The organism is Ruegeria sp. AJ12, assembly GCF_056536245.1.
The window spans coordinates 1541238-1654138 of the sequence record NZ_JBQFJJ010000001.1; the positions used below are offsets into that span (position 1 = coordinate 1541238).

Here is a 112901-nt window from a genome sequence, read left to right on the forward strand (position 1 = left end):
TTTATCGGTTTCTTTGCGAGTCCCCGGAATCCTGGGGCCGCACGGATGGCGCTCCGATACCGCAGTCACATTCTGCAGTACGCGCGCCCGGCGCAAATGACGCGCTGATGACCATGTACCAGTCTTCAAAGGCACTGCGCGAGGCGATGCTGCCACATCAGGGCGGGTGGTCGGTATCAGAGGCCATATTGACGGCCGGGCAGGCCACGGCAGACAACCTGCCGGCAGGTCTGGCCGAAATTCAGTACATGATGCGTGTGCCGACGATTGAAATGGCTGAGCAGATCACGGCCGTTCTGGATCGCAACGCCGCCGCCGCCGCTGCTATGACCGGCTGTCGTTGGGAGCGTCACTGGGTCTGCAAATCGCGTCCCGGGCTCGCCAATCGTGCCATGGCAAATCTGGTCTGGGAGGCGATGAAAGAGGTCGGCCCGCCAACCTGGGGCGAAGAGGCCAACAAGACGGCCCGCGCCATTCAGCGCAACTTGGGGCACGAGCCAATGGACATCCCCTTCATTGATGAGGTGTCCAAGCTGATTGATCCGCGAGAGGCCGAAGCTGTCTTGCGGCAGGATTTGCCACCGTCGCAATTGAACTCAACGTCTGACGACTACACCGATATGACATGGCATGCGCCAACGGCACGGTTTTATGTGGCACGCCCTGCGCTGAAACCCCCGTCCGATGGGGCCTATCCTCCGTGGGTCATGAATGCGCTGGGCGGCATCCCCGCGACGATTGATCCGATGATCCGGACGGCCGCCAAGGTGCTGGCAGCTTCGGCGTTGCGACTGATCGAGGACCAATCTGCGCGCGAGACCGCGATGAACGAGTTTCGTGATCGGACGGGCGGGGGCATTGGTGGCACAAGCTGGATTCCTCCTCTTTGCGACTATGATCCGCCGATCCATTTCCGCTGGCCGGAATACGTCACCACGTCGCGTGGCCGCGACTGGTGGATCCCATCGGCCCAGCCGGGCGCTTGAATTAGAACTGACAACTTACAAGGACTCGATCAAATGCCACTTGATGCAAAACCTGACGCCTTTAGCCTGCAACGTCGCGTGGATGGGGGCGGCACCCCGGTTCTTTCTAACTGGGGCTTTCGGAATGAAACAGACCGGTTGACCGACGTTCTGCTTGGATCGCCCGTGCATCTTTTCCACCGGGCCACGTCGAGCCTGTCGCGTAAGCACTTGCGCGAGGCGCCGTGCAATATTCAGGTGGCGCAGGCCCAGCATGCCGAACTGGTGGATGCGTACAAGCACTTCAACGTGAACGTGCATATGCTCGATCCCGAGCCGGAACTGACGATGCAGGTCTATTCCCGCGACAGTTCCTGCATGACCCCTTACGGGGCCTTCATTACTGCAATGTCGCAATGGTGGCGCCGCGGGGAGAATTATGCCGCGATCCGCGCCTATGAAAAGCTTGGTATTCCAATCTATGACATGGTCACGGCGGGCACGTTCGAAGGCGGGGATTTCAACGTTATCGAAGAAGGGTGCGTGCTGATTGGCTGCGGTGAAGCCCGCACCAACGAGGCAGGTGCCAAGCAGGTCGCCGGGTGGTTCGAGGCGGAGGGCTGGGAAGTCCGACTGGCCTATATCGACGAATACTATGTCCATATCGATCTGATGGTCGTGCCCGTTGCGGAGAAACTCACGGCGGTCTGCGTGGCGTGCACCGAACCCGAGATTGTCGCGTGGTTGAAGGCCATGGGGCATGAGATCATTGATGTACCCTTTCAGGACACGATGGCATTGGGCTGCAACATGATGTCGCTTGGCAATGACAAGATTATCGCGCCTGCCTCATCCAAAGTGCTGATCGATCAGCTCCGCGCGCGTGGTTTCGAAGTCGCGGATGTCGAAACTGCCGAGATATCCAAGACCGGCGGTGGTATCCATTGCATGGCACAAGCCCTCAGACGCGAGGTCTGAGATCGTGAACAGCGTCATGTGGCAGGGCATCAACACGCTGGCCGTCGATCCTGAGCGTCTCTGGAACACGCTCGAAGTGTCTGCCCGGATTGGCCCGGGCAAGGCCGGAGGCCTCAGTCGCCTGACGCTCAGCGATGACGATAAAGTCATGCGGGATCAGTTCGTTGATTGGTGCCTGGCTGCGGGCTGCACGGTAGAGGTCGATCCGGTCGGCAATATTTTTGCGCGACGCGAAGGTACCGACCCCGCGCTCGCCCCGGTTCTGATCGGCAGTCACCTCGACACCCAGATTGCCGGAGGGCGCTATGACGGCGTCTTGGGCGTGCTGTCCGGGCTTGAGGTGATCCGAACCCTCAACGACAGGAGCATTGTTACCCGCCGCGCCATCGAGGTGGTCTGCTGGACTAATGAGGAGGGGGTCCGGTTCCAGCCTCCGATGATGGGCTCCGGAGTGTTCGCAGGCGTACATGACTTGAATTGGGTCCTCTCACAGGCGGACGATGACGGCGCGACGTTTGTCGATGAGTTGGTGCGCATCGGGTATGCCGGCACCACCCGGCGGGCGGCGGACCAGATTGACGCTTATTTTGAGTTGCATATTGAACAGGGCCCCGTGCTTGATCAGCAGAAAGTCCCGGTGGGTGTCGTGACCGGCGGTTACACCTCGTTCGGCGCGGAAATTGCAATTGCAGGCGAAAACGCGCATTCCGGTCCCACCCCGATGGCCGCCCGAAAGGACGCGCTGGTGGCGGCTGCCCTCATCGTGGCACGGATCAATGAGATAGGGTGGGAGTACGCGCCACAAGGACGGGCGACCTGCGCCAGGCTTGATGTGTCCCCGAACAAATACGGTATCATCGCGGATTCCGCCTCGGTTGTTATCGACGTCCGTCATCCGGACCCGACCCTTGCAGAAGAGATGTTCCAAAAGGGATTGAACGCACTGTCCGAAATGGCGGAACGTTCAAACACGACCATCAACAAGGTCAGGGATTGGCATTTTGGCGATGTCTCGTTCGACGCAGATCTGGTAGATCTTGTCCAATCCGTGGCCCGGGACCTGGATATCCCGCATATCCCGATCCAGAGCGCGGCAGGGCATGACGCGTACCACCTGTCCCGGATCGCGCCGACCGCGATGATCTTTACGCCCTGCGTAGATGGGGTGACCCATAACGAGAACGAGCAGATTGAACTGGCCGACACCGTGCCGGGCGTCAATGTCCTGCTCCACGCGGTTCTGCACTGCGCCAATTCATAAACACTTTGGGGGATTGCCAAAATGATCAGCAATCAGACACTACAAGCGCGCAAGACCAAGGCTATCGCGCAAGGCGTCGGTATGATGACTCAGGTCTACGCGGACCGGGCCGAAAACGCAGAGATCTGGGATGTCGAAGGCAACCGTTTCATTGATTTTGCAGCCGGCATTGCGGTGGTGAATACGGGCCACCGTCACCCTCGCATCGTCGATGCCGTAAAGGCACAACTAGACCGCTTTACCCATACCTGTCATCAGGTTGTGCCATATGAACCCTATGTGCGTCTTGCCGAGCGACTGAATGCGCGCGTTCCTGGCGATTTTGACAAGAAAACCGTTTTCGTCACAACAGGCGCCGAGGCGGTTGAAAACGCCGTCAAGATTGCCCGCGCGGCCACGAAAAGGTCTGCCGTTGTGGCGTTCTCCGGCGGGTTTCACGGACGTACATTCATGGGCATGTCGCTGACAGGTAAAGTGTTTCCTTACAAGGCGGGGTTCGGCGCGATGCAGTCTGACGTTTTCCACGTCCCGTTTCCCGTCGAGTTGCATGGCGGTTCCGTCTCAGATTCGCTTGCGGCACTCGAAACCCTCTTCAAGGCCGACGTCGATCCGGCCCGGGTCGCGGCAATCATCATTGAGCCGGTTCAGGGCGAGGGCGGGTTCTACGTGGCACCGCCTCAGTTCATTGCCGAGTTGCGCCGTATTTGTGATGTGCATGGAATCCTGTTGATTGCCGATGAGGTTCAGACCGGGTTTGCCCGCACGGGCAAGATGTTTGCTATGGAGCATTTTGGGGTTGCGGCGGACATTACTACCATGGCGAAGGGACTGGCCGGAGGTTTTCCCTTGGCTGCGGTAACCGGGCGGGCCGAGATCATGGATGCCGCTCAGCCCGGCGGGCTGGGGGGAACATATGGCGGCAGCCCGATCGGAGTTGCCGCAGCCAACGCGGTGATCGACGTGATCGAGGAAGAAGACTTGTGTGCCCGCGCCGATCAACTCGGTGCGCGTCTCAGGCAACGTCTTGACGGGCTCAGAGATGAGGTGCCAGAGATATCCGACATTCGCGGGCCCGGATTCATGAATGCGGTGGAGTTCAAACAGCGCGACTCCGATGCACCTAACCCTGACTTCACGACCGCGGTTCGGCTTAGAGCGCAGGAAAACGGGTTGTTGCTGTTGTCCTGTGGCATCCACGGCAACGTGATCCGTTTCCTTGCGCCGCTCACCATTCCGGATGACATCTTCGGCGAAGCTTTGGATATTCTGGAAACCACCCTGCGTGAGGTCAGCCGCGAGATTTAGAAATCTGCACGAGCCGCTGATCATCCGCCGAGCTCACCTTGTTTGATGCCGGTATTGCAGGAGTGTTCTGACCTGAACTTCGGGTCGACCTTGGGCACACGACATGCTCATGAGTCTACGACGGGGCTTACGAAACCCTGCGGCTTCACGGCCACCACCGGACAGTCGATGCTATTTATGATGTTTTCCGCAGTGTTGCCGATCAAGACGCCAGCCAGACCCGTGCGGGCTACGGTTCCCATCACAACGACGTCGGCGTCAAGTTGTCGGCTTTGCTCTTGTATGACGTCCAGCGGTGTGCCGCGCACCAGACGCGGCGACAGTTTCGGGTCTGTTGAATGGCCGTCCTGCATTGCGGCAAGGAACTGGCCCATGCCCCATTGTCGTGCCTCGAGCACTTCGTTCACGTATCGATCCGCCATGAGCCGTGCGTCTTTCGCGGTCGAGAACGCCCAGACCACCCCTTCACCAACGGCATCCCACGCATGCAGTACAATCACATCGGCACCCGGTCCACTGGCGATCCCGCGCGCGACATCGACGACCCGACAGTTCAGCTCTCTGAGCGTTTCGGGTTCCGCGGCGTCCCAGACGTCCAGATCGATCGCAGCGAGAACGCGCCGAGGCGAATCCGGAGCTTTTGGCGTCTGCAACCAGACAGGGCAGGGACATTTGCGCAGAAGGTGTTGATCCGTGCTCGCAAACAGGAAGCGGTTGACGCCGGACAGCGGTTCTGCCGCCTTTATCACAAAGTCGCATCCTGTCTCTGACGCATATCTGATGATCTCAAGAAACGCTTTGCCAACAGCGACATGCAGGTCCAATTGCCTGTCAGGCAGAACATCCTTCAAACGGTCGCGAACTGCGGCGCGTTTGCGGTTTACCAATACCCGAATAAGCGCCTCGGGATCTTGGTCGGAGATGCGGGCAATAATATCCAGGTCATGTGGTGGTTCCACGCATGCAATGAAGCGCAGCGCCGACCCATGTTGTTCCGCCAGCGCCATCGCACTGCGTACAGCGGTTTGATCACAACTGTCGTCGGTAACCACAAGAATTCGGCTTGGCCTCCAGTTTTCGGATTTCATGTCGGAAGCTCCTGTTGACCATCCGGGTCGTCCATGGGGTGCTCTGGCGCGCTGGTTTCGCCAGCAATCATCCGCGCGGCGGCAAAAGCCGCGTCGCGATAGGGCATGAGGACGAGGTCCGCACGGAGACCAGACAGGGCCTCAGCCGTTATCTCCCGGTGCGCCGCCACAGCAACCTTCCCCTCAAAGCCGAGGTCGCGAGCGGCCTGCAGCAACGCTCGGCGCGGGTCGTCATGCGTGATACCGGTATCGTGTTCCGGCACGGCCATAACCAGCCATTCAGCTTGCCCGAGAGGCAAATGGGCAAGGAACTCGGGATCCGTCGCGTCTCCGAACACAACGTCGTAGTCCAGAGCGCGGGCGTGGCGAACGGCCTCAGGGCTAAAATCGACACCCAGAATACGCTTGCCGCTGTCCTGTAGCGCCGCAGCGATCCCGAGGCCGTACCGGCCAAGGCCGAACAGGATCACGTCATGAGGACGCGCGATTTCCGGGCCGCCTTCAGGTTCTGCATCGGGCTGTCGGCGCTCGAAGATGCCCAAAACCGGCTCGAACACACCGTACAGTTGATGCGAGTAGGTGATCATATAGGTCGACACGGCGATGGTCACGAGCCCGACCAAGGTGACTAGTCCCAGCGCGTCGTCGGCAACGTGGCCCAGAGTCACGCCCATCGCCATGAAAATCAAAGAGAATTCACTGATTTGCGCGACCGTGAGGCCCGCAAGAAACCCGGTGCGCTTGCGATAGCCCATGGCCCCCATGATCACCAATACGATGAGCGGGTTGCCGATCAGAACGAAGAGAGAAAGGACAATGGCCGGCCCGACACTGGCACCTAAAACCGAGAGATCCAGAGACGCCCCTAACGCAATAAAGAAGAACAGCAACAGGAAGTCCCTCAGCGAGGCAAGGCGTGCGGCAATCGCCTCGCGAAAGGGGGTTGAGGCCAGTGAAACACCGGCGAGCAAACCGCCCAGTTCTTTGCCAAATCCGAGGTAGTGCCCGACCGCGGCCAGGAGGGCCGCCCAGCCGATGGCAAAAGACACCAACAGTTCCGGCGCCCGCGACAGTCGTTGGACAAGCGGATTTGCGATATAGCGGATGAAAAAGATGACAAAGACCAGCATCGCCAGCCCGTAACCCAGCACGCGCAACACATCCGCAACTGCGCCATTCGGGCCCGCTGCCCCACCCACGCCAATGGCCGACAGGGCGATCATTGCGATTACCACAACCATATCTTGAACGATCAGAAAACCGAGCGCAATCCTGCCGTGCAGCGCGTCGATCTCACGCTTGTCGGATAGCAGCTTCACAATGATGATTGTGGAGGAAAATGTCAGTGCAATGGCGACATAAATTGCGGTCAGGGGATTCAGCCCGAGAGCGAGCGCGATCAGGAAGCCGAACACTGTGGTGAAAGCGACCTGACCCAGACCGGTGACAAGCGCGACCGGTCCCAATGTGCGAACAAGATTGAAGTCAAGTTTCAGCCCGACAAGAAACAAAAGAACCGATATGCCGAGCTCTGCCAGCAAGTCGATTTGCTGGTCTGAATGCGCAATGTTCAGTACCGACGGTCCTGCCAGAATGCCAACGGCGATGAAGCTCACGATCAATGGCTGTCGCAACATGATGCCGACGAAACCGACGCTCGCCGCAAGGACCAAAAGGGCTGCAATCTCGTAGAAAATATAGCCCTCTATGGCGTCTGTCATGTCATCTCCCTCGGTGGTGAAACTCCAAGACTGGCATCCGCCCCTTAGCGTGGCTGACCTGATCTCGAAGCGGTACTTGTCTTGGCGCGCACTCAAGTCAGAAAGCGGGTCCTGATCCTGGCGTCGAAAGGTCGGATTCAGACCTCTTTGGCAAATGTCGATTGTTTCACTCGGAAATGCAATATCTGAGAGACGTATTTGCCCGGCGCGCCCGATACATTTTGTTGGAAGGACCTACCAGCCGGTCAGGTTGCGGAGTGGTTGGATGGGGTGCCCGGCTGAAGCCCGGCTTACGGGGTTGGGAGGTGTCTCGCGTGATCCACCCAATGCATGGTGCGAGGTGTCATGCACGTACCCAACCCGCCCATGTTGGCGTTTGCGAGATTTCTTAGACTGTTAGATAATTAGTGAAACTCGCGTGATGCGCATTGCTACGAAAGACATCAAGTGGATTTTCATGGAGTTCAATTGTTTGCGAGAAGCAATCACGCGAAATCGCCTTGGGGGCCGAAATAGCTCTCATAAGCCAAGTTCAGCATGTTTTCGTAGTGGAACGAAGCTTCGTACGAAACCGAGTTAATCATTACTTTCGGACTATCTCCAAGAATGACAGAGACATCGCCGCCAGCACTTTGCATGTCAGGTGAAAGATGTAGGTGTGCGATCAAGCCGTCCAAATAAATTCTGGCAAACGGAATCGATCTTTTTGAACTGCCGGAGTAGCCAGGAACTGTTTTGGATTGGATGATTGGAGAATGGTTGTGTTGTTCTCCCCGAGTAGATAGCTGTATCAATGACGCCTGCATTTCCATGCAAGATATTTTTTGCTCCAGAATCGCCCGCTTTGCCTTTTCTTCGACGGCTTTTGGCAATTCGAAGTGCCGCATATCGGGAATGTTGGAAACGCTAGCGCGCCAAGCAATGCTCCAAAAAAACAAGCAAACAAGTTCTTGTTTCAAATCGTCTAAAATACGAAGGCCATGATCTGGCAATAGCGGTCCAAACGTTTCAAACACTGGTGGGAACAAACCCCAGCCGGACCAAACTAGTTTTGCTCTTCGTAGCTCTTTGATTGCGGCGTCATCAATTGCGCTAAGGTAGTCCTCGCCTGATCTGGTCACCAGAGAATCGTCATACCAGCTAGACCAGCGTCTTTGGTGTCCATATCCTCTGGTTGATTGAAGAAGTGGTTCCCCGTTCACGGATGGGCGAGTAAAGGTTTGCGGAAGGATATGGCATTTAACAAGTTTACCGTATTCGCCAGTTAAAAGGCATTGTCCTACCTTTTTAGCCATTAAACATCCAACTCCTCCACAAACCGCGCGTTCTCCTGAATGTATTGGAACCGCAGTTCGGGTTTTTTGCCCATCAGGCGCTCGACCAGGTCGCCAGTCTCGCCGGGTTCGTCCTCGTCGATGGTGACGCGGATCAGTTTGCGCGAGGCCGGGTCCATCGTGGTCTCTTTCAGGTCCTTGGCGTCCATTTCGCCCAGACCCTTGAAGCGCGAGACGTCGATCTTGCCCTTGCCGCCCAGACCTTTTTCCAGCCATTCGTCGCGCTCGGCCTCGTCCAGACAATAGACGCGCTTGGCACCTTGGGTCAGGCGGTAGAGGGGCGGGCAGGCGAGGTAGAGGTGGCCCGCGTCGATCATCGGGCGCATCTGGGTGAAGAAGAACGTCATCAGCAGCGAGGCGATATGCGCCCCGTCCACATCCGCGTCGGTCATGATGATGATCTTGTCATAGCGCAGGTCGTCGACGTTGAACCTGGTGCCGAGTCCCACACCCAGCGCTTGGGTCAGGTCGTTGATCTCGGCATTGGTGCCCAGTTTCGAACTGGCCGCGCCCAGCACGTTCAGGATCTTGCCGCGCAGGGGCAGCAGGGCCTGCGTTTTGCGGTCGCGGCCCATTTTGGCGGAGCCGCCCGCTGAGTCACCCTCGACAATGAATAATTCCGTGCCGTCCCGTGTTGAACTACTACAGTCCACCAACTTGCCGGGGAGACGAAGTTTTTTAGTGGCGGACTTGCGTTGTGTTTCCTTCTCGGCCCGTCGGCGCAGGCGTTCCTCGGCCCTCAGAATGAGGAAGTCGAGGATCGCCCCGGCGGATTTCGTGTCCGCGGCCAGCCAGTTGTCAAAATGGTCGCGGACAGAATTTTCGACCAGCCGTTGTGCCTCGACCGTGGCGAGGCGGTCCTTTGTTTGGCCAACGAATTCCGGTTCCGAGATAAAGCAGGAGACCAGCGCGCAGCCGCCGGTGATCAGGTCGTCGCGGGTGATCTGACCGGCCTTCTTGTTGTTGATCAGTTCACCGTAGGCTTTGATCCCCTTGAGGACCGCCGCCCAGAACCCGGCCACATGGGTACCGCCTTCGGGGGTAGGGACGGTGTTACAGTAGGACTGAATGAACCCGTCGCGCGAGGGCGTCCAGTTGATCGCCCATTCGACCTTGCCGGGGGTTCCGAATTTCTCGGTGAAGTCCACGGTGCCGGCAAAGGGCTGCTCGGCATAGGTGGAGGAGCCGTTCATCGTCTCCTTGAGGTAGTCCGACAGGCCGCCGGGGAAGTGGAACGTTGCCTCGGTGGGCGTTTCCCCGTCATCGATCGCGGATTTCCAGCGGATTTCTACGCCTGAGAACAGGTAGGCCTTGGAGCGGATGGATTTGAACAGCCGCGCCGGTTTGAACTTGTGGTGACCGAAGATGTCGGCATCCGCATGGAAAGTCACCGTGGTGCCGCGCCGATTGGGGGCCGCACCGATTTTTTCCACCGGGCCAAGGGGGGTGCCGCGCGAGAAGCGCTGTTCGAACAGTTGCTTGTCGCGCGCCACCTGCACGACCATCGAATCCGACAATGCGTTCACAACCGAGGCACCGACACCGTGCAGACCACCCGAGGTCTGATAGGCTTTGCCCGAGAATTTACCGCCTGCATGCAAGGTGCACAGGATCACCTCAAGGGCCGATTTGTCGGGGAATTTCGGGTGCGGGTCGATCGGAATACCGCGCCCGTTGTCACGCACGGTCAGGGCGTAGTCTTCGTGCAGTTCGACCTCGATCCGGTTGGCGTGGCCTGCCACAGCCTCGTCCATCGAGTTGTCGAGGATTTCGGCCACCATGTGGTGCAGCGCGCGCTCATCGGTGCCGCCGATATACATGCCGGGGCGTTTGCGAACCGGCTCCAGCCCTTCGAGCACCTCGATGGAGGAGGCGTTGTAGGCCGTGGTCGCTTCGGGCGTCAACAGATCGTCGGGCATGGGGCTGCTCTTGTTTTTGAGTTTTTCCCATTATGGCAGGGGATGTGGTCCGGGGGAAGAGGGCCACGAGGTGTTGTGGACAATTTGAACGTTGCGACCGCCCTGATGGCACCATTCTTACAGCACTAAGCCCGGATTTGGGTGGTTTGGCTGCCCCAACCGCTAAAACGCGATGGGGATTCCGGTCGGAGAGCGAAGTGTGGGCTGCAATAGCTGCGCCTCGTACGGTTTCAAAACCGGTAGGGCGGTTTTGCCGAACGGCCCATCACGCGCCATCAGCTCTGGAAAGAGCTCAAAAAGCTCTCGCTTGGTTTCGCCCGCCATTGCGTCCAGGCTTGTATCACCGGGAAAAAAGGATTCGGACCACAGGCCTTCGACCCGGACCAGTTCGTGCCGATCGAACAGGATATGGACGTACTGCACGTCCTGATCAGGCGGAACCTGTGCAATCGTGCGCCCGTTCACAAGGCCCTTGGCCGGGGCCAACATGACGCCTTCACCGAAATACAGTTGCATCTGCTGCGAGGAGATGACGATCCGATGCTGCGGTGAAACCAGCAGGTCGCGCGCCGGGCATCCCGGTGAAAATCCGTCTGCGCGCACACGGATCGGGCAAAACCTTGGGGATTGTCGCAGCTCGGCCGAGGACAGGTGCCGCCGACCGATCCATCGAACAGGGCGACTGCTGCCATCCGCGATTGTGACAGGGTCACCGGGTTCTAGCGTTTCAATTGGTCGTTGGCCAGACGGCGTCAGGATCAGCGATCCGGCGGTAAAGCAGACGAATGATGGCAGCGTGTCATAGTCTACCGGTGGAGCGGTGACGATGGTGTTGTTGGTATTTGCAATCGTGTCGCCAGCATTTGCCGTGCCGGACGTGACGACGATGTATTGCGGGTTGGTAAACTGAAGAAGCGTGAAGGTGACCGGCGATCCGCCCACGGTCCCGCTATAGGTTTCGAAGGTCTCGAAATTGGTGGAGTTGCCGATAAAACCCTGGACACCCGAAACATCCAGCTGGCTGCTGCCATCCGCGTCCGGGTCTTCGAGAGTATCGTCGTCATCGATGACCGCAACCTGAAACGCGTTCAGAATAGTGACATTGGTCGAATTCAGCGGGTCGCTATCTATCTCGAATATTGTGACAAATTTCATATGACCTACTCGCAACGAACAACTTTAATGGAAGTGTAGGCGATATGATACACGAAATACGTGCAAAGGGTAAGGCTACGTCGTGTCAGGTGGCGGCTTCGCCATCGCCGGGCTGATGCGAGCGAGGTTGGATGTCAACTGGCTGACTTCGGCAGTTTTGCTCGATCCCACCCGGATTTACTTGTAGCCTTCGCGGGAAACCAATCAGGCAGGTTGAGTATGAGTTGGATCAGAACCGTACCCTTTGCAGAGGCCACAGGTCGGCTGCGAAAACTCTATGAGCGGGTCAGAGGGCCGGACAACAATGTGGACAACATCATGATGGTGCATTCTCTGCGTCCGCATTCGATGGAAGGCCATATGGCGATCTACAAAAACGTCCTGCACCACTCGGGCAACCAGGTGCCAAAGTGGTTTCTCGAGGTGCTGGGGGTCTGGGTCAGTTCGCTGAATCGCTGCAGCTATTGCGTCGATCATCATTTCAGTGGTTTGCAGCGGCTTCTTAGCGATCCTGACCGCACCGATGCAATCCGCGCGGCTATCGACAAGCGCCGACCCGCGGACGCGCCACTGGACGCGGCACAGATCGCGGCCATGGGATATGCGCGAAAGCTGACAGAAACCCCGGCTGACCTGACAGAACAGGACATCATTGCGTTGCGGGATGCCGGGTGGGACGACGGTGAAATCCTCGAAATCAATCAGGTTTGCGCATATTTCTCGTATGCCAATCGGACGGTTCTGGGTCTGGGATGTTCGACGGAGGGAGATATCTTGGGCCTGTCTCCGAACAATTCCAACGACCCTGAGGATTGGGGACACAAGTGAGCGTGGTGTCCGTCTGGGGTAGCCGGCAACCGCAGGTTTCATTGAACAGAGCACATGCCTGACCTTTGCGGTCCCGGTCACGTTGACCAGATGCGGACCTTTATCGGTCGGGCTGAATCCAATCCAGGATTGCGCCCGCGATTTCATCCGGCTTTTGGTGATGCAGCCAATGATCTGTGCCGGGGATAGAGACGCGGGTCAGATTGGGTGCAAAGTCTTCCAGCCCCTCAGTGGACTCGGGTAACAATGCCTTGTCCTCGGGTCCCCAGAGCAAAAGGTGAGGGCAAGTAATCCTGAGGCGGTCCAAAGGTAACTCAGGGATATCCACCCGCGGCGCCCCGGGGTTGGCCACGACCAATGGCGACGCGCGATACCAGTTCAGCATCGCGTCCAGCCGCCCGGGACGCGCCCATTCCGTTCGGTATGCCGCCATCCTTTCGTCCGACAACCAGTCCAGGCCCATGCCGTGACGAAAAAACCGTTCCAGTTTGGCGAAATTGTCGGCGGACAGGTGTTCGGCCGCGTCAGAAGCCCGCAACAGGTTGATGTACTGAGATGCCGTTGACTGAGGGCCACCGGATGCCATTGCCCGTTGAAAAGGAACAGGATGAACACCGTTTGCAATGATCAGGCGGTCCACCAGTTCCGGCCGGAACATGGCCAGACCGTACGCCACCGAGGCGCCCCAGTCGTGTCCCAGAACTAGGGCGTGTCCAGATAGTTGTTCGATCAGCAGCGCCATATCCGAGACTAGGTGCGACAGTGTGTAGTTTTTGACGCCCTCTGGTGCCCAGCTTTGGCCATAGCCGCGCTGGTCCGGCGCGATGCAGAAAAAGTGAGCGCCCAGGTGGGCTGCCAGATCGCTCCAACACCCCCCGTACTCCGGAAACCCGTGCAACATAAGCATAGCCGGGTTTTGCCGCTGGCCCCAGGTTCGAACACAAAACGACTGGCCGTTCAGGTCAACGAATTCCATTTCCATGTGGGTCTCCACCTTTGAGGGCAAGCGTTTTCACTAAGATATCGGTTCAGAATCATCTTGCGGTCAATGCAGGATGTATACAGCCAATTCGCCTGCTTCTGACGACGTTTGACAAGGTCTCAAGGCAGGCGACGCCGGGTGTTGTTCAGCCGATGCCCCACGGGTGAGACCGTCGCCCGCCCCCCGGCGGCGCGTACGCCACGGGGTCATGTGTCTCACATTGAAATTTCGGCGATCCCCTCTTGTCCCAAACTCGGGCCGCGAATATGGCTGGTGCAATGATCAAAGTGATGACATATCCGGGCCATTTTCGGGCTATTGCCGTGCTAGGTTTGCCCCTTATTGGCGGTCACCTGGCACAGTTTGCGATTGGTCTGACAGATACGATCATGCTGGGCTGGTACGGTGTCGAGGCGCTGGCGGCAGTGACACTGGCGGGCAGCTATTTCTTTGTCCTGTTTCTGTTCGGCGCCGGATTTGGCTGGGCCGTCATGCCCATGGTGGCGACCGCCGAGGCAGAGGGAGATGAAACCAGTATTCGCCGGTCCACCAGAATGGGGCTGTGGTTGTCATTGCTCTATGCGGCGCTGGTCATGCCGCTGCTCTGGTTGTCGTATCCGGTTCTCATTGCCTTGCGGCAAGAGCCGCAGGTGGCCGAAACCGCGTCCGGGTACCTACGGATCGCGGGGTGGGGGCTGTTTCCAGCGCTGTTGGTCATGGTTCTGAAATCCTATCTGGCGGCCTTGGAGCGAACGCAGATCGTTCTTTGGATCACGGTGGTTGCCGCTGTTGTCAACGGCGTGACGAACTACGCACTGATCTTCGGCAACTGGGGTGCGCCAGAGTTGGGTGTCAGCGGTGCGGCCATCGCGTCCATTGTGACGCAGATCGTATCGCTTGTTGCGGTCGTGGTCTACGCGGTGCGCGTCCTACCCGAACACAGCCTGTTCCGCCGCTTTTGGCGTCCGGACTGGGAGATGCTGTTGCGCGTTCTCAGGCTCGGTATTCCCATCGGGCTGACGACGCTGGCCGAGGTCACCTTGTTTGCGACCTCCGCTGTCATGATGGGTTGGTTGGGGCAGGTGCCCTTGGCCGCGCATGGTATTGCCCTGAACCTCGCGTCTGCCACGTTCATGGTGCATCTGGGCCTGTCCAATGCCGCAACCATACGGGCTGGCAATGCGCTGGGACGGCGGGATCGGGCACATCTGGAAAAAGGCGCCATAGCCGTGACGGGCATGTCCTTGGTGATGTCGGTTCTGACGATCATTCTGTTTCTGACCTGCGCCGAACCGTTGATTTCCTTGTTCATGGAGGCCAATGATCCGCAGCGGTCGCAAATCCTTGCCATTGGCACGGGGTTGTTGGCCATGGCCGCGCTGTTTCAGCTGGTCGACGGGGCTCAGGTGATTGCTCTGGGTCTGTTGCGCGGTTTGCAAGATGCCAAGATACCGATGGTCATGGCAGCGCTCAGCTATTGGGTCGTGGGAATTCCGGCCTCGTACTACTTTGGGTTCATTAAGGGTATGGAGGGTATCGGCGTGTGGCTGGGGCTGGTGCTCGGCCTTGCCTTTGCAGCGGTTCTGTTGATGGCTCGGTTCTGGCTCAGATCGGTCCGCGAAGTCGGGGTGCCGGCAGAATAGCGGGGTATCAGTCTTTGCCCAGCCGATCCGCCTTTTTGCGCACAAGAACCGTCCTCAGATCGTGCATGGCCATCAGCAGGCGATCGGTCACGTCTTCCAGCTGCTGGTCGGACGCCTTGGACTGCGCCCATTGCGTCGTCAGGTTCAGGTAGTCGACCGCGCGGTGAATGTCGTCAATGTCCCGTTTGGCCAACAGAGCTTTGCGGTCGTCCATCCAGCGTGCAATTTCGGCTGCGTCAGCCTCGGTCAATGTGCGCTGGCCATGCGGTTTGACCTCGCCGTTGCGAATATTGATGACCGCAATCTGGTCCATCTCGATACGGCGCTGTCGGTTTTCCGTGTCGACTTTGAAGACAACGGCCCCGTTCTCGCGGACGCGGAAATAGTACTCGGGTAACTCTGCGGACATGGGTGGTCTCCGGTCAGGTCAATGCGGCGCAGAAACGTTGGATGCGGGTGCAGGCCTCTGTCAATGCCTCGTCCGAAGTCGCGTAGCTGACGCGAAAATTGGGCGACAGGCCAAATGCCGCTCCGAACACGACGGCGACATCGGCCTCTTCCAGCAGGGCCGTGGCAAACACCTCGTCGTTTTCGATGACGGTTCCGGCCCGTGTGGTCTTGCCAATCAGTCCTGCAATCGACGGGTAGACATAGAACGCGCCTTCCGGGGTCGGGCAGGTGATCCCGTCAACTGCATTCAACATCTCGACCACAAGATCCCGACGGCGTTTGAAGGTTTCGTTGTTCGGCTCCAAAAACTCCTGCGTTCCGTTTAGTGCCTCCACGGCAGCCCACTGGCTGATCGAGCAGGGATTCGAGGTGGACTGGGACTGGATCTTGCGCATTGCCGCGATGATTTCGATCGGTCCAGCCGCATATCCGATGCGCCAGCCGGTCATGGCATACGCCTTGGACACACCGTTACAGGTCAACGTGCGGTCATAGAGGCCAGGCTCGATCTCGGCAGGGGTACAGAACTCAAACCCGTCATAGTTCAGATGCTCGTACATGTCGTCCGACATGATCCAGACCTGCGGGTGCCGCATCAGGACATCCGTCAGTGCCTTCAACTCATCCCGGCTGTAGCCCGCACCGGTCGGGTTCGACGGCGAGTTGAAGATGAACCACTTGGTTTTGGGTGTGATCGCGGCCTCCAACTGGTCTGCTGTCAGTTTGAAACTGTTTTCCAACGTCGTTTCCACCACTACCGGTGTGCCGCCCGCCAGCAGCACCATATCCGGGTAGCTGACCCAGTAGGGCGCCGGAATGATGACCTCGTCGCCGTCATTCATCGTCGCCATCAGCGCGTTGTACAATGTCTGTTTGCCGCCCGTCCCAACTGAAATCTGCGCGGGGGTATAGTCCAAACCGTGATCACGCTTCATCTTGGCGCAGGCGGCCTGTTTCAGCTCGGGGATGCCATCCGGGGCCGTATATTTGGTCTTGCCCGCCGCGATGGCCGCCACCGCTGCGTCCTTGATGTTCTGTGGCGTGTCAAAGTCCGGCTCACCTGCGCTGAGCCCGATCACATCGCGCCCGGCGGCCTTCAACTCGGCGGCCTTGGCCGTCATCGCGATGGTGGGCGAGGGTTTGACGCGCGACAATGTTGCAGACAGGAAACTCATGAGCGGCCTCGGTTTGTATGTTCAACCTGACTGTCATAGGGTGCGCCCGAATGGCGATCAAGCGATATGAAAAAGAGAGTTGGAGACCCCGATGACTGACGAAAGCGACTGGTACGGACCGGAATCGGCAACATTCGGGGACCGGCTGGCGGGGGCACGAGAAGCAGCAGGCATGAGCCAGTCCGAGATGGCGCGCAGGCTTGGCGTCAAAAAGGCAACGATTGTCGCCTGGGAGAACGACCTGTCAGAGCCCCGCGCAAACCGGTTGTCGATGATGGCCGGCATGGTCAACGTCTCGATCATGTGGCTGCTGACCGGAGAGGGCGAAGGCATGGATGCACCGGCCGAGGCGAGCGAAAGCAATATCGAGCTGGCCGACGCGGTGGCCGAATTGCGGGCGATCCGTGGAGAGATGCGGGCCTGCGCCGAACGTGCTGCGCGTCTGGAAAAAAAGATGCGTCTGATGCTGGAGCGGGAAAAGTGACCGAACCCCGGGACGTGAGGATCAAACGCATGAAAATGCGGTCGATGCGGCGCGGTATAAAGGAGATGGACCTGATCCTATCGGCCTTTGCGGATCGCACCCTTGGCGGGATGGATGCCGACGCTTTGGATACGTACGACGCCCTGCTGCACGAAAACGATCAGGACCTGTATCAATGGGTGACGGGGCAGGTCGAACCGCCCAAGCACTTTGCCGGGCTTATCTCCGACATCGCTCAGACCTTTCAAAAGTAACGGAAAATCCGACTTAACCGATTTTTCGGGAATTCGGTTCATCGTGTCTCAAACTGCGCGACTGAATCGGAGGATCGGATGAGTATGGAAATGCAGGTCTCCGCGCCGGGAACCAAGGGGTTCATGACCAGCTATCTTGAGGCATTGGCGCTGGTGGAACGGCTTCACCGATTGTTGCTGGATGTCATCAAGGACGAATTCGAACGCGTAGGTGTTTTGGAGATCAATGCGGTTCAGGCGCTTTTACTGTTCAATATCGGCGACCACGAAGTCACGGCGGGCGAACTGAAAAGCCGAGGCTACTATCAGGGCAGCAATGTCAGTTACAATCTGAAAAAGCTGGTCGAGATGGGTTACATGCATCACCAGCGATGCGAGATCGACAGGCGCTCGGTCCGGGTGCGTCTGACGCCGCAGGGGCGGGAAATCCGTGACATCGTCTCGGACCTGTTTGCACGCCATGCCGAAGGGTTGCAGGGCAGGGGTGTTCTGGGGCTTGAGGGTATCGAAGACATCACCGGATCGCTGCGCAGGGTGGAGCGGTACTGGACGGATCAGATCCGTTATATCTACTGATCAGGGGCGCAAACCCGACAGCGCGAGGCTGTCCAACTCGCGGATCAGCTTGCGCGCCATTGCGTCTTCGTACTCTTCGAAGCCCAACGCAACTTCGACAAAGGCATTTGGGCCAAGAATGACCCAGGTATTGTAGTAAGCAGACAACTCACCAACCTGCACGTACCGCTTGTCGCCGTTGTTTGGGTCGTCCGCGCCGATCACCAACCCGTTGATGGTTAGTCCAGCGGTCTGCAAAGCGGATTTGACGTCGCGGGGGTGCGGGCCCAGATTGTGCTTTCCGTCTCCGGACAGGTCCAGCGTGCGCTTCCAGCAGTTCTGCTGTGAGGCGAGCAAATCCGCTCCAAACAACATCGCGGACCCGACGGCTGTGCCCTGCGGCGCGGCACTGCGTGTGACGGAAGCAAGCAGCGCAGCGATCCGGGCCAGATCGGAGGTGGATCGGATGTCAGTCCACTCAAGCAGGAGTCTTTGATGTCCCGGCTCGCTCCATTCAAAAACTGCCAGGCGCACGGGAGCCGCGGTGTCCGAAAGGAGCAATTGCCGGACTTCAGGTCGACGCAGCGCCGCGGCGAGGCCATCGAGTTGTAACCGGTATTCCCGGCTGTCGACGGACCCGGATACATCCAGGCCCAAGGCCAGTGCCTGTCGGCACTGCGCTGACACGTTTCCGGCCAACACGCACAGAAGTGCTACGACACCCCCAAACCTCACGGTTCAGGGTTCTGCAGCGCACCGATCTGCAGGCCTTTCAACTCGCGTTCCAGCTTGCGCCGCATGGCACGCTCAAAGTCTTCGAATCCTTGGGCAATTTCCAGAAATGCGCCCGGTCCGTGCAAAACGTTGTTTTCAAAGAAGGGGATCAGAAACAGCTCACCTTCGAAATCGGCGGCGTTGATGACCAGTCCATTGACCACCGTGTTGTCAAAAGGAAAATGCCGATAGGCGATCTGCGGGCCATAACCGTCATTGTTGGACCCGTCTCCGGACAGATCGATGGTTTGGAACAGGCACTTCGGTGCCTCTTGCATGAGTGTGGCGCCAAACGCCAGCGCGTGCCCCATCGCGGTCGCAGACCCGGCGTCGGAGCGGGTGGATTGGCTGATCCGGGTGGCGACCGACAGCAGGTCGGCCACTGTCTCGATCACCTGCCAGTTCAAGATGACGTTCTGGGTCGAACGGCCACTCCACTCGTAGACCGCCAGCGCCACCGGCATGGGAGATTCAAAAAACGCTTTCTGAACTTCCGGTGCGACCAGCGCTGCGGCAAGGCCCTGCCGCTGCAGAGCGTCCTCCGTCTCGTCGACCGAGACGGAGATATCCAGCGCAAGCGCCAACGCCAGCCGGCACGGTTCTGCCTGAACCGGGCTGGCCAGGATGGCCAAGGCCCATGCTATCAGCCAACGGATCACCAGTGACCGGAACTCTCCATGCTGGCCCAGGGTTCGGCAGGGGCCAAGGCCTCACCATTCTGCAGCAATTCGACCGAAATATTGTCAGGCGAGCGCACGAACGCCATGCGTCCGTCGCGTGGCGGGCGATTGATCACAACGCCGTTGTCCTGCAGGTGCTGGCACGCTTCGTAAATGTTGTCGACGCCATAGGCGAGGTGGCCGAAATGCCGGCTGTCACTCGGCAGTTCGTCGTCGCCATCCCAATTGTAGGTCAGTTCGATTGGCCGGTCTTCTTGTCCCGGAGGCGCCATGAAGATCAGAGAAAAACGACCCGCCTCGCTGTCGTAGCGGCGGGTTTCCTTGAGTCCCAACAACTCGTAAAACGCCATGGATTTCTCCAGATCCTTCACGCGGACCATGGTGTGCAGATATGTCAGCGCCATTGCGGCCATCCTTCTTGTATTGATTTCGGTTCAGCTTAGCGCGCTGCAAGGGCGTGTCGAGGGGGCTGGAAATCACAATTGCCATTTTGCTCGGGCTTGGGCACATATCGCGGTTTTAGCATCGCCAAGGACGAGATATAGTGGGCGGCGACTCATCTTAGGAAAGGAACACTTCATGCCGCTGTCTGCCGACCAACTGGCCGAGATCGAAGCGCAACGCGCGCAGTCGCATCCAACACGCCGCGTCGTTGCAGCGGGTATGGAGGACCACCTGTACACCGCGCATCAGGTCCTCGACCACGGTTTTGTTCGCGTAATCGACTATATGGGCGACGATGCCGCCATCTGTCAGGCCGCCCGTGTGTCCTATGGAAAAGGCACCAAGTCCGTACAGAATGACGAAGGTCTGATCCGGTATCTGATGCGGCATTGGCATTCGACCCCGTTCGAAATGTGCGAGATCAAGCTGCACGTCAAACTGCCCGTCTTTGTCGCCCGCCAGTGGATCCGTCATCGTACGGCCAATGTGAACGAGTACTCTGCCCGGTACTCGATCCTGGATCGTGAGTTCTACATCCCGGCACCCGAGCATGTGGCCGCGCAGTCCGAGGTGAACAATCAGGGGCGCGGATCGGCGCTCGAGGGCGAAGAGGCTGCCCGTGTTCTGGACATCCTCAAGGCTGACAGCGCCCGGTGCTACGACAATTACGAGGCGATGATCAGCGACGAGGGCCAGCAAGGTCTGGCGCGGGAACTGGCCCGTATGAACCTGCCTGCAAATATCTACACGCAATGGTACTGGAAGGTGGACCTGCACAACCTGTTCCATTTCCTGCGCCTGCGTGCCGATCCGCACGCCCAGTACGAAATTCGGGTCTACGCCGAGACCATGTGCAGGATCGTTTCAGATTGGGTGCCGTTTGCGTACAAAGCCTTTGAGGATTATCGCCTCGGTGCGGTGAACCTGTCGGCGCAAATGGTTGAAAGTCTGCGCAAGATGCTGGCTGGCGAAACTGTCACGCAGGCAAGTTCCGGCATGACTGCCCGGGAATGGCGCGAGTTCGAGGAGATCATTCGAGAAAGCTGATTCAAAAAGCATATCGTTTGTCTATACGTTTTGTCATAAAGCTGTTACATTGGCTTTATGAGACATGCTTTGTTCCTTTCGGTCTTGTGCGTTGTGCTGGGCAGTGCCGTGCCGGTTCAGGCCAAATCACCGATTGCCGAGGTGATTTGCGAGCCTACAACCCGAATGCATGACAAACTTGAGCGGCAGTTCGGCGCCCGGCGCGTGGCCTCCGGCGTTCGCGGCCCTGAGCAAATCATGGAAGTTTGGAGCAGTGACCGGGGCGACTGGGCCATGGTGGTGACTTATGCCACCGGCACGTCTTGCATCGTTGCAATGGGTCAAGACTGGTACACCCATGACGAGTTAAAACCCGCACGAGGATAAAACAATTTCATAAATTGTAGTGGTCAACGGCCGGCAATTGGCCGATGACCATTGTTGAAATTCGCCGCGCTCGGTGGGGCAATTGTTACAACGGCTTCAAATCAGCAGCCATCTGGCGGCCGTCACGTCCGTCCTGCAACTCATATGAGACCTTCTGATTGTCGGCGAGTCCGGTCAGTCCGGATCGTTCGACGGCTGAGATATGAACAAACACATCTTTGCCACCTTCATCAGGGGCAATAAACCCATAGCCTTTCGTGGTATTGAACCATTTCACGGTGCCGGTTGGCATGTCCCGTGTCTCCTTCTACTTACGCATTTTCCCACAAATTGGTGGGGCGGGGGCAGACAAAACCGCAACACCATCGCCGGATCACACAATCGACCCAGCGCGGATTGCGTATTTCATCTTTTTCAACATTGCACGGTGAAGTAAAAAATCAAGAATTACCGGAAGAACCCGGCACAATTGCCAAAAATAGAATCAAACTCGAGAGTGGTCCCGATATGCGCCTCTATGGCCTAAAAACTTGCGATACTTGCCGTAAGGCGCTGAAATCATTGCCTGATGCAGAGTTTGTGGATGTGCGTGAGGATGGTATCCCCGAAGCTGTGCTATCGAGGGCGTTTGCCGAGTTCGGCAATGCTTTGCTCAATACCCGCTCAACAACCTGGCGCGGGTTGGATGAGAAACAGCGCGGCCGCCCACCTTTGGAATTGGTGAAGGCACATCCGACATTGATGAAACGTCCCCTGATCGAAAACGGCAGCGCGTTGGTATTGGGCTGGACCTCCGAGGTGCGGGCAAAACTTGGCGTAGCGTGAGCCAATGCTTATGTGCACTGACGCAACTGCGAGGATCGTCCATGCGTAATGCTGCTATGATATTGGGTGTGATCGCCGGTTTGACCGGTATGATCGTTGGGTTCTTTGGGTACGGGTATGTCGAGGCGATAAAGCACTTCGGCAACATAGATGGGTTGGCGGAACAGGTGGAAAACCCCGGCCTGATCCAGACGGCCTCGATTCTGGCGCCTTTGCTGGCGATCGCCGGTGGGGCGATGGCACATGCCCGCGCGTTGATCGCGGGCGTGCTGTTGTTGATCTCCGCGGCGGGCATGTACTACGCGTTCGGGTTTGGTGTCTTTACCATGTTCCCAATCGCATTTGCCGGCGTTGCTGGTCTCCTTGGGCTGGCCGCAGGTAAACCGGACGAGCCCAAGGCGCATTTCTAATTCACTTCAGGCGCAGAAGCCGGTCAATGGACAGGGGGCCCGCGCCGTTGATCACAATCACCAGCAACAGAAATGTCCACATGGTGCGCTGATCCAAGATATTTGGCGCGGCTGTGAAGAAGCTGCCCAGCTGCGCGCCATGGCCGGTGACATCCACAATTGTTTGGACCCAGACAAACCCGATCATTCCCAAGGCCGCGAGCCGCGAGAACAACCCGACCAGGATGAGTGCGGGCAACAGAAATTCAGCCCATGTCCCGGCCACTGCAATGATCCAGTAGAAAAAGCCCAGTTGCGAGCTGTCGTAACTGACGGCCTCCATAGCCTTGGGAAAAATCTGTACATAAGCGCCATCAGACGGAGACAAAAATCCCAAGACTCCGCTCCCGAGTTTCGTTGTGGCCGAATTCCAGTAATAAATCAGCAGGGTCGCTGCAAACACCACCCGGGCAAGCGTGGGTGTCAGCCAGCCGGACGTAAGTTCAAGCTTTCCCAAAGTGTTGTTATGAAGTGAGATCAGGGCAGTCATGTCTCCAGCCTTTCGATAGTCACAGTAGTTATTGCACCGCCCTGCAAAAGCAGTGCCAGAGTGGTTCCAAGGTCAAACTCGGTGGTTTGTGAGGCGGTTTTTTCAAATGCATCGCCGATTGTGTCCCCCGCCTGCAGATGCGAGATCCAATCTGCGCCGCCCGTCGGCATGACCTGTGGCGATGGGTCATATTCGGATCGCATTATCAGAACGTCCTGCCCGCCCGCATCCGGTTTGGGCGCGCCGGCTTCGGTGTTGAACCGCCAGATCGCGTGAATGGGCCAACCCGAGCGCACAACCTGCATCGCTGGTGCAAATGTCAGCCGGGATCGCATGACGTCTTCGGGGGGCACGGCCAATGCGTCGGACGGGGCAGGCTGACTATCTGCGGCGTGGTACGACCGGCGCAAGGCCAGTTCAAGACGCGCGACATCAGGTAAGTATCCCAGATGCGACAATTGTGGCAGCCCGGCCAGAAAGTCCGGAAACGCTTCGCCGTAGAACATCATCAGCGGGGAAGATGGCGGATGCTGACGCAGGAACATCCCGGACAATCCGTCCATGTTCTGCGTTCCCAGCAGTTTGGTGATGACGGGAAAAGCCTGGTGCATCGCTTCGGTTAGCGACACTGCCACGTTATTGCGATACACACTGAACCGACGCCCCGCCGGGCGCGCATCGGCATCCATCAATCCGTCAGGTACGGGAACGGTCGCATCCAACAAGGCCGCCCGGAAATCCGATTGCGACACGCTCATGCCGGTACCCGCTCCAGCGCGGCCTGAGCGCGTTCCGCTTCGGCGCGTAGAATGGGCCAGTCGGGCACATCGGTGTCCCACTCGACCAACAGAGGTTTGGGGCCTGACTTATCCAGAACGTAGTCCAGCAAGGCCCAGACCGGATCAACGACCTCACGACCGTGACTATCGATCAGTAGGGGGTGACCATGGTCGTCTTCATCCTCGTCATGACCTCCGAGGTGAATTTCGCCCACTTTTTCAAGCGGATATGCGTCGATGTAGCCTTGTGGCGAATAGTCCAGATTGGTCGCGGACACAAAGACGTTGTTGACATCCAGTAACAACCCACACCCGGTGCGCCGCGCAACTTCCCGAAGGAATTCGGGCTCGGACCAGGTGCTCTCGTCAAAGGCCAGATAGCTCGAAGGGTTTTCAAGCAGCATCTGCCGCCCCACCGTTTCCTGAACCTGATCGATATGGTCGCAAATGCGTGCAAGTGTTTCGTCGGTGTAGGGCAGGGGCAAAAGATCGTTCAGAAACTGGCTGTCATGCGTCGACCAGGCCAGATGCTCGGAAAAGCTGGCAGGGTCCAGCCATCCGACAAGATGCTTGAGGCGCGCAAGATGATCGGTATCCAACGAACCTTCACCCCCGATGGACAGACCGACGCCATGAACCGATATCGGAAACTGTTCGGACAGATGGCGCAGTTGGGCCAGCGGTCGCCCTCCGTCACCCATGTAGTTTTCAGCGTGAATCTCAAGCCACGCCACCGGCTTTGCATGATCCAGAATCTGCGCAAAATGCTGCGGTTTATATCCAACGCCCGGTGCGGCGGGCAGACGGTTCGACCTGAGGGCATCATCCAGCATGTGTCGGTTCCTTGATCACGAAGAAAAAGGGGCGGGCGACGCGGCCCGCCCCTTGTGCTCGTCTATCCGACCTTATGCCGGCAGATCACGCTCCAGCGGCTCCAGCGAGCCTTGGCGTGCCGTGCCGTTGGCCTCTGCCGGAAGTTCGATATCCGCGCATGTGCCTGCATCGACCAGCGTCCATGCATTGCCTTGATAATCGACGGTCGATGTACCTGCACAAGTGGTGCCGGGGCCCGCTGCACAGTCGTTCTGACCAGCCAGCGAAACGCCATAGCATTTCTCTTTGGCCTGGGCGGTTGCCGTGGTGGCGGCGCCGGATACGGCTGCTGCGACGGCGCTTGCGATAACCAGGGTTTTTGCGGTGTTGGACATCTCGGAAATCCTCTTAATGACTGCGTATGTCTGCTTGTGACAATGACAAAGGTAATGGCATGAACGGCACAGTTGAATTCACGAGCCCGTGTCTCACAACGCCGTCAAAGATCGTCATGTACCCTTGCAGGGTAACAAATTGTTTTTGAATTGAAAATTGTTTGTTGTTTCAATCCGGCCCCAAAATCAGGGCCGGATTTCTGGCGATTTGTCGCCGAATGTTACAACAGATCCGGCGGCGTAGCTGCTTGTGCCAGCTCTTTTGTTACAGCCTCAAGCGGTTGAACCTGCGTCTGTTTTTCACCCAGGCGCCGGACGCTGACAGAGCGGTCTTCAACTTCGCGGTGACCGACGGCCAGAATGACCGGCACCTTGCCGACCGAGTGTTCGCGAACCTTGTAGTTGATCTTTTCGTTGCGAATGTCGGCCTCGGCCCGGACGCCAGCCGCCTGCAACTGCGCGACGACCTCGTTCACATAGTCATCCGCATCGGAGGTGATCGAAGCGACAACAACCTGACGCGGGGCCAACCAAAACGGCAGCTTGCCCGCATGCTCCTCGATCATGATGCCAACGAACCGCTCGAACGAGCCAAGGCAGGCGCGGTGTAACATATAGGGGCGCTGTTTGCTGCCATCGGCAGCGATATAGGTCGCGTCCAGACGCTCCGGCAGGTTTGGGTCGACCTGAAAGGTGCCGCATTGCCAGACCCGACCGATTGCATCGGTCAGATAAAAATCCAGCTTGGGCCCATAAAACGCGCCATCTCCGGGTTCGAGAGTGAACTCGCGCCCGGTCGCCTTGATGGCCGCCTCAAGCGCGCCCTCGACATGATCCCAGCTTTCGTCGCTGCCGACACGTTTTTCGGGACGGGTGGCGAATTTGATCTCGAACTCTTCAAATCCGAGATCCGCATAGACTTCCGCAAGGTAGTTAATGAACTTGGCACATTCGCCCTGAATCTGGTCTTCGGTGCAAAAGATATGCCCGTCATCCTGGGTGAATCCACGAACCCGCATGATGCCGTGCAACGCGCCCGAGGGCTCGTAGCGCGAGCATGACCCGAACTCGGCCAGCCGCAAAGGCAGGTCGCGATAGGATTTGAGGCCCTGATTGAACACCTGCACATGGCACGGGCAGTTCATTGGCTTCAGCGCGTTGACGGCCTTTTCCTTGGCATGTTCTTCTTCGACTTCGACGATGAACATGTGCTCCTGGTATTTGTCCCAGTGGCCCGAGGCTTCCCAAAGCTTCCGGTCAACGACCTGAGGCGTGTTGATTTCCTTGTAGCCGCCTGAGCGCTGCTTGCGGCGCATATAGTCCTGCAGTTCGGTATAGATGGTCCAACCGTTTGGGTGCCAGAACACCTGACCGGGGGCCTCTTCCTGCATATGGAACAGGTCCATTTCCTTGCCCAGCTTGCGATGATCGCGCTTGGCGGCCTCTTCCAGCATATGCAGGTGCGCCTTGAGCTTTTCCTTGCCGGTGAAAGCCACGCCATAGATCCGCTGCAGCATGGCGCGGTTGCTGTCGCCGCGCCAATAGGCCCCCGCGATGGACATCAGTTTGAACGCGTCACCCGGCACCTGACCGGTGTGTTGCAGGTGCGGACCGCGGCACAAGTCCTGCCAGTCGCCATGCCAGTACATGCGCAGCGGTTCGTCGCCGGGGATGGCATCGATCAACTCGACTTTGTAGGGCTCGTTGTTCTGGGTATAGAAATCGATCGCGCGCTGACGGTCCCAGACCTCGGTGGTCACAGGATCGCGTTTGTTGATGATTTCTTTCATCTTTTTCTCGATGAGGCCGAGATCTTCGGGCGTGAACGGTTCTGCCCGGTCAAAGTCATAATACCAGCCGTTTTCAATGACCGGGCCTATGGTGACCTGGGTATCGGGCCAGATTTCCTGCACGGCGCGTGCCATGATGTGCGCCAGATCGTGACGTACCAGCTCGTTCGCCTGAGCCTCGTCTTTCATGGTGTGGATCGCGATCTGCGCATCAGCCTCGATAGGCCATTGCAGGTCCCAATGCTGCCCGTTCACAGTGGCCGAGATAGCCTTTTTTGCCAGTGAAGTGGAGATATCGGCAGCCACCTGCGCAGGTGTCACGCCTGCGTCGAAGGATCGGGAATTGCCATCGGGAAAAGTAAGGAAGACTGACTGTGAGACTAGCTGAGAGTCTGGGGCCATATCGGCTCTCCTCGTCGGTTTGGCGCCCACTGAACGCCCGGTTGCGGGTTATGGTGTCGGGCCGGTTTGGCAGGTGCGGCAATGCCTGTCAAGTACAGGCGGCAAACCGATATGACGCTGTGGTCAGAAGGAATTCGACAATTGCAGCCATGGTGCAGCCGTGCATGATGCTCTTCACAGAAAATGAGGGTTTCATGGCAGCGACAGAATATCTGCAGACCGCACAGGGCCGACGGCTGGCGTATCACAAGAGCGGCGGCGCGGGGCCGACCGTCGTTTTCTTGGGTGGGCTCAAATCAGATATGGAGGGCACCAAGGCCGTCCATCTTGAGGCCTGGGCACAGGCCCGGGGGCAGGGATATCTTCGATTTGACTACTCGGGCCATGGTGAAAGCTCGGGTGCGTTTACCGATGGCTGCATTGGGGACTGGCATCAGGATACCGTCGCCGCAGTTTCCGCATTGACCAAAGGGTCGCTCATTGTGGTTGGCTCGTCAATGGGGGGCTGGCAGGCGCTGTTATTGGCAAAGGCCATGCCGGACCGGATTGCAGGGATGGTGACAATCGCCGCTGCGCCCGATTTTACCGAGGATGGCTATTGGGCCTCGTTCAGCGACGAGCAGAAAGCCGCCTTGGATACCGTCGGCCATGTCGAACTGCCCTCGGACTACATGGAGCCTTACGTCATTACCAAGCGCATGATCGAAGACGGGCGCAGTCATCTCGTATTGCGGGACCCGCTTGATCTGCCGTTTCCCGTCCGGTGTCTGCAGGGCACGGCGGATACAGCGGTTTCGACCGAGACCGCCGTGCGGCTCTTGGAACACGCAAGCGGGCCGGACATTCGTCTGCTTCTGGTCAAAGATGCCGACCATCGGTTTTCCGACGGTCCTTGTCTGGGCCTGATCGAGCAAGCGGTCCTTGACGTGATGGGAGACCGCTGATGCGACGGGTCGGATGGGTTCTGGGGCGCGCATTGCTGGCGTTGATCGTTATCGGCGGCCTGATCTACTGGTTTGGGCCGCGTGAGGAGGTCAACCTTGCGCCGACTTTTGATGACAGGCGTTTTGGCGAGGGTGTGCAGGTTTATTTCGAAAGCGCTGAGTCCGCCTTTGAAGACATCGTGCCCGGGGTTGAAAAACGGGTGATCTGGCAGGACGGGTTTACCGAACAACGCACACCCTATTCGGTGCTGTATGTTCACGGGTTCTCGGCCAGTTCCGAGGAAATCCGTCCGGTTCCTGACCGAGTTGCCGACGCGTTGGGGGCCAATCTGGTCTATACCCGTCTTCAAGGTCATGGGCGCGATGGAGAAGCCATGGCCGAGGGCACCGCGTCGGGCTGGATGCAGGATTTGGCCGAAGGATTGGCAGCAGCGCGCGCGGTGGGGGACAAGGTTGTTGTGATCTCAACCTCGACCGGCGGAACGTTGGCTGCTGCTGCCGCGTTGAACCCGGATCTGAGCAAAGACGTGGTCGCGATGGTCCTTGTCTCACCGAATTTTGGTGTGAATACAGCTGCTGCATGGGTTCCGTCTCTGCCGTGGGCGCGCAAATGGCTGCCGATCGTGATGGGCCACGAGCGGGACGTGACCGGCCCTGATCCCGAGAAGAACACATACTGGTCCACTGTTTATCCATGGGAGGCCGTTGTCCCGATGTCCATTCTGGTCGACACGGTGTATGCGCTGGATTTCTCGGATGCTTCGGTTCCGGCCCTGTTCTGGTTTTCCGATGCAGACGAGGTTGTACGGCCCGAGCGAACGCATGTGGTTGCTCGGTCCTGGGGGGCGCCGGCCGAGGTTAATCTGGTGACGATGGGACCGGGGGATGACCCGCAATCCCATGTGGTGGCGGGGCGGTTGGTATCGCCGGGTCAGACCGACGCAACCGTTGCCGGAATTCTCGATTGGCTCAAAGGATTGGGGGTAGAGTGATGGACCAACGGGTTAGCCTGATCACGGTTGGGGTGGACGATCCCGAAGCCGCGGCGCAGTTTTACGAAGCGATGGGTTGGGCCAGGGTCGACAGCCCCGATGGTGTCATCGCGTATGACCTGATCGGCCAGACACTCGGGTTGTATCCCCTGTCGGCTCTGGCTGACGAAATCGGCGTCCCGATTGAGGCCTTGAACCATGGAGCGATCACGCTGAGCTACAATTGCCGCGCGAAAGAAGATGTAGCACAAGTTCTGCGCGACGCCGACGCGGCGGGTGCGGAGATCCTGAAACAGGCATCGGATGTGTTCTGGGGTGGGCATCATGGCTATTTTCGTGCACCGGACGGAACGATCTGGGAGGTTGCCTTCAACCCGTTCTCGGCTCTCGGACCGGACGGGGCCTTTCGCTGGCAGGGGTATTGACATGCGCAAGCCAGCCAGCATGTGGAGCCTTGAATCCCTTGGTCGCGTGCGCTTGTCCCGACATTTCTTCATGCGCGATTTCCTGTATTCCGAGATCGGCAACTTCCATCAAAAACAGAACCTCCCTGACAATCCCGACCTGGCGATCGAAACCGGACGGGCTTTTTGTGAAACCCTTCTGGATCCGCTGGAGGAAACCTTTGGCCGGGTTGCCGTGCGCTCAGGTTACCGTTCGCCGTCGCTGAATCGCTTCGGCAACGAAAATCGGCTGAATTGCGCACGTAACGACAACCCCTTGGAATGCCACATCTGGGATGTCGGGCAGGGTGACGCGCGGGTCGCCGGGGCGTCGATTGTGATCCCGTGGTTTGCAGACCAATACGCCACGGGCCGCGATTGGCGGGATCTGGCGTGGTGGATGCATGATCATCTGAACTATTCAGAGATATGGTTTTTCCCCAAGCTTTGCGCCTTTAATCTGGTGTGGAGACCGGTCCCAAGACGCCGGATTGACAGCTACATCGCGCCGCGCGGATGCCTGTTAAAGCCCGGCGCAGAACCGGAAGAAGACCTGCCGACCCGGCGATCCCGCTATGCTGATTTTCCGGGGTTTCGCGCCATCACTTACCCCTAAAGTTTTTCTTGCCCGGCCCGGGCAAAACTCTCATCCTGAAGAAAAGCAGAATGGACTCGGGGAACCGAGCACATGGAGGCCCCGCGTGATCGAGCCGCTGGTGTTGCTACCTGGATTGATGTGTGACGCGCGCTTGTTTCGTCCTCAACTCGAGGCGCTGTCGCGGGATCGCGCGGTGATGGTTGCACCGATTTCCACAGGGGAGCGGATCGAAGAAATTGCCTCGGGGCTGCTGGATCAGCTTCCACATCGATTTGCGCTGGCCGGGCTCAGCATGGGGGGCGTCGTGGCGCTGGAACTGGTGCGCCGCGCACCCGACCGGATTACACGACTGTGTTTGATGGCGACGGACGCGCAGGCGGACACGCCGCAGATTGCCGCCGGCCGCGAAGAACTGATCGTTGCAGCGCTTGCCGGACGGCTGGAGGACGTTATGCGCAAGATTGTCGGGTCCGATGCTCTGGCCCCGGGACCGCAGCGCATACCCATATTGAACGATCTGCTGGCAATGGCGATGGAACTCGGACCGGACCTGTTTGTGCGGCAGATGCGCGCCTTGCAGCGTCGACCGGATCAGCAGGGCACCTTGCGCCGGATCAATGTGCCGACTTTGATCCTGTGCGGGGCGCATGATACGCTGACCCCGGTTCGCAAACACGCGTTCATGGCCGAACTGATCCCCGATGCGGAAATTCAGGTGATTGAAAACGCCGGGCACCTGCCAACGCTTGAAACACCACGGGTGGTGATCAAGGCGATGCAGGCGTGGCTGAGCGTCTCTCAGCGCCCGGACTATGGGTAAAGCGCGTCGCGTTCGGTTTTGCTGATCAAGGTTGGCGTGGACACTGGCTTTCCTGAGCGGGTGTCGAAGAAAGGCGTTTTCTTCCAGCCGCCTGTAAAGCGCGATCTGGCCGCGCGTTTCAATACGCCGAACAGCGCTGAGGCAAACCGTTCATGCGACGACTTTCCACCCGGCTTGGGCACAAAGCTGCGGGACGTGACCGGGCCGAGGCCGGAAGGGTCTGCAATTCGGTTGACGACAAATCCGGCAAACGGAAATTTGGGTGTCTGGAGCGTGTTGGCCAAGGGTGAGTTGCAACAGCTGGCATACCAGCGGTAGACGCCCTTGGGGCCAAGTTGCATGACGGCAAGATGTTCAGCGCCCTGATCGATTTCGATATGCTCCGGGGCGATCTGAAAGACTGCGATGGGATCAGGCGCAGGGTCCGGCTGCCCAAAGTACAACTCTGCCGCGCGGCAATCCGGGCAAAAACAGACGATATGTGTGCCGGACTGGAGACCTTCCGCCGTAATGCGCCCGTTTAACGCGCCGCATTCGCAAGAAAACCCGACACCGGTTTGTACGTTCCCGGCCACGGGGCTCAGGCCACCTTGTTCTGGTTTGCGGCCCGGCGGCGCGGTTTGCGGCTGTTTTCGTTCATGAAATCAATCACCAGCGGACGGATATTGTCGCGCCAACTGCGGCCCGCGAAGATGCCGTAATGCCCCGCGCCCGGCTCCACATGGCTGGCTTTCTTACTGTCGGCCAAGCCTGTGCACAGATCCAACGCGGCAATGCACTGGCCGGGAGCTGAGATGTCGTCATTTGCACCTTCAACGGTCTTGACGGCGACGTCGGTGATTTTGCCGATATCCACCTTGTGGCCGTCAACAACAAACTCATTCAATGCAATTTCGCGCCGTTTGAAGACGCGTTCGACCGTGGACAGGTAAAACTCGGCCGTCATATCCATCACGGCCAGATATTCATCGTAGAACCGGTTATGCGCGTCATGATCCGACGCCTCGTCGCGCACGACCCTCTGGATCTGATCCGTGAACGCTTTCGAATGGCGCTCGGCATTCATGGACATGAAGGAGGCGAGTTGCAGAAGGCCGGGATAGACCATGCGCCCAACGCCCTTGTATTTGAACCCGACCCGCTGGATCATGGTTTCTTCCAACTGGCCCATGGTGACGCGGCTGCCGAAGTCGGTCACGTCGGTTGGTGTGGCATCGGGGTCGACCGGACCACCGATCAGGGTCAGGGTACTGGGCTGCGCTTTGGGTTCGACCTCGGCCAGGTAGGCGGTCGCGGCCAATGTCAGAGGGGCGGGCTGACAGACCGCAACGACATGCGTGTCTGGACCAAGCTCTTTCATAAAATCGACAAGGTAGAGCGTGTAGTCTTCAACGTCGAACTTACCCGCGGACACAGGAATATCGCGCGCATTATGCCAATCGGTGATATAGACTTCGCAATTGACCAGCAGGCTTTTGACCGTCGAACGCAGCAGCGTGGCATAGTGACCGGACATCGGGGCCACCAACAAAACCTTGCGCGGCTGTTCTTCCCGACCGTTGATCTTGAAATGGATCAAGTCGCCAAAAGGACGCTCGAGAACTGTGGTGACTTCGACCAGGTGATCCTTGCCATCCTCGCATGTGAAGGTACGGATGCCCCAGTCGGGTTTGACGATCATGCGCTGAAACGTGCGCTCGGTCACTTCACCCCACGCAGCCATCCAGCCGAACGCAGGATTTGGAACCATGGAAAACAACGGGTAAGATGCCATTGCGCTGGCGGTGGCACCCAACCATTGGTTGGTGTTGCGCATGGTTTCCATCATGTCGTAGGTCATCATATAGCGCATCGAAGGGACCTCCGGAGTGTGAGCCTAAGAGTTCGGACCATTCGCCGCTTTGCCCCCCGACACCCACGACGTTATTCTGCATAGCAGCGAGGTTAGGGGGGAATTGTTAAAATGACAACAAGTGAAGACCAGATGCCTGATTTGACCGACGAACATACTGAACGCCTTAAAGAAAACATGGAAAAGGTCGAACAGCTCTCCAAGCGTCTGATCGAAGTCATGTCAGCCAAAAAAACGCGAACCCCGGCCCTGGACGCTCCGAATCATGAGCTTTTTGCAAGAGCAGCAACGGCATATTGGGCCGAAGCTTGGCAGAATCCCGCCAAGTTGTTGGAACAACAGATAGAATACTGGGGGAAATCGGTTCTTAATTTCGCCGAGGCGCAGCAGGCACTGGCTACGGGCGAAGTTGAAGACGAAGAGGCGAAAGCCAGCGATAAGAGATTTTCCAACCCGCTGTGGGAAACCAACCCTTACTTCCGCCTTATCCGACAGCAGTATCAAACCAATTCCCAGGCCATAGCTCAGGCCGTGGCATCGGTTGAGGATATGGATGCCAAGGACAAACGACGCCTCAGATATTTTTCGCAGCAGATCGTCGACATGATGGCGCCGACAAACTTTCTAGCCACAAACCCGGATGCGTTGCAGAAGGCGGTTGAGACCGAGGGCCAATCGCTCATTCAGGGGTTGGAAAACATGGTCTCGGACCTCGAAGCCAATGACGGCGAGTTGGTGGTCAAACTGGCGGATGAGGATGCGTTCGAGGTTGGCGGAAATCTTGCGACGACGCCCGGAGACGTGGTGTTTCGCAACCGGATGATGGAACTGATCCAGTACAAACCGGCGACCGAAACCGTCTATGAAACGCCAATCGTTCTGTTCCCGCCCTGGATCAACAAATTTTACATTCTGGACCTGAAGGCTCAGAACAGCCTGATCAAATGGGTGACCGAACAGGGGTACACGCTGTTCGTCGTCAGTTGGGTCAACCCGGACAGGAGCTATGCCGAAACCGGTATGGAAGACTACATTCAGGACGGTTTTCTGACCGCAATCGAAGAGGCCAAAAAGATCTGCAAGGTCAAGCAGGTCAACGCGGTCGGATACTGCATTGCGGGCACAACGCTCAGTCTGACGCTGTCTCTGCTGAAACAGCGCGGAGACAAGTCGATCAAATCCGCCACGTTTTTTACAGCGCTGACCGATTTCTCGGACCAGGGAGAGTTCACACCGTTCCTGCAGAACGACTTCATCGACGGTATCGAAGAAGAGGTCGGGAAGGAAGGCGTGCTGAGGTCCTGGATCATGGGGCGCACGATGTCGTTCTTGCGGTCGCGAGACCTGGTCTACGGTCCGGCCATTCGCAGCTATATGATGGGGGAAACACCACCAGCATTTGACCTGCTGTTCTGGAACGGTGACGGGGCCAACTTGCCGGCGAAAATGTCGGTCGACTATCTGCGGGGTCTGTGCCAGCGCAACGAGTTTGCCACCGACGGGATCGAGATGATGGGGCACAAACTACAGGTCGGTGATGTCGATGTTCCCTTGATGGCAATCACCTGCGAGACGGACCACATTGCCGCCTGGAAGGATTGCTATCGCGGGGTGCAGAAAATGGGCTCGCGCTCCAAGACGTTTGTGGTCTCGGAATCCGGTCACATCGCTGGCATCGTGAACCCGCCCAGCAAGAAGAAATATGGGCACTATACCAACCCGGACATGAAGCTGGACGCTGACACCTGGCTGAAAGAGGCAGACTTTCACGAAGGATCGTGGTGGCCGATGTGGGAAGCATGGCTGAAGAAGCGGTCCGGCAAACAGGTGCCTGCGCGTGACACTGGCGATTCGGATCACCCGCGTTTGGCGCCCGCTCCCGGCACATATGTTGTCGCCGTTCCAAACATCTGATTTCATTTTGAAACCAGAATTTTTCTGCATCGCAGCAAGAAAAAACTTGCAATGCTGCGATGCAGCAATCATATTGTCCTCAAGCTGACGAAACCCGGGGTGGGCCCGGACCGGCTAAAAGGATTAGGACAATGGCAAAGACCCAAGACTTTACCGCGATCATGAAAGACATGATGGGCGCATTCCCCGTTGACACCACCGCAATGGAAGGTGCCTTCAAATCGACCGCAACTCTGAACGAGAAACTGTCGGGCGTTGCTCTGGACGCGGCTGAGAAATCGGCTGAGATCTCGAACAAATGGACCAAGGAAACCCTGGCCAAGCTGACCGAGATGTCGAAAGCAAAGGCTGAGCCTGCAGATTACGCAAAAGCGGCAACCGATTTCGCAAGCGCGTCGGCTGAAGTTGCGGCGGAAAACCTGGCTGCTTTCGCTGAAATCGCGAAAAAAGTTCAGACCGAAACCGTTGAGCTGCTGATGGCGGCTGGCAAAGACGCTGCAGAAGATGCAACCGCGGCTGTCAAAAAAGCCACCAACGAGGTCACTGCTGCTGCCAAGAAAGCAACGGCGGCTGCCAAGTAAGCAAATAGGAACGTCCGCGAGACGCACCCATTCCTCCCATCCGGTGTAGTCGCGCAGGGCAGGTCGATTGACCTGCCCTTTCTTTTTGTTCTGCAGTCGCATAACCTGTGCTGCAACGCATCATCCTTGGGGAGGGTACCAGGTGTCGGACCAGGAAAAACCGCTGCTGATCAAGCGCTATGCCAGCCGTCGGCTGTACAATACTGAGACCAGCGATTACGTGACGCTCGAGGATATCGCGGGTTTCATCCGTGATGGGCGCGAAGTGCAGATCATCGACCTGAAAACCGGCGATGACCTGACGCGCCAGTACCTGCTGCAAATCATTGCGGAACATGAAAGCCGCGGCGAAAACGTCCTCCCTGTGAACGTGCTCAATGATCTGGTCCGCAGCTATATGGTTCCGGGCGGTGGGATGATGCCGCAGTTCCTGCAAAGCTCGTTCGAGATGCTGCGCGAAAGCCAGGCCAAGATGATGGAAAACATGAACGCGATGAACCCGATGTCTCAGATACCGGGTTTTGAGGCGATGCAGGCGCAGCAAAAAGCTTTCCTGAAGGCTATGACCGGAGGGCTCTCGGGCGGATGGTCCGGCCCTGATACGGAAGACGAAGATAAGTCGGAGCCAAAAGAGGATCTGGACGACATCAAGAAGCAACTCGCCGAGTTGCAGCAGAAGCTGTCAAAGCTGAACTGATCCAAAACGATCAAATCGACAAGGCCCGCATCGTGCGGGCCTTTTTTGTTGATCGCATTCAGGTGCCGTAGACAGGCACCGGACCGGTCACCTCGCCAACGGAGGCGAGCAGGATATCCGAGATAATGTCCAACTCTTCCCGCGTCAGGCGCACAGGCAACCGCACGTCACATGCCTTCATCAACATGTCCCGTGTCTTGGGGAGCTCGAACGTCTCGGGCAGGAACTGCCAGTTCCAGAAGGCGCGCGCATTGTCCTCGCTCAATCCAAAGACCTGAACCTTGACGCCACGCGCTTCGGACGCTGCTGCAAACTCCCGGATTTCGCTTTCGTCCATTCCAACCAGATTGAACTGGATCGAATCCGGTGCCCGGCGTTCCGGTGCCAGCGGGGTGGGAACTTCGACATACGGCGAAGCGTTTAGACGGTCAGCCACGTAGTCATGATTTGACAACCCATCCCGCACGCGCCGCGCCAGTTCAGGTATTTGCGGACGGATGACGGCAGCGCTGAGATTGCTCATCCGCAGGTTATACAGCGGCAACTGGTTCTGCCACCGGGCGAAGGCCTGTTCCAGCTCTGGCGTGTTGTCGCCATGGGGACCTTTGTGCTTTTTCCAGTTGTGCTCGTAGGCACCGGACATGATTACGGCGCGGGCCACCAGGTCGGCGTCGTCGGTAATCAGGATGCCGCCTTCGCCAGCATTGATCATCTTGTAGGACTGGAACGAAAAGCACCCGACTTTGCCGATGGTCCCGATGTTGCGCCCGTGCCAGGTTGTTCCGAGCGAGTGGGCCGCGTCCTCGATCACCGGGATATCGCGGGCGTCGCACAGGTCCATGATTGCATCCATGTCCGACGTGTGCCCGCGCATGTGGCTGATGATGACCGCCTGAACATTGTCCAGCTTGTCCGCAAAATCCGCCATGTCGATGCGATAGTTCTCACCGACTTCGCACAGAACCGGAACACAGTCCGCGTGCATGATGGAAGAGGGGACCGCCGCAAAGGTAAAGCCTGGAATCAACACTCGCGCGTCCCGCGGCAGGCCCAATGCCTTCAATGACAGGAACAGGGCGGCCGAGCACGAAGATACGGCCAGAGCGTATTTTGTGCCCAGCAACTCCGTAAACTCGGTTTCCAGCAAGGCTACCGGCGCGTCCTGCGGCGCGGTGTATCGGAACAGGTCCCCCGATTGCATCAAAGCATCAATGGCGTCTCGTGCGTCTGCGGGGATGGGTTCGGCATCATGAACGTTGGGTGGCAGCGTCATATTTGGTTTTCCCGAATTCTAACTTTTATTTATTTAAATTAAAGCACCTGCCAATGCCAAGCCCTCATTCACCGTGTCGGCGAAATTTCACCAAACCGTCGCAAAGGTTGGAAGGCTCAGAGCCCCAAGCGGTCGCGCAACGCGTACCAGGTCATGGCCAGTACCAGCAGTGGGCTGCGTAGGGCTGATCCGCCGGGAAACGGCAGGGCTGGGACGCGCGCCATCGTGTCGAACCCTTCGGCCTGCCCCTGAATGGCCTGCGCCATCAGTTGCCCGGCATGGGTGGCCGTTCCGACACCATGCCCGGAATAGCCGGACGCGGACAAAATGTTTGGCGCAACCCGTGTCAGATACGGCATCCGACGCATTGTGATTGCCAGGGTGCCGCCCCACGCATAGTCGATTTTCACGTCTTTAAGGTGCGGAAAAATCTGCGACATCGGTTTGCGCACTGTCACCGAGATGTCTGTTGGGAACTTGTAGCCATAACTCTCACCACCACCGAACAGCAAACGACCGTCCGCGCTGAGGCGGAAGTAGTTCACGACGAACTTGGTATCGGCAATGGCCACATCTCTGGTCAGTACTTTGGCTGCGTCAGCGCCCAGCGGTTCAGTTGCTGCGATGAAATTGTTGATCGGCATCACCCGCGCAGCGACGTGCCGGTTCAGATCTCCCAGATACCCATTGCAGGCGAGGATGACATGATCCGCTGTGACCCGCCCGTGGGCTGTCCGGACGGAAACCCGCGCGCCTTGTTCGATATCCAGAACCTCTGTGCCTTCGTGAATGCGGGCCCCTGCTGTCTGCGCAGCTGTCGCCAAACCCAAGGCGAAGTTCAGCGGATGCAGATGACCGGCGCTCATATCCAGATAGCCGCCTTTATAGGCGGGTGACGGGCACAGGGCGCGCCCGGCGTCAGCATCCAGCAATTCGAGCTGGTCATAGCCGTATTTGACCGACAGATGTTCCGCATGCTCGTGCAGCTCATGCCGCTCTCTGTCGCTCAGCGCCATTTCGGCGATGCCGGGTTTCAGGTCGCAGTCAATCTTGTGTTTGGCGACCAGCGATTTCGCCAGGCCCTTGGCCTCTTCGGCGAGATGCCAGAGCTTGGCGGCATCTTCATCGCCCACAAGACGCTCCAGGTCTTCCTGCGCCATGCGCTGGGCGCTGCCGAGTTGTCCCCCGTTACGACCCGATGCACCAAAGCCAACGCGATGCGCCTCGAGCAGCACGACGTCGAATCCGGCTTCCGCCAGATGCAGTGCCGCCGACAGACCGGTGTAACCGCCGCCAACAACGCATACATCTGCTTTTGCATCCCCGGCGAGGGCGGGAAACCGGTCGATTGAATGCGCCGTCGTGGCGTACCAACTGGGCGGATACTCCGCCTTTCGGTCGTTGGAATAGAGCAAATTCATTTCGTCGCCTCAGACGTTCAGCAACAGGTGCTCACGTTCCCACGGCGAGATCACTTGCAGGAACTCTTCGTATTCTGCCCGTTTCACGATGCCGTAGACACGCGCGAATTCGGGGCCGAGCACGTCGTGCAAGGCCGTGGCCTCGTCAAACAGGTCCAGTGCATTGCCCATCACTTGGGGAATATCGCCTTCACCTTCATAGGCGTCGCCATAGAACTGGCGGCGGGGGCGTTCCTGCTGGATCAAACCCAGATAACCGCAGGCCAGTGACAGCGCGATGCCAAGGTACGGGTTACAATCCATCCCGGCGATCCGGTTTTCAATCCGCCGCGCTTCCGGGCCCGACAGCGGTACGCGAATACCCGTGGTGCGATTGTCGCGAGCCCATTCCAGGTTGATCGGTGCCGCGTGATCCTTCACGTAGCGCCGATAGGAGTTCACGTAAGGTGCCATCACGGCCAGACCAGCAGGCAAGTGCATCTGCAAACCGGCGATGAAGTGATAGAACGCGTCCGTCTCGCCACCTTGCGGACCGGAAAAGATATTCTGCCCAGTCTCCACATCGATGATCGAATGGTGGATGTGCATGGCCGACCCGGGTTCATCCTCGATCGGCTTCGCCATGAACGTCGCGAAACAGTTATGACGCAAGGCGGCCTCGCGGATCAGGCGTTTGAAATAGAACACCTCATCGGCCAGTTTGACCGGATCGCCATGGCGCAGATTGATCTCCAGTTGACCAGCGCCCCCTTCCTGAGTGATGCCGTCGATCTCGAACCCCTGATGCTCAGCGAAGTCATAAATGTCATCGATGACCGGGCCGAACTCATCCACGGCCGTCATCGAATAGGCCTGTCGTGCCGCCGCCGGCCGCCCCGAGCGACCCATCATTGGCTTGATGCCCTGGGCCGGATCGACATTGGGTGCGACCAGAAAGAACTCCATCTCGGGCGCCACGATCGGCTCCCAACCCTTCTTGCGATAGAGTTGCACCACACGTTTCAACACGTTGCGCGGGCTGAAGGGGATCGGGTCTCCGTCCCGGTCATAGGCATCGTGAATCACCTGCAGGGTCCAGTCCCCCGTCCACGGCGCAGCGGAGGCTGTCGAGAAGTCCGGTTTAAGGATCATGTCCCGCTCGATGAACCCGTCTTCTCCGGCGGCCTCTCCCCAGTCGCCGGTGATTGTCTGGTAAAAGATACTGTCCGGCAGGTGAAAATAGGATTGCCGTGCAAATTTCGACGCCGGTACCGCCTTGCCGCGCGCGATGCCGGGAAGGTCCGAAATGATGCATTCGACCTCATCCAGTCGCTTGCCGTCCAAATAGGTGCGCGCAGCCTGAGGTAGTTTTTTTGTCCAATCGGCCATCAGGCCCTCGCTCTTTTTAGAAAGTCCGCCATTACGGTTGCGATCTCGGGGTTGTCATCCGGTGCGGTCCGCCGGTTTGCCGCGGCCTCCATCAGGGCGTCGGGGACAAGGCCTTTGCCACGTGTTCGCATCAAACCGGCGATGAAGTCATTTGAAAACTCGGGATGCGCCTGAACCGTCCAGATCGTGTCACCATAGCTCAGCATCGCGTTCTGACAGAAGTCGTTCTGACCCAGGACCCGAGCGCCCTCGGGCAGCTCTGTGACCTGATCCTGATGCCAGGCATTCAGCCACACTTTCTTGCCGTCGAACTCATACTTCGTGCGCCCGACGGCCCATCCGCCTGAAAACTTTTCGACTTTCCCGCCAAGCGCTTGAGCGATGATCTGATGTCCGAAACACACACCGATCAGCGGTTTGCCGCTATCGCGTATGTCACGGATCAGGTCCTCCAGACGGGGAATCCAGGGCAGATCTTCGTAGGCGCCGTGACGCGATCCCGTGATCAGCCAACCATCCGCGTCATCGACCCCGTCTGGAAAGTTTCCGTCCACCACGGCAAATGTTTCGAACTCAAACCCACGTCCATTCAGGAGCCTTGGAAACAGTGTGTCATAATCCCCGAAGTCATCCGTCAACGCGTCGGGGGTGTGGCCGGTTTGTAGAATACCGATTTTCATAGGTCACCAAATTTGATCAAATTAAGCCTAACCGACTCCCGGCGGTCGGACAAGGGGGTCAAACGGCCTCTAGATAACTCAGCCAGTGCTCGTCGGTTGGGCGGTTCGCAAATTGAGAGATTTCCTGCCTTTTGGTCATGGCGAGGTTGCGGATCAGGTCAGCCGAAAACAGGCGCGCAACGGTTGAATCTGTTTCGAAGGCATCGATTGCAGAGGACCAGTCGCCGACCAGTTGCGGCAGGTTTTCGAGTTCGTACGCGTTACCTGAAATTGGGGCAGGGGGCTGCAGGCCGTCCTCGATTCCAACCATTGCAGCGCCCAGAACTGCAGTCAGCATCAGGTATGGATTGATATCGCCGCCGGCAACCCGGTGTTCAATTCGGCGTGCCGCTGGCGCGCCGCCGGGTATGCGTATCGCGGCGGTTCTGTTTTCGTAGGCCCAGCTTGCGCCTGTGGGCGCATGCGAGCCCGGAATAAGGCGGGTGTAGGAGTTGCCGTGCGGCGCAAAGACGAGCGTGCTGCCGGGCATGGCCTTGAGGCATCCCGCCACCGCCGAATGCAACAATTCGGTGCCTTCACGACCGCCGTTGTCGAACACGTTGCGCCCCTGCTGATCCAAGACGGAGAAATGCACATGTAGGCCGTTGCCAGCGTCATCGGCATACGGTTTGGCCATGAATGTCGCGACAAACCCGTGTCTCCGGGCCAGACCACGCGCCAACGCTTTGAAAAGCCACGTATCGTCGGCGCACCGCATTGCGTCCTGATGGTTCAGATTGATTTCGAACTGACCGACACCGCTTTCAGAAATGGCGGTCTGGGCGGGAATGCCCATCGCCGTACAGCCGTCATACAAGTCGGTGAAGAACGCATCAAAGGCATCCATTTCGGCCATCGACAGAATAGAGTCATCTGACAATCGACGCCCTGTTACCGGGTTGATCGGTGGTCGGGGATGCGGGCCGGACGCGTCGATCAGCGTGAATTCCAGTTCGGTTGCCGCAACGACAGACCAACCGCGTTGCGCATAGCGTGACAGTACGGCGGAGAGCGCGTGCCGCGGGTCTCCGGCGAATGGTTCCCCGTCATCGTCATGAAGGCTCATGGGCACCAGCGCCGTATCGTTTTTGAGCCATAGCATGGGGACAGGCCCACGTTCGGTTGGCAGTAGCACCCCGTCCGCATCGCCGGTTTCGAACATCAACGGGCTGTTTTCGATATCGGCACCCCAAAGATCGACGTTCAACACTGAAAACGGCATGCGTACCGTGCCCTGGCTCAGTTTGTCAGCATATGAAGGCGGCACGCGCTTGCCTCGCATTTGACCGTTCAGGTCACAGGCTGCAACGCGAAAACTGTGCAGGGCGCTCAGGTCCATAATGGCCTCCGTTCCTCTCGTTTTCCGAGGTGTACCGGAGCCATCCCGACTTGTCACTAAATTTGATCAAATTTCTGAGGAGCAAAAAACCGCGCCGACCCCAAAGGAACCGGCGCGGGGTTTAATGGGTCAGGAGAAAGCCACACCGTTCTCCGACATTGGCAGCTCGGCAACATGCAGATTGGACAAAGCGTTGATCGCATTTGCCAGAGCAGGGGCCGACGGTGGCGTCCCGGGCTCACCCACACCGGTCGGTGCTTCGGCCGACGGCACAATGTGGACCTCAATCGCGGCGATATCGCCGATCCGAAGCGGTTCGTAGTCCGGGAAATTGAACTGATCCACGGCACCGTCCGTTAGGGTAATCTGACCACGCATGACGTGACCGATCCCGTAGCCGATGCCACCTTCCATCTGGGCGCGGACAATGTCCGGGTTCACCGCGATACCGCAATCCACCGCGCAGGTGACTTTCTCGATGCGGATCCCGTCCTCTGGATCACCCGAGACTTCGACCACCTCAGCGACATAGGACCCAAAGGATTTGTGAACTGCGATACCCTGAGTCCGGCCCGCAGGAGCATTGCCCCAACCGGCCTTTTCCGCCGCCAATCTGAGAACACCAGCTTTGCGTTGCTGATCGGCATTGCCGGTATCCGCGAGATAGGCCAGTCGGAACTCCACCGGATCCCGGCCCGCGGCTGCGGCGGCCAGATCCATCATGGTCTCCATTGCATAGGCCGTATGCGTGTGCCCGACCGAGCGCCACCACAGCACCGTCGTCGCCTTGGGCGTGTCGGTCAGACCCACCGCCATGCCCGGGATTTCATATGGGCTGTCCGCAATCCCTTCGATCGAGCTGTGGTCGACGCCATCATGCACGCTGAACGCTTCAAACGGCGTACCCTTCATGATTGACTGTCCGGCAACCTGATGCTGCCACCCGACGATGTTACCATCCGCATCCAGCCCGACACGGACCTTGTGCCCAAAGGCGGGGCGGTAATAACCGCCGCGGATATCGTCTTCGCGGGTCCAGACCAGTTTGACGGGGCGAGACCGGTCGGTGATGACAAAGGCCAGCGCAGCCTCGACCTGATAGTCTGCCTCTGGTGTCGCCCGGCGTCCGAACGATCCGCCCGCCAGGAGCGTGTTGATCTGTATCTTGTCTTCGGGCAGGCCAAAGATCTGCTGATACGCCATGTGAACGCCGGTTGGAATCTGGCTGCCGTCATGCAGAACGATGGTGCCGTCCGCAGTCTGTTCAATCGTGCAGTTCATCGGTTCCATCGGTGCGTGGGCAAGGAGTGGAAAGTAGAAGGTCTTTTCAACCGATTTAGCTGCCCCATCTATAGACGCAGCAACAGCGGCAGCATCAGCCTGGTTCACATTATACGTGGGCTCTGCATCCAGAGCGGCCATGATCTCGGCTTTGATCTGATCCGAATGCCGGGTTTCGGCTGCCGAGATGTCCCATTCCACCTCAAGGACATCGCGGGCCTGGATCGCGGCCCAGGTGTCTTCTGCGTAGACGGCGACGCCGGCCTGATTGGGCAGGGCAGCCGCGCTGATGAACCCTTTGATTTCCTTCGACGCGGTGTCATCGAACCCGGTGACCAAGGCGCCACGCGCTTCCGGGCGCTTGATCATGGCCACCATCTGGTTCGGCAGGTGCAGGTCCATGCCGTAGATGGCCTGACCATTGCCTTTGATGGCCGAATCCTTGCGGCGCACGGTCTCGTTCCCGATCAGGCGGAACTCTGACGGGTCTTTCAGGCGGGGCTCGGCGGGCGCTTCCATCTGTGCCGCAGCAGCGACAAACGCACTGATCGGAGCTGACTGATCGCCTGCTTTGACGATACCTTCCTCGATCGTGATCTCGGAGGCATCCAAGCCCCAGCTTTCGGCCGCCGCTGAAATCAGCATTTCGCGCGCAGCGGCACCGGCCTGACGGTATTGCATCCACGAGTTCGCCATGGCGGTCGAGCCGCCTGTGCCCTGGAACGGACCAAACAACAGGTTGTTGTAAAGCTGCGGATTGGACGGGGCGAACTCATACTCGATCTGATCCATACGCAGGCCGATTTCCTCGGCGATCAGTGTTGGCAGACCGGTTGCCGGTCCCTGACCCTTTTCAAAGTGCTTTACGATTGCGGTGACCGTGCCATCCGCGTCGATCTTCACGAAGGGGTTGAACTGCGCGGATTCAGAGGAGGCGGCGGCCAACGCACCATCTGCGCGTGCACCCACCAGCAAAACGGCGCCAGCGGCAGCGGCGCCTTTTAGAAATCCACGGCGTGAGGTGTTGATTGTCATGGCTCAGGCCTCCAGAATATCCGATGCGCGCTGAATACCGGCGCGGATGCGTTGATAGGTGGCGCAACGGCAGGCGTTGCCCGACATGTATTCGTCGATCTCTTCGACCGAGGGCTTGGGGTTTTCGGACAGCAACCCAACCGCCGACATCACTTGGCCCGACTGGCAGTAGCCGCACTGGACTACATCCAACTCGACCCAGGCCTGCTGAACAGCCGCGCCTATTTTGTTCTCGCCAACGGCTTCGATTGTGGTGATTTCGGCGTCTTCGACGTCTTCAACAAAGGTCTGGCACGAGCGCACCGGTTCGCCGTTCAAATGCACGGTACACGCGCCGCATGAGGCAACGCCGCAGCCGAATTTGGTTCCGGTCATCTTAAGTTCATCCCGGATCACCCATAGCAGGGGCGTGCCGGGTTCGGCGTCAACCGTGTGGGTTTCGCCATTCAGTTTTAGTGTTAAAGCCATAGGGGGACTCTCCTGTTGGGCTGGTTACCTGAGTCGGTAAACTGGCGGGTTTACAATTTCACAGTTCTCTGGTCTTGTAAACTCTCAAGTTTACGCAGAATTTGACCATCGCCCGTCAATGGGTCTATAGCTCTGGCATGAATGAATGCCCTGCACCAAATGCGTCCAAACACGCCCAGATCATCGAAGCTGCCGTAGCCGAGTTTCAGGAAAAGGGTTTTGCCGCGGCCAGTATGGATCGCATCTCGGCGCGGGCAGAGGTGTCAAAGCGCACACTCTATAAGTACTTTGAAAGCAAGGAAAATCTGTTTCGATCGATTGTGATCGAGCTGTCCAACCGCTTTGCCGAAGTGCTGGAAATCCGGTACGAAAAAGGGCGCGATATCCGCGAACAGTTGACCGAGCTGGCCTGGGCCGAAGGGCGGATTCTGATGTCACCCGAGGTCATTGCAATGTCCCGGATGGTGATCAGCGAAACTCTGCGCAATCCGGTGCTGGCGGCAGAGGCGCAGGGCAAACTGGATAAGACAGCAACGTTTATTGCCATGCTCCGCGACGCGGCCGAAGACGGTCAGTTGCAGATCAAGGACCCCGAGCGCGCCGGTCGCGAGTTCATAGGTCTGATTAAGGCAAGGGCGTTCTGGCCAATGCTGTTCACCGGGGCAGTCCTCAGCCAACCTGAGATGGCCGAAACCATCGAAAACAGCGTCGAGATGATGATCAGCCGGTATGGCGCAACAACGGATCTGGCGCGTGCCTGAAGCCAATGAGATGCGCTTCGGAAATGGGCTGGTGCATGTGCCAACCCCGTTCGGGCTTGACGGGACGACAAGAGACAGGTGTTCCGGAAAACGGGTCACCTCAATGCGCACAGCGGAGGCGAAATCTTGACGGACAAGGTACAGAAGGCCGCACGCCTGAGCGTCGCGCCGATGATGGATTGGACTGACCGTCATTGCCGTTACTTGCACCGGTTACTCAGCGCCGAAACCTTGTTGTATACCGAGATGGTGACGGCTCCTGCGCTGGTGCGCGGGCGTGCGCTGCATCTATTGGACTACAACGCTCAGGAGCATCCGGTAGCGCTGCAATTGGGGGGCTCGGACCCTCAGGAGCTGGCGGCGGCAGCCCGGTTGGGAGCCGAGGTTGGGTATGACGAGATCAACCTGAATTGCGGGTGTCCGTCGGATCGGGTGCAGTCCGGTACGTTTGGGGCCGTCCTGATGAAAGATCCGGCGCGTGTCGCCGACTGCGTCGCTGCCATGCGCGCAGCGGTGGATGTCGACGTCACGGTCAAATGCCGGATTGGCGTGGATGAGCAGGAACCCAACGACGTTTTGCCCACGTTTTTGGATCAGATCCGGGCGGCGGGGTGTCGGCGGGTGACGATTCACGCGCGAAAGGCCTGGCTGCAGGGGCTCAGCCCAAAGGAAAACCGGGACATTCCGCCGCTCGATTATGACCTCGTGCATCGAATGAAAGCCGCGTTTCCCGACCTTCATATTTCGATCAATGGGGGTATCACCACGCTGAGCCAGGCGCGGTCGCATCTGGAGGCGGGACTGGATGGCGTCATGGTCGGGCGTGCCGCCTATCACCAGCCGACGGATATTCTGGCTGAGGCCGACGTTCGAATCTTCGGAACCGGGACCGTTCGCGAACCGATTGATGTTGTCCGTCAAATGGTGCCCTATGTCGAACAGCATCTTACCGAGGGCGGGCGATTGCACCAGATCACACGCCATATGCTGGGTCTTTTCGCCGGGCGACCCGGCGCGCGGGCGTGGCGGCGTGCGCTGTCGGAAGGTGCCGTGCACAAAGGAGCCGGGCCCGAGGTGATGTTGCAGGCGCTGGATCATGTGGCGCCTTTGGCTGAGGCGTAGTGGATTGAAATACGGCCCAAGGCCGATTTGGGGGAAGGATGCCCGAGACGATGTTGCTGGCCCAGATGCTGGGCCTTTTGCTTGTGATCGGGGCACTGGCGGGCGTACTGGCCGGGCTCTTGGGTGTCGGTGGTGGGATCGTTTTGGTGCCCGCCTTTTTCTATGCGTTTCAGACCCTTGGTTATGGCGGCCCACAGCTGATGCAGCTGTGTCTGGCGACTTCTCTGGCGACGATCATTGTCACCTCGATCCGCTCGGTTCTGGCCCATAACAAAAAGGGGGCCGTGGATTGGGACATCCTGCGGGGCTGGGGACCCGGGATCGCCATCGGAGCGATCATCGGCATGTCTGTCGCCTCCATCCTGAAGACCGAGGCTTTGCAGGCCTTGTTCGGGGTTCTGGGCATGGTGATTGGGGCCTATCTGGGTCTGGGACGGTCGGAATGGCGGCTGGGAGACGCGATGCCAAAGGGTGTGAAACGCGCGGTATTGTCGCCTTCGGTCGGGTTTCTTTCGGTTCTGATGGGGATCGGTGGCGGTAGTTTCGGTGTGCCGCTCATGAGCCTCTTCAACACTCCGATCCACCGCGCGGTTGCAACGGCGGCCGGGTTTGGCGTGATAATCGCAGTGCCATCGGTCATAGGATTTCTGTTTCTGGATATCCCCACCGAGCATCGTCCGCCTCTGACCATCGGTGCGGTCAATCTCGTTGCCTTCTGTATCGTGGTGGCGATGACGATGATTACGGCACCGTGGGGGGTCAGGCTGGCGCATGCGATGGACCCCAAACCGCTTAAACGGGTCTTCGCGGTGTTTCTGACCCTGGTAGCCTTGAACATGCTGCGAAAAGCGCTGGGATGGTGAGCGATTTCTGGACCCGAGGATGGGTGAAATTCCCTTATGATACAGACCTGGCCGAATGGGTGACCCATGCCCTGCCGGTCGCCCGCGCCTCGGTCACCGATCCGGCCCATGCCGAATGGCTGGATTGTGATGGCACGTGGTTCATCGGCGTCGATGCGTTGAGCAACGACGCGGAGGGCAGCGTAGGCGCCTCAGGGCCGCTGGCCGGTGAGGCCATGGAGTTCGTTGCCCGGCACCTTGGTGCCCTGTCACTGCACAAAGGACAGGTTTCCGTGATCTATCCCGGCTATCCCCGTCCGCGTCGGGGTGAGACCGAAGCCGCAGCACGTTACCGTCGGAACCGGGATGCGGCTCATGTTGACGGTTTGCGACCGTCGGGTCCGGACCGACGACGGCGGGTTGACGAACCGCACGCCTGGATTCTGGGCATTCCTCTGACCGATGTCAGTGCAGATGCCGCGCCGATGGTGGTCTGGGACGGCAGTCACACGATCCTGCGCGCCGCTTTTAGACAAGCCCTTGACGTTCATCCGCGTGATACGCTTCACGAGGTCGACATTACTGACGTCTACCAGTCCGCCCGCCGTGAGGTTTTTGAAACCTGCCCCCGCATCGAAGTGCCGGCACGTCCGGGTGAGGCATACCTGCTGCATCGCCATTGTCTGCACCGGGTCGCACCATGGGGCAGGGATGCCACTGCCGGGCCCGATGGACGGATGATTGCCTATTTTCGCCCGGAATGCGCAGGGGGTGTGGCCGAATGGATCGAATCCCCATAACCTCCTGTCATTCTTTGACTTTGGAGGTTTTGATCCATGATTACGGTCCATACAAATTCAGATGGCGCGCTGATTGAGGTCGAGTTGTCCGGCGAGGTCACCAGCGCCGATTACGCGAACACTCTGGTCCCCGCGATCGAGGCCGCTCTTGCCGAACACGATGCCGTGCGTCTGCTGGCCATCGTGCAGCCGGAATTCAAAGGATACGATCTGGGGGCAGCGTGGTCGGATACCAAACTTGGACTGAGTCACTGGCGCGGATTTGACCGGATCGCCGTGGTGGCGGATCAGGGATGGGTACAAACAAGCATCCGGCTGGCCGCCCCGATCCTGCCGTGCCCGGTGCAGGTGTTCGAGATGACGGAGTTGGAGGCCGCCCGGCGCTGGATGCGCGAGTCGCTAGGCTCAATCCACATCACTGATCTCGGCGGGCCCTGTGTCCAGATCAGCCTGCTGGGCAAACTCGACCCGGAGGAGTACAGGCAAGCGGAAGCAGACCTGGACACCCTCCTGCGGGATCGTGAGGGATTCCGCCTGTTGATCGATCTGCGAGAATTCGATGGCTGGCAGGGGCTGTCGGCGTTGGCGGCCCATTTCCGGCTGGCCAGCCGCCATATCGGGCTTTTGGATCGAGCGGCAATAGTCGGAGACAAATCTTGGCAGCAAATGGCGCAGCGTGTCGCCAGCCACGTGCTGGGAACACGGACACAGTTTTTTGCCTCCGATGAGTATGACAACGCCAAAAGCTGGCTGGCGACCGGCTGAACCACGGGATGCGAGTTTCGGTCTTCTTGCGCCATCCGCGTATCTCATTTTTCTGCGCTGGTCTTGCAATTTGAGATTTCCAGGACACAGAGCATCACTTCTGACGTAAGGGAATGTGTTTATACCTGAAGGTTTTTCTTGATTGATCAGTCAAGCAAGGCAAGAAGAAGGTCCATTTCCAGCAGAGACCTGCAGGACCTACCACTGAATGCACCGCCTCGCTGTGGGTCGCCACTCACTCAAGCCGATGTTCTTGAACTCTTCCCCCTCGGAGTTCAGACCCGATCCGCAGCGACGCTGACTTGAACCTTGCTGAGGTGCGCGGTTTGCCTATGTGGAATGTCTCGCATCTTTGACTCAGAGGACGGAGTTTTCTGAATCCGATCAATGGGCCGCGTCATGCAATACTGACCCAGACGTCAAGCGTTTCTGACCCAAACCGTCCGTTCGCTGCGCCATACTCGAATAGGTAAGCTGCGGGATTAAGCGCCAATTAGCTGCGATTGCGCGAATGGCCGTTAGTTCAAATAAACCAATTTCTTGAGTAATGGGCGGAGGAACTTTGGTTCGGTTATTGAGAGACTATCTCCATCAATCATGAATTGTTTGTTTTGACTTGCGAGCCACTGCGTCTTGCTATTGAGCGGCGGGCTTGAAGGGGCGCGGGCTAGCTCACTCCAACTCGCCACATCCAGCAAACTGGTAGCGTCGGCAAAGCCTACGACGACGACTTCAGGGCCTTCTAGTGTTTCGATCCAGAGGAAGTGGACCGGTGCCGTTGCGTCAACTGCTGGTTTTGCCCTCCTAATTTTGAAGGCACCATTGAAACCGCACTGTTTGAGAAGCGCAAACGCGGTTTCTCCATCGATCCTTGGCCCAAGCTTGCTAGTCTGATGAGCGCTCCATATCTTGGGATGTGTTTGTCCTACTTGCTTCCATTTTCCCCGTAGATAAGCGTCGATGTCTGGAACTTCCATGCGTGGGAAATGTGAATTCAGCCATTCCGAAAATGCTATTTCAAAAGCCTGATGCGTTTGTCCTTGAACCTCGGTTTGTTTCGCAAGCTCTTCTTCAGTCGAAACTAAAAGGGCGTCGTGGATGAAAACATCAATCTCTTGAGTGGTCCATTCGGAGCGCGCTTTGATCGTCGCATGTGCCGATCTCGCCTTGTTTGCCAAAACGACACCCCCCAGCCGTTCGGCAAGGTCGGCCATTGGCAACAAGCAGGTCGCATCGCATCCATGCCCTGACATAAATTGGTTGATGCCTTGCGCAGCTAGCAGGACATCACTTATGTGCGCGTTGCTCGTTCCTCGGACCATTAAGTCGGAGATGTCGTCTAGAGGTCCGTAGTATTCTTCCACTTCACGACCAAGAGCGTCCCAATACTTGGCTTCCTTAGGTCGGTAAGGGATCGTATCAAATATCAAGGTATATCCCACTATGGTAGTTTGTTGGACAGAGACGACAAAAACGCCTCCAGACAATTACGGTTTCTTTGTGCGTCGAATAACCCGTAGCGGACGTTTGAGCAACTTGCAGCATCATGCATTTTGGGCTCTTCCAATACTTTCGCCGCATCCCATGCGGAGGGCGGCTTGGCCATTTAGGGTCAGTTTTTGACGTGAAGGTCAAAGCTGTCTGACGTTCGACAGCCAATCATGAATAGAATTCTGCACGGCGGAATGGTAGCGGTCTCTACCCCGGATAGTCTGTGCCCGGAACCCGTATCGGCGATCTCAAATCCCCTTCAGGCCACCAACCCGAATAGGAGGACCTCTTTCGTTCAGATCTGGCGAAAGGATTGCTTGATTCTCGCCCAATCAAGCGTAGTGGCTGATCTTCGTAGAGATCAATTAAAACAGAACGTTAAGGTGTTATCCTTGCGATCCGTTCAGTCGAGCCGCGCGACCGCCGCGCCGTTTGGCGAGACGGGGTTTCCGGGACGGCAGCTCTTCCATGATGCCGGCACGTTCGGTGCTGTTCATCTTGGACCATCTGGTGATCTCGTCGATGGTGCGATAACAGCCTGTACAGATCCGTTCGGTCGGGTGGACGACACAGATCTGGATGCAAGGGCTTTCGACCTCGTTCCGTTTCCACACCATATTCGTCATCAATGGTCTCCGACCCGTTAGAGAAAGCGCAGTCTGTCCAGCGCACCTTGCAAGATATAGCCCGCGGCAACGTGGTCGATAACCTGTCCGCGACGTTTTCGTGTCGTATCCGCCTCAAGCAGTGCTTTTTCTGCAGCAATTGTGCTCAGGCGTTCATCCCAGAACCCTATGGGCACGTCCGTCAGGCGAGACAAGTTGCGGGCAAAGGCGCGTGTGGATTGGCAGCGAGGGCCTTCGGTCCCGTCCATGTTTTTGGGCAGGCCCAGCAGGATGCCTCCGATCTCCCGATCCTCGGCGATCTCCAGCAGTCGGGCAGAATCCAGTGTGAATTTTTTGCGCCGCACGGTTTCGAGCGGGCTGGCAACGCCGCGAAATGTGTCCGAGACGGCGACCCCAATGGTCTTTTCACCCAAATCCAGCCCCAGCACGGCTGTCATGGGGGGCAATGCGGCGGCAAAGTCTTCGAAGGTGTCGTGGATCACTGCGCAATCCCGGCCTGATACGCCGCCGCATCAATCATGCGCAAAGCCTCGTTGTTTCCGGCAAAGACTTCCATCGCCTCATTTTTGATGTCGATGGCGCGCTGCGCCTGTCCCAGAACACCCAATGCCGCAATCAGTCGGGCCCATTCTTCGGGCGAGCCGCCTTCGGTTGCAAGGCGGGCCGACAACCCTTCGACCATACCCTGGATCATGGCCTGCCGCTCCTCGGCGCTCAATTCTCCGGCGGCATCCATGTCTTCCTGGTTCGGCCCGGACAAGGCGGGCGCGGCGCTCAGATCGGGTGCGTTAAAGACACCTGCGCGAAAGGCAAGCTGATCGAGTTGTCCGGCAATCGCGTCCGCCCACGGCGCACCGGCCGGGGCATCCCGCAAGGTTTCCAGCCAAATACGATAGGCAATGTCGGGTCGTCCGATCTGCGCAAGCATCTGCCCCTGATAGTACCGGGCTGGTCCGTGTTTGGGATCACGCTCCAGCGCTTGGCTCAACGCGTCTTCGGCCTCGGGTGAGACATAGCCTCCGGCAGCAAGGATCATCATTTCACCGAGGTCCGCATAGGCATTGGCCGAGGCGGAGGGGCCGGACAGCTCGATGACCCTTTGCTGTGCGGCGTATCCTGCCTTGAAGTTGCCCGCGTTGGTTTCGTGCTGAGCCAACAGCATATGGCCTTGCCGATCATCCGGTCGTTCAGCGACCGTTGCGCGCAACTGGTCGAGCAGCGCGGCATAGGCTTCCTCCAGTTGCGGAGGTTCAATCGGGCTGACCAGTGCCTCTGCATCCAGTTGCGAGGGCCGGTTTGTGCGCATCTCTTCGGCCAGGTCCAGACGTGCGGTCAGGGGCATGTCCGGCAGGCCGACGGCTCCGATGCGATGATACAACGCCATCGCACCTCCGATCAGCACCGCACTTACGGCCAGAATGGCAATAACGGATGTAAGGGGGGACGGCCCGGAACCCTTGCTGTCTTTTTTCATCTGCGCATCCGCCGCCAGAACGCGGCGCGAGATTTCCGTCCGGATGCGCTCGGCATCGGCTTCTCCGATGACGCCGCGCGCAAGATCACGGTCGACACCGGCAAGCTGTTCGCGATAGACGCGCAGGTCGTAGGCGGCGGCCGGCTCATCCCCACGACGCCCGCGCAACAGGGTAAAGCCAAGGAACGCGGCGATCAGCAGCGCGGCAAGAAATATTACAACCCAGAACGTCATGGTGTCTCCGATATGGCTGCCCTGACTTAGACCCGCGCGTCGTCGGACAAAAGGGACAAATGGCCGCGAAAGGCGCAGATGTCGCAATAATAGGGGCTATGTCGCAATAGTGCGATATTGCGGCGTTGCATGGCAGGGCCAAACCGCCCGCACGCGGCATATCTGCGTCCAATCACCGAACCGGATGGATTCGTCTATGAAACACTATTCAGCCTTTGCTGTGGCGCGCGAAGCCTTGCGCTATCACACGGGATGGGAGCGTGCCTGGCGCGCGCCAGAACCCAAGAAACGCTATGACGTGATCATCGTCGGGGCGGGTGGGCACGGCCTCGCGACGGCGTATTATCTGGGCAAGAATTACGGCATCCAGAACGTCGCGGTGATCGAAAAAGGCTGGTTGGGCGGTGGGAACACCGGTCGGAATACCACGATTATCCGCTCGAATTATCTGCAGGACCCGTCCGCGGCACTGTATGAAAAGGCGCGGAGCCTGTACGAAGATCTGAGCCAGGAGCTGAACTATAACGTCATGTTCAGCCCGCGCGGCGTGATGATGCTGGCCCAGACCCAGCACGAGATTCGCGGCTACCAGCGCACCGCGCATGCCAACGCCCTGCAAGGCGTGAAGACGGAATGGATCACCCCCGAGCGCGTCAAGCAACTGGTGCCGATCATCAACATCGACGGCCCGCGCTACCCGGTTCTGGGTGCGCTGTGGCAGGAACGCGGCGGCACGGCCCGTCACGATGCGGTGGCGTGGGGATATGCCCGTGCGTGCTCGGCCATGGGCATGGACATCATCCAGCAATGCGAGGTGCAAGGCGTCCGGTCCGAGAACGGACGCGTCGTCGGTGTTGACACCACCAAGGGTGCGATCGACTGTGACAAATTGGGCATCGTGGTTGCAGGTCATTCCGGGCAACTGGCCGAGATGGCGGGCTTCCGTCTGCCGCTGGAGGCCATTTCCCTGCAGGCGCTGGTGTCAGAGCCGATCAAGCCTTGCATGGACGTGGTTGTGATGGCCAACACTGTACATGGCTACATGAGCCAGTCCGACAAGGGCGAGATGGTGATTGGCGGCGGCACCGACGGGTTCAACAACTACACCCAGCGCGGCAGCTTCCACCACATCGAGGAAACCGTGCGGGCGCTGGTCGAGACTTTCCCGATGATCTCACGCCTGAAGATGCTGCGGCAATGGGGTGGGATCGTGGACATGACCGGGGATCGCTCCCCCATTCTGTCTAAAACGCCTCTGGGCGGCTGCTTTATCAACTGCGGCTGGGGGACGGGCGGCTTCAAGGCCATCCCGGGTTCGGGCTGGGGCATGGCGCAGCTGATGGCAACGGGTCATTCGCCGCTGACCGAAGCCTTTACGCTGGACCGCTTCAAAGAGGGCCGCTTCATCGACGAAAGCGTTGCGGCGGGGGTGGCGCATTGACTACTTCTCTCGTCAATAAACTGGCCAAAGATCAAGACGCCCTCGCCGTGCTGGCGTGGGACGCTTGGATTTATGGGAAAAGTTCCGAGGGTGTCAAAAAACTTGGCGGCATGAGGGCATATGTAGGTTTAGTAGCCACGCTTCCTGCTGCCGCTATTGCGCTTCGGGTTCTTGACACAAGCGTCAACACTGCTCTGGCGGGCATACTGCTTTTGTTCCTGAAGATGTTCGAGCAGCAGTTGGTTTTTGTGGCGAAGAAAGAGCTGACTGGTGAAATGAAAGAAAGAGTGGTGTCGGGAGTTTCTGTCCTCACCATATTTTCGATGATGATTGCGCTGATTGCATGGTTTGTGATTGGCGGCCTTGTGGATGGAGGCCAATAGTGCTGATCCTGAACTGCCCCTATTGCGGCGTGGATGCCGAAGAAACCGAGCTTGCTGCCGGTGGTGAGGCGCATTTGAAGCGTTATGGTCCGGGATCGTCGGATGACGAATTCCACGACTACCTGTTCATACGCGAGAACCCCAAGGGCGTTCATTTTGAACGCTGGCGCCATGCAAACGGCTGTGGAAAGTGGTTCCACGCTGCACGTTGCACGCAGACGCTTGAAGTCTTCGGGACCTATTCTGCGCAGGTCACAGAGCCGCCGCAGAACATCAAAGATGCCATTACGGCCAAGCGCCCGGGATGGTCATGGAGAGCGTTCTCGGTATGAGTCACCTTTTTCACAATACTCCCGCCGGAGGCTTTCGTGCCTCCATCTGCGAAAGGTCCGCACGATGAGCACCCGTCTCGCAAACCATGGCCGGCTGATTGACCGGTCGAAACCGGTGAACTTCAGCTTCAACGGCACTACCATGCAGGGCTACGAGGGCGATACGCTGGCCTCGGCCTTGCTGGCAAATGATCAGATGATGATGGGCCGGTCGTTCAAGTACCATCGTCCGCGCGGCGTTGTTGCCAGCGGTGCGGAAGAACCGAACGCACTGGTCGGCCTTGGGCAGGGCAACCGGTTTGAACCAAACCAGCGGGCCACCACGACCGAGCTGTTCAATGGTCTGACCTCGGTCTCGCAAAACCACTGGCCGAACTTGGAATTTGACATCGGGGTCGTGAACACTGCGCTCGCACGGTTCCTACCAGCCGGGTTTTACTACAAGACGTTCATTCATCCGAAACCGTTCTGGAAACACGTTTACGAGCCGTTCATCCGTCAATCCGCCGGTCTGGGCAAAGCGCCGGACAAGGACAGCCGCGATGCGGACACCTATGAGCACTTCTATGCCTTCACCGATGTGCTGGTGATCGGCGGCGGTGTTGCGGGTCTGCAAGCCGCCAAAACGGCGGCTGCGTCTGGTGCCAAGGTCATGCTGATCGAACAGACCGCGCATTGGGGTGGGCGCGCTCCGGTGGATGGCGGAACGGTCAATGGAGAGCCTGTGGATAAGTTCGTGGAACAATTGGTTTCCGAACTCGAAACAATGGACAACGTCACATTGCGCACGCGGTGCATGGGGGCGGGGGTCTATGACCATGGATATGTGCTGGGGTATGAGCGTCTGACCGACCACAAACCGGGTACCCAAGGCCCACGTCATCGCCTTTGGCGCATCCGGGCCAAGCAGGTCGTCACCGCGACCGGCGCCATCGAGCGTCCTCTGTCCTTTGCCGGCAATGATGTGCCGGGTGTCATGCTGGCGTCGGCCATGCGCGATTACCTGGTCAACTGGGGCGTAACACCGGGCCAGCGTGTCATTGTTGCGACCAATAACGATGACGCGTATCGCACCGCGATTGCCCTGAAACACGCTGGCGTTGACGTTTTGCGCGTAATCGATGCGCGCGCGACTGCGGGGTCTCTGGCAGAAGAGGCGCGCCAATTGGGTATCCAGGTCGATCCGGGCAAGGCCATTGCCAAGGTCAAAGGCGGCAAGCGGGTCAAGAAAGTTGCCATCTGCAATCAGGAAGGCGTTGGCGGTGCGCGTGAAGAGGTCGAATGCGACGCGGTCGCGATGTCGGGTGGCTGGTCGCCGGTCGTGCACATGTGGTCCCATTGCGGCGGCAAGCTGATCTGGGACGAGGCACATGCTCACTTCCGTCCCGACGCCGACCGCCCGCCTTTGGGCGCAGATGGCGAGGGTTTTGTTGTGGCCGCTGGCAGCTCGAACGGACCTCTGGCGCTGGCCGAGGTTTTGACCGATGCGGATGCCGCCGGCAAAGCGGCAGCGAAAGCGGCCGGTCACAAGCCCAAGCGCACGAAGGCCCCGGTTGGCGACACCATCGCCGAGGCCCCGATGGAGGCTGTCTGGCTGATGCCCGCCAATGCAGAAATCCAACTGCGCGCCAAATCATGGCTGGATTTCCAGAACGACGTCAAAGTCTCGGATGTTCAGCTGGCCGCGCGGGAAGGGTACGAAAGCGTTGAGCACACCAAACGCTATACCACGCTGGGCATGGCAACCGATCAAGGGAAGTTGAGTAATATCAATGGATTGGCGATCCTTGCTGATGCGTTGGAATCGGAAATTCCGAAGGTTGGTACCACCACGTTCCGCCCGCCTTACACACCGATCTCGCTGGCTTCGATTGGTGGCGAGGCGCGCGGTGAGGTGTTCCAGCCGATCCGCCAGACGCCCATGCATGACTGGCACAACAAGAATGGAGCCGATTGGGAACCGGTTGGCCATTGGCGCCGGACCTATGCTTATGTTCGGCCCGGTGAATCCGTGCATGATGCCGTGAATCGCGAAGTCAAAAACACCCGCGAAAACCTTGGCCTGCTGGATGCCTCAACCTTGGGCAAGCTGATCGTCAAAGGCCCGGATGCCGGCAAGTTCCTCGACATGATGTATACCAACATGATGTCCACGCTGAAGGTCGGCAAATGCCGTTATGGCCTGATGTGCTCGGAAAACGGTTTCCTGATCGATGACGGCGTTGTGGCGCGGATCGATGAGGATACATGGCTGTGTCATACGACCACAGGCGGGGCCGAACGCATCCATGGTCACATGGAAGAATGGCTGCAAACCGAGTGGTGGGACTGGAAAGTCTACGTCGCAAACGTCACTGAGCAATATGCTCAGGTCGCTGTGGTCGGCCCCAATGCCCGCAAGGTGCTTGAAAAGCTGGGCGGCATGGACGTGTCAAAAGATGCCCTGCCGTTCATGGAATGGCGCGATGGCAAGATAGGCGAGTTCGATTGCCGCGCCTATCGCATTTCATTCTCGGGTGAGCTGTCCTATGAAATCGCCGTTCCTGCGAGCCAGGGTCAGGCCTTTTGGGATGCGCTGATGGAGGCCGGCAAGGAATTCGGCGTTATGCCTTACGGCACCGAATGTCTGCACATCCTGCGGGCCGAGAAGGGCTTTATCATGATCGGCGACGAAACGGACGGCACCGTTATCCCGCAGGATCTGGGGCTGCACTGGGCATTGTCCAAGAAGAAAGAAGACTACTTGGGTAAACGCGCCCACTCGCGGACCCATATGGCCGATCCCGAGCGCTGGAAACTGGTCGGGCTTGAGACTGTGGATGGTTCTGTCATCCCCGATGGCGCCTACGCAGTGGGCGAGGGCGTCAACGCCAACGGTCAGCGCAACATGATCGGGCGTGTCACCTCGACCTATTACTCGGCCAATTTGGGGCGCGGCATCGCCATGGGACTGATCAAGCACGGCCCCGACCGCATGGGGGAGGTTGTCGAATTCCCAGGCACCGATGACAAGGTTTACAAGGCCAAGATCGTGGATCCGATCTTTTATGACAAGGACGGGGAGAAGCAGAATGTCTGAACCCATCAGCGCATTGAACCACGCCAGCTATGAGGGCATCGCCCGGGTCGAGGAATGCGGCCTTCAGGGCATGATCACCCTGCGCGGGGACTTGTCCGACAAGGTGCTGGCCAAGGCCGTTAAAGACGCGACCGGGCAGAGAGTGCCGGGCCAGCGAGAGGCCTTTGTCGAGGGCGACACCGGCGTGGGCTGGATGTCACCCGACGAGCTGCTGGTGCTGGTGCCGTACGCCGAGGTCGACGCCAAACTCGCCGCAATGACCAACGCTCTCAGCGGAACACACGCTCTGGCGGTCAGTGTGTCGGACGCCCGTGCGGTGTTCCGCATTGCGGGGTCAAGTGCGCGTGAAGTGTTGGGCAAGCTGGCCCCGGTCGAGTTTTCGGCCGAAGCTTTCCAACCTGGCCAGATCCGCCGTTCGCGCCTGGCGCAGGTGGCGGGGGCGTTCTGGATGGACGATGACCAGACCTTCCGCGTTGTCTGTTTCCGGTCTGCAGCCTACTACGTGTTCAACCTGCTCAAGGTTGCCGCACAGCCGGGCAGTGAAGTTGGGGTTTACTGAACCTGCGACAGAAAACCCAAAGAAGGCTCCGTTTTTGCCGGAGCCTTTTCTATCTTTGGGTGTTCGCTATTTACATGCCATTGTGCGCAGTTTGAGCTCTGGCTCAACGATGTTTTTACGTGATGTATGAAATAGCCGAAAATGTCGGAAAAGCCGAGCTAGGTCCGACCGTCTACTTTCACTTTTCCTTGCTGCATGTTCCAACGCCATAGGGTTTGTTGGCCGCGTTGACGTTGATAAATGCCATCCGCACCTTCAGGCTATTGTCGGCAGGGTTGAGGTTGGCTTGATATCTGACCGAGAGGTTGCCCCCCGCTGAGGCACGGGCCATGCGGTTCCAAACCATACGATAGCCTTTTTTGCCTCGATCCTTGAACTTGATGCCAACCCATTCGGGATTGTCAGCAATCAAAGCTGTACCGTTTTCCGCGTCAATGCGAAAAACATACTCGGGCGCAACCCAGCCAAAGTCATCGCGCTTTGTCATCTCGCAGTTGTAGGTGATGGTTTCTGCGAAGGCGGCGCTGGCCAAAAAAGTGGCGACGGCTGCCTATGCAAGTTTTTTTCATTTAACAATTTTCGTTGGTTCAGATGCTTTATCCGTTGCAACTAAACCGAGAAACTTCAAGGGATTTCTACGAGGGTGAGACACTCTGCCCGACACGCGCATCAATCATGCAAGAGAATGGTCTGATAGCGGCTCAACCCGTCCGTTCTCAAAAGCGTCTCCATTTGCAAGGCCTGCCCGTGTTCGTCGCACAGATGGCCATAGAATTGCAGGCTTTCCAAAAGCTCCGAGACCCGGGAATGGCGATCAGGAGCATCCAGAAGCGGGGCATGCAGTGACAGGAACAGGGCAGGGCGGGTCCGCCTCAGCCAGTCCAGAAGCGTGGGCAGCACAAAGAACTCGGCCCCTTCGATATCCATTTTGACAAGAGAGACGTTGGACACATCTTGCGCGGCCTGAAACTGATCCCAGGTGATGGTCAAAGCATCCGTTCCATGAACCGCATCGTGAAGAAGGGAACTGGTGGAATCCCCGGGTTCCCCTCGGGCCGAAGCCATGCGGGACACTCCAAACTGATCGGACAGGGCAACGCCAAAGGCGGAGACATTGCGGATGCCGTTCAAGTCCAGATTCCAGGCCAGGTGTCGAAAGGCCGTTGGATCCGGCTCGAAACACAACACATGGCGCGCGCGGCGGGCGCCATAGAGGACCGTCGGCCCGATCCATCCTCCGATATCCAGATAGTCGCTTTGCGGTGACAGGAACCGGTCCAGCACGGCGAAGGTCTCAGGCTCCCACCCTCCGGATGAGGCCTTGCGCCAGAACTTGGAATGGTAGGGGTCCAGACGAAAGGGTTCTCCGCTCAGGTTCCCCGCATAATATCCGCGGGCGCGGTAGAACATCTTGCGCGCCTGTGTCAGCATCGCGGACCTCCGGGTTTTCTTGTCTCAACCCTTGACCTACGGGCATTGCCAAAGCATGTAACCTTTGGAACGCAACACTTATTTCAACAGGGGGCCGAGATGGCTTTTGAACTTCCTGATCTTCCTTATGCACATGACGCGCTGGCAGCCAAGGGCATGTCCGCAGAAACGCTGGAATATCACCACGACCTGCACCACAAGGCCTATGTCGACAACGGCAACAAGCTGATCGCCGGCACCGAGTGGGACGGCAAGTCGCTGGAAGAGATCATCACCGGCACCTACGACGCAAATGCCGTGGCGCAGAACGGCATCTTCAACAACATCAGCCAGCTTTGGAACCACAACCAGTTCTGGGAGATGATGGGCCCGGGCGATAACGCCATGCCCGGTGAACTGGAAAAGGCTCTGACCGACAGCTTCGGTTCGGTCGATGAGTTCAAATCGCAGTTCAGCGCCGCCGGTGCCGGTCAGTTCGGCTCGGGCTGGGCGTGGCTGGTCAAGAACGCGGATGGCTCGCTGGCTGTCACCAAGACCGAAAACGGCGTGAACCCGCTGTGTTTTGGTCAGACCGCGCTGCTGGGGTGTGACGTGTGGGAGCACAGCTACTATATTGATTTCCGCAACAAGCGCCCGGCTTACCTTTCGAACTTCCTCGACAACCTGGTGAATTGGGAAAACGTCGCCTCGCGGATGTGATCCATTGACCCGGCGTGGGTTTATCAAGGGCCTGCTGGCGGCAACGCTGGCAGGCCTTTTTGCTGCCGCCTACGGGTTCCTTGTCGAACCGGCGTTGCGACTTCGTGTGCGGAAATGGCGGCTGCGGCGGACCGACTGGATGGCACAGCCCCTGCGGATTGCCGTGCTGGCCGATCTGCATGTCGGCGAGCCTCATGTCGGTCTGAAACGTGTTCGGCAGATCGTGCGCAGAACCAACGCGCTGTCCCCGGATCTGGTTCTTTTGCTCGGGGATTATGCGGCGGGTCACAAGATGGTGTCGCGTCCGGTGAAGATCGCAGATGTGGCTCCGGTACTGGCTGAATTAAAGGCCCGATATGGCGTCTTTGCGGTTCTGGGCAACCATGACTGGTGGGATGACCTAAGCGCGCAGAAGCGGGGTCACGGACCGAACCTGTACGCGCAAGCGCTTGAGCGGAACGGGATACAGGTGCTGTCGAATTCTGCCGTCAAACTCGACGCCCCCGGCGTCTGGCTGGCGGGGCTCGAAGATCAACTCGCACTGTCTCTGGGAGGCGGGCGGTTTCAGGGGCTTGACGATCTGCCGGCAACACTGAATCAAATCACCGACGACGCACCGGTGATCATGATGGCGCATGAACCGGATATTTTCCCCCAGATCCCTGACCGTGTCGCGCTGACCCTGTCCGGCCACACCCATGGGGGGCAAGTCCGTCTGTTTGGCTGGTCGCCTGTCGTTCCGTCGCGGTTTGGCAACCGGTATGCCTATGGTCATGTGCGCGAAAACGGGCGTGACCTTGTGGTCTCGGGCGGCATCGGCTGTTCGATCCTTCCGGTGCGCTTTGGGGTGACGCCTGAGATCACGGTTGTCGAGCTTTCAGCTTGATGAGCAAACGGTGAAAATCTGCCGATCCGGCACCTTTCTGATCGGGCACCCATTGTACGGCGCGGAGAAGCACATAGCTTTTCTATGCGGGAGGAGAGAACCGCCAATCAACTAAAACGATGGCGTCGTGCTGGCATCTTTGGTCACAGCACAGGACACGTACGCCTAATGGATGAGGGACACCCAATACAACCGTAACAGGAGATCACTATGGTCGCACTTGCACAGGGAACATGGGTTATCATTGCAGACGGGGAGAAGGCGTTGCTGATGGAAAACATCACAGATGCCGAAGACCCAAATCTGGTTGTTGTGTCAGTTGAGGAGCCCGAAACGCTCCACTCAAAACCGTCAGACCGGGCAGGGCGTCGGTATGATCGCGGACCCAACCAGAAATCGGCCGTAGAGGAAGCAACATGGAAAACGCATGCGAAATCCCTTTTCGTGCAGGATCTGGCCAACCTGTTGAATCGCAAGGGCTTGAAGGGCGCATATAAGCGGCTGGTCCTGGTTGCCAGCCCGCATGTTCTGGGCCTGTTGCGGCGCCGGTTGCACAGCGAGGTTTTGGCCAAGGTTGTGGCCGAAGTGGATAAGACCCTGACAAATCACCCGATGCACAAGGTCGAACATGTCCTAAGAAACCGCCTTAAGGCGACCGCCTGAGCCGTTACTCACATGCGAGAGGGCGGCGTAGGCCGCCCGAATTCCGACCGAGTCAGTTCAGTTTCTTGCGCAACTCCGTCATTGCCGTTTCAGCGTCCTCAACCCAGGTTATGAAATCGGCTAGGGACGCATCGGCAAAGCCCCGATCAATCACCTGATCCAGCAAGGTGCGAAGCGCATCCCAATACCCACTCACATTCATGACCAGGATGGGTTTGTCGTGCAGGCCCAACTGGCGCCAGGTGAGCGCTTCGAACAGTTCGTCCAGTGACCCCGGACCACCCGGCAGAACCACGACGGCGTCGGCATTCATGATCATGACCTTTTTTCGCTCATGCATCGTCTCGGTTATCACGAAATGGGTCAGGTCCGTCTTACCGACCTCGCGCCGGACCAGATGCACGGGAATGACCCCGAAAGTTTCGCCGCCTGCCGTTTGGGCTGCGCGGGCAACCTCCCCCATCAGCCCCACATCTCCGGCACCGTAGACCAGTCTCCAGCCTTCCTGCGCCAATAGGGTTCCAAGCTGTTGGGCGGCTTGAGTATATGCGGGATTTGCGCCATTGCGTGACCCGCAATACACACAGACGGATTTCTGGGACGGCAATGCGGGTCTCCGGGGTTGTGTCAGAAGTTTTGACCCGTGATAGCGGGATTGATAGATTGGCTCAACTGTCCGCCGGGATGCCTGTGATTTCAAGCGCGCGCACCGCGGAACGAAAGGAAAAGAATGAACGCCAAATCGGGAAACGGAAGTTCGGGTAATTTCATTTGGGGGGTGGTTGCCGGTCTGATTGCAATTTTGGGAGCGGGTGGCCTGTACCTGTCTGGCGTGTTTAATGGACCACAGGCACCGCAGGAACAAACCGCCGCGGTCTCAGCGCCGGAGAGTCAGCAACCCGCAGAAGACGCCGCGCCAGCCGCTGATGAGGCTGAAACCAACACAGATTCGACACAGACGACGGAGAATGCGGACGACACTCCGTCCGAGCAGGCTGATGCCGATACAGCGGATACGCTCACCAACGAAGCATCTGCCACCGGGGCGGAAACTGCGTCCGGAGACGCCGATTCAAGCGGAGACGAACTGACGGCTGTTGTGCCGCCGGAACTGGACCAGATTTTCGTGGAAACCGACGGAAACGCGCTGCTGTCCGGCAATGCCGAACCCGGCAGTCAGGTTCAGGTTCTTCTGGACGGCGAGCCGCTACACGAGTTCACCGTCGATGACAGCGGACAGTTTGCAGAGTTCGTTGCAATACCGTTCAGCGAAGAGGCGCAGGGACTGACCCTGGAAACTTCAAACGGAGGACAGACGGCGCGCTCGGACGACTACCTGATTGCGGCTTTGCCGGAACCGGCGGGCGAACAGATCGCTGCCGCGGATGCCGCCGTCCAAGCTGAAGGCACGCCTGTGGGCGAGGGCGAGCAATCGACCCCCAGCGGAGGGTCCGAGGCTGAGGCGCAATCTGAGGCCACAGCGGCAGCCCAGACTGACGAGACGCTGGCAGAGGATGCGGGTGAAGATCAGCAAGTCGCGGTTCTGCGATCTGGTGAAGAGGGGGTCGAGTTGGTTCAACCGCCCGCTTCACAGGGTGATACCCCCGACCAGATCGCACTGGATACCATTGGTTACTCCGAGACCGGCGATGTGCGGCTGACCGGCCGCGTCACTGACGGATCAGCGGTTCGGCTGTACCTAAACAACCGGTTGGTTGCAGACCTTACGCCTGCGGAAGATGGCAACTGGCGCGGGGACCTTGAGGGAGTTGATCCCGGTGTTTACACGCTGCGCGTGGACGAGGTGAATACGGACGGCACTGTAATCAGCCGGCTGGAAACGCCCTTCAAACGCGAACCCGTCGAAGTTCTGCAGTCGGCCGAAGCCGTTGCTGGTGACAATGCTCCGGATCAGGCACCGCCGATCCGGTCCGTTACGGTTCAAAAGGGCGACACGCTTTGGGCTATTTCACGCGAGCGCTTTGGGGACGGGATACTGTACGTGAAGCTGTTCGAGGCCAACCGCAACCTGATCCGTGATCCGGACTTGATCTATCCGGGGCAGATATTCACGATCCCCGAGTAGAAGTTTGCCTCTGGCTCTTTGTGGGCCGGGGTCTATCTCTGACCGCAGACAAGGTACGTGATGAGACGGACGCCATATGTATTCCGATGAAGTAACGGAAACAGAAGAACGCCGGTCCGGCTGGCGCACCATCCGAAAGGTTGCGCCATACCTGTGGCCGGACGACGAGCCATGGGTGAAACGTCGGGTTGTGATTGCTTTGGTCGTGCTGGTGCTGGCCAAGCTCATCGCGGTTTACACCCCGATCCTGTACAAGGGCGCGGTGGACAGCCTGGCGGGCGAAGGCGTTCCCCCCATTGCCCTGGGGGCTGTCGGTCTGACCGTGGCCTATGGCGTGTCACGGATGATGACGGTCGGGTTTCAGCAGTTGCGGGATGCAGCCTTTGCCCCGGTGGGTCAGCGCGCCTTGCGGGCCCTGGCACTGGAGACGTTCCAGCATATTCACCAGCTTTCCATGCGCTATCACGTGACCCGCCGCACCGGAGGGCTGAGCCGCATTATCGAGCGCGGTGTCAAAGGCGTGGAATTCCTGCTGCGCTTTCTGTTGTTTTCCATCGGCCCGCTGATCCTTGAACTGTTGCTGGTGGCGATCGTCCTGATGTGGCTGTTCGATATCTGGTATCTGGTCGTGGTCGCCGTCACCATTGCGCTTTACATCTGGTTTACTTTCGCCGTGACCGAGTGGCGGGTGAAATTGCGCCGTGAGATGAACGAGCAGGATACCGAGGCCAATCAGCGAGCCATCGACAGCCTTTTGAACTTTGAAACGGTCAAATACTTCAACGCAGAAACGCGCGAGGCGCACCGCTATGACGTTTCGATGAAAGGCTACGCAGGCGCGGCTTTGAAAACCGCCTACTCCCTGGCCTTTCTGAATTTCGGTCAGTCCTTGCTGATCACCTGTGGACTGATCGGCGTTATGGTTCTGGCTGCAATCGGGGTGCAGAGCGGATCTCTGACCGTTGGCGATTTTGTGATGGTGAACGCCTACATGATTCAGATCACGGTGCCTTTGAACTTCCTGGGCACCGTTTATCGGGAGATCCGGCAGTCTCTTGTGGATATGGGCCAAATGTTTGATCTGCTTGAGCAACCTGCTGAGGTGACAGACAAACACGATGCCCGGGACCTGAAGGTGAACGGGGGCGAGGTGGCGCTTGAGAATGTCCATTTCGGCTACGACCCGGAGCGCGAAATTCTCAAAGGCGTATCTTTATCCGTTCCGGCGGGCCAGACTGTGGCCATCGTCGGGGCCACCGGGTCCGGTAAGTCAACAATCGGACGGCTGCTGTTTCGGTTTTATGATGTGACCGGTGGCGCGCTGAAAATCGATGGTCAGGACGTACGGGACGTGACGCAAAACAGCCTGCATGCGGCGATAGGCGTGGTGCCTCAGGATACAGTGCTGTTCAACGACACCATCCGGTACAACATTGCCTACGGGCGCGACGGGGCCTCTCAAAACGATGTCGAGGATGCAGCCAAGGCGGCGCAAATCCATGATTTCATCATCTCTTTGCCCGAAGGCTATGACACCAAGGTGGGCGAACGCGGTCTGAAACTGTCCGGAGGGGAAAAGCAACGTGTCGGCATAGCGCGCACGTTGCTGAAAAACCCTCCGATCCTGTTGCTGGACGAGGCGACCTCGGCCCTGGATACGGACACCGAGCAGGACATCAAGGACGCGCTGGCCCGCGCCGGTGAAGGTCGCACCGTCATCACGATCGCCCACCGCCTCAGCACAATTGCCGAGGCCGATCGGATCGTGGTTCTGGAAAATGGCGAAATCATCGAGCAGGGTACGCATGACGAATTGCTTGTGCGCGAAGGCCGATATGCCCAGTTATGGAACCGCCAGCAATCGGACAGTCAGGCGGCTTGACCAGTACTGCCGGATTGTATTCCGTGACCAAGGTTGCCGACCCCAGGAGGATTTCTGATGCGTAGCACTGTGAGAAAGGCCCTGATCGCCTTACTGGCTCTGTTCATTTTCCCGGCGGTTGCAACAGCTGACCCCATCGTGGGTGTCTGGAAGACCCAACCTGACCGCAAGGACTTGGTCTCGCATATCAGGATCACCGCGTGCGGAGACAAGTTCTGCGGACAGATTTTGGCGGCCTACGACTCCACCGGCAAGGAAGTGCAAACGCCGAATATCGGCAAGAAACTGTTCTGGGATGTGTCCAGCGATGGTGATGGAAAATACGGCGGCGGTGAATTCTGGGTGCCATCGGTTGATGTCGATGCAGTGCCGCAGATGACCCTGCAAGGGGACACGTTGCAGGTCAAAGGATGCGAACACGTCCTTTGCGCGCATCAAACCTGGTCCCGCCTTTAAAGCCACCAAAAAAGGGCCGGTGCACCGGCCCTCTCTGGTTCATTCTGCTGCCTTGAGCGGCGATCCGGGTGGATGATCGGCATGATCGTCCAGGCGGTCAGTCGGCTCCGGCGCCGGGGCATGACTATCCGCCCAGACGATTTCGGTTGATTGCATTTGCCGCGCCGCCCGTCCAATGGCCATGTCCTGCGCGATCCGGCTGGAGTGGCCGGCGGTAACTCGTGCCAGGACCCGGCCCAGCCAGACAGCGTAGGTTGCCACCCATACGCGCAACGCCAGGAACGACGGGGTCAGAATCAGGGTCAGAACCGTTGCAATCCCAAGGCCGAATACGACTGCAGTCGCCAGCTGCTTCCACCACAGCGCCGTTGGGCTGTTGATCGAATACCCGCCATTGATGAAGTCGAGCGTCAGGCCAAACATCATCGGTGTCAGACCTGCCATCGTGGTCAGAGTCGTCAGCAGAACCGGGCGGATGCGCTCTTCGGCTGTTTTGACGATCGCATCGATACGGGGCATGTATCGGCTGTATTCCTGATAGGTGTCGATCAGAACAATGTTGTTGTTCACCACGATCCCGGCCAGAGCCACGATGCCTGTCCCGGTCATGATGATCGAGAAGGGTTGTTGCATCACCATCATCCCGATCAGCACGCCGGTCGTGGACAGAACCACGGCGAGCAGAACCAGTACCGAGTTGTAGAAAGAGTTGAACTGCGCCAGCAGGATCACGAACATCAACCCCAACGCACCTGCAAAAGCGTTCATCAGGAAGGCACCCGATTCCTCCTGATCTTCCTGATCGCCCGTCCATTCCCAACTGATCGCTTTCGAGAACGGCTCGGTTCCCAGCCATTCGGTCAGAACCGCGATGCGTTCATTGGGGTTGATGAGCGTCACGCGGGCATCGCCGCTTTCCATGGTCGACCTCAGGCTGTCGAGACTGTCTGCGCCGGTCAGTTGCACAAGCTCAAACAGTCTCCCGTCCGGGCTTGTCAGCGTTGAACCATTGCGATCTGCACCTTCCTCTAGTTCTCGGACAACGGCCAGTCGTTGCTCGGTGCCCTCAGGGCCATCAACCACAACCTTGCTCAGACCGGGCTCGACGTCGGCCTTGACGTCGTAATACCGTTCCTGGTTGATGCGGTTGATTTCGGCCAGTTTCGCGACCGGCTGTCGGGTGACGAAGTTGGACAACGGCACCAGCCCGTCCGAAGTGCGTACCTTGAGCGTATCCAAGGTCGACAGAACGCGGTCTTCTTCCGGCAGACGAACCCGGATTTCGATCTCTTCATCCGTCGAGTCTGGGCGCATCTCGCCCAGCAGGATACCGCGCGTGACCAACTGCACCATTGCGCCCACCGTCGCCACGTCCGCGCCAAAGCGGCCGGCCTTGGCAACGTCCACGTCGATCTGCCAATCGATACCGGGCAGGGGCAGCGTGTCTTCGATCTTGATCAGGCCCGGCGTGTTGTCGAACACCTCACGCGCGGTGAGAGTTGCAGATGTCAGATCATCCCAACCGTCGCCCTTGATGCGCAGATGCACTGGCTTGGCCGAGGCCGGCCCCTGCTCCAGTGCCAGAATCTCGACCACAAAGCCGGGCAGTTGGGCCAATTGAGCGTTCAATTCCTCCAACACATAGTCGCCGTCATATTCGGGGGCCACGTAGTGACGGTCAAACAGGCCTCCCAGTATCGGTTCTGACACATTCGGGCGGTCTTCCCACGGGATGATCTCGAACTGAACGCGCCCGACGGTATCGGCCGGTTCCTGCGCGCCGCCATTGTTCTGGTTCAGACCGCCTTCTCCGGCAAAGGAAAAGACATTGATGACGGCCGGGTGGGCACCGATCACCTGTTCGGCGGCATAGACCATTGCATCTTTTTCGGCCAGCGACAGGTTGCCCCGGGCCCGGACATAGGCCGTGGCCTGCTCCGGTTCGCTTTCGACAAAGAACTCGACACCGCGGTTGTTGGCGCCATAGGCAGTCATCACAGACATCACCGCAAGGCCCACGAACACAATCGACACAATAGGCATGATCGGATTGCCGACCAGGAATTTGACGAAATATCCAAACGGCGTGTGTTCCTTGGCCGTGTGCACCCGCGTTTCAGGCGCGCGTTCGATCCTGGCCGCTCCAAGTGTAACCGATCCGGCAAAGGCGCCCGCGATCACCAGGATGGCACCGAACAGCGCCCCGCCCGGCGCCCCCGCGGGCAGCAGGTAGCTTGGGTTCAACACCTGCATTGCGCCCAGAAACACCATGTAGAAAGACGGCGGAACCAGTACGGCCCGTAGCCACCATGGCGTGCGCGCCCGCAGCCAGTTCGAAGAGCGGTCGAAAACACGGCTCAGCCGACCGGACACACCGCCCATGACGGGCAGGTAGATCAGCGCAACGATCAGCGAGGCGGACAGAACAAAGATCAACGTGACCGGCAACATTCCCATGAACTCGCCCGGTACACCGGGCCAGAACAACATGGGCAGGAAGGCACACAGCGTTGTGGCGGTCGAGGATACGATGGGCCAGAACATCCGCTGCGCCGCCTCGACATAGGCGTGCATTGGGCCAACGCCATCTTTGATACGCTTGTCAGCGTATTCCACGACAACGATGGCCCCGTCGACCAGCATGCCGACAGCAAGGATCAGGCCGAACATCACAATGTTCGAGATACTGACACCCATAACGGCCAGGAATGCGAAACACAGCAGGAATGAGGTGGGTATCGCGAAGCCGACCAGCAACGCGGCGCGGGACCCGAGCGACGCCAGAACCACGATCATCACAAGTGCAATGGCGGTCAGAACCGAACCTTCCAACTGGCTGACCATCGAGCCGACAATCCGGCTCTGATCATTGGATGTGCCAATGTCGACAGCGGCCTGCAACTCTGGCGGCCACCTGGTCTGAGCATGGGCGATGGTCGCCTTGACCTGCTCGACCGTGTCGATCAGGTTGTATCCCTTTCGCTTGACCACTTGCAGGGCCACTGTCGGTTCACCATCGAACCGGGCCGTGCCTTCGCGATCCTCGAACGTATAGTTGATCTCGGCCAGTTCACCCAGCGTGACAACCCGGTCGCCGTTCACCTTGATCGGCAGGCCATAGACGTCCTGCGCGGTTTTGAACGAGGACGGTATCTTGACCGAGAACGTACCCTGAGCGGTTTCAACCTCACCTGCGGCAATCAGTTGGTTGTTGTTCTGGACGACATTGATCAGTTCCGCCGCGGTGACGTTGTAGGCTTCTAGCCGAAGGGGGTCGATCACGACTTCAAGTAGCTCGTCCCGGTTACCCGCTATCCCAGCTTCAAGCACAGAATCAAGCGCTTCGAGGTCGTCCTGTAAGTCCTTGGCCACGCGGGCCATTGTCCGTTCCGGAACGGCACCGGTCAGGTTGACGATGACAATGGGAAACTCGGAAAAATTGATCTCGAACAGGGAATACTGTTCTGCACCTTCCGGGAACTCGGCCTGGGCCGAGTTCATGGCATCGCGCACATCCGCCATGATGGCCGTTTTGTCCCAGCCAAAGTCAAACTCGAGCGCAACGCCCGCATACCCTTCGGCAGCGGTCGAGGTCATTTCTTTCAGACCGTCCAGATCCGCCAACTCGGTTTCCATTGGCTTGATCAGTAGGTTTTCGGAATCCTCCGCGGAGATGCCCGGAAACTGCACCGAGACGAACAGAGCGGGGATTTCAATATCCGGCTCGCCTTCTTTCGGCAGTCCGACATAGGCGAACCCACCGACGACCAGCGAGATCGCGATGAAGGCCAGAACCATTCGGGCTCGGCCAGCGGCCCAGCTAACGACACCGGTCATTGAGATGCTTCCCGATAGGTTGGGGCGACGGTCACGCCGCGTGTCACGAATTCCTGCCCGACGACAATGATATCGACAGCTTCCGGCAAACCGCCCACCCAAACGCCTTCGGCCGTATCTCTCAATACACGAACCGGCTTGAAATCAACGACATCCCCTGCGCCAACCGTCCGAACGCCCAACTGCCCTTCATTGCTGAGCGTGAGTGCAGATTGCGGCAGAATATGCGCCTTGGCCCCTTCGGCGGCAATCCGAATGGTCGCGGTCTGACCGTCCCGAATGGTCAGGTCGGGGTTCGGAACAGTGATCTCCACTTCAAAAGTCCGGGTTGTTTCATCCGCCGACCGGCTGAGGAATGTCACCCGACCCTCGACCTGCAGACCGGTGACCAGTTGGGCCGAAGCTTCAGAGCCAACCAGAACGCGGTTCACTTCGGTTTCCGGGACAAAACCCACCAGCTTGATCGGATCCAGTTGGATCACGGTTGCGCACAGGGACCCGGGTTGCATCAGGCTGCCCAGTTCCGCCGTATCGCTTTCGAGCAGACCCTTGAACGGGGCTTCAATCGTCAGGCGGTCGATCTCGCGCTCGGCAGCTTTAACTTCGGCCGCAGCGGCTTCGATACCGGCACGGGTCGCCTCCAAACCGGCCTCGGCAGATTTCACACCAGCGCCGGCAGAGCTCATCGCGGCTTCACTTGAAATCCGGCGGGTTTCAGACCCGAACCCGGTCTCGGACAGTTTGCGCGCCGCAGTGAGGTTGATTTCAGCCTCGGCAACCAACGCGTGCGCCTCTTCCAGCCGCGCTTCGGCTTCGGGGATGCGGCTTTCCGCCTCCAGCTTGCCAGCCATGGCCTCGGCCAAGCTTGCGGGGCGCGTGCCCGGGTCCAGTTCGCAAAGCAGATCGCCGGCTTCGACAAAGGCACCCCGGCGCTTCGGTTCCGAGATCACTGTCGAGGTGGTTTCGGCCATTACTTCGACCTGCCTGTTGGCCTGGGTTTGGCCGCGCAACAGAACTGCACTGTCGATTTCGCGTGCCTCAGACCGGATGGCAACGACACCGACCGCCGTCTCGCTGACAGCCGTGACATCCGTTGTTTCACCTTCTGCAGCTGCCGAGGCGTCCGCCTCGCCACGTCCTGCAAATGCAAACAGCGCGTCGCGTTCAAACACAAGAAAATACAATGCAACAATCACCAAGAGGGCGTTGATGAATGAAATCAAACGCATACAGCTATTCTCCCAGAATTCTGCGCCAAAATCTTCCTGGCGTGCATGCCTCAAAATGGGGTTCGGCATGTCCCTTTTCCACACTGAACTGAATAGTTCGGTTTATTTTTTTTCGCAAGAGCGGACTGAACCGGTGTAAATGTGCAAAATCGGACCCTTGGCTTGGCCGGGGCGCCGGGGTATGACATGGCGCACAATAACAGGATAAACCGCCCGGGGGTATTGATGAGCGACACTGACAGTTTCATTGATGAGGTAACAGAAGAGGTACGCCGCGACCGGCTTTACCTGCTTCTGCGCCGTTGGGGCTGGGTCGGTGTTCTAGCGGTCATCGTGATTGTCGGTGGTGCGGCGTTCAACGAATTCCGCAAGGCGCGCGACACCTCTCAGGCTCAGGATCTCGGCGACGCGATTCTGGCGGCATTGGCGGAAAATGAATCTGCGGCGCGTGCAGCCAGCCTTGGGGGGGTGCAGGCCGAGTCGGTTGGTGGTGATGCCGTCTTGAACATGCTGCTGTCGGCGTCGCAGGTCGAGGCCGGGTCCGTACAGGAGGCCGTCGACAGCCTGAACACGGTGGCCGTTCAGGGCGATTTACCTGAAATCTACCGCGCGATCGCAAGTTTCAAGGCCCTGCTTCTGCAAAGCGAGACGCTGCCCGCTGCGGACCGGCGTCAGCAGTTTGAGGCTCTGGCCGTTCCGGGTGCGCCCTTGCGCTTGCTGGCCGAAGAGCAATTGGCGTTGATTGAGGTATCCGAGGGCAATATCGATGCCGCGTTGACCCGTCTGCAGGCGCTGCGGCAGGACGCCGAGGTTGGTATTGATCTGCAGCAACGCGCGGCACAGCTGATCGTCGCTTTGGGCGGAGAACCTGAACCGCTGGTGGCACAGCAGGGCTGATCAGGCGGCGGGACAACAAAATGACAGGCGAGTTCGGAATAACATGGTGACAAATTTGGTTTCCCGCTTGGGATTGCCTGCTGCGGCAATTGCCCTGACAACACTGGCGGCCTGTCAGGAGCCTGAAAACATTCTGCCGGGTGCGCGTGAGGATATTCGTCCCGCTACGGATACGGAGACGGTTGAAACCCGTGGGTCCCAGCCGATCAGCCTGCCGGGTCAAAGTGCAAATGCAAACTGGCCGCAAAGCCCCGGTACCGTAGCATTTCGTACTACTAACGCCGCCTTGCGCGCCGCGCCGCAGCGGATCTGGTCTGCATCGATCGGCAGCGGTGACTCGCGCAAACAGCGCATCACGGCCGAGCCCGTCGTTGCAGGCGGTTTGATCTACACTCTGGACTCGGGCGCAACCGTGTCTGCGGTGTCGCCGCAGGGTCAGGTGGTCTGGGACATGAACCTGATCCCCGCGCGCGATGGCGATTCGGATGCCACAGGCGGCGGCATGGCCTATTCGAACGGTGTACTTTATGTATCGTCCGGTTTTGGGCGGCTGACGGCTCTGGACGCAAAGACCGGCGCGATCCGTTGGCAGAAGCGACTGAACGCCACTGGCAGCGGAGCACCTTTGGTCAGTGACGGGCTGCTGTACCTGGTGGCCGGTGATGAAACCGGATGGACCATCGACACCAAGGACGGGCGCATCGCCTGGCAGATCGATGGGACGCCCAGCGTTGGCAATGTTCTGGGTGCACCCGCGCCCGTACTGACCTCGGATCTGGCTGTCTTTGCATTCGGATCGGGGGACATCGCCGCCACGTTCCGCAGGGGCGGCATCCGGCGTTGGAACGCTTCGGTCGCCGGTGGGCGGCGTGGCCGGGCGGCGGCACAAATCGTAGACGTGACCGGCGGGCCGATGGTGGCCGGCGACACGATTTACATTGGCAACCACTCGGGACGCACCGTTGCCTTCGATGCGGCATCAGGAGAACGACGGTGGACCGCTGACGAAGGCGCGGTAGACACGGTCTGGTCCGCAGGCAACAGCATCTTTCTGATCAGTGACCGCAGCCAGTTGGTGCGCCTGAACGCATCCGATGGGTCCATTATCTGGGCACAGGATCTGCCGGGCTTTGTCAAAGACAAGCCGGGTCGGCGCGGCCCGATTTTCGCCCATTACGGGCCGATCCTGGCAGGCGGGCGCCTCGTTGTAGCCTCGAACGATGGTTCCCTGCGGTTTTTCAATCCCGTTGACGGATCAATGGTTTACCAGACAGAGGTGCCCGGCGGGGCCACAACGGCGCCCGTCGTAGCGGGCCAGACGCTGTACGTTGTCTCGACCAAGGGCGATCTGCACGCTTTCCGTTGACGGCAAGATGCGCTAAATGGCGCTTCTTGAGTCTTGAAAGTTGAGTATCATGTCGCTGACCCTCGCTATCGTGGGGCGCCCCAATGTGGGCAAATCCACCCTGTTCAATCGCCTCGTCGGCAAGCGGCTGGCCTTGGTCGATGACCAGCCGGGCGTGACGCGCGACCTGCGTGAGGGTGAGGGGCGGCTGGGCGATCTGAGGTTCACGGTTATTGATACGGCGGGGCTTGAGGATGCCACCGATGACAGCCTGCAGGGTCGCATGCGTCGGCTGACCGAGCGGGCGGTCGACATGGCGGATGTCTGTCTGTTCATGATTGACGCGCGCGTCGGCGTCACGCCGACAGATGAGCTGTTCGCTGAAATTCTCCGCAAGCGATCAAAGCACGTCATCCTTGCGGCCAACAAGGCCGAGGGGAACGCCGCTGATGCAGGTGTGCTCGAGGCCTATAATCTGGGTTTGGGCGAACCTGTGCGCCTGTCAGGCGAACACGGCGAGGGTATGGCCGATCTATTTGCTCAGCTCATGCCTTTGGCAGATGCCGCCGAGAAAGACGGGGGCGACGAAACCCCTGAGACCGATATCGATCTGGACGAAGACGGTGAAGGTGAAACCCCGCTGATCACCGACGCGAAACCTTTGCAGGTGGCTGTGGTCGGGCGGCCCAATGCGGGAAAATCCACTCTGATCAACAAGATCATGGGTGAGGATCGTCTGCTGACAGGACCCGAGGCGGGTATCACCCGGGACGCCATCAGCCTGCGTGTCGACTGGGCGGGCCCGGGCGGCGACAGCACGCCCATGCGTATCTTCGATACGGCCGGTATGCGCAAAAAAGCCAAGGTTCAGGAGAAACTGGAAAAGCTTTCAGTCTCGGACGGGTTGCGCGCCGTCAAGTTCGCCGAAGTCGTGGTTGTTCTGCTTGATGCGGCCATTCCGTTTGAACAACAGGATCTGCGCATCGCCGATCTGGCGGAACGGGAGGGGCGCGCCGTCGTCGTTGCGGTCAACAAATGGGATGTCGAGGACAACAAGCAGGAAAAGCTGCGCGACCTGAAGGAGTCGTTTGAACGGTTGCTGCCGCAGCTACGTGGCGCGCCCCTTGTCACGGTATCGGCGAAGACAGGCCGGGGACTGGAGCGCCTGCGCGCCGCTATTCTGCGCGCGCATGACGTTTGGAACCGCCGTGTGCCGACCGCCGCACTGAACCGCTGGCTGACCGCGATGCTGGAGCAGCACCCGCCTCCGGCACCGCAGGGCCGTCGCATCAAGTTGCGGTACATGACACAGGCAAAGACCCGGCCGCCGGGCTTTGTGGTGATGTGTTCGCATCCCGACAAGATGCCCGACAGCTATTCACGCTATCTGGTCAACGGCCTGCGCGAAGATTTCGACATGCCCGGAACTCCCATCCGGTTGACCTTGCGGGGTCAGGGGGACAAGAATCCCTACAAGGGACGTCGCAAGAAAAACGCGGGCGCACTGGCCAAACATCTCAAGGGCAGGGCGTAACTGCGCCAATTTCCAGCATTTTCAGTCAGAGGGCGTGACACGCTCACGACGGCGCGCTAGCATTCGCCTGCGTGCATTTGTTTTCGCATGTGCGGCTTGTCTGCGGGCCAGTTGAACATAGTTTTGAAACAGTTTGTAACCGGGCCATCGTGGGGAGCGGACTGGATGGATCTGAGGGAATACACACGGCAATATGCGGTGCAGGACAACCGACTCGCCGCGCTAAGTTATTTTGGAACCTTCGCGGTGTATTTCGCATCGCTCGCGCTTGCGATTTCCTACGTCGATCGCTGGTATGTCATGGTTCCGGCAGGGATCGTCTTTGCCTTTTCAGCGGTGCGTTTGTACGTTCTGCAGCATGATTGCGGGCATCACTCTCTGTTTGAAACCCGACAGCAGAACGAATGGGCTGGGCACGGGCTGTCTCCGTTCACCTTTGCGCCGTTTGAGGTGATGAAGCAGAACCACAATTTGCATCACGCTGGCATTGGAAATCTGGAACATCGGGAAACCGGCGAAATCCACACAATGACCTTGCGCGAATGGAATGAGGCGGATTGGAAAAAACGTCTGGTCTACAGGCTGTATCGCAACCCGTTCGTTCTGGTTCCCGTTGGTGCGCTTTTCACCTACTTCATCCGTTATCGCTGGCCGAAAAACACCCTGCGTTTCGGGGTGAAAGGCGTGGTGCTGCACAATCTGTCCATCATTGTCTTCCTTGGGCTGCTGTTCCTGATTGCAGGCTCAACCGGTATTCTGGTCTGGCTGGTGTTTTCCCTTCTGGGCGGAATGCTGGGTGTGTTCCTGGTGTATCTGCAGCACAATTTTGAGGACACCTACTGGGACCGCCGCCCGGACCTGGACCCGCAACTTGCGGCGCTTCAGGGGTCATCCGCCCTGGATTTCGGCTGGTGGTTCGACAATGCGGTTGCCTGTATCACGCTGCACGACATCCATCACTTTAACGCGCGCATTCCATCTTACCGGTTGCGGGCCTGCCACTATAATCTGCCGCCGGAATACACGCCGCGTCGGATCAAGTTCCCCGAGGCTGTGGCAGCATTGAACCTAAAACTCTGGGATGAGGACGCCAAACGTCTGGTCCCCTTTCCAAAGAAGGGACAGGCCGGCGGTCTCGCGCATAGCAGTTAGAGCTGCAAGAATTATCCGGGTCGAACAGCAACTTGCAAGCCCGTATATCTTACGTATATACAAATTGCAGGAAGACAGAGAAAGGAACCGTAATGACCGCAGTGACCAATGTGAAAGGCGTAGGAGAGGCGCTTGGCCAATCCTTGATTGCCAACGGTTTCAAAACCGCCGAAGCCATAGCCAAGGCAAATCCGGCGGATCTGGTCAAGGTTCCCCGAATAGGCGCATCCCGCGCCCCTTTGCTGATCGCTGCCGCGAAAGAGGCAATTGCGGCCAAACCTGCCGCTGCGAAGCCCGCGACACGTCGCGCGCCTGCCCGCCGGGCCCCTGCAACGCGCAAACCGGCCGCCCGCAAACCTGCGGCGCGCACGGCAACCCCGCGCAAACCTGCTGCTCGAAAAACCGTGGCTGCAGCTGCTGCTGAAAAGCGGGCGGAGGAAGCAGCGCGCAAAGCCGCCGAAGAAAAGGCGGCTGCCGAGGCGGCAGCAGCCAAAGCCAAGAAAAAGGCCAAAGCCAAAGCAAAGGCTGAAAAAGCAGCCAAGAAACGCAAAGAGATGGAAGCTGTCATCTCCAAGGCGAAGGACAAGGTAAAGGCCAAGTCGAAGAAGGACAAAAAGTCCAAGAAAGACAGCAAGAAGAAAGACGCGAAGAAAAAAGAGAACAAAGGCAAAGATAAAAAGAAGGACAAGAAAAAGGCGAAGAAGTAACCTTCTTCGCCTCTGTTCGTTTGTTGAACCGGTGCCGTTTCAGACGGCGCCGGTTTTTTCAGGTGAGTGTGCCGTCCGATTGCAACGTCAGCTTGCCGCCGAGATATGGGGCCAAAACGTCCGGCAGGGTCACGGTGCCATCCTTGTTCTGACCATTTTCCAGCACAGCGATCAGGCAGCGCCCCACGGCAAGACCTGACCCATTCAAGGTGTGGACATATTCCGGCTTGCCACCAGCCTCTGGACGAAAGCGCGCATTCATGCGTCGCGCCTGAAAATCGCCGCAGGTCGAGACCGAACTGATCTCGCGATAGGTGTTCTGGCCCGGCAGCCAGGCTTCGATGTCATATGTGCGCCGTGCGCCAAAACCAATGTCGCCGGTGCACAGGATGACCGTCCGGTACGGGATGCCGAGCCGTTCCAGAATACCCTCCGCACAGCTCAGCATGCGTTTTTGTTCGTCATCCGATTTGTCCGGATGCGTGACCGACACCATTTCAACTTTTTCAAACTGGTGCTGGCGCAGCATGCCGCGTGTGTCCTTGCCGGCCGAGCCGGCCTCGGAGCGAAAACACAGGGAATGAGCCGTATAGCGGCGCGGCAGATAGCTTTCCTCGATCAGTGTCTCGTTGACGATGTTTGTCAGCGACACTTCGGAGGTTGGGATCAACCACCATCCTTCTCGGGTCTGATAGCTGTCTTCGCCAAATTTCGGCAATTGTCCGGTGCCCTGCATCATCTCGGACAACACAAGCACCGGGGCGTTGACCTCGGTCAGGCCGTTCTTGTTGATATGGGTGTCCAGCATGAACTGGGCCAGCGCCCGGTGAATGCGGGCCACACCGCCGGACAAGAGCACAAAGCGCGATCCGGACAGCTTGGCCGCAGTTTCGAAATCCATGCCGTTTTGCACGGCTGAGATTTCGAAATGTTCCTTGGGCTCGAACTCAAAGGTCCGAGGCTCGCCCCAGCGTCTGACCTCGACATTGTCGTTTTCGTCGGCCCCGTCGGGAACGTCCGCGGCGGGCAGGTTGGCGACGCGGATCAACTGGTCGGTCAGCAACGCATCGAGGTCCTTGGCCTCGGTTTGCATCCGTGCGATCTCGGCCTTTTTTTCGGCCACGACAGCGCGCAGGCGTTCGAATTCCGCCTCATCCCCCCGGGCTTTGGCCGCGCCCACTTCTTTTGAGGCCTTGTTCTGTTCGGCCTGCGCGGTTTCGGCGGCAAGAATCTTAGCGCGGCGGCTTTCATCCAGCCGCAGCAGGTCTGATGACATCGGCGCATCCCCACGGCGCGCCAGGGCGGCGTCGAATGCGGATGGGTTTTCGCGAATGGCGCGGATGTCGTGCATGGTTCAGATCCTTAATACGTGAATCACTGACGCCGCTTATGCACCATATGGAAGGCAGGGTGTAGCGCCGGTCGGGCAAAAAACACTTACTTCTCCGCATCCTCGCCGGTTTCATGCGCCAGATGCCCGTCCCAATGATCTGCGGGGATTTTCGGCTCGGGCGGATCGGCCATGTAAGACGGCGTCATGATCTGTACGTTGTTCTCATTGAACACGGCGACGATGTTACGATGCAGATCCGATTTGATCTTCGGAATGATGCTGCCACGCGTCGTGTAACCATTGATTTGATAGTTGATCGCGTAGTCGGCCAGTGCGGTCCAGAGCACAAAAGGTTCGGGCTTGGCCTTGATCCCCTTGGTGCGATGGGCGGCTTCGATCAGCATCGCTTCGACCTTTTCCGGCGGCTCTTCATACCCGATTCCCACAGTTGTATGCAGCAGCAGCCCGTTGCCATCGGTTTTCTTGGAAAAATTCACCACATCCGAATTCATCAGCTGCGCATTGGGGATCGAGATCAGCTCGTTCTTGATGGACTTCAAATGTGTTTCCATCAGTTTGATTTGCACAACATCGCCAATGTGATCGCCGATCTGAATGCGATCCCCGATGGATGTCGACCGGCGGTATATGACAAACAATCCAGCCAGCATGTTGGACACCACCGAGTTTGCACCCAGCGACAGCATGGCACCAACCAGGATCGTGAGCCCCTGGAATGCAGCCGAATCCGAGCCGGGAATGTACGGGACCGCAAAGACCAACGCGATCAGGATGACGACCACACGGGCGATATTGAAGGTCGGGTTCACCCAGTGTTTCTCAAAATCCGTCATCTCGAACGTGCCGGCCTCGACCGCATCAAAAAAGACGCGCATGCCTTTGATAATGTAGAGAGTCACCCATGTGATCAGCGCTAACATGATCAGGTTCGGGATGTAGCTGAGGATACCTCGGAAAATCAGCAATACAGGATCGGTGAGATACGTCAGCAGCAACTGCGCGAAATAGCGTGTTTCTGCAAAGGCCAGCAGAACGAACGAGAGATAGTAGTAGAACCCCAGAAAGAAGATGATCAGCAGAACGAAGTTCAGGCCATAGCGGATCAGGGCGGCGATCGCCTCGGCCTGAACATGTTTCGCCGTGGCCGTTTCGACGTCTTTCAAATAGCGCTGAACCAGTTTCAGCGTGCGCCGCCTGATCCTGCGATTGAGCCACAGGATCACAAGGATAAAGAGAACAAACCCTACGGTCCAACCAGCCGCCTCAATAGCGCCTGAGACGCGCGCCTGTTCGGTGCGGTTTGCGCGATAGACAACGACGGCATCGTGGATCGCGTCGCCATGCAGCAGGCTCAGAACGTCCAGATCCATTTGTTCCAGTTCGGCATCGGCTTCAGTGACGATCGACACGCGGACACCATCGGCAAGGATACGGGTGCCAAGGTCTGTTTCTTCATAGCTGATGCTGACGTCAGGATTGTCCGAGGACTCGGCCACCTCGATGATGCTGTTTTGTACCCGTTCGGCGCGCTCTGGCGCGGGCAGGGCACTGGAACCCCGGAGATGAAACAGAATGTCGCCGTCTACGACCACCGGGGCCTTGAACGCCTCAGAGTCAGCAGCATCGCCAGATGCGTTGTCATCGCCTGCGTCCTGCGGCCATGCCGGTGCGGACAACACAATCATCAGCGTCAGTGCGGACAGCAAATGCGCCAACAAATTAAAGGGTTTGCAGAGTTGCACCGTCACGTCTCCCGTTGCCCAACTATAGTCGAGTTGAGCGGTCTTCCTAGGACATATCTGCAACGCTTTGCATGATCTTCTCTGGCACGCGCAGGGTTCTGGTGGATCACAGCGCCGCCTTTGCTTGCAAACACCCATTTCAAAGCATAGGTTCCCGCCAAATTTGCGGAGAGGTGTCCGCAAGATCTGAACAAAGGAATATCCCATGGAAGGTGGCGCAATCGCCCAGTTTCTCCCGCTGATCCTGATCTTTGCGATCATGTATTTCCTGCTGATCCGGCCCCAGCAGAAAAAGGTGAAAGAACATCAGGCCATGGTCGAAGCCGTGCGCCGGGGCGATCAGGTTGTGACCCAGGGGGGGCTGATCGGCAAAGTGTCGAAGGTCAAGGAAGGCGAGAACGAGATCGAGGTCGAGATTGCCGAAGGCGTCAAGGTCCGCGTCGTCAAAACGACCCTGGCGCAGGTTCTGAACAAGACGGAACCGGCGAAGTAAGTTCGCGCGACAATCCCTTGAAAAGGCAGGGTAATGCTGCAAATTGATACCTGGAAGCGGGTTCTGATCTGGCTGGTCTGTGTGACCGGCCTGCTGATGGCTCTGCCGAATGCGTTTTACACGCGCGTCGAACAATCGAATGACGCCAAAGCTGCGATCGAATTGGGTATAGACACCCCCGAGATGCAGACCGAAGCTGCACAATGGCCGAACTGGTTGCCGTCGTCACTGGTCAATCTTGGCCTCGATCTGCGCGGCGGTGCACATCTGCTGGCCGAGGTTAAGGTCGGTGACGTGTACGAATCCCGGATGGAGGCCACATGGCCAGAGATCCGCGATGCGTTGCGGGATGAGCGGGCCATTGTGGGCACGATCCGAAAACAAGAATCCGATCCGGATGAGATTCGTGTACGCATCAGCCAGCCCGAGGGCATGCCGCGCGCCTTGGAAGTTGTGCGGGGATTGGCGCGTCAGGTGCAGACCCTGACGGGCGTTGGTGCGACGGACATCGAAGCCCGTGCCGAGGGCGACACAATCGTGGTACAGTTGTCCGAGGCCGAACGCCTTGCGTCAGACGACCGCACGGTGCGGCAGTCGCTGGAAATCGTGCGCCGCCGGATTGACGAGGTCGGAACGCGCGAGCCCACGATTCAGCGTCAGGGGGCCGACCGTATCCTGATCCAGGTTCCGGGGATCGGCAGTGCCGGTGAACTGAAGAAAATCATAGGAACAACCGCGCAGCTCACGTTTAACCCGGTTGCCGGACGCGGCACGGACCCGGACGCGGTTCCGGGGATCGGTGAGAAAATCGTGCCGTCCCTTGATGAAAGCGGCGTCTATTACACCATCGAATCTGCCCCTGTTGTGACGGGCGAAGAACTGGTCGATGCGCAGCCCTCCTTTGACCAGAACGGTCGACCGGCAGTCAGTTTCCGGTTCAATACGACCGGCGCGCGAAAATTTGGCGACTATACCCTGGAAAACATTGGTGCGCCTTTTGCCATCGTTCTGGATGACGAGGTGATCTCGGCCCCCGTGATCCAAAGCCATATCCCTGGCGGTTCGGGCATCATAACCGGGAATTTCACCGTTGAGGAAAGCACCAATCTGGCGGTTTTGCTGCGGGCCGGGGCTTTGCCTGCGGGATTGGAATTCCTCGAAGAGCGCACCATCGGTCCGGAATTGGGGCAGGACAGTATCGACGCGGGTAAGGTGGCGACAATCGTGGCCTTTGGAGCGGTACTGGTCTTCATGGCGCTTAGCTATGGTCTGTTTGGCATTTTTGCCAATATCGCGCTGATCATAAACGTCGGGTTGTTGTTTGGCCTGCTGTCGTTGATCGGTGCGACGCTGACGCTGCCGGGTATCGCGGGGATCGTCTTGACGGTTGGTATGGCCGTGGACGCAAATGTGCTGATCTTTGAGCGCATCCGTGAAGAATTGAAATCCGCCAAGGGTCCTGCGCGTGCAATCGAACTTGGTTATGAAAAGGCATTGTCGGCCATTCTGGATGCGAACGTGACGACCTTCATTACGGCGACAATTCTGTTTGCCATGGGCAGCGGCCCCGTCCGCGGGTTTGCCATAACGCTGGGTCTGGGCATTCTGACCTCGGTCTTTACCGCGATCTTCGTGACGCGTCTGATGATCGTGATGTGGTTCGAACGCCGTCGTCCGAAAATGATCGAGGTATGATATGCGACTGAAACTGGTTCCCCAGAATACCTCTTTCGATTTCTTCAGCCGCTGGAAGCTGTGGCTGGGCATTTCCGGTCTGATGATGGTGATCGCCTTCACGTCCTTTTTGATCCAGGGGCTGAACTTTGGCATCGACTTTCGCGGCGGGACAACGATCCGGACCCAAAGTGTCCAGGAAATCGACGTGGGTGCCTACCGGGATGCGATTGGCCCGCTTGGTCTGGGTGATGTGTCGATCACCGAAATCTTCGATCCCACATTTGGACCGAATGAAAACGTGGCCATGATCCGCATTCAGGCACAGGCTGATGCCGAGGCGGTTTCCGCTGCAACTGTCACGGCTGTGGAAGAGGCGCTGAAGCTGGTCGTGCCGGACATTCAGTTCGTATCGGTCGAGTCGGTCGGGCCAAAAGTGTCAGGGGAGTTGATCCTAACCGCCGTTATAGCCGTGGCGTTGGCCATCGGGGCGGTGCTCGTCTACATCTGGTTACGCTTTGAATGGCAATTCGCGCTGGGCGCGGTGGCGGCGCTGGTGCATGACGTGATCCTGACAATCGGTATCTTTTCGGAACTGCAGATCAGGTTCGATCTGGCCATCATCGCGGCGCTGCTGACGATCGTGGGGTATTCCCTGAACGACACCGTGGTTGTGTTTGACCGGGTGCGAGAGAATCTGCGCAAATACAAGAAGAAAGACCTCAAGGAGGTTCTGAATATCTCGATCAACGAAACGCTCAGCCGGACGGTGATGACCTCTGTCACAACGCTGCTGGCGCTGATCTCGCTCTATGTGCTGGGCGGCGATGTGATCCGAGGCTTTGTCTTTGCGATGATCTGGGGTGTGATCGTGGGGACCTATTCCTCGGTCTTTGTGGCTTCGACCATCCTGCTGTGGCTCGGTGTCAAACGCGACTGGTCCAAGCCCTCGAACACCGCCGGCAACCAGTTTGCCAATGTAGATGCCTGAGCTCTTTGGCCAGTCCCCGCTGGGTCTGGCCATTATTCTGTCGGCGGCCTTTTTGGGTGGCATCGTGCGCGGCTTTTCTGGCTTTGGGACCGCGCTGGTGTTCCTGCCATTGGCAACACCCTATCTTGGTCCCTTTGGCGCGCTGATCGGTCTGACGATCATGGACATCTTTGGCCCGCTGCCCAATCTGCGCCGGGCCTGGACGGCCGTGGATCGGGGAGACTTGCTGCGCCTTGTATTGGGATGCGCAGTGGTTCTGCCGGTCGGCTTATGGGTGCTGACACAAGTGGAACCCGAGGTATTCCGCTATGCGGTCAGTCTGATTGCCCTTTTCATGCTGGCGGTGTTGATCCTTGGACTGCGGTACAAGGGCCGTGTGCGCCGCGCCATGGTGTCTGCAATTGGCGGGGCAGCCGGATTTCTGGGGGGCGTTGCGGGTTTACCGGGTCCTGCCGTGATCCTGTTTTACATGTCGCGGCCACTGCCGGTCGAGGTGATCCGCGCCACCATCCTGCTGTTTCTTTTCGTTTTTGACTTTCTCATACTCGGGTATCTGACCGGCATGGGACGGGTTACGCTGTCTGCCATCGGACTGGGTCTGATCCTGGCGATCCCCAATCTGTTCGGCAACTGGCTGGGTGGCTGGTTGTTCCGGCCGGAACGAGAGCGTCTGTACCGCATGGTTGCGTATCTGGTGATTGCGCTTGCAGCCTTGTCCGGGCTGCCGCTTTGGGGCTAGAAGACGCCTATGCGTTTAAACGAAATCACCTATAACAACGCCGTTCCGGTTGACGGCTATGGGCCAGGGTTTTTCCGGATCGGCGACCAGGTCTTTGATGGTGCCGTGATGACAGGCCCGGCGGGCACGGCCTCTTGGGGCGGGTACGGTGATCTTGAGCCCTTGCTCGCACTAAAAGATCAGGTGGACGTGCTGTTTATCGGCACAGGCAAAGATCTGGCTCATATCCCGTCTGATCTGCGTCAGGTGTTGGAGGACGCCGGGATGGGGGTCGAAATCATGAACTCTCCAGCGGCATGTCGCACTTACAACGTGTTGCTTTCTGAGGGTCGGCGTATTGCGCTGGCCCTGTTGCCGGTCTGAGGCGCACCTGGTGCCCTGCGGCAAATCCGGCCTTTTGCCCCTGACGGCAATGAGATAAGCGGAACCCATGACACTGACTATAAGCGATCTGGCTATTGCCCGGGGTGGCGTTCCCGTGCTTGAGCGGCTGAGCTTTGCGCTGGAGCCGGGTCGGGCGCTGATATTGCGGGGGCCCAACGGGATCGGCAAGACAACCTTGTTGCGGACGCTGGCCGGGCTACAGCCGCCATTAGAGGGCCGTATCGAAGGGGCCGAGGATCAGATCGCCTATGCCTCCCACTCAGACGGGTTGAAACCGACCCTGACGGTCGCGGAAAACCTGACCTTCTGGTCGGCGGTCTTTGGCACAGACAGTATTCAACCGGCCCTGGATGCCTTTGCATTGAACGGGCTGGCGGATCGTCACGCTGGCAATTTGTCGGCGGGACAGAAACGACGGCTGGGTCTGGCACGGATGCTGGTCACCGGACGTCCGATCTGGATGCTGGACGAGCCGACCGTTTCGCTCGACCGGAATGCCGTGCAGATGTTCGCCGATGCCGTCCGGGCGCATCTGGGGCAGGGCGGATCAGCCCTGATTGCGACCCACATTGATCTTGGTCTGGAGGGTGAAGTTCTGGACGTCGGCCCCAATAAGGCCAAACCAAAGCCGATTGACGATTTCGACGGAGGGTTCCTGTGATCGCCCTGTTGCTGCGCGACCTGAAACTGGCCTTTCGCGCCGGGGGCGGATTTGGTCTGGGCCTGGCCTTTTTCCTCATCGTGACTGTCTTGGTGCCGTTTGCCGTGGGTCCGCAGTCTTCGCTGCTGTCGACCATCGCACCGGGTGTGTTGTGGCTGGGGGCGCTGCTGGCCTGTTTGCTGTCGCTGGACCGCCTATTGGCGCTCGATTGGGAGGATGGCTCTCTCGATCTGCTGGCAACCGCCCCGTTGCCTCTGGAAGCCGTGGTCACGATCAAGGCACTGGCCCATTGGCTGACCACCGGTTTGCCGCTGGTTCTGGCCGCACCGTTTCTGGGCGTGCTGCTGAACTTGCCCATTCCCGGATTTTTCTGGCTGGTCGTTTCGTTGTTGATCGGCACACCAGCCATGAGCGTCATTGGCACCTTCGGTGCAGCGTTGACCGTCGGGTTGAAACGCGGAGGATTGCTGTTGTCTCTATTGGTGTTGCCGCTCTACGTGCCCACTCTGATTTTCGGGGCCGAGGTTGCCCGTCGGGGTGCCACCGGGATGGAAACCCAGACACCACTGCTGTTACTGGCGGGGATCACCGCTGCGACCATTGCGTTGCTGCCCTTTGCCAGCGCTGCGGTATTGCGGATCAATCTGCGGTGAGGCGCCGAAACTTTGACCGATGTCAATTGAGAACAGGCCTGAGTTAGACTAGATACACCCCATGTCCATCGCAGCCAAAGCCAATGCCCTTTGGGAATACGCCAACCCGCGCAAGTTCCTTGCGACCAGCGAGCGTGTCCTGCCGTTCTTCTGGATCACATCGATTGCCTGCATCGTCGTCGGTCTGGTCTGGGGCTTCTTCTTTACCCCGGATGATTACAAGCAGGGTTCGACCGTTAAGATCATATACCTGCATGTGCCTTCTGCGATGATGGCCATCAGTTGCTGGTTCATGATGCTTGCGACGTCGCTGATCTGGCTGATCCGCCGTCATCACGTCAGCGCTCTGGCCGCCCGCGCTGCGGCACCGGTCGGCATCGTCATGACACTGATCGCGCTGGCGACCGGGGCGATCTGGGGGCAGCCGATGTGGGGCACCTGGTGGGCCTGGGATCCGCGCCTGACGTCATTCCTCATCCTGTTCCTGTTCTACCTCGGCTATGTCGCTTTGTGGGAAGCGATCGAGGACCCGGACACCGCTGCGGACCTGACATCGGTCCTGTGTCTGGTGGGATCTGTGTTTGCCTTTCTCAGCCGCTACGCAGTGAATTTCTGGAATCAGGGCCTGCATCAGGGCGCCTCTGTCATGCGCGCAGGGGCCGTCACCGGCACGGACACCGAAGAGAAGGTCAGCAACATCTACTTTTACCCTTTGATGGTGTGCATCATCGGCTTTGTATTGCTGTTCATTGCCTTGGTTTTATACCGCACCGGAACGGAAATCAGGGCGCGGCGGATCAAGGCTTTGCTGGCGCGAGAAAGGGTAAATGCATGATCCCCGATCTTGGAAAATACGCCGATGCCGTTTTATCGTCTTATGCAGCGTCGATTGTCCTGCTGGTGGTTCTGATCGTGCTCACTGTGATGCGCGGTCGCAAAGTGCGGGCCGAGATGGAAAAGGTCGAACAAAGGATGACCCGAAATGGCTAAGATCTCACCCCTGATGATCGCACCGCCATTGATATTTGCGGCCTTCGCTGTTCTGGCGGGGATTGGCATGTTCCGAGAGGACCCCAATGCCTTGCCATCCGCGCGCGAGGGTCAACCTGCGCCGCCGGTCGTGTTGACCGAATTCCCCGGCAAGACGCTGTTTGACGACGCGACTCTGCGCGACGGTGAGGTCAAGCTGGTCAACTACTGGGCCAGTTGGTGTGCCCCGTGCCGGGCCGAGCATCCAAGCCTTGAAGCATTGTCTGACGAAGGCATCCCCGTCTACGGGATCAACTACAAGGACAGGTTGGACAATGCCGACGCGTTCCTGACGGAGTTGGGCGACCCCTACGAGGCCATAGGTCGGGATGAGCAGGGACGCATGGCGCTGGATTGGGGTCTGTATGGCGTGCCCGAAACCTATGTGATTGACGGTGAAGGCACTGTTATCCTGCGGTTTGCCGGACCGATCACGCAGCGTGTGATTGACAGCACCATCCGACCGGCACTGGCAAAAGCGGCCGGAAACGACTGAACGACCTCTACAGTCTGTAACCGCCTGTCACTGCCAGAATCTCTCCGGTAATGAAGGACGCTGCGTCCGAGGCCAGAAACCTGACGGCATTGGCGATATCCTCGGGCCGGCCGACCCGACCGAGCGCTGTGTTTTCGACAAACAAGGCGGTCAGGTCATCGGGGCGGGGCGCTTCGGGGATGTTGATCGCGCCGGGCGCCACGGCGTTGACGCGAATGCCATCTGGCCCGAGTTCTTTTGCCATGCCGCGGGTCCACAGGTTCAGGGCCGCTTTGCTGGCGCCGTAGGTGACAGCGTCCCGCGGCGGCAATTCTGCATTCATGGATGAAATACTGACAATAGCCGCCCCGCGTTTCAGATGTGGCAGCGCGGCGGACAGAAGCGCTACAGGAACCAGCAGGTTCAGGTCCAGAATGGCGCGATGATCCCCGGCCTCGAACGTTTCCTTGGGCGTGCTTCGAACCAAGCCGGCATTGTTCACGATTATGTCCAGTCGACCAAACCGGTCTAGTGTTTTAGCAACTACGTCCTCTGGCTGTCCAGGGCTGGTCAGGTCGGATTGAACCGGCAGAACCGTGTCTTTTTTGATCTTCGTATCGGGAGAGGTCGTGTGCCAGGTAAACACGACGCGGTGATCCCGGCTCAGGTCTTCGACAATCGCGCGCCCGATGCCGCGCGCCCCGCCGGTGATGAGAGCAACTTTATCCATGCCAGTACCAAACCGGCAATTCGAGCGGAAGGCAACGCCCGTGACACGACCCTGCACAAAAAGAAAAGAGCGCCCCGCTAGGGACGCTCTTTCAGTCTGTTTATCCGCAATGCGCTGTTAGCTGGCCTTGGCCAGATTCCGCAGAACATATTGCAGGACACCGCCGTTTTCGATGTATTCGATCTCGGGTGCGGTATCGATCCGGCATTTCAGGGTGATGGTCTTTTCGGTCCCATCCCCATACACAATGGTGCACGGCACTTCCTGCAGCGGCTCTACTGAATCCAGCCCGTGGATCGAGACGGTTTCGTCCCCTTTCAGGCCCAGAGTTTTACGGGTGTCACCACCGGTGAACTCGAACGGGATAACGCCCATGCCAACCAGGTTCGAGCGGTGGATTCGCTCAAAGCTTTCCGCGATCACGGCCTTGACGCCCAGCAGCGCGGTGCCCTTGGCCGCCCAGTCACGTGACGAACCCGCACCGTACTGCTCACCACCGAACACGACCAACGGCGTACCTTGTTCCTGATAGGCCATCGACGCGTCATAGACCGAGGTCTGCTCACCATCGGGGCCTTTGGTGTAACCCCCTTCGACGCCATCCAGCATCTCGTTCTTGACCCGGATGTTGGCGAAGGTGCCGCGCATCATGACCTCGTGGTTGCCACGGCGGGACCCGTACGAGTTGAACTCCCGCGGTTGAACCTGGCGGTCGGTCAGATATTTGCCGGCGGGCGTTGTGGTCGCGAAAGACCCGGCGGGTGAGATGTGGTCCGTGGTGATCATGTCACCCAGAATCAGCAGAACTTTGGCCTCGTCGATATTCGAGATCGTTCCCGGCTCTGGCCCCATCCCCTGGAAATAGGGCGGGTTCTGGATATAGGTCGAGGTCGGTGGCCAGTCATAGGTTTCCTGCTGCGGAACCTCGACACCCTGCCATTTCTCGTCGCCCTTGAAGACGTCGGCATACTTGGTTTGAAACGCCTCGCGGGTCACGGTGGCCTCGACCAGTTCGGCAATTTCACTCTGGGTCGGCCAGATGTCTTTCATAAAGACGTCGTTGCCGTCCTTGTCCTGACCGATGGGTTCGGAAGTCAGATCAATGTCGAGCGTTCCGGCCAGTGCATACACAACAACCAGCGGCGGCGACGCCAGATAGTTCGCGCGAACGTCGGGCGAAATCCGGCCTTCAAAGTTCCGGTTGCCTGACAGAACCGACGTTGCGACCAGATCGCCCTCGGCGATGGCGTCGGACAGTTCGGCCTGAATTGGCCCCGAGTTGCCGATACAGGTGGTGCAGCCATAACCGACAAGGTTAAAGCCGATCTTGTCCAGATCTTCCTGCAGGCCTGCGGCCTCAAGATAAGCGGACACGACCTGCGATCCCGGCGCCAGAGAGGTTTTGACCCACGGCTTGCGATCCAGACCCAAGGCCGCGGCCTTGCGTGCCACCAGGCCCGCGCCAATCATCACGTAGGGGTTCGAAGTGTTGGTGCACGAGGTGATCGAAGCGATCACGACCTTGCCCGATTCCATGGTGTAGTCTTCGCCTTTGACGGCAACTTCCTTGCCCATGGGACGCTTGAACGTCTCTGCCATTTCCTTGGTGAAAGCAGCCTTGGCATCGGTCAGCGCGACATAGTCCTGCGGGCGTTTCGGACCCGAGATCGCCGGGACGATAGTGCCCATATCCAGCGTCAGGGTGTCGGTATAGATCGGCGCATAATCCGCACCGCGCCAGAATCCGTTTTCCTTGGCATAGGCTTCGACCAGAGCGATCCGGTCCTCGTCGCGGCCGGTGTTGCGCATGTAGCGCAAGGTTTCACCGTCGATCGGGAAGAACCCACAGGTTGCGCCGTATTCCGGTGCCATGTTTGCAATGGTCGCGCGGTCGGCGAGCGGCAGCGTGTCCAGACCTTTGCCATAAAATTCAACGAATTTTCCGACCACGCCTTTTGCGCGCAGCATCTCGACGACCTTCAAAACGAGGTCGGTGCCGGTGGTGCCTTCGACCATGGCGCCGGTCAGCTCAAAACCCACAACCTCGGGGATCAGCATCGAGATCGGCTGACCCAGCATCGCGGCCTCGGCCTCGATCCCGCCGACGCCCCAACCCAGTACGGCCATGCCGTTGACCATGGTGGTGTGGCTGTCGGTGCCGACCAATGTGTCGGGATAGGCGACGTCTTCGCCGTTTTGATCGGTATCGGTCCAGACGGTTTGCGCCAGATATTCCAGGTTCACCTGATGGCAGATACCAGTGCCGGGGGGCACAACGCGGAAGTTGTTGAACGCGTTCTGACCCCATTTCAGGAATTGGTAGCGCTCCATGTTCCGTTCGTATTCGCGATCCACGTTCATCTGGAACGCACGGGGATTGCCGAACTCGTCAATCATGACCGAGTGATCGATGACCAGATCAACCGGGTTCAACGGGTTGATCTTCTGTGCATCGCCGCCCAATCCCTTGATCCCGTCACGCATGGCCGCCAGGTCAACAACGGCCGGAACACCGGTGAAATCCTGCATCAGCACGCGGGCCGGGCGATAGGCGATCTCGCGCGGGTTTTTGCCGCCATTTGCGCCCCATTCGCCGAAGGCCCTGATGTCGTCGACCGAGACGGAAAACCCGTCATCCTCGAACCGCAACATGTTTTCCAGCACCACTTTCAATGCGGCGGGGAGTTTCGAAAAATCACCCAGACCGGCTTCTTGTGCGGCGGGGATCGAGTAATAGGAAATGGACTTGCCGTTCACGCTCAGGCTGCGGCGTGTCTTGGCGGTATCCTGTCCGACTTTGATGGGCATCGTATGGCCTCCCTCTCAAATGACGTGGAATATGGGATTCGCTGAGGGGTATCTGCATCACCAAGGGCGCCGGTTCAAGGTCCAACAGGCCGGGTGCGGCAATTTTTGTATACCATTGCACACATTTTTGCGAAAAAGCGCCAATTCGGTCTCAAGAAACCTTGATTGGTGGTTGAGCGGCAAAGGGTTTAAGCCTTGTGGTCAGCCAACCAAGCCGAGACTTAACATGTTGAGAACCGCCGCCGCGACCGCTTTCGCCTCAATCGTTTTTGCACTGTCCGCCGCGGCCGAAAGTGACCCCGTTGTGGTCGAGCTGTTTACATCGCAAGGGTGCTCATCCTGCCCGCCAGCCGACAGGATCATGCATGACCTGGCAAAGCGGGACGATGTGATCGGCCTGGCGTTACACGTGGATTACTGGGACTACATTGGCTGGAAAGATGAGTATGCCGACCCGGGTCACACTTTGCGACAGAGGGCTTACGCACGGCAGGGCGGGCGATCCATGATCTATACACCGCAGATGGTCGTAAATGGTCAGCAGGACATTGTCGGTGCTCAGCCCGGCGAGTTGGATCGTCTGATCGATGCCCATCTTAAGGCGGCGCCAGAGGCGTCGGTTTCTGCGGAGCGGTCGGGAAACGACTTGACCGTGAACGTGACACCGATCGAGTTGCCCGACGGGCTGACCTATGACGTTCGGATTGTTCAATACGCGCCTATGCGCCATGCCTCCATCCGCCGAGGGGAGTTGGCGGGGCACGAGTTGGACTATGCCAATGTGGTTGAATCCTGGCATCTCGCCGGGCAATGGGACGGGAGCGCCCCGCAACAGTTTTCGGCGATGTTGGCGTCCGATTACCCGGCGGTTGTCCTTGTTCAACAGGTCGACCACGGGCCTATTGTTGCGGCCACGCACGTCAAGTGATCAGGGCATATCTTCGGGCTGAACACCGAGACCGTTCCAGGCCTTCCAGCGGCGGTGGATCCAGAACCATTGACCCATGTTCTGACGCACCATCCGTTCCAGATCGTCGTTGGTGAACTGGGTCATGGTCTTGGGGTCAGTATGCGGCACAGGGTCATGGAGGACGATTTCGAAATCGATTCCATTGGGTTGACGCACAGCATAACAGGGGATCAGAACGGCATTGTACTTGATGGCCAGTTCCGCGTTCAGCACCGAGGTGACGGCAGGTTTTCCAAAGAACATCAATTCTTCGCCGCCATGAGCATGCAGGTCCGAGACAATTGCGATGATTCCGCCCTTCTTCAATGCGCGGACCATTTCGACCATGCCGCGGCGGCCCTGTTCGAACATCGGCGCGCCGGTTTTGTAGAAGGCGTCCACATAGGCATCGTTGAAGTACGGATTGGCCATGCGGCGATACAGGCAGCCGATTGGCTGGCCGCTGCGGGCCTGCAGCGCAATCCGCGCCGCCAGATAGTGACCGAAATGCGCGGTGATCATCATCACGGGCCGCCCCTCGGCAAGTGCGGTTTCAAAGGCGGCAATGCCCGGGCCGGACACTTTGGCGTGGCTTTGGCGTTCCGTGAACCCCTCGGGCGAGAAATGCTCCATGATCGCCCGCCCGGCGTTGTCAGGTACGGCGCGGCAGATGCGTTTGATCTCGGCTTCCGACAGGTCCGGACAGGTGAGCATCAGGTTGCGCCGCACCCGTTTTCGAAAGCCGACAAAGGGCGAGAGGCCCCGCACAATGGCGCCCATGGTAGCAATTCGGCGCTCATACGGCAGCAACCGCATTGCGCCGATGATCCCCTTCAGGAACAAACTGGCGACATAGTACTTTCCCAGCTGAAACCGGCTGAGCTCTGACTTTTCGACGGGCATGGAGGTATCTCACCGCGCGTTGCGAATTTCAGGACCAGACATACAGTTCAGGACCTGCAATCTCAAGCACCCAGCCACTCGGGCGTTCGGACGCACCAACAGCAATCCCGAACGGGGCAAAACTCCGCAACTCCAAAGATCAATCCCCGTCTTCATCCTCCTCTGTTTCGATCAGGGCAATGGCCCCTTCGTCGATCAAGGTTCGGATGGCACCCACGATCTGGCTCATCGCGTCTTCTGCTTCAGCACGTTTGACCCGACCGCGTTCGCTCATTTCCTCACGCAGGTTGTCCGCCATGCGGGTGGATATGTTGGACAGCAGAAACTCGACCGAGGCCTTGTCGTCGTCCGCTGCGGCGCCAGCCAGGGCCGTGACCAGGACCGGCTGATCAATGCCGCGCAGGATCGCGGGCACGTCGCGGGCGGTGATACGGGCAGAGATATGGGAGAAGGTGAAAATCGACTGGCGCACGGTGTTGGCAAAGTCTGCATCTTCTTCATCCAGCGCCGTCAGCAAGCCGTCGCGCGTGGCTGCCGCAGATTGGTTGAGAATTGCACCGACACGTGCGCCCGGGCCATCGGAAAATGCATGGGCCGGGCGCTGGTCCAGCTGCGCCGCCAGCGACCATCCGATCCGCTCGACCGCCTCGGGCGTGACATTGGCGGTTTTGGACACGGCATAGGTAATCCTTCGGGCGATGGGTCCGGGCAGGTGGCCCAATAACTGCGCGGCTTTGGCGGTGTCCAACTTGGATAGCATGACGGCTGCGACCTCGGTGCTCTCGGCCTGCGCCATTGCAGCGAGCTCCTCGGTTGGGACCTCGCGCAATCGCTGCCAGGGGTCACCAATCTGACGAACGCCTGCCACTTTGCGCAGCCGGGCTGCTGTCGCTGGCGCGATCTTGCCATTGACGGCATCCAGAGCGCCGGCAAGGCCGTGTGGAAAGGACAGACCGATACTGTCCAGCGCGTCGCCGAACTCCTGCGCAACCGCGTCCAGCGTCACGCGATCTACAAGGCCCATCTGGCCCAGTTGATGCGTCAGCTTTTCCTGCAGGCCGTCCGGAAGCTCTTCCAAAGGTATGTCGGCGCCCTGACTCAAAAGCAGGCGCACAACGACCGCAGCCTTTTCCCTGTTGTTGAGCCGTCGCGGCACAACACGTGGCGTGCCGTCTTGCGTGTCGGCGGCGGGGGTGGTTGCCCCCGGTGCCATTTTCATCAATGCTTTGTTGTCCTGCATCTGCCTGCGGTGTCAAACTCGGGTCCGCAGACAGAATAGGGAGAGTCGGGTAAAGAAAGGCTGAAATTCAGTAGCTGTAGGTCAAACCTGTCTGGATAGCCTCGCGCAGCGATGCTTCGGCCCAGGTTCCTTCACCACCACGCGCCTTGATCTCGCGCCACTGTGTAATCGCCAGATCGGTTTTGCCTTCGGAAACAAACCCTTGCCCCATGTAACTGCGGGCAAGAATGTTGTTCGGGTTGGCGGTGATGGCGTTCTCGTAGAAGGCATTTGCCAGTTCCAGTTCACCCATCTTGCGATAGGTGAAGCCCCAATAGGTCAGCACACGGTCATCATTCTGGTCCATGATGCGCAGGATACCCTGGGCATTCTCATACTGGCCGTCATAGGCCAATTCGCGCACAGCGTCATACAGTTGGTCCTCGCTGAAATTGGTCTTATTTGGTTTGACGCACCGACCCGCCGCTTCGTCATAGACGCGACCGAACAGGCATTTCTTGGTTGTATTGGTGGGTTTTGGCGGGCTGCTGTCACCACCACCAGCGGCGTGGACAATAGGTGCAAAGGCAAAGGCTTGAAACGCAATTGCAGAAGCTAAGACGAGGCGCATTTTCCTACTCCGTTCTCGGGGCTGCTTTGAAAATCATAGTGTGATCTACAAAGAACCGAACACCCGATCCGTCGCTTTTATTCACAAGTAGGACAGAAAATCGTCAGCTGTTGACGATTTTCATGCAGCTTTGCGAGTCAGTGTCCCAGAATGTGCCGGGGGCACAGGACTGTGTCTGCTGCTGATGCGCGCTGCAGGCAAGGCTTGCCGAGGCGGCGCAAACAAGGGCGAGTGAGCATAGAACGGTACGGATCATGGTGGTGCTCCCCTGAGGAAAATGCACCGCAAGCGTACCCTATTTCAGTCGATCTGGCAAAAGAACAGAGCCCGGACGGTAGGCCGGGCCTTGAATGAGACTTTCTAGCCCCACGTTAGTCACCGAAAACGCGCGCAAAGATCGTATCGACATGTTTGGTGTGATAGCCGAGATCGAACTTCTCTTCGATCTCGTCCGGGCTCAACGCCGCCGTGACATCCGCGTCGCCCAGCAACTCGTTTTTGAAGTCCTTGCCTTCTTCCCAAACCTTCATCGCGTTGCGCTGCACCAGACGATACGCATCTTCACGGCTGACGCCCGCTTGCGTCAGCGCCAGCAGGACCCGCTGGCTCATGACAAGACCGCGGAATTTGTTCATATTGGCCAGCATGTTGTCTGGATAGACCACCAGCTTGTCGATCACGCTGGTCAGACGGGACAAGGCAAAGTCCAACGTGACAGTGGCGTCGGGTCCGATGTTGCGCTCGACCGAGCTGTGGCTGATGTCGCGTTCGTGCCAAAGGGCAACGTTCTCCATTGCCGGAACGACCGCCATGCGGACCAGACGGGCCAGACCTGTCAGGTTTTCGGTCAGCACCGGGTTGCGTTTATGCGGCATCGCCGATGAGCCCTTTTGGCCCTTGGAAAAGAACTCTTCGGCCTCCAGTACCTCGGTCCGCTGCATATGACGGATCTCGATGGCGATGTTTTCGATGCTGCTGGCGATGACACCCAGGGTGGCAAAGAATGCGGCATGACGATCACGCGGAATGACCTGCGTGCTGATCGGCTCGGGCACCAGCCCCATCTTGTCACAGACATGTTCTTCGACCTGCGGATCGATATTGGCAAATGTGCCAACCGCACCTGAGATCGCGCCGGTGGCAATCTCGGCCCGCGCGTCGCGCATGCGAGAGAGGTTGCGGTCCATCTCGGCGTAAAACCGGGCAAAGGTCAGACCCATTGTGGTGGGTTCGGCATGAATACCGTGGCTGCGGCCAATGCGGATGGTTTCCTTGTGCTCATAGGCGCGGCGCTTGAGTGCGGCCAGCAGCCCATGCAGGTCGTCGATCAGGATGTCGGCGGCACGGGTCAGTTGCACGTTGAAGCAGGTATCCAGAACGTCCGAACTGGTCATACCCTGATGAACGAAACGCGCCTCGTCGCTGCCGACATGCTCCGCGAGGTGGGTCAGAAAGGCGATGACATCATGCTTGGTGACGGCTTCGATCTCGTCGATGCGGGCCACGTCGAATTCGACATCCTTGGCTTTCCATACAGCCTCGGCATTCTCACGCGGGATCACGCCCAGATCCGCCATGGCGTCGCAGGCATGGGCCTCGATCTCGTACCAGATGCGGAACTTTGTTTCCGGCGACCAGATGGCAACCATGTCGGGGCGGGAGTAGCGTGGAATCATTGGCAGCGGCACCTTTTTGTGATTTGGCCTTAGGTGATGGCGCGGGGTTTAAACCCGTGTGGGCAAAGGAACAAGGCGCGAGTGCAGGAATGAGACGGTTTGCCCTGATTTTGGCGATCTGGCCGGGTATTCTGACCGCAGATGAGTTCCTCCCCTTAACGGGAGACGAGATTCTTGAGGCTTTGACCGGAAAGAAGCTCGATTACGGAGAGGGCGTCTGGCAGACCTTCGATGACAATATGCTGACGCAGTACTTTTCGGCGCGTCCCAGTTCGGGGCGTTGGGCGGCGCGGGGGGACCGGTACTGCTCGTTGTGGCCACCATCGGACCTTTGGACCTGTTACGAGGTTCAGCAAAAAGGCGACACGATCCGCTTTATCGGAGCGGGACGCGACATCACGGACGGAACCTACGCCGAATGAGCGGGCCGCAATCCATTTCAGATTTTGAGGGAAAGTGGTACTTGCAGCGCGTCATACAGGACGCCAAGGCGGGGCAGGTTGTGCGTGCGGATGGCGTGGCCTGTCTGGTTCCTGCAGACGACGGTCTGGTATATGACGAAACTGTCACTCTGCATCTGCCGGGTCAAAAGGGCATCAAGGGAACGCGCAGGTACCTGTGGCGCGAAAGCGCGAAGGGAATTGCTGTGCACTTTGATGACGGTAGGTTCTTTCACACGCTGAAGCTTGGGCCGGCGCAGCCTTCGGATCACCATGATTGCCCGCCTGACAGCTACGATGCGGTCTATGATTTTTCGCACTGGCCGGTCTGGTCAGTGCGGTGGACCGTCGTGGGCCCCAGAAAATCCTATCAAATGGACACCGAATATCGGTTACGATAGCGTAATCATCTTGCAGCACCGCTTTGGAACGGGCAATGCTGCGACTGCAAACAAGTCCGAACGTGGAGAAACGAAAAATGAATGCGAATGTTCTGGCCGATGCAATCGGTCCGCGCGAGGGAACGGCGCTGCGTGTCAAACAGGTAATGCTGGTCGCGCTCGGCATTGTGGCGCTGGCCGTTGCCGCCAAGATCAAAGTGCCGATGTGGCCGGTTCCCATGACGATGGGCACCTTTGCCGTTCTGACCATTGGCACCGCCTATGGTGCGCGCCTGGGCCTGATCACCATGATGGGATACCTGCTGATCGGCGCGTTGGGCTTCGACGTTTTTGCGGGGTCGTCAGCTGAGAAGTTTGGCCTGACCTATATGATGGGCGGTACTGGTGGCTACCTCGTCGGCTACCTGCTGGCGACTGTTATGTTGGGCGCACTGGCTGCGCGCGGCTGGGACCGTTCGGTCGGGAAGATGGCGCTGGCGTTGGTGCTGGCCAATGTCGTGATCTACGTGCCCGGCCTTCTGTGGCTGGGCCAACTCTACGGCTGGGATCAGCCGATTCTCGAGTGGGGTCTGACACCGTTCCTGCTGGGTGATGCGATCAAGCTGGGACTGGCTGCTCTGCTTATCCCTTCGCTTTGGAAGCTGCTGGGTGGCGCCCGCACCTGAATTTGTGCCGTCGTGCACAAGGACGAAACCCGCGCTGGATAGGGTCCGGCGCGGGTTTTTTCGTATCAGCGAAACGCGATGCAATACCGCCTGCGCGCCATTGCCCGCATGAGGTCCGGCCACCCAAACACCGGCAGGCGCCGCGGTGCCGGTGATCCGGTTCGGCCGCAGGCGGGATTTCTTATGAGGCGGGAAGCAACTCGGTCGTGATATGCGCCGACCCTTCCAGTGTTCTGTGCACCGGGCATTTGTCCGCTATCTCCAGCAGACGCGCGCGCTGCTCCTGATCCAGTGGGCCATCCAGCCGGATCTTGCGTCGAAACTGATCGACTTTGCCTTCATTCGCCAATCCCGCATCCTGTGCATGCACCTTGTCGTGGCAGATATCGACGCTGACCCCGGTCAGCGGCCAGTTCTTGCGACGCGCATACATGCGAATTGTCATCGACGTACATGCACCCAACCCGGCGGACACAAAGCCATAAGGTGACATGCCTCGATCGGTCCCGCCGTATGACGCGGGCTCGTCGGCCACCGCGTGATGTCGCGGGCCGGACTGGATCTCCTGGGCAAAGCCACCGGGATCCGTTTCGGTCACGCGCACGACCCCCTCAGGCGCACCGGGGGGCGGGGCGGGGGGACACAGGTCCACATAGCGCGACACCCAGGCGGAAATGACGTCTGCGGCGTAGTCAGCGTCGGCTGCACGCGTGATCAGGTGGTCGGCATTGTCCAGCGTCACAAAGCTTTTGGGATGTTTCGCCGCCAGAAAGATCGTGCTGGCATTGTCGATACTGACCGTTTCGTCCAGTGGCGCATGCAGGATCAGCAGCGCCGCCTTGAGATCGGCGATGGCGGGGGCCAGTGCAGCCTCGGAAATGTCATCTACGAAGGCTTTGCCGATGCGGAACGGGCGCCCACCCAAGGTGACATCGGCGCTGCCATCCCGTTGAATCTGGGGCAGGGCGTCTTCGAAATGGTGTGCGACATGGCTCGGGTCCGCCGGTGCGCCCAAAGTCACGACCGCTTTGACCGATGGAATACCTGCGCGTGCGCGCAAGACTGCCGCGCCCCCAAGGGAATGGCCGATCAACAGGGCAGGGGCCATGTTCCGGGCCGCGAGATATTGTGCGGCGGAGATCAGGTCCTCGACATTCGATGTGAAGGTGGTGTTGGCAAACTCACCGCCAGAGTGGCCCAGCCCGGTGAAATCGAACCGCAGGACGGCGATGCCCATGGCCGCTAAACGTGCCGAAATGCGGCGTGCAGCGGGGATGTCCTTGGAACAGGTAAAGCAATGGGCAAAAAGGGCTGTCGCCAGAACTGGCCCATCGGGCAAGTCCAGCCGTGCGGCCAGTTGACTGCCGTCATGTCCGGCGAAAGTGATGCGTTCCGTGGGCATGTCGGCTCCTTGGGTTGCTGGGGGAACGCCCCCAATACTGTGTGCATCCCCTCGGGGTCACAACCCATGTGTCACTTGCGTCACGCGAAGGTGAGAACCCCGGCACTCAATCGCTTCATCGTGACCAGTCCCGATATGGACGGTGATCAGTTGGGTTCGCGGTCAGGTGTTGGAATAATCATCATGAAAAGTGATGATACTACCAACAAACATTCGTTTTCAAAATTTAAGCGCCGCACCCATCTTGCCGATACACGCAATTCTGGCAGGAGGCTGACATGGCACATGCAACTTCAGACACCCGTGTCCCAGAGCTACGATTGGGCACTTTATTCGCGATAGTTTTGACCGGAGCGGTTGGCTTTGCCCTTGGGCAGGTCTGGCCGGAACCCAATGCAATGCCGCAGGTTCAATCCAGTCCGGAAATCGAAGACTGGCATGGCAACGTTCGACATGGCCCGAGTGAGGTTACAACCTCACTCATAGCCCATCAATTTTGCATCGAACGGGTACGTGCTCAGGTTTTCGTACCCGTTCTCGGTGATCAGGACCTGATCTTCCAGCTTGATCGAGAAATCGCCGCCGACCTCACCCACTGCGGCCTCGACGCACAAAACCATTCCGGGCTCCAGCGGGTAGTCGTAAGCGCCTGCAACGGCCTGGTCAGGGTAGGCGACCAAAGGCCATTCGTCGCACAGGCCCACGCCATGCATCAGACAACCGTATTTTTGAGCCTGAAACTTGTCGTCCAGCTTGTGGGCGTTGGCGGTCAGCTCCGGGATCATCACCCCGGGTTTCAGCATCTCCATATTTGTCATGATATGCTCATGCGCGTGTTGCATCGCGTAGATCATGTCAGGGCGGGGCTTTTGATCTCCGATCCACCAGGTGCGCGAGATGTCGATGCAAATGCCGTATGATCCGATCAGGTCGGTGTCGAAGGCGATGATCTCATTCTGTTGCGTGATCCGCGGACCGCATTCCTGAAACCATGGGTTGGTGCGTTGGCCCGACGACAGCAGCCGCGTCTCGATCCATTCGCCGCCCCTGCGGATGTTCTCGGCGTGCAAAACTGCCCAGATGTCGTCTTCGGACGTCTTTCCGTCCCCCACATTGGCGCGCGCGAATTTCTCCATTTCGGCCACGGCAGTCTCGCAGGCGTGGTTGGCGCAGCGCATCGCCAGAATTTCGTCCGGCCCTTTCACGGCTCGGGTCTTTTCGGTGACTTCTTCCCCTTCCATGACTTCGAACCCCTGCGCCTCAAGCGCCCGCAGCCCATGCAGCATGATCTTGTCGACAGCCAGCCGTTTGTTGCCACCGCCATGCTCCTCAATCAGAACGCGTATTTCGTTCGACAGGACATCGGCGGCCACATCCACCCTGTCCCCCCGGTCAAAGTAAAACAGATCGGCCCCGGAGCGCTGTTCGCGCACCAGCGGGTTGAACTTGGATAGAAAGGGCGAGTTCTTGTAGTCCCAGATCACCATATAGCCGTCGGCGCACAACAGTACGGCCCGAAACGGGTTATGCGTGTTCCAAAGCTGCATGTTGGTGCTGTCGGTGGCATAGCGGATGTTGAGCGGGTCGAACATCAACAGGCCGCCATAGCCACGGTCGACAACAGCTTGTGTCAGGCGCGTCCAGCGGTATTCCCGCAACGCTTCGAGGTCGGGTAACACCAGGCCCGCCGCCGCCCATTCCGCAAAGGCCAACTGCGTGGGCCCAATTTCGATGCGGTCGTTGTCGTTGGGTGTGCCGTCGCCAAGCGTTGCCCCACGGGTCGGATCGATCTTGCGGGTGTCCCGGTAGTGGTGGTTCACGGCTTGCCTCCCTGCTTGCCTCATAAGCCTGAAGAGTCGTTGGAAAATCGTCTCGGTTGTTTGCGACGACCCGTTTGTCGCTTTTTGACCGACAACCGCGCATGAGGATGGTAGGTCGGACCCATGACGATAATCCTGCAAAACTCCACCCCATACGATCCCTTCCAGCCGCGCCCGTTGCCGGGAATTCAACCCGCCTGCATGGACTCGTGGCTTCATCAGGATGAGGCGTTTGCAGAACAGATGCAGCGGCGTGAAGCCCTGTTGGCTGAACGTCGCAGGGATGTTTTGGCGCTGAATCCGGAGGCCCAGCCAGCAGCTCAGGAACTGCTGAACCTGGTTCTGGCGCAAGCCTATCCGGATGCAAGGGATAGCGCGACCCGACCCGACGGTGTGTCGGTCGCGCTTGACAGAGAAAACCCCTTGGACACTCTGGGCCGCCTGGTGCAAGAGGATTTCTGCATTCTGCAGAAACAGGGCGATCAGCATGTCTTGACGGGCGCAGTTCTGTGTTTTCCTGCCAGTTGGCGCCTACGGGAGAAGTTCATGCGCCCCCTTGTTGATATTCATGTCCCTGTCGAGAGCTACGACACAAATATCGCGCAGCGGGTGCAGCGTCTGTTTGATGGTATTCGCCCGGATCGTCCGCTCTGGCGGTTCAACGCCTTATGGTATGAAGACGCCGAGCTGTTCCAGCCGCGCAGTGTCAGTGAGCCGCGCAAGATTCGTGACCGTGGAAACGCGCGGTTCCTGCGCAGCGAGCGTCAGACGCTGCTGCGCCTTCCGGAAACGCGGGCTGTTGTCTTCTCGATCCATACCTATGTTCTGGCCGTGGACCGGTTGCCAGAAATGGAAAACCCCACCTGACGGCGGGGCTTCCTAGGAGGGTCTTCGGTAATCTGGTTACATTCCAAGCACGTCGGCGACGCCTGCAAATGCATTGCTGGTGTTCAAAGCTACGATGGCAATCGTGAACACCAGAACCTGGGTATTCAGTCGGAAATCCTCGCCCCGGATCAGGTTGACCGCGGCCATCGACAGGGCAATTGGCGTTGACACACTGGCGATAACACCTGTCATGCACCAACTGCTCAGTCGCAATACGTCGCTTGGGCGTTCGTCTTCGTCTTGTTCCGTGGTGCCGGACTCAGACCGATCGGAATCGCCATCCTCGGTTCTGAAGGCGATGCTGAGCAATTGCTCATCCGACAGCTGGATTGGCCGGCCTGGTTTTTCCTGTGCGTCGGTATCTTGAACTTCTGGGTCGGACGGGTTCGGAATATTCAGTCCCGCGAATGGCCCTGACACGGCCTGAAAGATCTGTTTCCTGTCGCGCTGCCGCCGGGGGGCCAGCGTGTCAAACGCGCTCATGAACTGTTCGATGGTCAGAACAGTATTTGGAGACAGCCACTCAACACGTCGGGTCGAACAGATGTCGACCATGCGGTACAGGATCACCACAAGCATCAATTCCGAGACCTCGCTGTCATCCATCAGGTTGGATACCGGCGAGACCGAGATGATCAGGCGGTTTCGGGGGCGGGTGACAATGGGTCTGACAATTGTTTTCAGACCTGCGGCGCGATCCATGCGCTCGTACCGGTCCTCGGCCTGTGCGGCTTCGGTGTCCAAGGTCAGATGGACCAGATACTGGCTGGAGACAATGCTGGCTTCAGTCGCGCTCAGCAGCGCTTTGCGTTCCACCAGATGCCCATAATCCTCCAGCGTTGTTGCCACGATCTTTCCAAAGCGCTCAAGAGCACCGTCGGTGTCGCCGTCGAATTGCAGGCCGCCGTGATAGCTGTGCGTCGGAGTCACTGCGCTTACCTCTGTCGCATGTCGTCTAAGCGATCATCCTAGCGATCGATCTGGGGGAGAATTTGACGAAAATGCAAAAAAATCAAAATTTCCCAAGATTGATTACGCTTTGGAAACCAAGAAACTAGGGGTTCTGGTTAACCACTGTGGCGATATTGTGGCCAAAATGGGCTGCGGGAATGGTGCAGGTGTGGCGCGGCTAGCCGTCGATTCGGGCCGCTATTATGGCGATGGATTGCTGGTAAACCGAAGCGGCGTTCCATTGCTGAAGAACCGCGAAGTTCGGTTGCCCGGGTTGATAGCCACGGCCGGGCTTCCACCCTTTCTTGCGCAGAAAATTGGCGGTCGAAGCCAGCGCGTCCGTCATGTTGTAAAAATCCACCTGACGGTCACCGGTCGCATCGACTCCGTAAGTCAGAGCGTTGCCGGGCAGGAACTGCGTGTGGCCCAGCTCGCCATGTTTTGCCCCCTTTGTTGCCATGGTGATGCTGCCCTGATCGACCAGTTTCAGGGCTCCGATGGCATGCGGAATGAAGAACTCGGATCGGCGACAATCGTAAGCCAGCGTTGTGATTGCGGAAACAACTTGACTGTCGCCCATGAAGTTCCCGAACCCGGTTTCCATACCGTGAATGGCGATCAGGACGCCTGCCGGCACACCGTATTGGCGTTCAAACGCAGCATAGTATTGCGGGTTGGCCGCTTTGCGTTTGCGTCCCTGTGCCACGATGGCGTCAGCGCCGCGTACCTGCATGAACTTGTCCAGCGAGTATTTGAAACTCTTCTGGTTTCGGTCCGCAGCAATTGTACGCGTGGCGTATTGGGTTTGCGCCAGCGCCTGCAGCCCTTTTTTCTTGACCCCGGCCTTGCGTGCCTGTTTGGCAAAATCCGCCTTCCAGGCCTCAAAGCCTGCGCTTGTGTTGCCACACTGCGCCGCCAGACTGACGGATGGTACGCTCAGCGCCAGGGCAACTATTCTGAAAATGCGAAGCATTAATGAAATCCGTTTACCAGAGAAATTGGATTGAAGGTTAGGCTGAGTTTCAGGTCCTGCAAAGGGTTCAATACAGATCCAGTTCCCCGGTGCCTTTCAGGCTTTCAAACCATTCATCCGGTGTTTTATTGATCTTGGCGTGTTTCACCATCATTGCGTTCATGTTGGGAAGGTTCGACGAGTCTGGCCATTCATCCGCCTGCCACAGGTGGGACCGGATGATGCATTTGGGGCAGTGCGCAAAGACGGTCTCGACATTGATCAACAGCGCCAGTTTCGGCTGCCGGTCGTTTATGGTCATCTTTTTCAGCAATTCCGGATCGGCACATATCTTGGCGCGTCCCCGTAGCCGCAAAGTCTCCATTTTGCCGGGAACAAAGAAGATCACGCTGACACGGGGGTCCTGCAAAACGTTGTGAAACGTATCCACCCGTTTGTTCCCTGGTCGGTCAGGAATGGCAATCAGGGTATCTGAGAGGATTTCGACAAAGCCCGCCGGGTCCCCGCGCGGTGAGATATCCAGGTGGCCGGAAGGGTTGGCCGAGGCGATCAGGCAGAACGGAGACGCGTCGACGAAATCGCGACACATCTGATCAAGTGCGGTCAACTCCTTGGCGATTATCTGAGGCAATGGTGCACCCGTGATGCGTTCCAGTTCCTCTGATGATGTGATGAGGTTTGAAAACTGCGAAAAGGCGGTATCGGTTGGCATATGAACTATCCAGACAAAGGTGCCTGTAGTCTGTAAGAGGACGTCAAACGAAACAAGGGCGCCCAAATGGACGCCCTTGTAATCTGTGCCCTGCAGCCAATCAGCAGCTGTAATACATGCCGTATTCAACCGGGTGCGGGGTGTGCTCGTAGGTTTCGACCTCTTCCATCTTCAACGCGATATAGCCGTCGATCTGATCTTTGGTGAACACGTCGCCCTGCAGCAGGAAGTCGTGATCGGATGCCAGAGCTTCCAGCGCTTCGCGCAGCGAGCCGCAGACGGTTGGGATGTCGGCCAGTTCCTCAGCGGGAAGGTCGTACAGGTTCTTGTCCATGGCTTCGCCCGGATCGATCTTGTTCTTGATACCGTCCAGACCGGCCATCAGAAGGGCTGCAAACGCCAGGTAGGGGTTTGCCGCAGGATCGGGGAAGCGGGCCTCGACGCGCTTGGCTTTCGGGCTTTCGGTCCACGGAATACGGACACAGCCCGAGCGGTTGCGGGCCGAGTAGGCACGCAGAACGGGGGCCTCAAAGCCCGGGATCAGACGCTTGTAGCTGTTGGTCGCCGGGTTGGTGAAGGCGTTCAGGGTCTTGGCGTGTTTCAGAACACCGCCGATAAACCACAACGCCTCGTCCGACAGGTCCGCATATTTGTCGCCAGCGAACAGCGGCTTGCCGTCTTTCCAGATCGACATGTTCACATGCATGCCGGTACCGTTGTCGCCGGCAATCGGCTTCGGCATGAAGGTGGCTGATTTGCCGTAGGCGTGCGCAACGTTGTGGATCACGTACTTGTATTTTTGCAGCTCATCAGCCTGCTTGGTCAGGCTGTCAAAGATCAGGCCCAACTCGTGCTGACAGGACGCAACCTCGTGGTGGTGCTTGTCGACCTTCATGCCCAAACGCTTCATGGTCGACAGCATTTCCGACCGCAGGTCCTGGCTCTCGTCAACCGGGTTCACCGGGAAGTAGCCACCCTTGACACCCGGACGATGGCCCATGTTGCCCATCTCGTATTCGGTGTCGGTGTTCCAGGACGCGTCCGTTGCATCAACCTCGTACGATACCTTGTTGATACTGTTCGAGAAACGAACATCATCAAACAGGAAGAACTCTGCCTCGGGCCCGAAATAGGCTGCGTCACCAATGCCCGATGATTTCAGGTAGGCTTCGGCCTTTTCAGCGGTGCCGCGCGGGTCGCGCTCATAAGCCTCGCCGGTGTCTGGCTCAACAACCGAGCAGTGCAGGCAGATCGTTTTCTCCGCGTAGAACGGATCGACATAGGCGCTTTCGGTATCGGGCATCAGCTTCATGTCCGATGCCTCGATCGACTTCCAGCCCGCGATGGACGAGCCGTCAAACATGAAGCCTTCCTCCAGAAAGTCTTCGTCGACCTGATCGGACATGATGGTCACGTGCTGAAGTTTGCCGCGCGGATCGGTGAACCGGATATCAACATATTCGGCATCCTCGTCACGGATCAGCTGAAGAACTGCGTCCTTGCTCATACTCTCTATTCCCCTGATTTGAAGATTGATCTGTTACAGCGCGTCCGAGCCGGTTTCGCCGGTACGGATGCGGATGGCTTGTTCCACGGGTGAGACAAAGATCTTGCCGTCGCCGATTTTGTCTGTTTTTGCGGCGGAGACGATGGCGTCAATGGCGGCATCCACCTGATCGTCGTCCATCACCACCTCGACCTTCACCTTGGGCAGGAAGTCGACCACATATTCCGCGCCGCGATACAGTTCGGTATGGCCCTTCTGGCGACCGAAGCCCTTAACCTCGATCACGCTAAGGCCCTGGACGCCTACGTCCTGCAATGCCTCTTTCACTTCGTCCAGTTTGAACGGCTTGATGATCGCTTCGATCTTTTTCATCCTGGCTCACCTCGCATGGTTGTCAGAATGGCAGTGATCACGTCTAAGATCGGGCAGCAACGCGATTGCGGATTTGGCAGACTGTCGATGCTGTGATTTCAGGCGGCGGATGAAATTTTGGACAGTTTGCACAAAAAGTAATCGGAATTGAATCGCGAGAGGAATTGAGATGACGGAATTGCTGACGGCGGCACAGATGCGGGCGATTGAGCAGGCGGCCATCGGATCGGGTCAGGTATCGGGTCTGGAGTTGATGGAACGCGCCGGTCGCGGTGTTGTCGACGCAATTTTTGAAGAGTGGCCGGAACTGGCAAGAATTTCGGGCCGGGCTGTCATAATATGCGGGCCAGGCAACAACGGCGGCGACGGTTTTGTTGTTGCGAGGTTGCTAAAGGAGTGGGGCTGGGATGTCAGCGCCTATTTGTTTGGTGATCCCGCAAGGCTGCCTCCGGATGCCAAGACGAATTGTGAGCGATGGTCGCAATCTGACCCGATCCATGACTTGTCGGATTTCCCGCCCAAGGATGAGGTTGAGAGGCTCGACCTGATTGTCGATGCGGTCTTTGGAACGGGCCTTGCGCGTCAGGTCGAGGGTGAGTTGGCAGAAACTCTCCAATTGCTAGGTGCCTATCGAGACGCCAGTGGTGCCAAGATTGTTGCGATCGATACGCCTTCGGGCATGTGTTCCGATAGCGGAAGGGCGCTGGGGGTTTTTGCGACAGCAGACCTGACAGTTGCGTTTCATCGGGGAAAACGCGGTCACCACTTAGACCAAGGTGCCGTTCGGTCGGGTCATCTGGTCGTCAAACCCATAGGTTTGGGCACGGCCTGGGACAATCAGGCTGAAGGGTCGATTGCGAAACTGGTTACAGCTTCTGTGGCCCGGATTGGCAAATCGCCTCAGACGAACAAGTACACCTATGGTCACGCTTTGATCCTGTGCGGCATGTCCGGGAAAACCGGTGCCGCACGGTTGGCTGCGCGGGGTGCATTGCGCATCGGTGCGGGTCTGGTGACTTTGGCCGTAGACCCCGAGGCGCTGATCGAAGTGGCGAGTCAAGTTACGGCGGTTATGCTGCAGCCTTTTGAAAACGCAGATGCCTTGTCCGATCTTTTGGAGGACCAGCGATTGAATGCCCTATGCCTGGGGCCTGCGCTGGGTCTGGATCGCGCGCGCTCGCTAGTGCCGGTCGCACTTTCAGCTCGACGTCCGACCGTTCTGGATGCCGACGCACTTTCGTCCTTTGCAGATGACCCCACGGTTTTGTTCAACCAGCTGCATGACGCTTGTATTCTGACACCACACGGAGGTGAATTTGCCCGCCTGTTTCCGGATCTCTCTGAGAAACTGCAGGCTGCTCCAACGCGAGGTCCGGCGTATTCAAAGCTGGATGCGGCGTCCGAGGCCGCACGGCGGGCAGGTTGCGTTGTTCTGTTCAAAGGGCCAGATACTGTGATTGCCGCACCGGACGGTCGATGCTCGATCAACTCGGCTCAATACGACCGGTCAGCACCCTGGCTGGCGACGGCTGGATCCGGGGACGTTTTGGCCGGGTTCATCACGGGATTGCTCGCACGCGGGTTTGATCCGATGGAAGCCGCCGAAACCGCAGCTTGGTTGCATGTGGAGTGTGCCCGGTCCTTCGGGCCCGGTCTGATCGCCGAAGACTTGCCTGAGAAAATGCCAATTGTTCTAAAGCGGCTTGAAAACGAGACATCTGCGCGGTGAACCACCAGAAGATGCGCTGGTCTGTACCAGTCTGCCAGCCCGGGTTTTCGTAGCACGTGGCGAATATTCGCTAGTTTCAGTGCGGAGCGATACAAATTGTTTGACACCGCTGGGGTAGAGTCCTGCGAAGTCCATAAGTGCTTAGAAATAAACGAACTTTGTTTTTTTGAGTGAAGGTGTTGTTGCGAAAATACAATGCTTGCACGCGACTGGATCAGCGCCTCTGGAACGCGTGCGTTTAGTGAGCATTTGAACGGTACATGAAACCGGAACCTGTGAGGTGAGTGGAATGACCTTCAACTTGAAACTGTCCTCTACTGCCGCCGTTCTGGCGGCGACAACTGCCATTCCCGCCGCTGCTGAACTGAAGTACGAAAACAACAGCGGCGGCTATGTGCTGCTCTACGGTCAATTGAACCCGGCTTTGATCTCGGTCGATGATGGGCAGGACACAGACACACGCGTGCTGGACAACGCCCTGTCGAACAGCCGTGTTGGATTGCGCCTGTTGCAGCCCTTTGGCAGCAACGAGTTCACCTTCAGATTTGAAACCGGTCTCGGGTTGCCGAGCTCGAGCGAGTGGAACCAGTTGGGCACGGATTTCAGCGGCTGGACGCGTGAAGACATTCGGCATGTCGACTTTGCCTTGAAGGGCAGCTGGGGCAAATTCTCGGCAGGTCAGGGCAGTATGGTTTCCGATGGCGCAGCTGAAGTGGACCTTTCATATGTGGGTACGGCGCTTTATTCGTTTACCAACGATGAGAACTCGGGCTTTTTCTATCGCGGCACCGACGGCACGCTGAGCGGCATCACAGTGGGCGACTCCAGCGACAACTTTGACGGATCACGCCGTGGCCGCGTGCGTTTCGACACGCCGACCGTAAACGGATTTTCGGCCGGCGTGGCCTACGGTCAGAACATCCTGTCCAGCAGCGATGATGACGACTACTACGACATCGGTCTTTCGTATGAGAATACGTTTGCTGGCGGCGTTGAGTTTGCCGCCGGTCTGGCCTACGCGGTTCGGGAAAGGGATGGCGGCTCAGGTGATCGCAAGGACACGATCGGGTCGGCGTCCGTTCTGTTGCCGAGCGGCCTTGGTTTTACGGTTGCGGCCGGTACCCGCGATGATGATGCCGCGGGCGCATCGGATCCGAACTATTGGTATGGCAAGGTCTCATACGAAGGTGACTGGGTCGCATGGGGTAAAACCGGCATTGGTCTGGATTATTTCGATGGGTCGGATTTCGAAAATGACGGGTCCAGCACCAAGGCCTGGGGCATCGCTGTTGTTCAGCGGATCGACAGCATCAATACAGATGCCTATCTGAAGTACCGCAATCACGATTTCGATGACACCACGTCGTTTGACCAGAACGAAGCCTGGGTCTTGGGTGCCCGCTGGAAGTTCTGAGTCCGGATCAAATTGACCCCTCCGCACCGGTTCATGCCGGGGCGTTTTTTTGCCTGAATGAGCTGCAAAACAGGGCTAATTCATCAGTTGCCCCTTGCACGCAGGCAGCAGGGCAAATAGAAGGCGTCAAATTTGCCTGGCGCGCTGTTTTGCGCGCCCCGAATCCTATGGGGACTACCATAATGCAGGTTACCGAGACGCTGAACGAAGGTCTGAAACGCGGCTACAATATCACCGTCACCGCTGCTGAGCTGGACGACAAAGTCAATGAGAAGCTGACCGAAGCACAGCCCGAAGTCGAGATGAAGGGTTTCCGCAAAGGCAAAGTGCCGATGGCGTTGCTGAAAAAGCAGTTCGGTCAGCGCCTGCTGGGCGAAGCGATGCAGGAAACCATCGACGGCGCTATGAACAAGCACTTTGAAGACAGCGGCGACCGTCCCGCACTGCAGCCCGAAGTCAAGATGACGAACGAGGACTGGAAAGAAGGTGACGACGTTGAGGTCGCCATGTCCTACGAAGCGTTGCCGGAAATTCCCGAGGTCGACCTGAAATCGGTCGAGCTTGAAAAACTGGTTGTCAAAGCCGACGATGCAGCCATCGAAGAAGCGCTGAACAACCTGGCGGAAACTGCGCAGGACTTCAAAGCGCGTCGCAAGGGCTCGAAAGCGAAAGACGGCGACCAGATCGTGCTCGACTTTGTCGGAAAGGTTGACGGCGAAGAATTCGAAGGAGGCGCAGCCGAAGACTACCCGCTGGTTCTGGGCTCGAACAGCTTTATCCCCGGCTTTGAAGAGCAGTTGGTCGGCGTGAAGGTCGAAGAAGAAAAAGAGGTTAGCGTGGCGTTTCCGGCAGAATATGGCGCGGAGCATCTCGCCGGCAAAGATGCCGTCTTCACCTGCACCGTCAAAGAAGTGAAAGAGCCGGTCGCGGCCGAGGTCAATGACGAGCTGGCCCAGAAATTCGGTGCGGAAGATCTCGCAGGTCTGAAGGGTCAGATTGCCGAGCGCCTTGAAGCAGAATATGCGGGCGCTTCACGTGCTGTGATGAAACGTGCGCTGCTGGACGCGCTGGACACCAAAGTATCGTTCGATCTGCCGCCGTCGCTGGTTGAGGCGGAAGCCAAACAGATCGCGCACCAGCTGTGGCATGAAGAAAATCCGGAAGTCGAAGGACACGACCACGAACCGGTTGAGCCCACCGATGAGCATACGAAACTGGCCGAGCGTCGCGTCCGTCTGGGACTGTTGTTGGCCGAACTGGGGCAAAAGGCTGAGGTCGAGGTGACCGATGCAGAGATGACCCAGGCGATCATGAACCAGGCGCGTCAGTATCCGGGGCAGGAGCGTCAGTTCTTCGAATTCGTTCAGCAGAACGCTCAGATGCAGCAACAGCTGCGGGCACCCCTGTTCGAAGACAAAGTTGTCGATTATGTCTTCGAGCTGGCCGATGTCTCTGACAAAGAGGTCGGCAAGGACGACCTGCAGAAAGCCGTTGAAGCACTGGAAGAGGAGTAATCCTCTTCTCATCCCCGAAAATTGGGATCCCCAAATAAAGCGGAGCCGTCTGGAAATAGACGGCTCCGCATGGGTGGCTTTGACTTATGAGGTGAGGGGGTCAGGCCTCATGAGCTAAAGCACGGGGGGTTCTTAGTAGGGAGCTCTTTTGCTCTGGTGTGAAGGTATCGGAGAGCGCCTCGATCAGTTTGTGAACGGAAGCGACCTCACCTTTCGTTCTTGCCGAAGCCAATTGTTCGACAAAATACTTTTCGAGCTCCGTCAGCGGTTGATAGTCGCTATTCGCGGCACTTGGCAGTGTCTCAACCTTGCCACGCGCGAACCGCTCCAGCGCTTGATCTTCGCTCAGGAACACGTTGTGTTCGATGCTCGCATATTCCCGAATGCCGGCAATGCGCTCATCCGAGCAGTCCATCAGTGCTGCCATTGCGACGACCTTGCCCATGGGTTTGGCTGTGCCAAGGTAGTCATACGGAGCGTTGCCAGATCGTTGCAGAACACGGTTCATCACCGGATCTATGACGGCAATCGAGTCGAGAACCCCGGCTGCTTTCGCATACTCGAACGAACCGATCATGATTTCGCTGGTCACATAAGAAACCGAGTTTTTTCCGCGACCTCGTCCTAGTTTTTTGGTGTCGACACAAAACCGGGTCGCTTCCCAAACTTGAGCACTTCGGATGGGTGGTTCGTCATCCAGAAGTGAACTAAAGACATCGGACAGCATGTGCGGCCCGGTTGTTTGCAACAAGCGCATGCACCCGACAACGTCCCCCTCGTCGTCGATGCTTACAACATGTGCAGGATGCAAGTCGTCAAACTGGTCGCGTTCGCGCCCGTTCTTGATATTGACTTCCCAGCCCAGGCGTTCCCCGAATACCCGCGCACGCAGTTTGAACGTTTCGTCCAAAACGTCCTTAAACTTGTGTTCATTCACACCATCAATTACGATGATCATTTCCATCCCCCTACAGTCTGGTTACCGTAGGGATTAAGTTAACCCAGTTTTGGCCTGATTCTATTGGGGGTTTCCCGTAGTTTTGCCCAAATTTTGATCAGCCGGGGTAAATTAAGCCCAGACCAATGGCGCGTCCGACCGCCTGAGGTGTGGTCAAAGCACCCAGTTTCTCGCGTCCAGAGCGCATGTGGACTTCGACGGTGCGATGGGAAATACACAGAATATCGCCGATGTC

The 112901-nt window shown here is 58.4% G+C and carries 112 protein-coding genes (2 of these 112 cut by a window edge); 60 read left to right on the plus strand and 52 right to left on the minus strand.

Going from position 1 to position 112901, the window contains the following annotated elements; all coding sequences use genetic code 11:
• The 4 genes in view from ACR3E0_RS07820 to ACR3E0_RS07835 are tightly spaced (at most 33 nt apart) and all read left to right on the plus strand, a layout consistent with a single transcriptional unit that may run on beyond the window.
• Positions 1-986, plus strand: the 3' portion of a protein-coding gene (locus tag ACR3E0_RS07820; protein ID WP_480477791.1) for a zinc-binding metallopeptidase family protein. The gene continues 598 nt to the left of window position 1, outside the view; 986 of the gene's 1584 nt are visible here — the last part of the coding sequence; the start codon falls outside the window, past its left edge; its stop codon occupies positions 984-986.
• Between the two features lie 33 nt (positions 987-1019).
• Positions 1020-1943 carry a dimethylarginine dimethylaminohydrolase family protein gene (locus ACR3E0_RS07825; protein WP_480477793.1) on the plus strand — a complete coding sequence of 308 codons (924 nt, stop codon included), beginning with the start codon at positions 1020-1022 and terminating at the stop codon, positions 1941-1943.
• 4 nt (positions 1944-1947) lie between these two features.
• Positions 1948-3204: a Zn-dependent hydrolase gene (locus ACR3E0_RS07830; protein ID WP_480477795.1), complete on the plus strand. Its 1257-nt coding sequence runs from the start codon at positions 1948-1950 to the stop codon at positions 3202-3204.
• Positions 3205-3225: 21 nt separating this feature from the next.
• Positions 3226-4509, plus strand: coding sequence for a 4-aminobutyrate--2-oxoglutarate transaminase (locus tag ACR3E0_RS07835; protein WP_480477797.1), 1284 nt, complete (start codon positions 3226-3228; stop codon positions 4507-4509).
• 107 nt (positions 4510-4616) lie between these two features.
• Here ACR3E0_RS07835 and ACR3E0_RS07840 read toward each other — a convergent pair whose 3' ends face one another.
• From ACR3E0_RS07840 to ACR3E0_RS07860, 5 genes are all read right to left on the minus strand, one after another.
• On the minus strand, positions 4617-5597 hold the full coding sequence (locus ACR3E0_RS07840) for a universal stress protein (protein ID WP_480477799.1): 981 nt from the start codon (positions 5595-5597) through the stop codon (positions 4617-4619).
• Positions 5594-7318, minus strand: coding sequence for a cation:proton antiporter (locus ACR3E0_RS07845; RefSeq protein ID WP_480477801.1), 1725 nt, complete (start codon positions 7316-7318; stop codon positions 5594-5596). Before ACR3E0_RS07845 ends, ACR3E0_RS07840 begins: the two co-directional genes overlap by 4 nt.
• 485 nt (positions 7319-7803) lie before the next feature.
• Positions 7804-8613, minus strand: coding sequence for a hypothetical protein (locus tag ACR3E0_RS07850; RefSeq protein ID WP_480477803.1), 810 nt, complete (start codon positions 8611-8613; stop codon positions 7804-7806).
• Entirely contained in the window at positions 8613-10571 is a 1959-nt protein-coding gene (gene parE / locus ACR3E0_RS07855; RefSeq protein ID WP_480477805.1) for a DNA topoisomerase IV subunit B, read from the minus strand. The genes ACR3E0_RS07850 and parE overlap by 1 nt, the downstream gene beginning before the upstream one ends.
• A 162-nt stretch (positions 10572-10733) precedes the next feature.
• Positions 10734-11726: a Hint domain-containing protein gene (locus ACR3E0_RS07860; RefSeq protein WP_480477807.1), complete on the minus strand. Its 993-nt coding sequence runs from the start codon at positions 11724-11726 to the stop codon at positions 10734-10736.
• 219 nt (positions 11727-11945) lie between these two features.
• Between ACR3E0_RS07860 and ACR3E0_RS07865 the strand changes: the two genes are divergently transcribed.
• Positions 11946-12554, plus strand: coding sequence for a carboxymuconolactone decarboxylase family protein (locus ACR3E0_RS07865; protein WP_480477809.1), 609 nt, complete (start codon positions 11946-11948; stop codon positions 12552-12554).
• A gap of 100 nt (positions 12555-12654) precedes the next feature.
• On the opposite strand, the gene ACR3E0_RS07870 is transcribed toward ACR3E0_RS07865, so the two are convergent.
• Positions 12655-13536 carry an alpha/beta fold hydrolase gene (locus tag ACR3E0_RS07870; protein WP_480477810.1) on the minus strand — a complete coding sequence of 294 codons (882 nt, stop codon included), beginning with the start codon at positions 13534-13536 and terminating at the stop codon, positions 12655-12657.
• 278 nt (positions 13537-13814) lie between these two features.
• Between ACR3E0_RS07870 and ACR3E0_RS07875 the strand changes: the two genes are divergently transcribed.
• Entirely contained in the window at positions 13815-15179 is a 1365-nt protein-coding gene (locus ACR3E0_RS07875) for an MATE family efflux transporter (RefSeq protein ID WP_480477812.1), read from the plus strand.
• A 7-nt stretch (positions 15180-15186) separates the two neighbouring features.
• Here ACR3E0_RS07875 and ACR3E0_RS07880 read toward each other — a convergent pair whose 3' ends face one another.
• Both ACR3E0_RS07880 and ACR3E0_RS07885 read right to left on the minus strand, forming a co-directional pair.
• Complete coding sequence (locus ACR3E0_RS07880) at positions 15187-15588, minus strand: hypothetical protein (protein WP_480477814.1); 402 nt, start codon at positions 15586-15588, stop codon at positions 15187-15189.
• Positions 15589-15601: 13 nt separating this feature from the next.
• Positions 15602-16804, minus strand: coding sequence for a pyridoxal phosphate-dependent aminotransferase (locus ACR3E0_RS07885; protein WP_480477816.1), 1203 nt, complete (start codon positions 16802-16804; stop codon positions 15602-15604).
• Between the two features lie 91 nt (positions 16805-16895).
• Here ACR3E0_RS07885 and ACR3E0_RS07890 point away from each other — a divergent pair, with 91 nt between their 5' ends.
• The 3 genes from ACR3E0_RS07890 to ACR3E0_RS07900 all read left to right on the plus strand — a co-directional run bounded on the left by ACR3E0_RS07890 (position 16896) and on the right by ACR3E0_RS07900 (position 18118).
• Entirely contained in the window at positions 16896-17288 is a 393-nt protein-coding gene (locus ACR3E0_RS07890; protein WP_480477818.1) for a helix-turn-helix domain-containing protein, read from the plus strand.
• A gap of 29 nt (positions 17289-17317) precedes the next feature.
• Positions 17318-17542, plus strand: coding sequence for a succinate dehydrogenase assembly factor 2 (locus ACR3E0_RS07895; RefSeq protein WP_480477820.1), 225 nt, complete (start codon positions 17318-17320; stop codon positions 17540-17542).
• Positions 17543-17620: 78 nt separating this feature from the next.
• A complete protein-coding gene (locus ACR3E0_RS07900; protein WP_480477821.1) occupies positions 17621-18118 on the plus strand; it encodes a MarR family winged helix-turn-helix transcriptional regulator in 498 nt (165 codons plus the stop codon).
• On the opposite strand, the gene ACR3E0_RS07905 is transcribed toward ACR3E0_RS07900, so the two are convergent.
• From ACR3E0_RS07905 to ACR3E0_RS07915, 3 genes are read right to left on the minus strand one after another with little or no spacing between them, the layout of a single operon-like run.
• The gene (locus ACR3E0_RS07905) at positions 18119-18799 is read right to left on the minus strand and encodes a DUF1194 domain-containing protein (RefSeq protein ID WP_480477823.1); all 681 of its coding nucleotides are present in this window, start codon (positions 18797-18799) and stop codon (positions 18119-18121) included.
• A 29-nt stretch (positions 18800-18828) separates the two neighbouring features.
• A complete protein-coding gene (locus ACR3E0_RS07910; protein ID WP_480477825.1) occupies positions 18829-19530 on the minus strand; it encodes a DUF1194 domain-containing protein in 702 nt (233 codons plus the stop codon).
• The gene (locus ACR3E0_RS07915; RefSeq protein ID WP_480477827.1) at positions 19527-19955 is read right to left on the minus strand and encodes a VOC family protein; all 429 of its coding nucleotides are present in this window, start codon (positions 19953-19955) and stop codon (positions 19527-19529) included. Before ACR3E0_RS07915 ends, ACR3E0_RS07910 begins: the two co-directional genes overlap by 4 nt.
• Positions 19956-20130: 175 nt before the next feature.
• Between ACR3E0_RS07915 and thyX the strand changes: the two genes are divergently transcribed.
• Together thyX and ACR3E0_RS07925 are read left to right on the plus strand one after the other, a co-directional pair.
• Complete coding sequence (gene thyX / locus ACR3E0_RS07920; protein WP_480477829.1) at positions 20131-21042, plus strand: FAD-dependent thymidylate synthase; 912 nt, start codon at positions 20131-20133, stop codon at positions 21040-21042.
• 69 nt (positions 21043-21111) lie between these two features.
• On the plus strand, positions 21112-21408 hold the full coding sequence (locus tag ACR3E0_RS07925) for a hypothetical protein (protein ID WP_480477831.1): 297 nt from the start codon (positions 21112-21114) through the stop codon (positions 21406-21408).
• Between the two features lie 85 nt (positions 21409-21493).
• Here ACR3E0_RS07925 and ACR3E0_RS07930 read toward each other — a convergent pair whose 3' ends face one another.
• A complete protein-coding gene (locus tag ACR3E0_RS07930) occupies positions 21494-21700 on the minus strand; it encodes a cold-shock protein (protein WP_008758035.1) in 207 nt (68 codons plus the stop codon).
• A gap of 215 nt (positions 21701-21915) precedes the next feature.
• Here ACR3E0_RS07930 and ACR3E0_RS07935 point away from each other — a divergent pair, with 215 nt between their 5' ends.
• Together ACR3E0_RS07935 and ACR3E0_RS07940 are read left to right on the plus strand one after the other, a co-directional pair.
• Entirely contained in the window at positions 21916-22233 is a 318-nt protein-coding gene (locus tag ACR3E0_RS07935; protein ID WP_480480980.1) for an ArsC/Spx/MgsR family protein, read from the plus strand.
• 41 nt (positions 22234-22274) lie between these two features.
• Positions 22275-22643, plus strand: a complete 369-nt coding sequence (locus tag ACR3E0_RS07940) for a hypothetical protein (RefSeq protein WP_480477833.1) — start codon at positions 22275-22277, stop codon at positions 22641-22643.
• Position 22644: 1 nt separating this feature from the next.
• Here the strand turns inward: ACR3E0_RS07940 and ACR3E0_RS07945 are convergent, their stop codons facing one another.
• From ACR3E0_RS07945 to thrS, 5 genes are all read right to left on the minus strand, one after another.
• Positions 22645-23172: a DoxX family protein gene (locus tag ACR3E0_RS07945; RefSeq protein ID WP_480477835.1), complete on the minus strand. Its 528-nt coding sequence runs from the start codon at positions 23170-23172 to the stop codon at positions 22645-22647.
• Positions 23169-23930 (minus strand): HvfC/BufC family peptide modification chaperone, encoded by a 762-nt coding sequence (locus tag ACR3E0_RS07950; protein ID WP_480477837.1) that lies wholly within the window; start codon positions 23928-23930, stop codon positions 23169-23171. The genes ACR3E0_RS07945 and ACR3E0_RS07950 overlap by 4 nt, the downstream gene beginning before the upstream one ends.
• Entirely contained in the window at positions 23927-24784 is an 858-nt protein-coding gene (bufB, locus tag ACR3E0_RS07955; RefSeq protein WP_480477839.1) for an MNIO family bufferin maturase, read from the minus strand. Before bufB ends, ACR3E0_RS07950 begins: the two co-directional genes overlap by 4 nt.
• Positions 24785-24856: 72 nt before the next feature.
• Positions 24857-25159: a BufA1 family periplasmic bufferin-type metallophore gene (locus tag ACR3E0_RS07960; RefSeq protein ID WP_480477841.1), complete on the minus strand. Its 303-nt coding sequence runs from the start codon at positions 25157-25159 to the stop codon at positions 24857-24859.
• A gap of 221 nt (positions 25160-25380) precedes the next feature.
• Entirely contained in the window at positions 25381-27351 is a 1971-nt protein-coding gene (gene thrS, locus ACR3E0_RS07965; RefSeq protein ID WP_480477843.1) for a threonine--tRNA ligase, read from the minus strand.
• A 194-nt stretch (positions 27352-27545) separates the two neighbouring features.
• Here thrS and ACR3E0_RS07970 point away from each other — a divergent pair, with 194 nt between their 5' ends.
• The 5 genes from ACR3E0_RS07970 (at position 27546) to ACR3E0_RS07990 (ending at position 31148) form a co-directional block, all read left to right on the plus strand.
• On the plus strand, positions 27546-28295 hold the full coding sequence (locus tag ACR3E0_RS07970; protein ID WP_480477845.1) for an alpha/beta fold hydrolase: 750 nt from the start codon (positions 27546-27548) through the stop codon (positions 28293-28295).
• Complete coding sequence (locus ACR3E0_RS07975; RefSeq protein ID WP_480477847.1) at positions 28295-29287, plus strand: alpha/beta hydrolase; 993 nt, start codon at positions 28295-28297, stop codon at positions 29285-29287. The genes ACR3E0_RS07970 and ACR3E0_RS07975 overlap by 1 nt, the downstream gene beginning before the upstream one ends.
• On the plus strand, positions 29287-29712 hold the full coding sequence (locus ACR3E0_RS07980; RefSeq protein WP_480477849.1) for a VOC family protein: 426 nt from the start codon (positions 29287-29289) through the stop codon (positions 29710-29712). The genes ACR3E0_RS07975 and ACR3E0_RS07980 overlap by 1 nt, the downstream gene beginning before the upstream one ends.
• Before the next feature lie 19 nt (positions 29713-29731).
• The gene (locus ACR3E0_RS07985) at positions 29732-30346 is read left to right on the plus strand and encodes a hypothetical protein (protein WP_480480982.1); all 615 of its coding nucleotides are present in this window, start codon (positions 29732-29734) and stop codon (positions 30344-30346) included.
• Between the two features lie 85 nt (positions 30347-30431).
• Positions 30432-31148, plus strand: coding sequence for an alpha/beta fold hydrolase (locus ACR3E0_RS07990; protein ID WP_480477851.1), 717 nt, complete (start codon positions 30432-30434; stop codon positions 31146-31148).
• Here the strand turns inward: ACR3E0_RS07990 and ACR3E0_RS07995 are convergent.
• Positions 31139-31723, minus strand: coding sequence for a DUF6151 family protein (locus ACR3E0_RS07995; RefSeq protein WP_480477853.1), 585 nt, complete (start codon positions 31721-31723; stop codon positions 31139-31141). The genes ACR3E0_RS07990 and ACR3E0_RS07995 overlap by 10 nt on opposite strands.
• Before the next feature lie 5 nt (positions 31724-31728).
• On the minus strand, positions 31729-33000 hold the full coding sequence (phaZ, locus tag ACR3E0_RS08000) for a polyhydroxyalkanoate depolymerase (protein ID WP_480477855.1): 1272 nt from the start codon (positions 32998-33000) through the stop codon (positions 31729-31731).
• Between the two features lie 111 nt (positions 33001-33111).
• Between phaZ and ACR3E0_RS08005 the strand changes: the two genes are divergently transcribed.
• From ACR3E0_RS08005 to phaR, 3 genes are all read left to right on the plus strand, one after another.
• Entirely contained in the window at positions 33112-34914 is a 1803-nt protein-coding gene (locus tag ACR3E0_RS08005; RefSeq protein ID WP_480477857.1) for a PHA/PHB synthase family protein, read from the plus strand.
• A 131-nt stretch (positions 34915-35045) separates the two neighbouring features.
• Complete coding sequence (locus ACR3E0_RS08010; protein ID WP_480477859.1) at positions 35046-35495, plus strand: phasin family protein; 450 nt, start codon at positions 35046-35048, stop codon at positions 35493-35495.
• Positions 35496-35637: 142 nt separating this feature from the next.
• Entirely contained in the window at positions 35638-36192 is a 555-nt protein-coding gene (phaR, locus tag ACR3E0_RS08015) for a polyhydroxyalkanoate synthesis repressor PhaR (RefSeq protein ID WP_480477861.1), read from the plus strand.
• A gap of 58 nt (positions 36193-36250) precedes the next feature.
• Here the strand turns inward: phaR and ACR3E0_RS08020 are convergent, their stop codons facing one another.
• The 7 genes from ACR3E0_RS08020 to ACR3E0_RS08050 form a co-directional block, all read right to left on the minus strand.
• Positions 36251-37465 carry a DegT/DnrJ/EryC1/StrS family aminotransferase gene (locus ACR3E0_RS08020; RefSeq protein ID WP_480477863.1) on the minus strand — a complete coding sequence of 405 codons (1215 nt, stop codon included), beginning with the start codon at positions 37463-37465 and terminating at the stop codon, positions 36251-36253.
• A 116-nt stretch (positions 37466-37581) separates the two neighbouring features.
• Positions 37582-38886 carry an NAD(P)/FAD-dependent oxidoreductase gene (locus ACR3E0_RS08025; protein ID WP_480477865.1) on the minus strand — a complete coding sequence of 435 codons (1305 nt, stop codon included), beginning with the start codon at positions 38884-38886 and terminating at the stop codon, positions 37582-37584.
• A 9-nt stretch (positions 38887-38895) separates the two neighbouring features.
• Positions 38896-40254 carry a glutamine synthetase family protein gene (locus ACR3E0_RS08030; RefSeq protein ID WP_480477867.1) on the minus strand — a complete coding sequence of 453 codons (1359 nt, stop codon included), beginning with the start codon at positions 40252-40254 and terminating at the stop codon, positions 38896-38898.
• Positions 40254-40934 (minus strand): type 1 glutamine amidotransferase, encoded by a 681-nt coding sequence (locus ACR3E0_RS08035; RefSeq protein WP_480477869.1) that lies wholly within the window; start codon positions 40932-40934, stop codon positions 40254-40256. The genes ACR3E0_RS08030 and ACR3E0_RS08035 overlap by 1 nt, the downstream gene beginning before the upstream one ends.
• Before the next feature lie 58 nt (positions 40935-40992).
• Positions 40993-42312, minus strand: a complete 1320-nt coding sequence (locus ACR3E0_RS08040) for a glutamine synthetase family protein (protein ID WP_480477871.1) — start codon at positions 42310-42312, stop codon at positions 40993-40995.
• A 129-nt stretch (positions 42313-42441) separates the two neighbouring features.
• Positions 42442-44628, minus strand: a complete 2187-nt coding sequence (locus tag ACR3E0_RS08045) for a xanthine dehydrogenase family protein molybdopterin-binding subunit (protein WP_480477873.1) — start codon at positions 44626-44628, stop codon at positions 42442-42444.
• A gap of 3 nt (positions 44629-44631) precedes the next feature.
• On the minus strand, positions 44632-45096 hold the full coding sequence (locus ACR3E0_RS08050; protein ID WP_480477875.1) for a (2Fe-2S)-binding protein: 465 nt from the start codon (positions 45094-45096) through the stop codon (positions 44632-44634).
• Positions 45097-45233: 137 nt separating this feature from the next.
• On the opposite strand from ACR3E0_RS08050, the gene ACR3E0_RS08055 reads away from it, so the two are divergent.
• The 5 genes from ACR3E0_RS08055 (at position 45234) to ACR3E0_RS08075 (ending at position 49386) form a co-directional block, all read left to right on the plus strand.
• Positions 45234-45857: a TetR/AcrR family transcriptional regulator gene (locus tag ACR3E0_RS08055; protein ID WP_480477877.1), complete on the plus strand. Its 624-nt coding sequence runs from the start codon at positions 45234-45236 to the stop codon at positions 45855-45857.
• A gap of 126 nt (positions 45858-45983) precedes the next feature.
• On the plus strand, positions 45984-46979 hold the full coding sequence (gene dusA, locus ACR3E0_RS08060) for a tRNA dihydrouridine(20/20a) synthase DusA (protein ID WP_480477879.1): 996 nt from the start codon (positions 45984-45986) through the stop codon (positions 46977-46979).
• Positions 46980-47017: 38 nt separating this feature from the next.
• Positions 47018-47842: a sulfite exporter TauE/SafE family protein gene (locus tag ACR3E0_RS08065; protein WP_480477881.1), complete on the plus strand. Its 825-nt coding sequence runs from the start codon at positions 47018-47020 to the stop codon at positions 47840-47842.
• Positions 47836-48621 carry a hypothetical protein gene (locus tag ACR3E0_RS08070; RefSeq protein WP_480477883.1) on the plus strand — a complete coding sequence of 262 codons (786 nt, stop codon included), beginning with the start codon at positions 47836-47838 and terminating at the stop codon, positions 48619-48621. The genes ACR3E0_RS08065 and ACR3E0_RS08070 overlap by 7 nt, the downstream gene beginning before the upstream one ends.
• 36 nt (positions 48622-48657) lie before the next feature.
• A complete protein-coding gene (locus tag ACR3E0_RS08075; RefSeq protein ID WP_480477885.1) occupies positions 48658-49386 on the plus strand; it encodes a SpoIIAA family protein in 729 nt (242 codons plus the stop codon).
• Between the two features lie 518 nt (positions 49387-49904).
• Here the strand turns inward: ACR3E0_RS08075 and ACR3E0_RS08080 are convergent.
• From ACR3E0_RS08080 to ccmI, 4 genes are all read right to left on the minus strand, one after another.
• Complete coding sequence (locus tag ACR3E0_RS08080) at positions 49905-50816, minus strand: hypothetical protein (protein ID WP_480477887.1); 912 nt, start codon at positions 50814-50816, stop codon at positions 49905-49907.
• A gap of 447 nt (positions 50817-51263) precedes the next feature.
• The gene (locus ACR3E0_RS08085) at positions 51264-51503 is read right to left on the minus strand and encodes a DUF1289 domain-containing protein (protein ID WP_480477889.1); all 240 of its coding nucleotides are present in this window, start codon (positions 51501-51503) and stop codon (positions 51264-51266) included.
• Between the two features lie 17 nt (positions 51504-51520).
• A complete protein-coding gene (gene ruvX, locus ACR3E0_RS08090; RefSeq protein WP_480477891.1) occupies positions 51521-51985 on the minus strand; it encodes a Holliday junction resolvase RuvX in 465 nt (154 codons plus the stop codon).
• Positions 51982-53211: a c-type cytochrome biogenesis protein CcmI gene (gene ccmI, locus ACR3E0_RS08095; protein WP_480477893.1), complete on the minus strand. Its 1230-nt coding sequence runs from the start codon at positions 53209-53211 to the stop codon at positions 51982-51984. The genes ruvX and ccmI overlap by 4 nt, the downstream gene beginning before the upstream one ends.
• Before the next feature lie 196 nt (positions 53212-53407).
• Between ccmI and ACR3E0_RS08100 the strand changes: the two genes are divergently transcribed.
• The 5 genes from ACR3E0_RS08100 (at position 53408) to ACR3E0_RS08120 (ending at position 59005) form a co-directional block, all read left to right on the plus strand.
• Positions 53408-54652 carry a sarcosine oxidase subunit beta family protein gene (locus ACR3E0_RS08100; RefSeq protein ID WP_480477895.1) on the plus strand — a complete coding sequence of 415 codons (1245 nt, stop codon included), beginning with the start codon at positions 53408-53410 and terminating at the stop codon, positions 54650-54652.
• Positions 54649-55035: a hypothetical protein gene (locus ACR3E0_RS08105; protein WP_480477897.1), complete on the plus strand. Its 387-nt coding sequence runs from the start codon at positions 54649-54651 to the stop codon at positions 55033-55035. Before ACR3E0_RS08100 ends, ACR3E0_RS08105 begins: the two co-directional genes overlap by 4 nt.
• Positions 55035-55367 carry a sarcosine oxidase subunit delta gene (locus tag ACR3E0_RS08110; RefSeq protein WP_480477899.1) on the plus strand — a complete coding sequence of 111 codons (333 nt, stop codon included), beginning with the start codon at positions 55035-55037 and terminating at the stop codon, positions 55365-55367. The genes ACR3E0_RS08105 and ACR3E0_RS08110 overlap by 1 nt, the downstream gene beginning before the upstream one ends.
• A 64-nt stretch (positions 55368-55431) precedes the next feature.
• A complete protein-coding gene (locus ACR3E0_RS08115; RefSeq protein WP_480477901.1) occupies positions 55432-58446 on the plus strand; it encodes a sarcosine oxidase subunit alpha family protein in 3015 nt (1004 codons plus the stop codon).
• Positions 58439-59005 (plus strand): sarcosine oxidase subunit gamma, encoded by a 567-nt coding sequence (locus tag ACR3E0_RS08120; RefSeq protein WP_480477903.1) that lies wholly within the window; start codon positions 58439-58441, stop codon positions 59003-59005. The genes ACR3E0_RS08115 and ACR3E0_RS08120 overlap by 8 nt, the downstream gene beginning before the upstream one ends.
• A 178-nt stretch (positions 59006-59183) precedes the next feature.
• Here ACR3E0_RS08120 and ACR3E0_RS08125 read toward each other — a convergent pair whose 3' ends face one another.
• Both ACR3E0_RS08125 and ACR3E0_RS08130 read right to left on the minus strand, forming a co-directional pair.
• Positions 59184-59537, minus strand: a complete 354-nt coding sequence (locus tag ACR3E0_RS08125) for a hypothetical protein (RefSeq protein ID WP_480477905.1) — start codon at positions 59535-59537, stop codon at positions 59184-59186.
• Between the two features lie 137 nt (positions 59538-59674).
• Positions 59675-60436 carry an FkbM family methyltransferase gene (locus tag ACR3E0_RS08130; RefSeq protein ID WP_480477907.1) on the minus strand — a complete coding sequence of 254 codons (762 nt, stop codon included), beginning with the start codon at positions 60434-60436 and terminating at the stop codon, positions 59675-59677.
• Between the two features lie 99 nt (positions 60437-60535).
• Between ACR3E0_RS08130 and ACR3E0_RS08135 the strand changes: the two genes are divergently transcribed.
• The 3 genes from ACR3E0_RS08135 (at position 60536) to ACR3E0_RS08145 (ending at position 62684) form a co-directional block, all read left to right on the plus strand.
• The gene (locus tag ACR3E0_RS08135) at positions 60536-61135 is read left to right on the plus strand and encodes a superoxide dismutase (protein WP_480477909.1); all 600 of its coding nucleotides are present in this window, start codon (positions 60536-60538) and stop codon (positions 61133-61135) included.
• A gap of 4 nt (positions 61136-61139) precedes the next feature.
• Positions 61140-62021, plus strand: a complete 882-nt coding sequence (locus tag ACR3E0_RS08140) for a metallophosphoesterase (RefSeq protein ID WP_480477911.1) — start codon at positions 61140-61142, stop codon at positions 62019-62021.
• A 210-nt stretch (positions 62022-62231) separates the two neighbouring features.
• Positions 62232-62684 (plus strand): host attachment family protein, encoded by a 453-nt coding sequence (locus tag ACR3E0_RS08145; protein WP_480477913.1) that lies wholly within the window; start codon positions 62232-62234, stop codon positions 62682-62684.
• Between the two features lie 52 nt (positions 62685-62736).
• Here ACR3E0_RS08145 and ACR3E0_RS08150 read toward each other — a convergent pair whose 3' ends face one another.
• On the minus strand, positions 62737-63291 hold the full coding sequence (locus ACR3E0_RS08150; RefSeq protein WP_480477915.1) for an LOG family protein: 555 nt from the start codon (positions 63289-63291) through the stop codon (positions 62737-62739).
• A gap of 123 nt (positions 63292-63414) precedes the next feature.
• Between ACR3E0_RS08150 and ACR3E0_RS08155 the strand changes: the two genes are divergently transcribed.
• The 3 genes from ACR3E0_RS08155 to ACR3E0_RS08165 all read left to right on the plus strand — a co-directional run bounded on the left by ACR3E0_RS08155 (position 63415) and on the right by ACR3E0_RS08165 (position 67108).
• A complete protein-coding gene (locus ACR3E0_RS08155; RefSeq protein ID WP_480477917.1) occupies positions 63415-64770 on the plus strand; it encodes a LysM peptidoglycan-binding domain-containing protein in 1356 nt (451 codons plus the stop codon).
• A gap of 76 nt (positions 64771-64846) precedes the next feature.
• Positions 64847-66652 (plus strand): ABCB family ABC transporter ATP-binding protein/permease, encoded by a 1806-nt coding sequence (locus tag ACR3E0_RS08160; protein ID WP_480477919.1) that lies wholly within the window; start codon positions 64847-64849, stop codon positions 66650-66652.
• 57 nt (positions 66653-66709) lie between these two features.
• Positions 66710-67108, plus strand: a complete 399-nt coding sequence (locus ACR3E0_RS08165) for a DUF2147 domain-containing protein (RefSeq protein WP_480477921.1) — start codon at positions 66710-66712, stop codon at positions 67106-67108.
• 39 nt (positions 67109-67147) lie between these two features.
• On the opposite strand, the gene ACR3E0_RS08170 is transcribed toward ACR3E0_RS08165, so the two are convergent.
• Together ACR3E0_RS08170 and ACR3E0_RS08175 are read right to left on the minus strand one after the other, a co-directional pair.
• On the minus strand, positions 67148-70945 hold the full coding sequence (locus ACR3E0_RS08170; RefSeq protein ID WP_480477923.1) for an efflux RND transporter permease subunit: 3798 nt from the start codon (positions 70943-70945) through the stop codon (positions 67148-67150).
• Positions 70942-72174, minus strand: coding sequence for an efflux RND transporter periplasmic adaptor subunit (locus ACR3E0_RS08175; RefSeq protein ID WP_480477925.1), 1233 nt, complete (start codon positions 72172-72174; stop codon positions 70942-70944). The genes ACR3E0_RS08170 and ACR3E0_RS08175 overlap by 4 nt, the downstream gene beginning before the upstream one ends.
• Positions 72175-72399: 225 nt before the next feature.
• On the opposite strand from ACR3E0_RS08175, the gene ACR3E0_RS08180 reads away from it, so the two are divergent.
• The 5 genes from ACR3E0_RS08180 (at position 72400) to ACR3E0_RS08200 (ending at position 77809) form a co-directional block, all read left to right on the plus strand.
• Entirely contained in the window at positions 72400-73071 is a 672-nt protein-coding gene (locus tag ACR3E0_RS08180) for a hypothetical protein (protein ID WP_480477927.1), read from the plus strand.
• A gap of 43 nt (positions 73072-73114) precedes the next feature.
• On the plus strand, positions 73115-74437 hold the full coding sequence (locus tag ACR3E0_RS08185; protein WP_480477929.1) for a PQQ-like beta-propeller repeat protein: 1323 nt from the start codon (positions 73115-73117) through the stop codon (positions 74435-74437).
• A 49-nt stretch (positions 74438-74486) separates the two neighbouring features.
• Positions 74487-75950, plus strand: coding sequence for a ribosome biogenesis GTPase Der (gene der, locus ACR3E0_RS08190; RefSeq protein ID WP_480477931.1), 1464 nt, complete (start codon positions 74487-74489; stop codon positions 75948-75950).
• A gap of 165 nt (positions 75951-76115) precedes the next feature.
• Positions 76116-77102 (plus strand): fatty acid desaturase, encoded by a 987-nt coding sequence (locus ACR3E0_RS08195; protein WP_480477933.1) that lies wholly within the window; start codon positions 76116-76118, stop codon positions 77100-77102.
• A gap of 92 nt (positions 77103-77194) precedes the next feature.
• Positions 77195-77809: a helix-hairpin-helix domain-containing protein gene (locus ACR3E0_RS08200; protein ID WP_480477935.1), complete on the plus strand. Its 615-nt coding sequence runs from the start codon at positions 77195-77197 to the stop codon at positions 77807-77809.
• 58 nt (positions 77810-77867) lie between these two features.
• On the opposite strand, the gene serS is transcribed toward ACR3E0_RS08200, so the two are convergent.
• Together serS and ACR3E0_RS08210 are read right to left on the minus strand one after the other, a co-directional pair.
• Positions 77868-79160 (minus strand): serine--tRNA ligase, encoded by a 1293-nt coding sequence (gene serS, locus ACR3E0_RS08205; RefSeq protein ID WP_480477937.1) that lies wholly within the window; start codon positions 79158-79160, stop codon positions 77868-77870.
• 86 nt (positions 79161-79246) lie between these two features.
• The gene (locus tag ACR3E0_RS08210) at positions 79247-80905 is read right to left on the minus strand and encodes a mechanosensitive ion channel family protein (RefSeq protein ID WP_480477939.1); all 1659 of its coding nucleotides are present in this window, start codon (positions 80903-80905) and stop codon (positions 79247-79249) included.
• A 205-nt stretch (positions 80906-81110) separates the two neighbouring features.
• Here ACR3E0_RS08210 and yajC point away from each other — a divergent pair, with 205 nt between their 5' ends.
• The 10 genes from yajC (at position 81111) to ACR3E0_RS08260 (ending at position 88025) form a co-directional block, all read left to right on the plus strand.
• Positions 81111-81398 carry a preprotein translocase subunit YajC gene (gene yajC, locus ACR3E0_RS08215; RefSeq protein ID WP_480477941.1) on the plus strand — a complete coding sequence of 96 codons (288 nt, stop codon included), beginning with the start codon at positions 81111-81113 and terminating at the stop codon, positions 81396-81398.
• 33 nt (positions 81399-81431) lie between these two features.
• Positions 81432-83093 carry a protein translocase subunit SecD gene (secD, locus tag ACR3E0_RS08220; RefSeq protein ID WP_480477943.1) on the plus strand — a complete coding sequence of 554 codons (1662 nt, stop codon included), beginning with the start codon at positions 81432-81434 and terminating at the stop codon, positions 83091-83093.
• Between the two features lies 1 nt (position 83094).
• Entirely contained in the window at positions 83095-84063 is a 969-nt protein-coding gene (gene secF, locus ACR3E0_RS08225; RefSeq protein ID WP_480477945.1) for a protein translocase subunit SecF, read from the plus strand.
• The gene (locus tag ACR3E0_RS08230) at positions 84056-84802 is read left to right on the plus strand and encodes a TSUP family transporter (protein ID WP_480477947.1); all 747 of its coding nucleotides are present in this window, start codon (positions 84056-84058) and stop codon (positions 84800-84802) included. The genes secF and ACR3E0_RS08230 overlap by 8 nt, the downstream gene beginning before the upstream one ends.
• A gap of 9 nt (positions 84803-84811) precedes the next feature.
• Positions 84812-85165 carry an Mth938-like domain-containing protein gene (locus tag ACR3E0_RS08235; RefSeq protein WP_480477949.1) on the plus strand — a complete coding sequence of 118 codons (354 nt, stop codon included), beginning with the start codon at positions 84812-84814 and terminating at the stop codon, positions 85163-85165.
• A 67-nt stretch (positions 85166-85232) separates the two neighbouring features.
• On the plus strand, positions 85233-85847 hold the full coding sequence (gene ccmA, locus ACR3E0_RS08240; protein ID WP_480477951.1) for a heme ABC exporter ATP-binding protein CcmA: 615 nt from the start codon (positions 85233-85235) through the stop codon (positions 85845-85847).
• Positions 85844-86500: a heme exporter protein CcmB gene (ccmB, locus tag ACR3E0_RS08245; protein WP_480477953.1), complete on the plus strand. Its 657-nt coding sequence runs from the start codon at positions 85844-85846 to the stop codon at positions 86498-86500. The genes ccmA and ccmB overlap by 4 nt, the downstream gene beginning before the upstream one ends.
• Positions 86501-86561: 61 nt before the next feature.
• Positions 86562-87335, plus strand: coding sequence for a heme ABC transporter permease (locus ACR3E0_RS08250; RefSeq protein ID WP_480477955.1), 774 nt, complete (start codon positions 86562-86564; stop codon positions 87333-87335).
• Positions 87332-87490 (plus strand): heme exporter protein CcmD, encoded by a 159-nt coding sequence (gene ccmD, locus ACR3E0_RS08255; protein ID WP_480477957.1) that lies wholly within the window; start codon positions 87332-87334, stop codon positions 87488-87490. Before ACR3E0_RS08250 ends, ccmD begins: the two co-directional genes overlap by 4 nt.
• Complete coding sequence (locus tag ACR3E0_RS08260) at positions 87483-88025, plus strand: DsbE family thiol:disulfide interchange protein (RefSeq protein WP_480477959.1); 543 nt, start codon at positions 87483-87485, stop codon at positions 88023-88025. Before ccmD ends, ACR3E0_RS08260 begins: the two co-directional genes overlap by 8 nt.
• 7 nt (positions 88026-88032) lie before the next feature.
• Here the strand turns inward: ACR3E0_RS08260 and ACR3E0_RS08265 are convergent, their stop codons facing one another.
• Both ACR3E0_RS08265 and acnA read right to left on the minus strand, forming a co-directional pair.
• Positions 88033-88734: an SDR family NAD(P)-dependent oxidoreductase gene (locus ACR3E0_RS08265; protein ID WP_480477961.1), complete on the minus strand. Its 702-nt coding sequence runs from the start codon at positions 88732-88734 to the stop codon at positions 88033-88035.
• A gap of 117 nt (positions 88735-88851) precedes the next feature.
• On the minus strand, positions 88852-91542 hold the full coding sequence (acnA, locus tag ACR3E0_RS08270; RefSeq protein WP_480477963.1) for an aconitate hydratase AcnA: 2691 nt from the start codon (positions 91540-91542) through the stop codon (positions 88852-88854).
• Between the two features lie 226 nt (positions 91543-91768).
• On the opposite strand from acnA, the gene ACR3E0_RS08275 reads away from it, so the two are divergent.
• The gene (locus tag ACR3E0_RS08275) at positions 91769-92470 is read left to right on the plus strand and encodes a DUF1223 domain-containing protein (RefSeq protein WP_480477965.1); all 702 of its coding nucleotides are present in this window, start codon (positions 91769-91771) and stop codon (positions 92468-92470) included.
• On the opposite strand, the gene ACR3E0_RS08280 is transcribed toward ACR3E0_RS08275, so the two are convergent.
• The 4 genes from ACR3E0_RS08280 to purB all read right to left on the minus strand — a co-directional run bounded on the left by ACR3E0_RS08280 (position 92471) and on the right by purB (position 96920).
• Complete coding sequence (locus tag ACR3E0_RS08280) at positions 92471-93394, minus strand: lysophospholipid acyltransferase family protein (protein ID WP_480477967.1); 924 nt, start codon at positions 93392-93394, stop codon at positions 92471-92473.
• Between the two features lie 139 nt (positions 93395-93533).
• On the minus strand, positions 93534-94634 hold the full coding sequence (locus ACR3E0_RS08285; RefSeq protein ID WP_480477969.1) for a flagellar motor switch protein FliG: 1101 nt from the start codon (positions 94632-94634) through the stop codon (positions 93534-93536).
• 67 nt (positions 94635-94701) lie between these two features.
• Complete coding sequence (locus tag ACR3E0_RS08290) at positions 94702-95244, minus strand: tetratricopeptide repeat protein (RefSeq protein ID WP_480477971.1); 543 nt, start codon at positions 95242-95244, stop codon at positions 94702-94704.
• 371 nt (positions 95245-95615) lie between these two features.
• Positions 95616-96920 (minus strand): adenylosuccinate lyase, encoded by a 1305-nt coding sequence (gene purB / locus ACR3E0_RS08295; RefSeq protein ID WP_480477973.1) that lies wholly within the window; start codon positions 96918-96920, stop codon positions 95616-95618.
• 89 nt (positions 96921-97009) lie between these two features.
• Here purB and ACR3E0_RS08300 point away from each other — a divergent pair, with 89 nt between their 5' ends.
• The 3 genes from ACR3E0_RS08300 to ACR3E0_RS08310 all read left to right on the plus strand — a co-directional run bounded on the left by ACR3E0_RS08300 (position 97010) and on the right by ACR3E0_RS08310 (position 98426).
• A complete protein-coding gene (locus ACR3E0_RS08300; protein ID WP_480477975.1) occupies positions 97010-97342 on the plus strand; it encodes a hypothetical protein in 333 nt (110 codons plus the stop codon).
• Positions 97339-97761 carry a DUF6314 family protein gene (locus ACR3E0_RS08305; RefSeq protein WP_480477976.1) on the plus strand — a complete coding sequence of 141 codons (423 nt, stop codon included), beginning with the start codon at positions 97339-97341 and terminating at the stop codon, positions 97759-97761. Before ACR3E0_RS08300 ends, ACR3E0_RS08305 begins: the two co-directional genes overlap by 4 nt.
• A 77-nt stretch (positions 97762-97838) precedes the next feature.
• Positions 97839-98426, plus strand: coding sequence for a biotin transporter BioY (locus tag ACR3E0_RS08310; protein ID WP_480477978.1), 588 nt, complete (start codon positions 97839-97841; stop codon positions 98424-98426).
• 181 nt (positions 98427-98607) lie between these two features.
• Here the strand turns inward: ACR3E0_RS08310 and ACR3E0_RS08315 are convergent, their stop codons facing one another.
• Complete coding sequence (locus ACR3E0_RS08315) at positions 98608-99828, minus strand: bifunctional alpha/beta hydrolase/OsmC family protein (protein ID WP_480477980.1); 1221 nt, start codon at positions 99826-99828, stop codon at positions 98608-98610.
• Between the two features lie 476 nt (positions 99829-100304).
• Positions 100305-101648 (minus strand): dimethylsulfonioproprionate lyase DddP, encoded by a 1344-nt coding sequence (gene dddP / locus ACR3E0_RS08320; protein WP_480477982.1) that lies wholly within the window; start codon positions 101646-101648, stop codon positions 100305-100307.
• Positions 101649-101771: 123 nt separating this feature from the next.
• Here dddP and ACR3E0_RS08325 point away from each other — a divergent pair, with 123 nt between their 5' ends.
• Positions 101772-102515, plus strand: coding sequence for a heme-dependent oxidative N-demethylase family protein (locus ACR3E0_RS08325; protein ID WP_480477984.1), 744 nt, complete (start codon positions 101772-101774; stop codon positions 102513-102515).
• 36 nt (positions 102516-102551) lie between these two features.
• Here the strand turns inward: ACR3E0_RS08325 and ACR3E0_RS08330 are convergent, their stop codons facing one another.
• The 5 genes from ACR3E0_RS08330 to ACR3E0_RS08350 form a co-directional block, all read right to left on the minus strand.
• Positions 102552-103466, minus strand: coding sequence for a hypothetical protein (locus ACR3E0_RS08330; RefSeq protein ID WP_480477986.1), 915 nt, complete (start codon positions 103464-103466; stop codon positions 102552-102554).
• 199 nt (positions 103467-103665) lie between these two features.
• A complete protein-coding gene (locus ACR3E0_RS08335) occupies positions 103666-104460 on the minus strand; it encodes a lytic murein transglycosylase (RefSeq protein WP_480477988.1) in 795 nt (264 codons plus the stop codon).
• A 67-nt stretch (positions 104461-104527) separates the two neighbouring features.
• Entirely contained in the window at positions 104528-105172 is a 645-nt protein-coding gene (locus ACR3E0_RS08340; RefSeq protein WP_480477990.1) for an MSMEG_1061 family FMN-dependent PPOX-type flavoprotein, read from the minus strand.
• Positions 105173-105272: 100 nt separating this feature from the next.
• Positions 105273-106679, minus strand: a complete 1407-nt coding sequence (gene glnA, locus ACR3E0_RS08345) for a type I glutamate--ammonia ligase (RefSeq protein ID WP_480477992.1) — start codon at positions 106677-106679, stop codon at positions 105273-105275.
• A 33-nt stretch (positions 106680-106712) separates the two neighbouring features.
• Positions 106713-107051, minus strand: a complete 339-nt coding sequence (locus tag ACR3E0_RS08350) for a P-II family nitrogen regulator (RefSeq protein ID WP_480477994.1) — start codon at positions 107049-107051, stop codon at positions 106713-106715.
• Between the two features lie 169 nt (positions 107052-107220).
• On the opposite strand from ACR3E0_RS08350, the gene ACR3E0_RS08355 reads away from it, so the two are divergent.
• The 3 genes from ACR3E0_RS08355 (at position 107221) to tig (ending at position 111708) form a co-directional block, all read left to right on the plus strand.
• A complete protein-coding gene (locus ACR3E0_RS08355; RefSeq protein ID WP_480477996.1) occupies positions 107221-108780 on the plus strand; it encodes an NAD(P)H-hydrate dehydratase in 1560 nt (519 codons plus the stop codon).
• Positions 108781-109069: 289 nt separating this feature from the next.
• A complete protein-coding gene (locus ACR3E0_RS08360; RefSeq protein WP_480477998.1) occupies positions 109070-110194 on the plus strand; it encodes a porin in 1125 nt (374 codons plus the stop codon).
• A 182-nt stretch (positions 110195-110376) separates the two neighbouring features.
• Positions 110377-111708, plus strand: a complete 1332-nt coding sequence (tig, locus tag ACR3E0_RS08365) for a trigger factor (protein ID WP_480480984.1) — start codon at positions 110377-110379, stop codon at positions 111706-111708.
• Between the two features lie 100 nt (positions 111709-111808).
• Here the strand turns inward: tig and ACR3E0_RS08370 are convergent, their stop codons facing one another.
• Positions 111809-112666, minus strand: coding sequence for an acyl-homoserine-lactone synthase (locus ACR3E0_RS08370; protein ID WP_480478000.1), 858 nt, complete (start codon positions 112664-112666; stop codon positions 111809-111811).
• Between the two features lie 97 nt (positions 112667-112763).
• Positions 112764-112901: the end of a LuxR family transcriptional regulator gene (locus ACR3E0_RS08375; RefSeq protein WP_170432816.1), read on the minus strand. 564 nt of this gene lie beyond the right edge of the window; 138 of the gene's 702 nt are visible here — the last part of the coding sequence; its start codon lies off the right edge, out of view — the gene reads right to left on this strand; the stop codon is at positions 112764-112766.

Bases quoted from the DNA above. Each gene is read 5' to 3' on its own strand.
- ACR3E0_RS08010 (WP_480477859.1), top strand. From the start codon at position 35,046: ATGGCAAAGACCCAAGACTTTACCGCGATCATGAAAGACATGATGGGC.
- ACR3E0_RS08305 (WP_480477976.1), top strand. From the start codon at position 97,339: ATGAGCGGGCCGCAATCCATTTCAGATTTTGAGGGAAAGTGGTACTTG.
- ACR3E0_RS08055 (WP_480477877.1), top strand. From the start codon at position 45,234: ATGAATGAATGCCCTGCACCAAATGCGTCCAAACACGCCCAGATCATC.
- ACR3E0_RS08065 (WP_480477881.1), top strand. From the start codon at position 47,018: ATGCCCGAGACGATGTTGCTGGCCCAGATGCTGGGCCTTTTGCTTGTG.
- ACR3E0_RS07835 (WP_480477797.1), top strand. From the start codon at position 3,226: ATGATCAGCAATCAGACACTACAAGCGCGCAAGACCAAGGCTATCGCG.
- ACR3E0_RS08265 (WP_480477961.1), bottom strand. From the start codon at position 88,734: ATGGATAAAGTTGCTCTCATCACCGGCGGGGCGCGCGGCATCGGGCGC.
- ACR3E0_RS07880 (WP_480477814.1), bottom strand. From the start codon at position 15,588: ATGTCCGCAGAGTTACCCGAGTACTATTTCCGCGTCCGCGAGAACGGG.
- tig (WP_480480984.1), top strand. From the start codon at position 110,377: ATGCAGGTTACCGAGACGCTGAACGAAGGTCTGAAACGCGGCTACAAT.
- ACR3E0_RS08335 (WP_480477988.1), bottom strand. From the start codon at position 104,460: ATGCTTCGCATTTTCAGAATAGTTGCCCTGGCGCTGAGCGTACCATCC.
- ACR3E0_RS07945 (WP_480477835.1), bottom strand. From the start codon at position 23,172: ATGACTGCCCTGATCTCACTTCATAACAACACTTTGGGAAAGCTTGAA.
- ACR3E0_RS08040 (WP_480477871.1), bottom strand. From the start codon at position 42,312: ATGGACCTGAGCGCCCTGCACAGTTTTCGCGTTGCAGCCTGTGACCTG.
- ACR3E0_RS08360 (WP_480477998.1), top strand. From the start codon at position 109,070: ATGACCTTCAACTTGAAACTGTCCTCTACTGCCGCCGTTCTGGCGGCG.
- ACR3E0_RS08250 (WP_480477955.1), top strand. From the start codon at position 86,562: ATGTCCATCGCAGCCAAAGCCAATGCCCTTTGGGAATACGCCAACCCG.
- ACR3E0_RS07890 (WP_480477818.1), top strand. From the start codon at position 16,896: ATGACTGACGAAAGCGACTGGTACGGACCGGAATCGGCAACATTCGGG.
- ACR3E0_RS08075 (WP_480477885.1), top strand. From the start codon at position 48,658: ATGATTACGGTCCATACAAATTCAGATGGCGCGCTGATTGAGGTCGAG.
- ACR3E0_RS07940 (WP_480477833.1), top strand. From the start codon at position 22,275: ATGCGTAATGCTGCTATGATATTGGGTGTGATCGCCGGTTTGACCGGT.
- ACR3E0_RS07915 (WP_480477827.1), bottom strand. From the start codon at position 19,955: ATGGCGCTGACATATCTGCACACCATGGTCCGCGTGAAGGATCTGGAG.
- thrS (WP_480477843.1), bottom strand. From the start codon at position 27,351: ATGGCCCCAGACTCTCAGCTAGTCTCACAGTCAGTCTTCCTTACTTTT.
- ACR3E0_RS08260 (WP_480477959.1), top strand. From the start codon at position 87,483: ATGGCTAAGATCTCACCCCTGATGATCGCACCGCCATTGATATTTGCG.
- ACR3E0_RS07980 (WP_480477849.1), top strand. From the start codon at position 29,287: ATGGACCAACGGGTTAGCCTGATCACGGTTGGGGTGGACGATCCCGAA.
- ACR3E0_RS08350 (WP_480477994.1), bottom strand. From the start codon at position 107,051: ATGAAAAAGATCGAAGCGATCATCAAGCCGTTCAAACTGGACGAAGTG.
- ACR3E0_RS07930 (WP_008758035.1), bottom strand. From the start codon at position 21,700: ATGCCAACCGGCACCGTGAAATGGTTCAATACCACGAAAGGCTATGGG.
- ACR3E0_RS08120 (WP_480477903.1), top strand. From the start codon at position 58,439: ATGTCTGAACCCATCAGCGCATTGAACCACGCCAGCTATGAGGGCATC.
- ACR3E0_RS08025 (WP_480477865.1), bottom strand. From the start codon at position 38,886: ATGAATTTGCTCTATTCCAACGACCGAAAGGCGGAGTATCCGCCCAGT.
- ACR3E0_RS08310 (WP_480477978.1), top strand. From the start codon at position 97,839: ATGAATGCGAATGTTCTGGCCGATGCAATCGGTCCGCGCGAGGGAACG.
- ACR3E0_RS07860 (WP_480477807.1), bottom strand. From the start codon at position 11,726: ATGAAATTTGTCACAATATTCGAGATAGATAGCGACCCGCTGAATTCG.
- ACR3E0_RS07875 (WP_480477812.1), top strand. From the start codon at position 13,815: ATGATCAAAGTGATGACATATCCGGGCCATTTTCGGGCTATTGCCGTG.
- ACR3E0_RS08280 (WP_480477967.1), bottom strand. From the start codon at position 93,394: ATGCCCGTCGAAAAGTCAGAGCTCAGCCGGTTTCAGCTGGGAAAGTAC.
- ACR3E0_RS07985 (WP_480480982.1), top strand. From the start codon at position 29,732: ATGTGGAGCCTTGAATCCCTTGGTCGCGTGCGCTTGTCCCGACATTTC.
- der (WP_480477931.1), top strand. From the start codon at position 74,487: ATGTCGCTGACCCTCGCTATCGTGGGGCGCCCCAATGTGGGCAAATCC.
- ccmD (WP_480477957.1), top strand. From the start codon at position 87,332: ATGATCCCCGATCTTGGAAAATACGCCGATGCCGTTTTATCGTCTTAT.
- ccmA (WP_480477951.1), top strand. From the start codon at position 85,233: ATGACACTGACTATAAGCGATCTGGCTATTGCCCGGGGTGGCGTTCCC.
- ACR3E0_RS08185 (WP_480477929.1), top strand. From the start codon at position 73,115: ATGGTGACAAATTTGGTTTCCCGCTTGGGATTGCCTGCTGCGGCAATT.
- phaZ (WP_480477855.1), bottom strand. From the start codon at position 33,000: ATGCGCTATATGATGACCTACGACATGATGGAAACCATGCGCAACACC.
- secD (WP_480477943.1), top strand. From the start codon at position 81,432: ATGCTGCAAATTGATACCTGGAAGCGGGTTCTGATCTGGCTGGTCTGT.
- ACR3E0_RS07850 (WP_480477803.1), bottom strand. From the start codon at position 8,613: ATGGCTAAAAAGGTAGGACAATGCCTTTTAACTGGCGAATACGGTAAA.
- ACR3E0_RS08275 (WP_480477965.1), top strand. From the start codon at position 91,769: ATGTTGAGAACCGCCGCCGCGACCGCTTTCGCCTCAATCGTTTTTGCA.
- ACR3E0_RS08030 (WP_480477867.1), bottom strand. From the start codon at position 40,254: ATGGCCGATTGGACAAAAAAACTACCTCAGGCTGCGCGCACCTATTTG.
- ACR3E0_RS08145 (WP_480477913.1), top strand. From the start codon at position 62,232: ATGGTCGCACTTGCACAGGGAACATGGGTTATCATTGCAGACGGGGAG.
- ACR3E0_RS08200 (WP_480477935.1), top strand. From the start codon at position 77,195: ATGACCGCAGTGACCAATGTGAAAGGCGTAGGAGAGGCGCTTGGCCAA.
- ACR3E0_RS07970 (WP_480477845.1), top strand. From the start codon at position 27,546: ATGGCAGCGACAGAATATCTGCAGACCGCACAGGGCCGACGGCTGGCG.
- purB (WP_480477973.1), bottom strand. From the start codon at position 96,920: ATGATTCCACGCTACTCCCGCCCCGACATGGTTGCCATCTGGTCGCCG.
- ACR3E0_RS08195 (WP_480477933.1), top strand. From the start codon at position 76,116: ATGGATCTGAGGGAATACACACGGCAATATGCGGTGCAGGACAACCGA.
- ACR3E0_RS07865 (WP_480477809.1), top strand. From the start codon at position 11,946: ATGAGTTGGATCAGAACCGTACCCTTTGCAGAGGCCACAGGTCGGCTG.
- ACR3E0_RS08160 (WP_480477919.1), top strand. From the start codon at position 64,847: ATGTATTCCGATGAAGTAACGGAAACAGAAGAACGCCGGTCCGGCTGG.
- ACR3E0_RS08170 (WP_480477923.1), bottom strand. From the start codon at position 70,945: ATGACCGGTGTCGTTAGCTGGGCCGCTGGCCGAGCCCGAATGGTTCTG.
- ACR3E0_RS08370 (WP_480478000.1), bottom strand. From the start codon at position 112,666: ATGATCATCGTAATTGATGGTGTGAATGAACACAAGTTTAAGGACGTT.
- bufB (WP_480477839.1), bottom strand. From the start codon at position 24,784: ATGCTGGATGATGCCCTCAGGTCGAACCGTCTGCCCGCCGCACCGGGC.
- thyX (WP_480477829.1), top strand. From the start codon at position 20,131: ATGCCGCTGTCTGCCGACCAACTGGCCGAGATCGAAGCGCAACGCGCG.
- ACR3E0_RS07975 (WP_480477847.1), top strand. From the start codon at position 28,295: ATGCGACGGGTCGGATGGGTTCTGGGGCGCGCATTGCTGGCGTTGATC.
- ACR3E0_RS08340 (WP_480477990.1), bottom strand. From the start codon at position 105,172: ATGCCAACCGATACCGCCTTTTCGCAGTTTTCAAACCTCATCACATCA.
- ACR3E0_RS07840 (WP_480477799.1), bottom strand. From the start codon at position 5,597: ATGAAATCCGAAAACTGGAGGCCAAGCCGAATTCTTGTGGTTACCGAC.
- ACR3E0_RS08235 (WP_480477949.1), top strand. From the start codon at position 84,812: ATGCGTTTAAACGAAATCACCTATAACAACGCCGTTCCGGTTGACGGC.
- ACR3E0_RS07900 (WP_480477821.1), top strand. From the start codon at position 17,621: ATGAGTATGGAAATGCAGGTCTCCGCGCCGGGAACCAAGGGGTTCATG.
- ACR3E0_RS07825 (WP_480477793.1), top strand. From the start codon at position 1,020: ATGCCACTTGATGCAAAACCTGACGCCTTTAGCCTGCAACGTCGCGTG.
- ACR3E0_RS08045 (WP_480477873.1), bottom strand. From the start codon at position 44,628: ATGACAATCAACACCTCACGCCGTGGATTTCTAAAAGGCGCCGCTGCC.
- ACR3E0_RS08085 (WP_480477889.1), bottom strand. From the start codon at position 51,503: ATGACGAATATGGTGTGGAAACGGAACGAGGTCGAAAGCCCTTGCATC.
- glnA (WP_480477992.1), bottom strand. From the start codon at position 106,679: ATGAGCAAGGACGCAGTTCTTCAGCTGATCCGTGACGAGGATGCCGAA.
- ACR3E0_RS07960 (WP_480477841.1), bottom strand. From the start codon at position 25,159: ATGTCCAACACCGCAAAAACCCTGGTTATCGCAAGCGCCGTCGCAGCA.
- ACR3E0_RS08130 (WP_480477907.1), bottom strand. From the start codon at position 60,436: ATGCTGACACAGGCGCGCAAGATGTTCTACCGCGCCCGCGGATATTAT.
- ACR3E0_RS08050 (WP_480477875.1), bottom strand. From the start codon at position 45,096: ATGGCTTTAACACTAAAACTGAATGGCGAAACCCACACGGTTGACGCC.
- ACR3E0_RS08100 (WP_480477895.1), top strand. From the start codon at position 53,408: ATGAAACACTATTCAGCCTTTGCTGTGGCGCGCGAAGCCTTGCGCTAT.
- ccmI (WP_480477893.1), bottom strand. From the start codon at position 53,211: ATGACGTTCTGGGTTGTAATATTTCTTGCCGCGCTGCTGATCGCCGCG.
- ACR3E0_RS07845 (WP_480477801.1), bottom strand. From the start codon at position 7,318: ATGACAGACGCCATAGAGGGCTATATTTTCTACGAGATTGCAGCCCTT.
- ACR3E0_RS08035 (WP_480477869.1), bottom strand. From the start codon at position 40,934: ATGAAAATCGGTATTCTACAAACCGGCCACACCCCCGACGCGTTGACG.
- ACR3E0_RS08180 (WP_480477927.1), top strand. From the start codon at position 72,400: ATGAGCGACACTGACAGTTTCATTGATGAGGTAACAGAAGAGGTACGC.
- acnA (WP_480477963.1), bottom strand. From the start codon at position 91,542: ATGCCCATCAAAGTCGGACAGGATACCGCCAAGACACGCCGCAGCCTG.
- ACR3E0_RS08115 (WP_480477901.1), top strand. From the start codon at position 55,432: ATGAGCACCCGTCTCGCAAACCATGGCCGGCTGATTGACCGGTCGAAA.
- ACR3E0_RS08355 (WP_480477996.1), top strand. From the start codon at position 107,221: ATGACGGAATTGCTGACGGCGGCACAGATGCGGGCGATTGAGCAGGCG.
- ACR3E0_RS07870 (WP_480477810.1), bottom strand. From the start codon at position 13,536: ATGGAAATGGAATTCGTTGACCTGAACGGCCAGTCGTTTTGTGTTCGA.
- ACR3E0_RS08165 (WP_480477921.1), top strand. From the start codon at position 66,710: ATGCGTAGCACTGTGAGAAAGGCCCTGATCGCCTTACTGGCTCTGTTC.
- secF (WP_480477945.1), top strand. From the start codon at position 83,095: ATGCGACTGAAACTGGTTCCCCAGAATACCTCTTTCGATTTCTTCAGC.
- ACR3E0_RS07950 (WP_480477837.1), bottom strand. From the start codon at position 23,930: ATGAGCGTGTCGCAATCGGATTTCCGGGCGGCCTTGTTGGATGCGACC.
- ACR3E0_RS08230 (WP_480477947.1), top strand. From the start codon at position 84,056: ATGCCTGAGCTCTTTGGCCAGTCCCCGCTGGGTCTGGCCATTATTCTG.
- ACR3E0_RS08290 (WP_480477971.1), bottom strand. From the start codon at position 95,244: ATGCGCCTCGTCTTAGCTTCTGCAATTGCGTTTCAAGCCTTTGCCTTT.
- ACR3E0_RS08135 (WP_480477909.1), top strand. From the start codon at position 60,536: ATGGCTTTTGAACTTCCTGATCTTCCTTATGCACATGACGCGCTGGCA.
- ACR3E0_RS08315 (WP_480477980.1), bottom strand. From the start codon at position 99,828: ATGCCCACGGAACGCATCACTTTCGCCGGACATGACGGCAGTCAACTG.
- ACR3E0_RS07935 (WP_480480980.1), top strand. From the start codon at position 21,916: ATGCGCCTCTATGGCCTAAAAACTTGCGATACTTGCCGTAAGGCGCTG.
- ACR3E0_RS08070 (WP_480477883.1), top strand. From the start codon at position 47,836: ATGGTGAGCGATTTCTGGACCCGAGGATGGGTGAAATTCCCTTATGAT.
- ACR3E0_RS08020 (WP_480477863.1), bottom strand. From the start codon at position 37,465: ATGACGCTGCCACCCAACGTTCATGATGCCGAACCCATCCCCGCAGAC.
- ACR3E0_RS08155 (WP_480477917.1), top strand. From the start codon at position 63,415: ATGAACGCCAAATCGGGAAACGGAAGTTCGGGTAATTTCATTTGGGGG.
- serS (WP_480477937.1), bottom strand. From the start codon at position 79,160: ATGCACGACATCCGCGCCATTCGCGAAAACCCATCCGCATTCGACGCC.
- ACR3E0_RS07895 (WP_480477820.1), top strand. From the start codon at position 17,318: ATGAAAATGCGGTCGATGCGGCGCGGTATAAAGGAGATGGACCTGATC.
- yajC (WP_480477941.1), top strand. From the start codon at position 81,111: ATGGAAGGTGGCGCAATCGCCCAGTTTCTCCCGCTGATCCTGATCTTT.
- ACR3E0_RS07885 (WP_480477816.1), bottom strand. From the start codon at position 16,804: ATGAGTTTCCTGTCTGCAACATTGTCGCGCGTCAAACCCTCGCCCACC.
- ACR3E0_RS08285 (WP_480477969.1), bottom strand. From the start codon at position 94,634: ATGCAGGACAACAAAGCATTGATGAAAATGGCACCGGGGGCAACCACC.
- ACR3E0_RS08325 (WP_480477984.1), top strand. From the start codon at position 101,772: ATGACGATAATCCTGCAAAACTCCACCCCATACGATCCCTTCCAGCCG.
- ACR3E0_RS08005 (WP_480477857.1), top strand. From the start codon at position 33,112: ATGACAACAAGTGAAGACCAGATGCCTGATTTGACCGACGAACATACT.
- ACR3E0_RS08300 (WP_480477975.1), top strand. From the start codon at position 97,010: ATGAGACGGTTTGCCCTGATTTTGGCGATCTGGCCGGGTATTCTGACC.
- parE (WP_480477805.1), bottom strand. From the start codon at position 10,571: ATGCCCGACGATCTGTTGACGCCCGAAGCGACCACGGCCTACAACGCC.
- ACR3E0_RS08175 (WP_480477925.1), bottom strand. From the start codon at position 72,174: ATGCGTTTGATTTCATTCATCAACGCCCTCTTGGTGATTGTTGCATTG.